This is a genomic window from Massilia oculi (assembly GCF_003143515.1).
GTDB classification, from domain to species: Bacteria; Pseudomonadota; Gammaproteobacteria; order Burkholderiales; family Burkholderiaceae_D; genus Telluria; species Telluria oculi.
Genome location: NZ_CP029343.1, coordinates 227,975 through 343,317, shown reverse-complemented (window position 1 = coordinate 343,317; position 115,343 = coordinate 227,975). Strand labels below are relative to the sequence as shown.

Genomic DNA, 115,343 nt, shown 5'->3' with positions numbered 1-115,343 from the left:
TAAACGCCTGCACGGTCGGCATCGCGTTAAGGATCTCGCCGGCCACCGCCGAGGCGTCGGCGATGCGGTCCTGGGAGTCGCGCGAGAGCTTGCGCACGCGGCGGCCGAACAGCACGATCGGCAGCACCACCAGCACCAGCAGGCCCAGGATGATGGAGGTCAGGCGCGGGCTGGTCACGAACAGCATCACCAGGCCGCCGAAGAACAGCAGCGTATTGCGCAGCGCCAGCGAGATGCTGGTGCCGACCACGGTCTGGATCAGGGTGGTGTCGGTGGTCAGGCGCGACAGCACTTCGCCGGTGCGGGTGGTCTCGAAGAACTCGGGACTCTGGCGCACCACGTGGCCGTAGACCGCGCTGCGAATGTCGGCGGTGACGCGCTCGCCCAGCCAGGACACCATGTAGAAGCGCGCCGCGGTGGCCACCGCCAGCACCGCGGCCACGCCGAACAGGGCCAGGAAGGTGGCGTTGATGTGTTCCAGGCTGCCGCCTTCGACCGCGGCGCCGGCGGCCGCGGTCGCGCTGGCGGCGCCGAAGCCCAGGTCGATCATCTGCTTGAAGGCCGCCGGAATCGCCAGCGTGGCGCCGGCCGCGAACAGCAGGGCGATGCCGGCCAGCAGGAACTGGCGGCGGTAGGGACGCAGGAAGGGACTCAAGCCCCTGAGGGTGGCCAGGCTGCTCTTGCGGGATGGTTCCTGGTCGGTCTTGCTGGTGTTACGGGTGGTCATCGTGTTGTGGTGTGTCGGTCGTTCTTATTATCGTTATCGGTATTCAAAGCTTCATCGGTTGCACGTAGCCGGTCATCTCGAGGTAGCCGCGGCCCACCCGGCGGCCGTTCTGCTGGATCGTGACCGCGCCTTCCCAGTACACGGCGCCGGTCGAGCGGCGCGAATCGAGTTCCTGGTCCTGCTGCAGCGGCATCACCTGCCAGCTGTCGGTCCCCGTGGTGATCGTGGTCGCGATCGGATACGTGGCGCCGGTGCGCGGCGATTTCCAGTGCGTCTGCGGCGCGAATGCGATCTCCCCGGGGGCGTAGTGCACCACCTTGCCGGCCTTGTCGCGCCGGGTGGCGTGCGCCCACAGTTTACCACCTTGGCGGTCGCGGATCTGGAAAGCCATCAGGGCGCCGCCGTCGTCGAGGTTGGCGCCGACCCAGTCCCAGCCCACGGCGTCCGGCTGCAGCGCCTCGCTCGACCATTCGTGGTCGAGCCATGCGCTGCCGCTCACCTGGGTGGCCGCCATGCCGGCGCGGCCGACCGTGCCGGACACGTCGAGGTGCGGTTCGCTGTAGTAGTAACTCGCGTGCTGGGCGCTGGGGCCCTTGCGCGAATAGCCGCCCTGGCCCTGCACCAGCACCGGCTGCGTCGGCTTCAGGCGCAGTTCGAGCGTCAGCTGGTTGGAGCGGATGGTGACGCGGTAGACGCCGTTCGCGTCGCGGACCATGCGCCAGTCGTCCAGTTTCAGGTCGGTGTTGCCGGGCCGCGCCCAGGCCATGCTGAATCCCTCGCGCGCGCTGCGCTCGTCGTGCACCAGGCGGCCGACCTGCGGATCGGACAGGGCCGCGTGACCGATCACCAGCTGGCGCGGCGCGAAATGGCTAGGGTTGGCGTTGTCGGCGCCGGTGCGGCTGCGGAAGAAGGTGACCTGGAAGCCGAGCGGGCGCTGGTCGGGCGTCTCGACCCAGCCGGTGACGTACCACCACTCGGTGCGAAACTCCGGATGGGCGCCGTAGTCGCGCGGGAACGACAGCCCGGCGCCGGGGGTGACGGGCGCATACACGGGCGCCGCAGCATGGGCAGACAGCGACAACAACACCAGCAGGCACACAATAAAACGCATTACCAATCCTCTCTGACCGCGCGTACCGGGCCGCCGGACAATGCCTGGCGACCCGAGACGAGCGCGGTAGCAACCGATGCAATGACCAGCACCGCGGCCACGCTGCCGAGCAGGGGCCAGGGCAGGTGCAAGCCCATGGTCCAGTGGAAGGACTGCGGGTTGATCACGTACACCAGGATCAGGCTGATTACCAGCCCGAGCGCGAAACCGGCGACGACGCCGAGGCTTGTCAGCAGCCCGCCCTCGAAGGCGAGCAGCTGCAAGACCTGGCGCCGGGTGACGCCGACGTGGCGCAGCATACCGAATTCTCGCGCCCTTGCCAAAGTCTGGGCCGAAAAACTCGCCGCGATGCCCGACAGGCCGATGGCGATCGCGATCGCCTCGAGCAGATAAGTGACGGCGAAACTGCGGTCGAAGATCCTGAGGCTCGCGGCGCGGATGTCGCCGGGCCGCATCAGGGTCAGCGACGCGCCGAACGGCAGCGCGCGCAGGCTGCCTTCCAGCATCGCGGCGTCCGCGCCGCGCGTGGTCCACAGGGCGGCGTCGGTGACCTCGCGCTCGCCCGTCAGCCGCCGGTAGTCCTCCAGCTGGATCACGACCGAGCCGCCCTGGTTGGCGTAGTCGCGCCAGGCGCCGGCGACGAAGAACTCCACCTGCGCGCCGCCCAGGGGCAGGGCCAGGCGCTGTCCGACGCGGGCGCCATACAGGTCGAGCATCGCTTCCGACACCCAGGCCGGGCGGGCGCCGGACGGGATCGTCGCGCTCTCTCCGACCAGGTACAGCAGCCGTGCCGGATCGCTGGCGTCGATGTCGCGGGCGATGACGACGATCGGCGGTCGTTCGGGCGACAGTGACACGCGCCGGGTGCGCAGGAACTGGACCTTCTCGACGCCGGGCAGGCTGGCCAGCGCGGCCTGCTGCTCGCCGCTCAGGTAGCCGGTGCCGCCGGCATCGACCGTGCGTACGTACAGGTCGGCCGGCAGGATGTGGCCCATCCAGTCGTCCACCGAGACCCGGAAACTCGACACCATGATCCCATCGCCACCATCAGGCTGAAGCTGGCCAGGATGCCGCCCAGGGCGATCGAGGCCTGGCCCGGCGCATTGGCCAGGCGCGCCAGCGACAGCGCGAGCACCGCCGGACTGCGCTCGCTGCGCGCGAGAACGGCTTCGAGCGCGCGGAAGGTCAGCGCCGCGAAGCGCGGCATCAGGCCGATCCCGCCCACCAGCAGCAGGGCGATGGCCAGATAGCCGAACAGCGGCAGCTCGAGCACCGGCGGCGCGAGGGAGAATGCGGCGGCCAGCGCCAGGCACATGAAGGAGGGCCAGACCCGCGCCAGGCGCGCGAGCGGCGCTTCGTCGGCCCCGGACTTGATGGCCACCGCCGGCCGTGCGCGCGCCGCCTCCCAGGCCGGCGCCAGGCAGCCGAGCAGCGCCACGCCCAGGCCCAGCGCGAAGAACACGATGGCGGCGCCGGGCGTGAACGCGACCTGCGGCTTGACGCCGGGGAAGTAGCCGGCGCCCAAGTCTCCGCCGAAGAAGTGCAGCGCGGCGGCCGCCAGCGCATAGCCGGCGCCGATGCCGAGCAGCGCGCCGAGCACGCCCAGGCAGCCCCCTTCGAGCAGCACCTGGCGCAGCAGCTGTCCTCGTTCGAGGCCCAGCACCCGCAGCAGCGCGAACTGGCTGCGGCGGCGCATCACCGACAGCGCCTGCGTCGAAAACACGAGGAAGGCGCCGGTAAACAGCGCCACCAGCGCCAGCACCGTCAGGTTGACGCGGTAGGCGCGGCTCATGTTCGCGGTGCGGCTTTCCTGGTCGGCATCGTTCGGCTGGCCCACCGTGAAGCGGCCCGGCCAGGTGCGATCGAGCTGGGCGGCGAGATTGCGCTGGAAGGCGGCGCGGTCGACGCCGTCGCGCAGCTTGAGGTCGACCCGCGACAGCTGGCCCAGGCGGTTGAGACGCCACTGGGCGGCGCCGATGTCCATTACCGCCAGGCGCTGGCCGGCGCGGGCGCGCAGGATCGGTCCGGCCACGCGCAGGGCGACTTCGCCGGTGCCGGCGCGCAGCACCACGGTGTCGCCGCGCCGTTTACCCAGCCAGGCCTCGGCCGCCGGCGACAGGAACAATGCGTCGTCGGCCAGGATGTCGAGCCGGCGGCCTTCGCCCGTCACGCCGAGCAGGTCGGGCGAGATGGCGCCGGCGCGAAACGGGTCGATGCCGACGATGCGCAGCGGACCGTCGGCCCCCGGCACGCCGGCCTGGACGTCGAGGATGGGCGAGGCCAGCGCCACGGCGGGATGTTCGGCCAGGAAGGGGTAGACGGATTCGTCGAACAGCGGCTCACGACCCTCTACCCGTATGTCGGCCTGGCCCGACAGGCTCTTGACGGCGGCCGAGAATTCGTTGAAGGCGGCTGCGTTGATCAGGTGGATGGCGAAGCCCATCGCCACCCCGACGGCGATCGCCGCGATGGCGACCAGCGCCCGCACCGGATGCGCGCGCCACTCGCCCGCCAGCTGCCAGCGCGACAGCTGGCTCAGGCCGGGCATTCCACCGCCAGCGTCTCGATCTGGCGCCGCACCTTGATCCGCGCCGCCTCCCTGGCGTCGCCGCGCGTGCGCGCCAGGTCTTCCTCGAGCCACTGGCGCTGCAGGCGCAGCTTGTCGCAGCGCTTGCGCAGGGCGAGCGCCGCGCGCCGGGCGCGTTCGCCGTCGCGCTCCTCGCGCAGCGTCTGCCCGGCGCGCTCCTTGTCGATCTCGAGGACCATGTCGCGCGCGCGGGCCATGCGCGCCTGCGTCTCGGGGTCGGGCGGTGGCGCGGCGCGCAGCGCCAGTTCGGCGCCGAGGGCAGGCTGGGGCAGGGACGGTCGGCGTAGGTCACGCGGCCGCCCTCGTGGCATTTGTAGACAGCGCCCGCGGCCTGCGCCTGGCACAGGATGCAGGCCGTGACGATCGCAAACAAACGGTGCATGCGTGGCTCCCGGTCATAGTATCTTCCCGGGATTCATGATGCCGAGCGGGTCGAGCGCGGCTTTGATGGCGCGCATCATGCCGAGTTCGACCGGCGACTTGTAGCGCGCCAGTTCCTCGCGCTTGAGCATGCCGATGCCGTGCTCGGCCGAGATCGAGCCGCCGCAATCGGCCACCAGGTCGTGCACGATGCGGTTCACGGCCGCCTGGTGCGTCAGGAAGGCGTCGTGCGACTCCCCGGCCGACGGCGCCACGTTGTAGTGCAGGTTGCCGTCTCCCAGGTGGCCGAAGGTCACCGGCTGGCAGCCGGGAAACGCCTGCTGCAGCGCGGCGTCGGCGCGGGCGATGAAGTCGGGGATGCGCGACACCGCCAGCGAAATATCGTGCTTGATGTTCTTGCCGGCCGCCGCCTGCGCCAGCGGGATGTGTTCGCGCAGCCGCCACAGGTCCAGGGCCTGCCTGTTCGAGGTGGCCACCACGGCGTCGCGGCCGACGCCGGCCTCCAGCGCGTCGACCATGCTCGATTCCAGCAGCGCGTGGGCGTGTTCATCCGATTCATTGCTCGAGAGCTCGGCCAGGGCGTACTGCGGGTACCCATCCGCGAACGGCCGCGGCAGGTCGGGAAACTGCTTCGCGACCAGGTCCAGGCAGAACGCGGACATCAGCTCGAAGCCGGTCAGCGCGGCCCCGCAGCGCGCCTGCAGCAGGCCGAGCAGGAGGACGGCCTGGCGCGGCGAATCGAGGGCGACCAGGGCGGTGAGCGCGGCGCGCGGCGCCGGATACAATTTCAGCACCGCCGCCGTGATCACGCCCAGCGTGCCTTCGGCGCCGATGAAGAGCTCGCGCAGCGCGTAGCCGGTATTGTCCTTGCGCAGGCCGCGCAAGCCATCCCAGACCTCGCCCTGGGCATTGACGACTTCCAGGCCCAGGCACAGCTCGCGGGTATTGCCGTAGCGCAGGACAGCGGTGCCGCCGGCATTGGTCGACAGGTTGCCGCCGATCGTGCAACTGCCTTCGGCCGCCAGCGACAGCGGATACAGCATCCCGGCCTCGCTGGCCGCGGCCTGCACGTCGGCCAGGATGCAGCCGGCCTCGACCGTCATGGTGCGGTTCAGGGGATCGACGGCGCGGATGCGGTTCAGGCGCCGCAGCGACAGCACGATGGCCGCTCCCGAGTCGTCGGGGACGCTGCCCATGACCAGGCCGGTGCGGCCCCCTTGCGGAACGATGGGGACGCGCGCCGCTGCGCAGGCGGCGACGATGGCGGCCACCTGCGCGGTATCGAGAGGCAGGACCACCGCCAGGCCGCGTCCGCTGTAGCGGCCGCGCCAGTCGGCCATGAACGGGGCCATCGTTGCCTCGTCGGTGATCACGTGGGCGTCGCCGACGATCGCGCGGCAGCGCGCCAGCAGGTCATCGACATGAGTGTCATCGACATGCGCGTCAGCCATGCGGTACTTTGACCTTGTCCAGCAATTCCTTGGCCAGGCGCTGTGCTTCCTTCTTGTAGGGGCGCAGGTAGAGCAGGGCGCAGAAGTAATACACCACGACCAGGGCGATCTCGCCGATGGCCATCTGGCGCGAGGCCGCGCTCTGGTCGGCCCAGGCGCGCACGACGCCTTCGGCAAAATAGATCAGGATCAACATCGACGACCACTGCAGGGTGTACAGGTCGCGTTTGATGACGCCGCGCAGCGGCAACAACAGGGGCAAAGCCTTCAGGGCCAGCAGCCAGCTGCCGGGCTGCAGGGGCGCCACATAGGCTTCCCAGGCGACCAGCCAGCCGATCAGCCAGATCAGGCTGGCGATCGCCCCCATGTGAAAGACTTTTTTCCCTGTTCCCATCAGCGGCTTCCCTGCAGTTTCAGGGCCGCCTCTGCCAGGCGGCGACCGAGCGCAATCGCCAGCGTACGCTCTTCTTCGGTGACGGGGCGCTTGCCATCGACGCCGGCCCAGTGGGTCGCGCCGTAGGGGCTGCCGCCGCTGGCGGTGTTCATCAGTTCGGGATGGGTATAGGGCAGGCCCATCACCATCATCCCGTGGTGCAGCAAGGGAATCATCATCGACAGCAGGGTCGCCTCCTGGCCGCCGTGCAGGCTGCCGGTGGAGGCGAACACCACGGCCGGCTTGCCGGACAGCGACCCATTGACCCATTCGGTCGCGGTACCGTCGAGGAAGTATTTCATGCTCGCGGCCATATTGCCGAAGCGCGTAGGCGAGCCCAGCGCCAGGCCGCGACACTCGCGCAAGTCGTCCAGTTCGACGTAGGGCGAGCCCTGGTCGGGAATCCCGGGCGCGGTCGCTTCAGCCACCGACGAGACCGGCGGCACGGTGCGCAGCCGGGCTTCGGCCCCCGGCACGCTGTCGATGCCCTGGGCAATCAGCTCGGCCAGCTTGCGCGTGGCGCCATGGCGCGAATAGTAGAGGACGAGGATGCTCAGAGGGGTCGTGTTCATCCTTGGTATTATAGTGCGGTTTGTTGAAATAACATGTTTGCGACAATGACGAATACGGTGAATCCAACACCATGCTGAACAAGACGGTAGAAGGGTTGTCGCGTGCCGGCGGCGAGTTCGTCAATGGCAGCGACGAGCGCGGCCTGACCTGGCCGGAAGCACGGGACCTGGTGCGCTTCGCCGTGCGCCGCCTGGGCGAAGAGCGCCTGCCGCAGGTGGCGGGCAGCCTGACCTTCACCACCACCCTGGCCATGGTGCCGCTGCTGACCATCGTGCTGGCCATCTTCACGATGTTCCCGGCCTTCGGCCAGGTGCGCGAGATGATCGACGCCTGGTTCGTGCAAAACCTGATGCCCAAGGCGATCGCCAGCACCATCAGCGGCAACCTGACCCAGTTCGCCGACAAGGCCAAGGGCCTGTCGGCCCTGGGCGCGGTGGCGCTGCTGTTCACCACCGCCGCCACGATGAGCCTGATCGAGCGCGTGTTCAACCAGATCTGGAGCGTGCGCCAGCCGCGCCCGCTCCCCCAGCGCCTGCTGGTCTACTGGGCCTTGCTGACCCTGGGTCCGCTGCTGTTCGGCCTGTCGATCAGCTTCACCTCGCAACTGGTCGACGTGACCGGCGGCCTGGAGCGCGATGCGTCCCTGCTCGGCACCCTGTTCTTCACCCTGGCCTCTGTGGCGGTCACAACCGCCGGCTACACCTTGCTGTACGTCGTGGTTCCCAACCGCATGGTGGCCTGGCGCGACGCCTTCTGGGGCGCGCTGGCGGCGGCGATCGCCTTCGAGATCGCCAAGCGCGGCTTCGGCCTGTTCATCCGCCAGTTCCCGACCTACGCCATCATCTATGGCGCGCTGGCGGCGTTGCCTTTGTTCCTGGTCTGGATCTATGTGACCTGGATGATCACGCTGGTCGGCGCGGTATTGACGGCGGCGCTGCCGGTGGTCAAGCACGAGCGCTGGTGGTACCAGCCGGCGCCGGGCGGCGCCTTCGTCGACGCGATGTCGGTGCTCAAGGTGTTGTACGGCAGCGCCAGGTTAAGCGGCAATGCGCTGGTGGCCGGCAGCACGATCCGCGATCACACCCGGATCGGCTACGACGAGATGGGGCGCCTGCTGGACCGCATGGTGGCCGAGGGCTGGGTCGGCCGGGTGCAGGACGAAGCCCCGGCGCGGGTCGGCTGGCATTTCCACCGCCGCGGCAGCCAGGAGAACTGGGTGTTGCTGGCCGATCCGGCAAGCTTGCGCCTGGCCGACGTCTACCGGCTGTTCGTGTTCGATTGCGCGGCGGCCGAGACGATGCAGCGCGAAGACGGTGTTGCGGACACGCCGCTGGCGCTGGACGTCGGCGACCTGGCGCGCCAGGTCGAGGAGGCGGTCGAGGCGGGGCTGGACCAGACGCTGGCGGCGCACTTCGGCGATCCCGAAGTAGCCGTGATGGCGGACATCGAGGCGCGCGCCGCCAACTGAGCCTGCCGGCCCTGCATGGCCACGCGACTGGCGATGGGTTGACCCAGGCGGTGTTTCGGCGTGCCGGACCAGCGTAGCCAAGGTCGACCTGGGCGAGAAGCCGTTGTTCGACCCGCCTCCCGCGTTCCAGATGATGGGCTTGGTCGGAGCCTGCAACACGACCAACCCGGCCGAAGCCCGCTCTGCCGTCGCTGGACGGGGCATCCAGGCAATGTCCATACCAGGCCAGCCGTCTTTTCCCGCCGTCGAGCGATCAGACCAAGCGGCCTCAGCCTTTCGACTGAGCCTCGTGCGCTTCTCGGGTGAAGCGAAGCAGGGCGTCGAGCACCGCGTTCGGCGCTTCGTTCATCATCGCGTGGCCGGCGTCCACGCCGATGACCCCGGCATGCGCGATCACGCCGGTCAGCAACTGCGCCGAGCGCGGCGGCGTCATCATGTCCTTCTTGCCCTGCACGAACAGCGTCGGGCAGGCAATCGAGGCGGCCGCGGCTTCGCCGTTGGCATAGGCGTTGCAGGCGGCGAAATCCGTGTGCAACAGGCCATCGGCGCCGCGCGCCGACATGCGTTGCATCAGGCGTCGCGCCGTATTGATCACCGAGGCCCCCGGGCCCGCGGTCGAGGGGCCGGGCAGCCACGAGGCATGCGACCAGGCGGCAACCATCTCGATGGCCGCGTCCTCTTCGCTGCGCGCGGCTTCCAGCAGCGTGTCCGACACCCGCATCGGGTAGGTGGCGCCCAGCAGGGCCAGTCCGCTCACCCGCTGCGGCGCGAGGTGGGCCGCCTCCAGGGCGATGAGCGAGCCCATGCTGTGCCCGACGAGCAGGGCGCGACCGGCGCCGGCCGCATCGAGCAAGGCGAGCAGCCAGGCGGCCATGGCCTCGACCGAGGTCAGGGGCGCGCCGCCGCTCCTGCCATGGCCGGGCAGGTCCGGCGCCAGCACCGCGTAGCCGCGATGGGCCAGGGCGCGGCTCTGCAGGGCCCAGACGGAATGGTCGTTCTGCGCGCCGTGGATCGGCACGATGACCGGCAGCGCGGGATCGAAGGCCTTGCCGCCGGTGTAGCAATACGCCTGATGCGAATGAACGGTCAGCAGCATCGTCACGCTCCCTTGGCGGCCTGCTTCAGGCCTCGCTTGAGGTCGTCGATCAGGTCGTCCGGGTCTTCCAGCCCGACCGACAGGCGGAGCAGGCCCTCGGTGACGCCGCTGGCCGCAAGGTGCTGGGCCGGCACCCTGAAATGGGTGGTCGACGCGGGATGGATGACGAGCGACTTCGCGTCGCCCACGTTCGCCAGATGCGAGAACACCTGCAAACCGTCGGCAAATCGGCGCCCGGCCGCGCGGTCGCCTTTCAGCTCGAAGCTGAAGACGGCGCCGCAGCCTTTCGGCAGTAGGCGCTGCGCCAGCGCATGGTCGGGGTGCGATTCCAGCTCCGGATAGGACACCGACGCCACCATCGGCTGCGCGGCGAGGAACTCGACCACGCGCCGGGTGTTGGCGACGTGGCGCTCCATGCGCAGGCCGAGCGTCTCGATGCCCTGCAGGATGGCGAAGGCGTTGTGCGGGCTCATGCTTGCTCCGAAGTCGCGCAAGCCTTCGCGCCGCGCGCGCAGGGCGAAGGCGCCGACGGTCGATTCCTCGCTGAACACCATGCCATGGAAGCCGTCATACGGCTCGCACAGGGTGGCGAAGCGCCCGCTGCGCTCGTGCGCCGCCTGCCAGTCGAAGGTGCCGCCGTCGACCAGCAGGCCGCCGATGGCGGTGCCATGGCCGCACAGGAATTTGGTGGCCGAGTGGAACAGCAGGTCGGCGCCCAGGTCGAAGGGACGTTGCAGGTACGGTGTGGTGAAGGTCGCGTCGACCATCAGCGGCAGGTCGTGCGCGTGCGCGAGTCCCGCGATGGCCGGGATGTCGAGCACGTCGAGCCCCGGATTGCCCAGCGTTTCGCCGAACAGCAGCCTAGTCGATGGCCGGATCGCGGCGCGCCAGGCATCGAGGTCGCGCGGATCGACGAAGGTGGTCTCGACGCCGAACCTGCGCAGGGTATGGGCCAGCAGGTTGTGCGAGCCGCCGTACAGGGCGCGCGAGGTCACGATATGGTCGCCGGCGCCCACCAGCGTGCTCAACCCCAGGTGCATCGCCGCCTGGCCGCTGGCGGTGGCGATGCCGGCCACGCCGCCTTCGAGCGCCGCGATGCGTTCTTCCAGCACCGCATTGGTCGGATTCGAGATGCGCGAATACACATGGCCGGCCTGCTCCATATTGAAGAGCGCCGCGCCGTGCCCGGCATCGTGGAAAGCGAACGAGGACGTGAAATGGATCGGCGTGGCGCGCGCGCCGGTGGTGGGATCGGGGGCGCCGCCCGCGTGCAGGGACAGGGTGTCGAAACCGGGAGGTCGGGGAGCGCTCATGCTGGACCGATTGTGAGTGAGGATGGCGCATCCTAGCAGTTATGGGTCTTTGCGCAATCTGCGCTGCACCATCGATGAACGTCGCGCGCACCATGATGCAGCGCAACGCTGGATTTTTTGGCGGGCATAGGCTACAGTCGGTGTTATGCCTTATACAAATCTATCCAGTATCAGCAATATTGACGAAGCGGGGGTGGCGAACATGAAAGTTTCGGAAATCCTGCAAGTGAAGGGCAATATCCTGTACACCGTGACGCCCGACCAGCCGCTGGTCGACGCGGTGACCACGATGTCCGAGAACGATATCGGTTCGCTGGTGGTGATGGAGTACGGCGACCTGGTCGGCATGCTGACCTTCCGCGAAGTGCTCAATGCGCTGCACGCGAACGGCGGCTCGGTCGGTTCCGGCACCGTGCGCCGCCACATGAACGACAGCCCGATCACCGTGACGCCGGACACCGAGGTCAATGAGGTGCGCCGTATCATGCTCGAAAAGCACGCGCGCTACCTGCCGGTGATGGATGCCCGCACCCTGCTAGGCGTGATCTCGTTCTACGACGTCGCGCGCGCCGTGCTGGAAGCGCAAAGCTTCGAGAATCGCATGCTCAAGGCGTATATCCGGGATTGGCCCGCCGAGCAGAACGCGCCGGACTAAGTACCGCAAGGTTAACGGCCTTGCCGCCAACCCGACGGGGTCATGCCAGGGTCACGCCGCGCGCGTCATCGGATTCCCCGCCAGCCACTCCAGCAGACCTTCCGGCGACAGCGGCCGCGCATACAGGAAGCCCTGCGCCAGCGGGCAGCCGAGCTGGCGCAGGATCTGCGCCTGCCGTTCGTCCTCGACCCCTTCGGCGATCACCGACAAGCCCAGGTTGCGGCCCAGCTGCACCACCATCTGCGCGATGCTGCTGCCGCGCGCCGATCCCGTGATCTCGGTGACGAAGGTGCGGTCGATCTTGAGCCGGTCCACCTGCAGCCGCTGCAGATGCGAGAGCGACGAGAAGCCGGTGCCGAAATCGTCGATCGCGATCGACACGCCGGTGCGCTTGACCTGGGCCAGCTTCTCGACCAGCAGCGCCGGTTCTTCCATCGCCATCGATTCCGTGATTTCCAGCTCGATGTAGTCGGGCGGCGCGCCAGTGTCGGCCAGCGCGCGTTGCAGCATGTCGACGAAGTGCGGATGCCGGAACTGCACCTGCGAGACGTTCACCGACATCGTGAAGTCGCGGTGGTCCGCCGCGCGCAGGCGCATCAGTTCGGCGCAGGCCTGGCGCAGCACCCATTCGCCGATCTCGACGATCAGGCCCGAGTATTCGGCGATCGGGATGAAGCGGTCGGGCGGCACCAGCCGGCCGTCGTCCAGGCGCCAGCGCAGCAGCGCCTCGGCGCCGAACGGGCGATTGGTGGCCAGGTCGACCTGCGGTTGATAGTGCAGGAACAGCTGGCCGCGCTGGAAGCCGCTGCGCAGCGCGTGCATCATGCGCACCCGCTCGCGGATCTCGACGCCCATGCTGCGCGAAAAATAGAAGTGGCCGGCGCGCTGCTGCGACTTGGCGCGCTTGAGCGCGATGTCGGCATCCTTCAGGGCGTCGGCGCCGCTGCCGTCGTGCTCGACCAGGCGCACCAGGCCGAGCGTGCTTGACACCAGCACGTCCTGGCCGTCGATGCGGAACGATTCGCGGAACAGGGCCTGGATCTGGGCCGGCTGCAACGCATCGGTCTCGCCCAGCAGGCAGAAGATGTCGCCGCCGATGCGCCCGATCTCCAGGCCAGGGGCCAGGCGCGACTTCAGGCGCTGGCCGACCGCGACCAGCAGCAGGTCGCCGAAATGGTGGCCGAGGGCGTCGTTGGTTTCCGAAAAGTGGTCGAGATCGACCAGGGCCAGCACCGATCCGGCGCGGCGCGGATTGGCCAGGGTGGCGTCGAGCAGCTCGATCATGCGGGTGCGGTTCGGCAGGCCGGTGAGCGGATCGTGGAAGGCCGACTTGTTCAGGCTGGTGACCAGCTCGCAGTTGTCGAGGCATACCGCGACCATGCCGCAGAACACCTTCAGCAGGCGCCGCTCCACCTCGTCGATCGGACGCTCGAGCGGGATGCAGGCCACGAAATCGCGTCCTGCCTTCCCCGGGAAGTACATGTTCAGCAGGCCGTCCTCGGCGCCGCACTGGCGCTGGAGCAGGGTGCGCTCGGCGGCGACCGCGAAATGGCCGCTCAACTCACGGCCGTCGAGGTTGCGGCAGGCGCCGGCGGCGGCCACCGCGCGCAGGGTCTCGGGGCGGCCATGGCCGCTGTCGCGGGTGCACAGCACGCCCTCGGGCGGCTGGCCAACCAGGCGCCCGGCCTGGGCCAGGATGCCGGCCGCCACGTCGCGCACGCCGTGCAGTGCCATCAGCTCGGCACAGGCCGCGACGATGCGCTCCATGCCGATGCGGTTGGCCTCGAGCGCGCGGATCTGCTGGTAGGAGCGGATCGCGGCCGCCACCGTCGTATACAGCTTGGTGCGGGTCAGCTCGGACTTGGTGCGGTAATCGTTGATGTCGTAGCCGCGGATGGCTTCCATCTCGGGCGCATAGCCGGGCTGGCCGGTACGCAGGATGATGCGCACGTCGTGCAGGCCCAGTTCGTCGCGGATGCGGCGCACCAGCAGCAGGCCGGCGTCGGCGCGTTCCATCACCACGTCCAGCAGGACGACGGCGATATCCGGTTGATGCGCCAGCAGCGCGAAGGCTTCGCTGGCGGAGTAAGCGTGCAGGAAGACCAGCTGGCGGCCCTGCATCTCGACGTTGCCGAGGGCGAAGGTAGTGGTCGAATGCACGTCGGCATCGTCATCGACCACCAGGATCCGCCATGCGGGACTCGGGGATGCGGCGGCGGCGGCTTCGTCGGCAAAGACGAGGTCGTCAATAACGCTGTCATCCTTCAGTGGTCCTGAGGGCGTAATCGATGCTGGCATGTGCTACGTCTCCAGGTTGGCTCGGCATGGATAACTTCAGTATATATGCAATTGTAAAAAGGCAAGGGTACGAACTGGCTGGTCAATGAAAAATATATCCTTATGGAAACATATTTGCGACAGTCGCTCGTGCGATGTTCGTTTCTGCTTGCCAGACGGCCTGTTAAAATGGTAATTCGATCAATCCGAACTCATCACTCCCATGTCCGGCAATACATTTGGCAAGCTGTTTTCCGTCACCACCTTCGGCGAATCGCATGGTCCCGCGATCGGCTGCGTCATCGACGGCTGCCCGCCCGGCATGACCCTCTCCGAGGCCGACATCCAGCCCGAGCTGGATCGCCGCAAGCCCGGCACCTCGCGCCACGTCACCCAGCGCCAGGAGGCGGACCGGGTCGAGATCCTGTCCGGGGTCTACCAGGGCGTCACTACCGGCTCCCCGATCGCGCTGCTGATCCGCAACGAAGACCAGCGCAGCAAGGACTACGGCAATATCGCCGACAGCTTCCGCCCCGGCCATGCGGACTATACCTATTGGCATAAATACGGCGTACGCGACCCGCGCGGCGGCGGCCGTTCGTCGGCGCGCCTGACCGCGCCGGTGGTCGGCGCCGGCGCCGTCGCCAGGAAGTGGCTGCGCGAGAAGTACGGCACCGAGCTCATGGGTTATATGAGCGCGCTGGGCGATATCGCCGTGCCCTTCGAGGGCTGGGAACACGTGCACGCCAATCCCTTCTTCGCCGCCACCGGCGACGCGGCCCTGCTGCAGCGCATGGAGGAGACGATGGACCAGCTGCGCCGCGACGGCGATTCGATCGGCGCGCGCATCGACGTGGTGGCGCGCGGCGTGCCGGTCGGCCTGGGCCAGCCGATCTACGACAAGCTCGACGCCGACATCGCCTACGCGATGATGGGGATTAACGCGGTCAAGGGCGTGGAAATCGGCGCCGGCTTCGCCTCGGTGGCGCAGCGCGGCTCGGAGCATGGCGACGAGCTGACCCTCGAGGGCTTCGTCGGCAACCATGCGGGCGGTGTGCTGGGCGGGATCTCGACCGGCCAGGACATCACGGTGTCGCTGGCGATCAAGCCGACCTCCTCGATCCGCGTGCCGCGCCGCTCGATCGACAAGGCCGGCAATCCGGCGACGGTCGAGACCTTCGGCCGCCACGACCCCTGCGTGGGCATCCGGGCGACGCCGATCGCGGAAGCGATGCTGGCGCTGGTGCTGATCGATCACGCGCTGATGAACCGGGCGCAGTGCGGTGACGTGCAGGTTGCGACGCCAAAGTTGAAATAAGGCGGGATGGACGTGGGGTGGACGGCCGTCCACCCCACCGTGGCCCGACTGTGCTCAAACGCGGGTAGCGATCGCTTCCGTCTGATGCCGCCGCTCCACCGTGCGCACCACCAGCGCGCGCAGGTCGTTCAGCAGCGAGAACTCGGTCTGGCTCAGGACCACCTGCGGGAAGGTGCCGTCCCAGTCGCCATAGATGAAGCCCGCCGGCTGGCCGTGGGCGGTCAAGGGGATGATCACGAAGCAGTGCGCCTCGGCCAGCGTGCCTTTCCACCAGCCAGGCAGCTTGGTCGCGAACTTGGCGTCGTGCGCGTTCTCGATGAAGATCACGCGGTCGCTGCCCAGCGCCGCATGGAACACGTCCGGCTCGTAGGCGTCGTCGAACGCCAGGTTCGGCAGCATCGCCTTGACGTCCTCGCCCAGTCCCAGGCGCGCCGCATAGCGGCCTTCGCGCCGATTCCGGAGAAAAGCGAACGAGCGGGTGAACGACAGGCCCTTGTGCATCGTCTCGAGGGCCATCGAGATCATCTGGCCGGCGGTGGCGTTGGCGCCGGCGTCGCGCATGTCGGCCACGCCGCTCATCAGGATCTTGTTGCCCGCAATGCGCTTCGTGGTGGCGGCGGCCTGTTGCGCGCGTTTTTCGGCCGGCTTGGCCAGCGGCGCGATCGACAGGTCGGACGCCGCTTCCACCTTGGCCTTGTCGATCGAGGCCAGGATGCCGCTCGCCGGCAGGCCCAGCATCGGCGCGAAGCTTTCGGCCAGTTGCGCGACCTTCCCGGCGCTTGCCGCGTCGTCGGCCCACAGGGCGGCGGCGGCCTGGGTCGACATGCTGCCGAGCGCCGCCAGCCAGTCCTCGTGGGCGAAGCCCTCGAAGCGCTCGCCCGGCTCGACCCGGCGCATGCCGGCCACCAGGTTGCGCGGCAGGCCCCAGTGGGAGGCGGTGGCGCGGCCGACTTCTTCCAGCGACAGGCCGAGCACCTCGTGGGCCGCGCTCTCTTCGCGGCCTTCGCCGGCGGCCTCGCGCATCCTGGCCCAGCGCTCCGGCATGTAGAAGGTCAGCATCATGCGGCCCAGCGAGTGCAGGATCGAGCACACCACGGCTTCTTCCGGGTCGCGCGAGCGGGCGTCGGCCGCCAGCTGCTGCGCCACCATCCCGGCCAGTACCGCCTTTTCCATCTCGACGTGGGCGGCCTCGGTGTCCGGGCTGCTGCGGCTCAGTTCCTCGATCAGCTTGAGGCCCAGCGCCAGGTGGCCGATCGACTCGGTGCCCAGCACGAGGACGGCCTTGGAGATGGTGTTGACGTGCTGGCCGAAGGCCGCATACATGCTGCTGTTGGCCAGGCGCAGCACCTTCTGGGTCAGCACCGGATCGGACAGCACCGTCTGCGTCATCGAGAAGTCGCGCTCGTCCTCGCCCCGCATCGACGCCAGGATGGCGCTGATGGCCTTGGTGAAGCCCGGCATGTCGCCCTGGCGCCGGATGCGCTCCCACAGCAGGGCGAGGGTGGCTTGCGACTTCGCCGAGTGCGGGCTGGCGGCCGGCGCAGTGGCTGTGGTGCTGGCTTGTGTGATCATGATTTTCCTGTCCGGTGGTCGACCGGCAGAAGCGCGGTATAGAGATTTTCCTTGAGCGCCGTGACGGCCACGTTGGCCGGCATCGGTTTGCCCGTCAGGTAGCCCTGGACGTAATGGCAGCCCTGGTCGTCCAGCCAGGCCAGCTGCTCCTCGGTCTCGACGCCTTCGGCCACTACCGACAGGGAGAGGTGGCCGGCCAGGTCGAGTATCGCGTTGCAGATGGCCGCGTCCTTGGTCGACGCCGGCAAGTCCTTCACGAAGGCGCGGTCGATCTTGAGCACCGAGATCGGGAAGCGCTTGAGGTAGGCCAGCGACGAGTAGCCGGTGCCGAAATCGTCGATCGCGATGCGCGCATGGCGCTCCACCATGCGCGCCAGGATGTCTTCGGCATGCGCCGGATCGATCATCAGGGTGCCCTCGGTGATCTCGAGCACCAGCTGGCGGCCGTCGAGGCCCGACAGCGCCAGCGCGTCGTCCAGCACGGTCAGGAAACGGTCGCTGCGGAACTGGCGCGGGCTGATGTTCACCGAGATGTAGAGCTCGCGCCCTGCCACTTCCTGGAACTGGCGGACCTGCATGCAGGCCGCCTTCAGGGCCCAGGCCCCGAGCAGGTTGATCAGGCCGTTGTTCTCGGCGATCGGGATGAAGCGCGCCGGCGGCACCATGCCCAGGGTCGGATGCTTCCAGCGCATCAGCGTCTCGAAGCCCTCGATGACGCGGCTGCGGGCGTTCATGATCGGCTGGTAGTAGAGCAGGAATTCGCCCTCGCGCACCGCATTGAACATGGCCGCCTCGAGCGAGATGTCGTGTTGCGGCGGGCCCTGGTCGCCGGGGCTGTAGACCACGGCGCGGCCCTTGCCGGTTTCCTTGGCGCGCGACAGGGCGGCGTCGGCCAGCGTCACCAGGCGCACCTCGTCTTCGGCATGGTCCGGATAGACCGCCACGCCGATCGAGGCGCCCAGGTAGATCGTGTGGCCGCCGGCCTCGAATGGCGACTGCAGGGTGGCCATCAGGCGGCCCGTGACGAGCTTGATCTGCGGCTCGGTGAAGGTCCCCGGCAGCACCGCGACGAATTCGTCGCCGCCGACCCGGGCCAGGGTGTCGCTGTCGCGCAGGGTGCGGCGCAGGCGCACGGCGGCCATCTGCAGCACGGTGTCGCCCAGCGGGTGGCCCAGGCCGTCGTTGACCTTTTTAAAGCCGTCCAGGCCGATGGCGGCGACCGAGAAGCCGTGGCCCGAGCGGCGTGCGTTGGCGATCACCACCCGGATCCGGTCCGACAGAAGCACCCGGTTGGGCAGTTCGGTCAGGGCGTCGTGGGTCGCCATGTGGCGCAGGCGTTCTTCGGTTGCATGCTGGACCGACATGTCGCGGCCGATCACCAGCAGCGGCGCCTCGTCGCCGGTGGCCAGGCGCGCAATGCGTAACTCGAACCAGATGTCGCGCTCGCCGGAGCGGAACCGGGTCTCCACCAGCACCGCCTCGTTGCCGGCGGCGGCGCCGGCCAGCGCGTTGCGCAGCGCCGGCTGGTCGATCTCGTGCACCAGCGACACCAGCGAGCAGCCGGCCTCGAAGCCCGACAGACGTCCTGCACGCGTGCCGGCCGCATGGATCGCGCCATCCGGCGCGACGCGGAACACGGCGTCGCCGGCCGTCTCCAGCAAGCCGTCGAGCAGCGCCGCGGGCAGCACCGCCGCCTGCACGGGAGCGGCGGCCGGCTGGGGCGGGGGCACGGCGGAGGAACTGGTGAGCATGTTGTCCAGGAGCTTTCTTGCTTTATTGTTGCGGCACGGCCACGTCATGCCAATGTCACGTGTGAATCCGTGCAAGTCTACCAAACCAGGGATGACTCTAGCACTGAAAAATTCCGCAAAGCATTAGAAAGCACAAGCCATCCGTGATTTCATCCTTTGTTGAAGCTGAGGAGCCTGCTTGCCCGGCAAGCATGTTGGCGCTACCCTTCTTGTCGGACGGTCAAGATTGTCACGCTATATTGTCGCTTATTCTTGATTGTAACGACATAATTAACTGCAATTATGATGCCGCAATGCAACATTCTATCATGGCGGAGGGGCATTCGAGGAGGCATGATGGACAGATTCGCCACCCACCAGGTCGAGAACCAGGCGCCGGCTTTCACCGGCATCAACCTGTACGCCTGCGATCCGGCGCTGCAGGAAGCGTTGGCGCGCGAGGGCGGCGGCTGGGCGGCGGCGCAGCTCGAGACGCTGGGTGCGCGGCTCGGCAGCGCCGAGGTGCAGGAGCTGGCGCGCCTGGCCAATGTCCATGGCCCGCTGCTGGCGAGCTTCGACCGCGCCGGCCGCCGCATCGACGAGCCCGAATTCCATCCCGCCTGGCATGCCCTGATGACTATCATGATCGGCGCCGGCGCCCATAGCGCGCCCTGGAGCGATCCGCGCCCCGGCGCCCAGGTGGCGCGGGCGGCGCAATACCTGCTGTTCGGCCAGGCCGAGAACGGCGCCCAGTGCCCGGTGACGATGACCTATGCCGCGGTTCCGGCGCTGCGTCGCGCGCCTGGACTGGCGCAGGTGTGGCTGCCCAGGATCCTGTCGCGCGACTACGATCCCCGGCCCTTGCCGGTGGCGCACAAGCGCGGCGCCCTGGTCGGCATGGGCATGACCGAGAAGCAGGGCGGTTCCGACGTGCGCGCCAACACCACGCGCGCCACGCCGCTGGGCCCGGACGAACTGCAGCAAGAGGGTGAGGCGGGCGAGGGCGCCTGGCGCGTCGTCGGCCACAAATGGTTTTATTCGGTGCCGCAGGCCGATGCCCACCTGGTCCTGGCACGCTGCGATGGGGCGGGTGAAGGAGCGGGTGAAGGCGCGGATGAAGGCGCGGATGAAGGCGCGGGCGGCCTCGGCTGCTTCCTGGTGCCGCGTTTCCTGGCCGACGGCCGGCGCAACGCGGTGCGGGTCCAGCGCCTGAAGGACAAGCTGGGCAACCGCTCGAACGCCTCGTCCGAGGTCGAATTCTGCGGCGCGCTCGGCTGGCTGATCGGCGCCCCGGGGCGCGGGATCCCGACCATTCTCGAGATGGGCAGCCATACCCGTCTCGATTGCGTGCTGGGCAGCGCCGGCATCATGCGCGCCGCGCTGTGCCATGCACTGCACCACGCGCGCGGACGCCTGGCCTTCGGCCGCCCGCTGGTGGAGCAGCCCCTGATGCGGAACGTGCTGGCCGACCTGGCGCTGGAATCCGAGGCGGCCACCGCCTTCGCCCTGCGCCTGGCGCGCTGCTTCGACGAGGCGCAGGACCCGGCCCAGGCGCTGCTGGGGCGTATCCTGACGGCGGCCGGCAAGTACTGGATCTGCAAGCGCGGCCCCGGCTTCGGGGCCGAGGCGATGGAAGTCATGGGCGGCAACGGCTATGTCGAGGACGGCCCCTTGGCGCGCCTGTACCGCGAGCTGCCGGTCAATTCGATCTGGGAAGGATCGGGCAATGTGATGTGCCTGGACCTGCTGCGTGCGCTCGGCAAATCGCCGGAAGACGCGCGCGCGGCGCTGGCGGCCGAGCTGGCGCCCGCGGCAGAGCTGGACGCGCGCTTCGCGGACTACGTGGCGGCGCTGCTGGACGGGCTGGCGGCGCGCCTGCGCGACGAAGCCGGCGCGCGGGTGCTGGCCGAGCAGGTCGTGGTGGCGGTGCAGGCCGCGCTCCTGCTGCGCCACGCGCCGCCTTATGTTGGCGAGGCGTTCTTGCTCACGCGCATAGTGCAGCCGGTGGGCGGGGCCTACGGGCGGCTGCCCGCCGCTGTCGACCCGGAAGCGATCCTGGCGCGCGCGCTCGTGTCATGAAGTACATTTTTTTCACGTGCGGACCGGGACAAACGGCCGCGTGGCTGGGATAATGCGCGCTTGCATGCTTCATACAGAATCTTTTGAGTCCCGCCATGAAACAAGACCCGCGCTTCCCGAACCTTTACATCCTGAACCACCCGCTAATCCAGCACAAGCTGTCGCATATGCGCGAGCACGATACGTCGACCCGCACCTTCCGCGAACTCCTGCGCGAGATCACGCTGCTGATGGGATACGAGATCACGCGCGACCTGCCGCTGACGACGCGCTCGATCAGGACCCCGCTGGTGACCATCGATGCGCCGGTAATCGCAGGCAAGAAGCTGGCCGTGGTGCCGATCCTGCGCGCCGGCATCGGGATGAGCGACGGCCTGCTGGAACTGGTGCCGTCGGCGCGCGTCGGCCACATCGGCGTGTTCCGCGACCCGGAAACCCATGAGCCGGTCGAGTACATGGTGCGCCTGCCGGATACCGCCGACCGTACCTTCATCCTGTGCGACCCGATGGTTGCCACCGGTAACTCGGCGGTGCATGCGATCGACGTGCTCAAGAAGCGCGGCGTGCAGGACGAGCAGATCCTGTTCCTGGCCCTGGTAGCGGCGCCGGAAGGCGTGCAGGTTTTCCAGGACGCGCATCCGAACGTCAAGCTGTACGTGGCCTCGCTCGACTCGCACCTGGACGATCACGCCTACATCATCCCGGGCCTGGGCGATGCGGGCGACCGCATCTTCGGCACCAAGTAAGGGGCGCCGATGGCACCCGTGCAGCCGGCCGACCAGCAGTTCTTCGCGCGCCTGGCCGAACTCAACGAGAAGTTCGCGGCGCGCCTGCCAGCGACCCTGGAGCGCCTGGCGGCGCTGTCGCAGCAACTCGAGCGCGCCGGCGAGCCGGCCTTCGACGTCGCGCCGGCGGTGAACGAGGTACAGGCCATGCTGCACACGCTGGCCGGCTCGGCCGCCACCTTCGGCTTTCGCGGCCTGGGCCACCATGCGCGCCTGCTGGAGCAGCGGCTACGGGTGCTGCGCGCGTTCGACGTGGTCGCCGCCACGGAGTGGCAAGCCTGGCGCGCGGAACTCGACGAATACATCCGCGTCGCGCATCGCGATCCAAAGTCTCTTGCTTGAGCCCTCCGCAGGGCGCCCACTCGCGCGTGGCGCTACGCAAGCCGCATGCACAAACTCGCGGCAGAGCGGAATTTGATTCATCGCAAACATTCGGTCTGGTCTTGCGCCTATATTTTCCCTCGTACGGGATAAAAACGCGCGCTGTCCTGTTTATTGAATTTTAGAATCGTTGTGGCCAGGCGGTTTTTTTATTTAACGAAGAGGGTGCGCGTCGGTTTTATTCGGTATAATACGGGATCGTTGGGTTCGAGGTAGTAGTGCAGTCTGTCTGTCATTTCTTTCTTGCTTCTTCAAACGATCTGAAACGGGCGCAAGCCCAACTAACCGAAATAGGAAATTGTAATGGCAACTGGCATCGTTAAATGGTTCAATGACTCGAAGGGCTTCGGCTTCATCACCCCTGATGAAGGCGGCGAAGATCTGTTCGCGCACTTCTCGGCTATCCAGAGCACCGGCTTCAAGTCGCTGCAGGAAAACCAGCGCGTTTCGTTCGACGTGACCACCGGCCCTAAGGGCAAGCAAGCCTCGAACATCCAGCCTCTGTAATAGCCTAAGGGCTTTACGAGACAAAAATCCCCGGAATCGCCGGGGATTTTTTTTGCCTGTCCATCCCAGGCGTGCGCCCCGCGCGGACCGCACGGCGGCGTCAGGAATGCCGCCAGTAATCCGGCGCGGCGTAGCTGCGGCGCAGGAAATCCACGAAGGCGCGGATGCGCAGCGGCAGGTGGCGGCGCTGGGCGAACACGGCGTGGACGTCGTTGCCGGGCGCCGCGAAGTCGTCCAGCACGGTCACCAGTTCGCCGCTCGCGATCTGGCCGCCCACTTCCCACATCGAGCGCCAGGCCAGGCCCTTGCCGGCCAGCGCCCAGGCATGCAGCACGGCCCCGTCGTTGCACACCATATTGCCGCCCACTTTCAGGGTCACCTGCTTGCCATCGTCCATGAAGGTCCAGCCGCGCTGGCTGCCTTCGCTGCTGATCGGCAGGCAGTTGTGGCGCGCCAGGTCGGCCAGCTGGCGCGGCCGGCCATGGCGCTTGAGATAGGCGGGCGAAGCCACCACCACGCGCCGGTTGTCGGCCAGCTTGACGCCGACCAGGTTCGAGTCGTCGAGGCTGGCGATGCGGATGGCCACGTCCACGCCTTCGGCCACCAGGTCGATGATGCGGTCGGAGAGGTTCAGGTTGATGGTCACGTCGCGGTGCTCGGCCAGGAAGGAGGGCAGCAGCGGCGCCACGTGCTGGCGCCCGAATCCGGCCGGCGCCGACACCGTCAGGTGGCCCGAGGCGCGCATGCTGTGCTCGGAAATGGCCGACTCGGCGTCGCCCACCTCGGCCAGGATGCGCTGGCAATCCTCGAGAAAGGCCGTGCCCTCGTCGGTCAGGACCAGCCGCCGGGTCGTGCGCTGCAGCAGCTTGACCCCGAGCCGAGCCTCGAGCGCGTCGAGGCGGCGGCCGATCATGGCCGGCGCGATGCCCTCGGCGCGCGCCGCAGCGGACAGGCTGCCGCGCGCGACGACCTCGACGAAGGTCGCCATCTGGGTGAATTTGCCCATATTCCCTACCCGTTCCCGCCTATCATTTGATACAAAAACACACAGATGCTGTGAGATTTTGTATGGTTTAGCGCTATTCCAGTGAATATACTTGATGCAAAGACAAACGCCAAGCAGCGCCCGGATCGGGCGCCGGCGTCCCACGCATTCTTCATTCAACTCAGGAGGCAATATGTCCCTCACCATCCCTGCCGGCATGCAGATCACGGGCGAGATCAAGCCCGGCTACGAGAACATCCTGGTCCCGGAGGCGCTCGCGCTCGTGGCGCAACTGGCGCGTGCCTTCGCCCCGCGGCGCCAGGAATTGCTGGCCGCGCGCGCAGAGCGGGCGCGGCGCCTGGACGCCGGCGAACGCCCGGACTTCCTGCCCCAGACCGCCCACATCCGCGACGGCGACTGGCGGATCGCGCCGATCCCGCCGGCGCTGGCCTGCCGGCGCGTGGAAATCACCGGTCCGGTCGAGCGCAAGATGGTCATCAACGCGCTCAATTCGGGCGCCGACAGCTATATGACCGACTTCGAGGATTCGAATACGCCGAACTGGGACAACCAGATCCAGGGCCAGGTCAATCTGTTCGATGCGGTCCGCAAAACCATTTCGCTGGAGCAGAACGGCAAGTCCTACCAGTTGGGTGACAAGGTGGCGACCCTGATCGTGCGCCCGCGCGGCTGGCACCTGGACGAAAAACACGTGCTGGTCGACGGCCAGCGCGTCTCGGGCGGCATCGTCGATTTCGCGCTGTTCATGTTCCATAACGCCAAGGAATTGCTGGTGCGCGGCGCCGGCCCCTATTTCTACCTGCCGAAGCTGGAATCGCATCTGGAAGCGCGCCTGTGGAACGACGTGTTCGTGATGACCCAGGACGCGCTGGGCCTGCCGCAGGGCACGATCAAGGCCACGGTGCTGATCGAGACCATTCTCGCCGCCTTCGAGATGGACGAGATCCTGTACGAGCTGCGCGAGCACAGCGCTGGCCTGAACGCCGGCCGCTGGGACTACATCTTCTCGTGCATCAAGAAGTTCAAGCTCGACCGCGACTTCTGCCTGGCCGACCGCGCCAAGGTGACGATGACGGCGCCGTTCATGCGCGCCTATGCATTGCTGCTGCTCAAGACCTGTCACCGGCGCGGCGCGCCGGCCATTGGCGGCATGTCGGCCCTCATTCCGATCAAGAACGATCCAGAGAAAAACGAGATCGCGATGGGCGGCGTGCGCACCGACAAGGCGCGCGATGCCACGGACGGCTATGACGGCGGCTGGGTCGCGCACCCCGGCCTGGTCGGGCTGGCGATGGAAGAGTTCACCAAGGTGCTGGGCGACAAGCCGAACCAGTTCGAGAAGCAGCGCCCCGACGTCGAGGTGACGGCCGCGCAATTGCTTGACTTCCAGCCCGAGACGCCGATCACCGAGGCCGGCCTGCGCTACAACATCAATGTCGGCATTCACTACCTCGGCGCCTGGCTGGCCGGGAATGGCTGCGTGCCGATCCATAACCTGATGGAAGACGCGGCGACAGCCGAGATCAGCCGCTCGCAGGTATGGCAGTGGATCCGCTCGCCGAAGGGTGTGCTGGAGGACGGCCGCAAGGTCACGGCGGACATGGTTCGGGAGATGATTCCCGAGGAGCTGGAAAAAGTGAAGGTGGTGGCGGCGGACGGGACGCATGCGAGCTACGAACGCGCCGCCGTCATCTTCGAGGAGATGTCGACGTCGGATGACTTCGCCGAATTCCTGACCTTGCCGTTGTACGAGGAGATCTGATGCACGTACGGTTGGCGGAATGGCCGCCAGCCATGCGATGAATCAGAAGGTATTCTTCCACTCGCGCAGCGCCGCGAAGACGTCGACCGGGGCCGCACCTGGCGCCAGGCGTCCGGCCTCGACCAGGCTCTGCACGATGCGCGCCTCGCCATGGCGCAGGAAGGGATTGGTCGCCCGCTCGAGGCCGATCGTCGACGGGATGGTCGGCTGCCCGGCGTCGCGCTGCCTGCCATCGTCCCGCACCCGCGCCGCCAGCGCGGCATTGTCCGGTTCCACCGCCTGGGCGAAACGCAGATTCGACAGCGTGTATTCGTGCGCGCAATACACCAGCGTGTCGTCCGGCAGCGCGGTGAACTTCCCGAGCGACAGCATCATCTGGCGCGGCGTGCCTTCGAACAGCCGCCCGCAGCCGGCGCCGAACAGCGTGTCGCCGCAAAACAGCCAATCGGCGCCCGGGTCCTGGCCTGGACTGCGGCGCACATACGCGATGTGACCCAGCGTGTGCCCCGGTACATCCAGCACGTCCAGCGCGAGATCCAGCCCCGGCACGTCGATGCGCTCGCCTTCGCCGAGGGGATGCGTGACCAGCGCGATGCCGTCGTTGCGTGGCCCGAACACGGGCACGTTCCAGTCCTGGAGCAAGCCCGGCACACCCCCGATATGGTCAGCATGATGATGGGTGAGTAGAATGGCGGTCAGGCGCAGCTTGTGCGCGGCGAGCGCAGCCTTGACCGGCGCGGCGTCGCCCGGGTCGACGATGGCTGCATTGCTGCCGTCGTGTATGAGCCAGAGATAATTGTCTTTAAAGGCTGGAACCGTCAATACAGCGAGGTTCGTGCGCAGCGGAGTCGTCATGGTAGAAGCAACCTTCCAGCGAAGGTCAAAGGGGTGGCATGGATAGCGTATCCGAAAAATCCATTATAGCGCTCGACAACTGGCTGCAATCGCCGGCGGGCGGCTACGTGCGCGCGTTCGAGCAGGCCTGCCTGGACGAGCTCACGGTGGACATCTTCGGCTTCAATGCGCTGCAGATCGGCGTGCCCCAGCTCGATGCGCTGGCGGCCAGCCGCATGCCCAATAAATGGCAGGCGGCCACGCGCGCCTCGCATGCGGACGAACTGGCGTTTGCCGCGGGTGGCAAGCAGATCGCGGTCGCGGTCGACTTCGAGGAACTGCCGTTCGCCACCGGCAGCATCGACCTGGTGGTGCTGCCGCACGTGCTGGAGTTCGCGGCGGAGCCGCACCAGGTCTTGCGCGAGGTCGAGCGGGTCTTGATTCCGGAAGGGCAGGTGATCATCTGCGGCTTCAATCCGGCCAGCCTGTGGGGCATGCGCCAGGGCGTCCGGCGCGTCACGCGCAGCGACTACCTGCCCGAGTCCGGCGAATTCATTTCTTTGCCGCGTCTGAAAGACTGGCTAAAATTGCTGAATCTGGGCGTGACACGCAGCCATTTCGGCTGCTACGCCCCGCCGTGCCGCACGGCTCACTGGCTCAGCCGCTTCTCGATGATGGAATCGGCAGGCGCGCGCTGGTGGCCGTATCTCGGCGCGGTCTACGTGGTGCATGCGATCAAGCGGGTCAAGGGCATGCACATCATCGGTCCCGCATGGAACAAGAAAGCGAGCAAGCGGCCGGCGGCAGTGCCGGCAGCGAACAGGGAATGAGCGAACAACAATCGAATGCAACCTCCTCGACCCAGGTCGAGATCTTCACCGACGGCGCCTGCAAGGGCAATCCGGGCACGGGCGGCTGGGGCGCGCTCCTGGTCTCGAACGGGCACGAAAAAGAAATCTTTGGTGGCGAGCCGAACACTACCAATAACCGCATGGAATTGCGCGCCGTGATCGAGGCGCTCGGCGTCCTGAGCCGTCCGTGCAAGGTCGTGCTGCACACCGACAGCCAGTACGTGCAGAAGGGCATCTCGGAATGGATTCACGGCTGGAAGGCGCGCGGCTGGAAGACCGCAGCGAAGGAACCGGTCAAGAACGATGACCTGTGGAAGGCGCTCGACCAGGCGCAGCAGCAGCACGCCGTCGAATGGCGCTGGGTACGCGGCCACAACGGCCATCCTGGCAACGAGCGGGCCGACGTGCTGGCCAATCGCGGCGCGGCCTCGGTGCGGCGCTGAGTCTTTCATCGCCGGAAGGCAAGGGCGGGCTTTGCTATACTTCGCTCCGCTTCATCTCAGTTTCAATTTATCCAGTAGAACACCATGCGCCAGATCGTCCTCGACACCGAAACCACCGGCCTGAATCCTCGCACGGGAGACCGCGTCATCGAGGTCGGCTGCGTCGAAATCTTCAACCGCAAGCTCACCGGGAATAATTTTCACCGTTATATCAACCCCGAGCGCGAGTCGGACGAGGCGGCGCTGGCGGTGCACGGCCTGACCACCGAGTTCTTGAGCGACAAGCCGAAGTTCCATGAGATCGCCGAAGAATTGCGCGAGTTCGTGCAGGGCGCCGAAGTCATCATCCACAATGCGCCGTTCGACCTGGGCTTCCTGAACCACGAATTCACCCGCATCGGCCTGCCGCCTTTCGTCGAGCACTGCAGCGGCGTGATCGACACCCTGGTTCACGCCAAGGAACTCCATCCGGGCAAGCGCAATTCACTGGACGCGCTGTGCGACCGCTACGAGATCTCGAACGCGCACCGCAAGCTGCACGGCGCACTGCTCGACTCCGAGCTGCTGGCCGACGTCTACCTGGCCATGACCCGCGGCCAGAACTCGCTGACGATGGACGTCGAAGTCGAAAGCGCGAACATCGGCGACGCGCTCGACGTGGTGCCGCTGGGCGAGATCATCGTGGTCGCGGCGAGCGGCGACGAACTCGCGGCGCACGACGAAGTGCTGGCCGGCCTCGACAAGAACGTGAAAGGCAGCTGCGTGTGGAGGAATTATGCTCCGCAGGGGTGACGGGACAGTGATTCTGTGCCATAATACGCCTCGCTTCGGGAGGTTAGCTCAGGGGTAGAGCACTGCATTCACACTGCAGGGGTCGCAAGTTCGAAACTTGCACTTCCCACCAGAATTCACAAGGGCCAGCAGCAATGCTGGCCTTCTTGTTTTCGGCAAGCGGCAGGTATCGCTGCCTGCTCGTGTTTCTTTCGAGATCACGGCATTGGTACAAATAAGTTGGTCAATTGCCATTTGGAATAATCAAGACTCTATGGCATAATACGGCCTCGCTGGGAGGTTAGCTCAGGGGTAGAGCACTGCATTCACACTGCAGGGGTCGCAAGTTCGAAACTTGCACTTCCCACCAACAGGATTCCTCGAAACGCCCGCATCTCGCGGGCGTTTTTCTTTTCAGGCCCGTCTTCACCGCCGGTGCGACCTATCGAGGCCGCGCTCCAGGCCACCGCTCGTTCTGCTGCTTGAGTTCCTACCTGAGCTCCTGCCTAAGCTCCTGCCTGAGCTCCTGCTTAAGCTCCTCCGTGATCGTCCACGCATACAGGGTCTTGTCGCGCACCCGCACGATCTGTTCCGGCGGCCATTGGGCGCCCATGTGAAAATCGTGCGAGACGACCCGCGCGCCGACCCGCAACTGCCGCCACAACTGCGGCATCAGCTGCAGGTTCACCTCGAACAACAAATACAGCATGACCACGGTGGCCGGGCTGAAATCACTGCGGAACAGGTCACCCTGGCGAAAGCGCACGCGGTCCTGCACCCCGGCCGCGCGCGCGTTGGCGGTCGCTTCCCGGATCCGTTCCGGATCGAGATCGATGCCCACGCCACGCGCGCCATACTTGCTGGCGGCCGAGATCACGATGCGGCCGTCGCCGCAGCCGAGGTCGTACACCACGTCATTGCGTCCGACCTGCGCCATCGACAGCATGCGGTCGACGATGGCCTGCGGCGTCGTCACATACGGCACCTTGGGCAAGGGCTGCTGCGCGAGCGCGGACGGGATCGCCACCGGGGCCAGCGCCAGGCTGGCCAGCGCGGCGGCGCCGTGCAGCAGGGCGCGGCGCTCATGCAGGATGGATGGGGCGGTCGTTGGTGCATCCGGCAATGGACTTCCTCCTGAAGCGGGCGTTGAACGGGCATGCAAGCGTACCCGATATCGCCGGCCGGGTCGTGTACACTGGCCGCGAGCGGCATGCCGCATGCCGACGAGAACACGATAAGAACGGGACAACACCGATGGTGAACGGGTACTACGAACCCCTGCTGGTCTTCGTGTCGATCCTGGTCGCCATCCTGGCCTCGTATACGTCGCTCAGCCTGGCGCTGCGGGTGCGCCAGGCCCAGGGCCACGCGCCGTACTTCTGGATCGCCGGCGGCGCGCTGGCGATGGGCAGCGGCATCTGGGCCATGCACTTCATCGGCATGCTGGCCTTCCGCCTGCCGATGCCGGTCGGTTACGATCCGCTGATCACCGTCGCCTCCTGGTTGCTGCCGGTGGTCGCGTCCGGTCTGGCGCTATGGCATGTGCGGCACCGTGCATTCCGGGGCCGCCAGCTGGCCTGGAGCGCCGTCCTGATGGGCCTGGGCATCAACGCCATGCACTACACCGGCATGGCCGGCATGCGCATGGACCCGGCGATCACCTACACGCCCTGGCTGTTCGCGCTGTCGGTCGCGATCGCGATTGGCGCCTCGGCGCTGGCGCTGCAGATCGGCCTGCGCCTGCACGAGGCTGGCAGGGAGGGCGGCCGCGCGCGGCGCGCCGTGCAGTTCGCAGCCAGCGTCATCATGGGCGGCGCCATCGCCGGCATGCACTATACGGGCATGGCCGCCGCCCACTTCGAGGCCGGCAGCGTGTGCCGCGCGGCGCTCGGCGGCGTCGATCAGGATCAGCTGGCGGCATTGGTGACGGTGGCCACCGTGTCCCTGCTCAGTATCGCGCTGCTGGCCACCATTTTCGATGCGCGCCTCGAGGCGCGCAACCGCACGATCGCCGAATCGCTGCGGGCGGCGGCCGAGCGCCAGCAACTGTATCTCGACGAGCAGCGCGCCCGGGTCGAGGCCGAGAACGTCAGCCAGATGAAGGACGAATTCCTCGCCACCTTGTCGCACGAGCTGCGCACACCGCTCAACGCCATGCTCGGCTGGTCGCAACTGCTGCTGCAGGGCCAGCGCGACGGCGCCATGCTGCGCCGCGGCCTGGAAACCATCGAGCGCAATGCGCGCGCCCAGTCGCAGCTGATCGAAGACATGCTCGACATGAGCCGCCTGTTGGCCGGCAAGGTGCGGATCGACGCGGCGCCGATCCAGCCGCAGGACTTCGTCCACGCGGCGCTCGAGACGGCGCGCCCGGCGGCCCTGGCGCGCAGCGTCGGCCTGGACGCCAGCATCGACCACCGCGTCGGCCCCGTGCGCGGCGACCTGGCGCGCATGCAGCAGGTGATGTCGAACCTGATCTCGAACGCCGTCAAGTTCAGCGAACCGGGCGGCGTGGTGACGGTCACGCTGCGGCTGGAAGGCGAGGGGAGCGAGCGCGCGGTGGCGATCGACGTTGCCGATACCGGCGCCGGCATCGCGTCCGCATTCCTGCCCTATGTGTTCGACCGCTTCCGCCAGGCCGATTCCTCGTCGGCGCGGCGCCACGGCGGCCTGGGGCTGGGCCTGGCGATCGCGCGCCAGCTGGTCGAGCTGCAGGGCGGCGCGATCAGTGTCGCCAGCCGCGGCGAAGGGCAGGGCGCCACCCTCACCCTGCACCTGCCGCTGGCGGCGCCCGGCGCGGTGCCGGCGGCGCGGAGTGAGTCCCTTGCCGGCCTGCCGCTGGCGCCGCCCGAGATGGCAGGCATGACGGTGCTGGTGATCGACGACGAACTCGACTCGCTGGAACTGGTGCAGCAGGTGCTGGCCGCCAGCGAGGCCACGGTCCTCACCGCCACCGGCGCGCGCGAGGCGCTGCGCCTGGTCGAGGCGCGCCGGCCCGACCTCGTCATCAGCGACATCGGCATGCCGCTGGTCGATGGTTTCGAGGTGATCCGCCGCATCCGATCGATGCCCGATCGCGAGACGGCGGCCGTGCCGGCCATCGCCCTGACCGCGTTCTCGCGGCGCGAAGACCAGCAGCGTGCGCTGGAGGCGGGATTCGACGACTACCTGACCAAGCCGGTGGCCCCGGCGACCCTGCTGCAGACGGTGGCGGCGATCGTCGCCCGCCGCAACCTGCTGCGTTCGCTGTAACGTCCCGCAACCTGCCTCTTTCGCTGTAGGCGGGGAGGCGATGCTTCCCACGCGTTCAGTTCACGTTTGCATCCTCGTCACCCCGCGACACCCGGCAGCACGAGGTCGAGTTCGAGCCCGCCTTCGGGACGGCGCAGGCCGGCGACGATATAGCCGCGGTTGCGGCCCGCTTCCTTGCCCTTGTAGAGCGCGCGATCGGCCAGCGCGATCGCCTGTTCCCAGTCGGGCTGGATCGTGGCTTCCGGCCTGGCCCCGTCGTCATTCGGCGCGAACGGCAGCGACACCGCGCCAGCGGTGGCGCTGACCCTGAGCGCGGTGCCGTCTTCCAGCATGATCGGCGTGGCGGCGATCGCGTCGAGGATCCGGCCTACCAGCAGCGGGCGCTGGTCCTGGGTCACGCCCTGGGAGTACACGAGGAATTCCTCGCCGCCCCAGCGCAGCACCATGTCCGATTCGCGCATCGCCGCGCGCAGGCGCTTGCCGACCTCGACCAGCACCGCGTCGCCCGCCGCGTGGCCATACTCGTCGTTGATGCGCTTGAAGTGGTCGATGTCGAGCAGGGTGTAGCAGTCGGCCGAGCCCAGGCGCGGCGCCGCTTCTCCGGTGCGGCTGCGCATGCGGTCGAGGAAGGAGCGCCGGTTGAACAGGCCGGTGAGCGGGTCATGGGCCGAGCGGTAGGCCAGCTCGTCGTTCAGCTCGGCCAGGCGGCGACCGGTCAGCACCGACTTGCGGTACATCCATAGCACGCCCGCGCACATGAAGAGCGCCAGCGAGGCGCCCAGCGAGGCGGCGGTCTGGAGCAGGCTGCGGTGGCGCAGCTCGGCGTCCTTGACGGCGTTCTCCTGGCGCAGGGCGTCGATCTGGGCGGCGCGCTCGCGCGCCTTGAACTGTTCTTGCAGCGCCGAGATCGCCATGTTGCGCTCATCGAGCGCCAGTTCCTGAGTCACGGTTTCGCGTTCGCGCGTGGTGGCCAGCGCTTCGCGGAAGCGTCCGGCGCCCTCCAGCGCCTGGCTCTTCTCGGCCAGCATGCGGCCGACGGTCGACATGGCGCCGGCCTTGCGCATCGCGGCGATCACCGCGTCCACCTGCTGCATGCCTTCACGCTGGCGGCCCTGGCCGAACAGGGCGAACCCGAGGTTGGCCTTCGCCATTTGGAGGCTGATCCGGTCTTCGCTGCGCTCGGCCGGCGCCAGCGCGGCGCGCGCCGCCTGCTCGGCCTCCTGGAAGCGTCCCGCCTTCAGGTGGGCGTTGGCGATATTGCCCAGCACATTGGCTTCGAGCGCGATCAGCTGATGGGCATGGGCCAGTTCGAGCGCGCGCTCGAACGCTTGCAGGGCGGTCTCCAGTTCGTCCTGCGCCACCAGGGCCCTGCCCTCGAAGAAGTGGACCGCCGCTTCGGTGCGCGGCGGCAGCCGGGTCGGGCCGGTGCGAATCTCGCGCAGCGTCTCGAGCGCCCGGCTTGGGTCGCGCGAGTTGACGTACATGCGCGCCATCGCCAGCCGGATGTCGGCTTCGCGCGGGCTCCACAGGCCGGGATGGCGCTTCACCATGTCCAGCGCGCGCAGGAAGTGGTGCAGCGCGCGGTCGTACTGGCCGACCGCGCTGTAGGCCATGCCGTGCAACCCTTCGGAGGTGGCGGTGAATTCGAGACTGCCCAGCTTGCGGTAGCGGGCGCCGAGCGCCTCGAGCTGGCCCAGGGCCTTGGCCGGATCGTTGTTCTCGATCAGGCGCAGCACCCGCGCCAGGCTGGCCAGCGCGAGATTGAGCGGATCGCGTTCGGCCTTGGCCAGGCCGATGATAAGCTCATTGGTCTCGAAGGCTTCGCGGAAGTTCCCCGCATCCGCCTGTACCCGTCGCAACAGGCGCAGGTAGTTGATGCGCACCGAATAGGGCGCACCGGCAATCAGCTTTGGACCTTCCTGCACCAGGATAGTGCGCGCCTGCGCATTGTTTTGCTCGGCCATCGCCGCGATCTCGTCGAGCCGCGCCTCCGGCTGCAGGGCCGCCGTCCCCGGACCGGCAAGCGAGGCCAGCAGTGCGCCGATCGCGAGCAGCGGCTTGAATCTGGTCAGGCGTCCATTGGGAACAGTCATGGTGGCGGGGGCGGGGGGGTAAGGGCGGAGCGGCGGGGGTAGGGCGTGATGGCCCGTTCCCATTATCGAATGTTGATTTGAGGAAATCAAGCACCGTGGCCCAGGCTGCGATGTTTACGCAACGGCGGCCTTTTAGTAGTAGAATTTGCCTGCCGGCACGTAAATTGCAGAAGATTTGTCGGATTGCTTTGATTCGCAACAGCATTCTGGTTATATTTGCACGTCTGCAAAAAGTTGACGGTTTGCAGGTGCAGCAGCGGTTTCATGTCAGGCATGCCGGCCCAACAGGCAGGATCTCGAGAGCGTGCCCGCACGACCTGCGCGCACGGCGCAATGACAAGACGCGAGACCACATACCTATTTGATTGGAGAACACGTAGTGAGTATTTTTAGAACCAAGAATCTGGATGCCATGCTGGCCGCCAGCGCCAAGCCGGGCGGACTCAAAAAGGTGCTCGGCCCGACCGACCTGATCCTGCTCGGTATTGGCGCCATCGTCGGCACCGGTATTTTCGTGCTCACCGGCACGGGCGCCGTCACTGCCGGCCCTGCGCTGACCCTCTCCTTCATCGTGGCCGCCATGGCCTGCTGCTTCGCCGCCCTGTGCTACGCCGAGTTCGCCTCGACCGTGCCGGTTGCTGGTTCGATCTATACCTATAGCTACGCCACCCTCGGCGAATTCGTCGCCTGGATGATCGGCTGGGACCTGCTGCTCGAGTACGGTCTGGCCACCTCGACCGTCGCGGTCGGCTGGTCCGGCTATTTCCAGTCGCTGATGTCGGGCTTCGGCCTGGTGCTGCCGGACGCGCTGACCGCCGCCCCCGGCGCCCGTCCCGGCGTCGACACCCTGTTCAACCTGCCGGCCTTCGTGATCATGATCGCGCTGACCGCGATGCTGTCGCTGGGTATGCGCGAATCGGCGCGCGTCAACAACGTCATGGTCATCATCAAGACCGGCGTCGTGCTGCTGTTCATCGCCGTCGGCGTGGGCCACGTCCGTCCGGAGAACTGGGAGCCGTTCATGCCATACGGCATGGGTGGCGTGATGAGCGCCGCCGCGCTGGTGTTCTTCGCCTTCATCGGCTTCGACGCCGTCACCTCGGCCGCCGAGGAAGTCAAGAACCCGAAGCGTGACCTGCCGATCGGCATCATCGGTTCGCTGGTGGTCTGCACCATCCTGTACGTCGTGGTCGCCGCGATCATGACCGGCATCGTGCCGCACCTGGACTTCAAGGGCGTCGACCACCCGGTCTCGCTGGCGCTGCAGGTGGCGGGCGAGAACTGGGTCGCCGGCTTCGTCGACCTGGCCGCGATCCTGGGCATGAGCACCGTGATCCTGGTGATGGCCTATGGCCAGACCCGCATCCTGTTCGCCATGTCGCGCGACGGCCTGCTGCCGGCCAGGCTGTCGAAGGTGCATCCGAAATACGGCACCCCGTTCTTCGCTACCTGGCTGGTGGGCATCATCTTCGGCCTCATCGCCGCCGTGGTGCCGCTGAACGTGCTGGCCGAGCTGGTCAACATCGGCACCCTGGCCGCCTTCACCCTGGTCTCGATCGCCGTCATCGTACTGCGCAAGAAGCGTCCGGACCTGCCGCGCGCCTTCCGCTGCCCTGGCGTGCCGTTCATTCCAGGCCTGGCGATCGTGTTCTGTCTGGTGCTGATGTCCTTCCTGAGCTGGCATACCTGGCTGGCGTTCGTCATCTGGCTGGCGATCGGCGCGGTCGTCTATTTCGGCTATGCGCGCCAGCGTTCGCTGCTGAACAAGCCGCAGTAGCTAGCCGCAGTAACAAGCCATTTTTCGCGGCAGGCCCGCCCGGCCTGCCGCGCGCCCTTCGGCCGGCGACGGCGCTTCATGTTAATCTGCCATCTTTGACGCAGCCTGTGCGTCCTTGAAACGGAGATGTCTCATGAGCGCCATCGTGCTCGGCCAGGGCGATGCCCTCCTGATCGTCGACCTCCAGGTCGACTTCCTTCCCGGCGGCAGCTTGGGCGTCCCCCACGGCGGCGAGGTGATCGCGCCAATCAATCGCTTGATCGCCCTGTACCGGGCGCGCGCGCTGCCGATCTACGCCTCGCGCGACTGGCATCCCGCACTGCATTGCTCGTTCGCCGAGCAGGGCGGGCCGTGGCCGCCGCATTGCGTGGCCGGGACCGAAGGCGCCCGCTTTTCCTCCGAGCTGAACCTGCCGGACGACGTCATCGTCGTGTCCAAGGCCGATACCGTCGAGGTGGATGCGTATTCCGCCTTCAATGGCACCGGACTGGGGAAGGCCATGCGCGCGCGCGGCATCCGCCGGGTGGCGGTATGCGGCCTGGCCACCGATTATTGCGTGCTCAATACGGTGCTCGACGGGCTCAAGGAAGAGATCGAGATCCTGATCGTGGCCGAGGCCGCGCGTGCGGTGGACGTCGCGCCCGGGGATGGCGACCGCGCCATGACGAGCATGCTGCGCGCCGGCGCGCAGCCGGTGCGGCTGTCGGGCGATGGGCTGGTGGCCGACGTGGAGCTCGGCGCGCGCCTCTGAGCGCGTCCTTGGGCAGGCGGTGTCGGCGCTTGCGGGCGGTGGCCGGCATCCCCAATTCCGCCGCGAAGCTGGCGATCCTGGCCCGGACGCAGGGGACGTCGCGCGGGGCGTGCGCCTGGACGGGAGAGACGCGTGATCGAAAACATGATCGAAGTGGCAAGCGATTGCTGCGCCACAAGATATCATTTTGTAATCCCTCTCTTACATACTCGCAGCGCGCCTACCGATTCTCGCAACGTGGTCCAGCTTGAATAATGTCGGTAATCGTCCATGGGACACTTCACGATGCGAGACATGACACCAATGTTGTTAGCCGACGCACCACGCGTCGCGACCGCACCCCTTGCCACCGCAGAAGGCGCGAGGGACCTGTATTTTTCGCTGTACGCCGATCCGTCAGCGATTCCCGAGCAGGCCATGGACTTCGTGGCCGCGCAGATCGCGGTCGCGCGCGAGCTGCCGTCCGATTTGCCGTCGAATCTGGGCCAGTTGCAGGCCTGGATCGAAGAACGCACCGAGATCGTCGGCCAGCAGTACCGCGACTACCTCGGCGCGCGCAAGAATGGCGCGCCGCGCCGCTATTTCTCGTGCCGCGCGCACGCGCTGTACTTCATCAAGGGCGTGGCGCCGACCAAGCTGGTCGACGGCGCCTGGCTGTACGGCTTGACGCGCCAGTGGGATGATGTCGCCTTCCACCCGCTGATCAAGACCTATCTCGAAGAACTGGGCGACGGCCTGCCGGACAAGAACCATGTGACGCTGTACCGCAAGCTGCTGGCCACCCACGGCTGCGAGAGCTGGGAACACCTGGGCGACGACCACTTCCTGCAAGGCGCGCTGCAGCTGGCGCTGGGCCACCACGCCGAGCACTTCCTCCCGGAAGTCGTCGGCTACAATCTGGGCTACGAACAGCTGCCGCTGCACCTGTTGATCACGTCCTACGAGCTCAATGAACTGGGCATCGATCCGTATTATTTCACCCTGCACGTGACGGTCGATAACGCCGCGAGCGGCCATGCGCGCAAGGCGGTGCAGGCGGTGCACGACCTGATGCCGAAGGTCGGCGACCGCGACGCCTTCTGGCAGCGCGTGGTCGACGGCTACCGCCTGAACGAACTTGGCGCCAGCACGACCTCGGTGATCGGCGAATTCGACCTGCAGTCGGAGCTGGTCGGCATCCTGGCCGCCAAGAGCGGCGTGGGCAAGTACATGCATTCGGATTACTGCCGGGTCGCCGGCCGGTCCGTGAACGACTGGCTGACGGATCCGGCGCAGATCCCGGCCTTCCTCGCTGCGCTCGAAGGGGCCGGCTGGATCAAGCGCGGCGAGGACGTCGAGCATAGCCGCTTCTGGCGCCTGGTCGAAGGCGAGCGGGCCGAGATGTTCGGCGTGTTCAACGCCTATGAGTTGCAGGTGCTGCGCGACTGGATCACCTCCACCGCCGACGGCAAGCCGTCCAGCGCCCAGCGCGTGCTCACCGCGCGCGCGCGCCAGCGCACCCTCGACCAGCTGGGGCAGGGCGCGGAACGGGGCAATGCGCATCCGGTGCGCGGCCTGATCCGCCGCCACGCCAACCTGGACGATGCCGACGCCGATAACGAGCTGCGCCTGCTGGAACAGCAGGTGGCGGCGGCCAACGGCAAGCAGGAGGCGATGCAGCTGCTGGGCCGCCTGCTGTCGCCCGAGATTCACCATACGGCGGTGGGCTTGATGGCCACCCGCATGTACACGCAACTGTTCGACGCCTGAACCGCCCGCACGGCGACAAGCGGCCGGTATGCGATAGAGAGCGCGTACCGGCCGTGGCTACAAATAAGACTATTACAAGGGAATCACACGTGCAAATCCTCGAACAACGCTTCCTGCGCGGACCAAATGTCCACGCCGACTCGCCATGCCTGCTGTCGGTGGTCGACCTGCAGGACCTGTACGGCAAGTCCACCAAGTACCTGCCCGGCTTCAACCACGCGCTGCTCGAGCTGCTTCCGTCGCTGCATGGCGAGCGCCTGCCCGCCGGCCAGCCCGGCGGCTTCGCGCAGCGCCTGCGCGAGGGCACTTACCTGGGCCGCGTGATCGAGCATGTGATGCTGGAGCTGCAAACCCTGGCCGGCGCGCCAGCGGCTTTTGGGCGCACGCGGCCGGTGAACGGCCATCCCGGGCAGTTCAGGATCGTGTGCGCCTACAGTTGCGAAAAGCTGGCCGAGCCGGCCTTCGACCTGGCGCTCGACCTGGTGACGGCGCTGGCCCACGGCGAAGGTTTCGAGCTCGCTCCGCGCCTGGAAGAACTGCGCGAGATCGCCGCGCGCTATGCGATCGGCACCAGCACCGGCGCGGTGATCACCGCGGCGCAGGAACGCGGCATCCCGGTGCAGCGCATCACCGACGACGCCAATCTGTTCCTGCTCGGCTGGGGCGTCAGGCAGAAGCGGCTGCAGGCCACCACCACCGGCGACACCAGCTTCATCGCGGTGAAGATCGCCAGCGACAAGCAGCTGACCAAGTCCCTGCTGAAGGAAGCCGGCGTGCCGGTGCCCGAGGGCGACGTGGTCACGACGGTAGAATCGGCCCAGCGCGTGGCGCGCCGCCTGAACGGGCCGGTGACCCTGAAACCGCTGGACGGCAACCAGGGCAAGGGCGTGACGGTCGACTGCACCACGCCGGACGACGTCGCGCGCGCCTTCGAGTTCGCGCGCCAGTACGGGCGCCGCATCATCGTCGAGCGCCATGTGAAGGGCCGCGATTACCGCGTGCTGGTCGCCGGCGGACGCGTGGCCGCGGCCTCGCGCCGCCGTCCCGCGCATGTCGTGGGTGACGGCGTCAAGACCATCCGCGAGCTGGTCGAGATCGAGAACGCCGATCCGGCGCGCGGCGCCGGCCATGCGACGATCCTGACCCGGATCGCCCTCGACGACCATGCGGCCGACATGCTGTCGCGCCAGGGCTTCGAGTTCGACAGCGTGCTGCCCGTCGGGGTGGTGGCCGAGTTGCGCGGTAACGCGAACCTGTCGACAGGCGGCACCGCCGAAGACGTGACCGACCTGCTGCCGGATTCGACGCGACTGCTGTGCGTGCGGGCCGCGGCCAAGATTGGCCTGGACGTGGCCGGCATCGACATCGTGTGCGAAGACATCGGCCAGCCGCTGGCCGCGCAGCGCGGCGCCGTCATCGAAGTCAATGCGGCGCCCGGCATCCGCATGCACCAGTATCCGAGCGCGGGAGAAGCGCGCGATGCCGGCGAGGCGATCGTCGACGGCCTGATGGGCGCGTCCGACGGTCGCATTCCCGTGATCGCGCTGACCGGCACCAATGGCAAGACCACCACCACCTTGCTGGTCGCGCATGCGGCGCGCATGGCGGGCCGGGTGACCGGCGTGACCACCACCGAGGGCGTCTTCATCGACGGCAAGCAGGTGGTCAAGGGCGACTGCACCGGCTACTGGTCGGCGCGCACGGTGCTGCACGCGCCGGAAGTGGAGATCGCGGTGCTGGAAACGGCGCGCGGCGGCATCCTCAAGCGCGGCCTGGCCTATGACCGCTGCGACGTGGCGGTGGTGCTGAACATCGCGGCCGACCACCTGGGCCTGGACGGCGTCGACACGGTCGAGGACCTGGCGCAGGTGAAGGCGGTGGTGGCGCAATCGGCATCGAAGGCGGTGGTGCTCAACGCCGAGGACGCGCTGTGCGTGCAGATGGCGCGCCGCGTGAAACCCGGCGCCGAAGTATTGTTCTTCTCGATGGACGCCGAGAACCCGGTGCTGCTCAAGCACCTGGAGGACGGCGGCCGCGGCGCCTACCTGCAGGATGGCGCGCTGGTGATCGCCGACGGCCATATCCAGCAGGCGGTGATCAAGGTCGAAAGCATGCCGGTGGCCTTCGGCGGCCTGGCCCGCTTCAACATCGCCAACGCGCTGGCGGCGGCAGCGGCCTTGATGGCAGCCGACTTCAGCCAACTGCAGATCGCGGCCGGCCTGTCGACCTTCGTGTCAAACGGCCGCACCAACCCGCTGCGCACGAATATGTTCGACGTGCGCGGCGTGACGGTGATCGTCGACTACGCCCACAATCCCGCCGCCTACGCCGCCATGGCCGACATGGCGCGCGGCATGCTGCCAGGTCAACTGGTCGGCATCGTGACCGCCCCTGGCGACCGCCGCGACAGCGACCTGCGCGAGGTAGGCAAAGTATGCGGCGCCCGTTTCGACGAGCTGGTGGTCTACGAATCCCAAAGCCGCGGCCGCGCCGTGGGCGACGCGGTCGACCTGATCCTGAGTGGCGCCGAAGAAGCCGTGGGCCTCACGGACACCCTTCACCGCGAGCTGGAAGTCGGCAACGCCATTCGCCTGGGCCTGAGCCTGTGCGAACCTGGCGACGTCCTGGTCTTCGCCTGCGGCTCGTCGCTGCAAGTCTTCGTCGACGCCATCCGCGCCACCGACCCCGAAAGCGCCGACCTGATCGCCGCCCAGACCACCTGACCCAAACGGCCCCCCGCCACCTCTCAACGAGGGTCAGAGTAAAATTGTTGGGCAATTTCCCAAATTTGCCCGACAATTAATAGGGGTCGGCGTCGAATTATCGGCCATTAGCTTGGCGGACAACTAGGGTCGGAGTCGAATTAACGGCTCAGCCGTAAAAGTTGTCAAACAATTCGACTCCGACCCCTCATTTCTTCTGCCCAGCATTCACCTTATGCGCCGAACTGGCAATTGGCTCAGAATTCGCTTCTGTCGCCCTTACCCTTTTCCTGCCGAACGATAAGCAACGCAAAAAATCGGCCCTGAATTCATTAGGTGTCGAGTCCCGTCTGATCGTAGACGCGTTTGACGAATAGATCAGGTTTGCGTTTCTGCCAATCCTTGAGCGCCTGAATCGGTGTCGTTGAGCCGATAGCTCGCTGCGGGATATGGTGGTTGTAAAGCTTGAGGTAATTGTGCAATGTGGTCTCCAGATCGGCCCTGCTATCGAAGCGGGTCTGCGCGATCAGCTCACTGATCCTGCCATTGAAGCGTTCCACCATGCCGTTAGTTTGCGGGTGGCGCGGAGGCGCCAGGCGATGCTCGACTTCCATGCTGCCACATGCCTTGTCGAAGGCGTGATTGCCGCTGGGCTTCTTGTCTTTGGTGGCGAAGCGGTCGGTAAATTGCGAGCCGTTGTCGGTCAGTATCTTGGTGATCTTGATCGGCGATGCGAGCTTCAAACGGCGCAGGAAATCGACGCTACTACGTTCAGTCATATCGTTGTAAATATGCAGAAAAACCCAGCGCGTCGCGCGGTCAATGGCAACAAACAGGTAGCGGCGTGAGGTTTCGTCAGGCATCTGTGGCAGGTACTTGATATCGACGTGCAGGAAGCGTGGCTCATAGTCCTTGAAGGTCTTCTTGGCCTTGATCGTTTCGCCTTCAGCTTGAGGGATCACGTCCTCCAGTCGTGCCATGCCTTCGCGTTTGAGCAGTCGCGCAATGCCTGAACGAGAGACCTCGGGATTGATGTATTGCCGGGTGATGTAGAGCAGGTCGTCGAGCGGTAAGTAAAGCGTCTGGCGCAGGGACAGCACGACCAGTTCCTGGGCTGCGCTCAGGGTCGTATGCAGGGTGTGAGCACGATGCGAGCGGTCTTGCACACCGTCCCGCTTGAGCCATTTGGCAGCGGTGGCCCGAGTGATATTGAACACCTTGGCCGCTTGACGGTCGGACAGGCCGGAATCCTTGATCTCCTGACGGATTTTTGGCGTGGTGCGGGCTTGCGGGTGAATGCGTGAACTCATGCTCGATATGGTGATGTTCTGCGAGGGGCTGACGAACGATGCGGGAAGCCAGCAATTATCTCATCGAGCACGGCCTTTGCACGGAACAAGGCCATGCTGCGACGGGGAACATGATCACACGAAACTAAACAATTAGGGACGGAGTCGAATTATTGAGCAATTGCTCGAATGCGCCGGTTAATTAAACAGGGTCGGAGTCGAATTGTTGGCCAATTGCCCAGCAGATAACTAGGGTCGGAGTCGATTTACCGGCTCATCAGCAAAAGTTGTCAAACAATTTGACTCCGACCCTAATTGGAGGTGGGAGAGAAAACGGCCCGTGAGGGCCGTTGGGTTAGATGGTGGTGGCTTCGATGCGGCGGGCGAGGTCGGGGCGGGTGGGGCGGAGGGCTTCGGTCAGCTCGGAGATCGAGGAGCCGCAGCCGAAGACCAGCACGTCGCCGGGACGGCACATCGACAGCCCGAGGCGGATGGCGCGGTGGACGTCCAGTTCCACTTGCAGCTGCTCGGCGTCGATCTTGCCCAGGCGGGCGCCGCGCGCCAGCAGCGTGGCGGTTTCGCCGGCGGGGCGGCCGCGGTTCTCGGTTTCGTAGATGACCAGCTCGTCGAAGCCGGCGGCGCAAGTGCGGCCGACGTCGACCAGGTCGGCGTCGCGGCGGTCGCCCGGGGCGGCAACCACCCCGACCAGGCGCCCCGGCGTCATCGCGCGCGCCATATCGGCCATGGCGGCGTAGGCCGCGCAGTTGTGGGCGTAGTCGACCACCACCGTCACGCCGTCCACGTCGAACAGGTTCGAACGCAGCGGATTGTGCTTGCTGTCCGAGACGAAGCCGCGCAGGCCGTCCGCGATTTCGTGGTTGGCGAAGCCGCAGGCGGTCAGGGTCGCCGCCGCCGCCATGGCGTTGGCGATGTTGTAGCGCGCCCTGCCGCCCAGCGACGAGGGCATCTCGTGCACGTCCACCAGCGCCTCGTGGCGCAGGCCGCTCGCGATCACGATCGTCGAATCCTGCAGGTAGACGCCGCGCCCGCCGTGCTCCACGTGGCGCAGCAGCACCGGATCCTCGGCGTCCAGCGCGAAATAGATGATTTCCACGCCGTCGGCCAGCTCGGCCCCCATCTTCACGCAGTACCTGTCCTCGGCGTTGAGCACCACCGCGCGCGAGGCGCGCTTGGCCACCACCGCCTTCACCCTGGCCAGGTCGTCGATGGTGTCGATGCCGTCCAGCCCCAGGTGGTCGGCCGAGACGTTCAGCACCACCGCCACGTCGCAGCGGTCATAGGCCAGGCCGCGCTTGAGGATGCCGCCGCGCGCCGTCTCCAGCACCGCGAAGTCGACGTCCGGCGCACCCAGAACGCTGCGCGCCGAATGGTAGCCGGTGCAGTCGCCTTCATAGGCCAGCTCGCCGTTCAGGTAGACGCCGCTGGTGGTGGTCACGCCGGTGCGCAGGCCGGCCATGCGTACGGTGTGCTCGATCAAGAGGCTGGTGGTGGTCTTGCCGTTGGTGCCGGTGACTGCCACCAGCGGGATGCGTCCGTTGCAGCCGCCGAACAGCGCCTCGACGATGGCGTCGCCCGCGTCGCGCGGCGTGCCGCGGCTCGGGTACTGGTGCATGCGGATGCCCGGCGCCGCGTTGACCTCGATGATGCCGCCACGCTGCGCGCGCAGCGGCAGCGCGATGTCTTCGCAGATGATGTCGATGCCGGCCACGTCCAGGCCGATGGTGCGCGCGGCGCGGACGCAGATGTCGCGCGTTTCTTCCGGCAGCAGGTCGGTCACGTCTTCGGCGGTGCCGCCGGTCGACAGGTTGGCGTTGCCGCGCAGGTCGGCGCTCACGCCGTCGGCCAACACGGTGTCGAGGTCATGACCCTGCCGGGCCAGCGTCTCGTCGGCCAGCGCGTCGAGCGGAATCCTGGTGAGGATGTTGGTGTGGCCGTCGCCGCGCGCCGGGTTGCGGTTCTCGGTTTCCACCAGTTGGCGGATGGTCGACTTGCCGTCACCCGTCACGTGCGGCGGGCGGCGCCACGAAGCGGCCGCGATCTTGCCGCCCGTGACCAGCACGCGGTAGTCGCGGCCGCGCAGGTATTCTTCGACGATCACGCGCCGGCCATGCTTGCGCGCGAACTCGAAGGCGCGCGCCACCGCATCCGCGCCCACGCAGTCGACGGTCACGCCCTTGCCCTGGTTGGCGTCCAGCGGCTTGACCGCCACTGGCCGGCCGAGACGGCGCGCGATGCGCTGCGCCGCTTCCACCGTGGTGACGACGTCGCCTTCCGGCACCGGCACGCCGGCCCCGTCCAGCAGCGCCTTGGTCAACTGCTTGTCGCTGGCGATGCCCACCGCGATCGCGTTGGTGGCGCCGGTGATCGTGGCCTGCAGCCGTTTCTGGCGGCTGCCCCAGCCCAGCTGGAACAGGTTCGCAGATTCGGTCAGGCGCAGGGCCGGGATGTCGCGCCGCAGGGCGGCGTTGACGACGGCCCCGGTGCTGGTGCCGATCGCATGGCGCTCGGCGACGTCGCGCAATTCGGCGACGGCGGCATCGAGGTCGAAGGCCTGGTCGTGCGCCATGGCGTCGAGCAGGGCGATCGCGGTGCGCAGCGATTCCTCGGCCACTTGTTCGATCGCATAGCCGCATACCACGCGGCGACGCTCGGGCTGTCCCGCGACCGGCAGGGTGGCGCCGTGCTCACCCGGTGCGCCGGCCAGGCGCTGCAATTCCATGACGACCGGCTCGAGCGCGTCGACCAGCAGCGCGTCGTCGGCCAGGCGCGCCGCTGCCTCGCGCGGCAGCGCCGGCAGCAGTTCGAGCAGGCGCGCCGAAAAGCCGCGGCCCTTGGCGCCGACATTGTCCACCAGCGCCATCAGGCAGGGATTGGCGGCGTACAGATTGGGCCCGCGCAGCAGGCGTTTTTCCTTGATTCTCATGACAGTGTGGTCCGTTTGGTGACGTTTTCCAGGAAGTCCAGCAACTGGGGCGGCACGCGCTTGCCAGTCTGCTCCTCTCCATCGGGCAGTGAATATTTGCTCCCGGCCGGCAACAGGTGCAGGCGCACGTCGATCAGCTCGGGCGTGGCGCGATCCTTGATCTCGGCCACGTTGGTGCTCATTGAGCGGCCGTCGACCACGGTCACCGCGCCTTCGCCCAGCACCTCGATGCCGACCCCGCGCTCGATGATCAGCGCCGTGTCTTCGTCGATGCCGATCCCCTGCAGATACGGGTTCTGGGCCACGACCGACAACAGACGCGACAGGCGCTGGCGTTCCGAGAAGTGCTGGTCGACCACCACGCGGTGCAGGAAGCCCAGGCCGGCCCCCAGGCTCACCGAGCCTTTCTCTGGCAGCAGGTCGGCGCGGCCCTGCGCCAGCATATGGCCCGACATGGCCGACGCCCCGGCGCTGGTGCCGCCGATCGTGGCGCCGCGCACCTTGAGGGCGGTGTGCATCTCGGCGTCCATGGCGGTGCCGCCGATCAGGGCCAGCAGGCGTTTCTGGTCGCCGCCGGTCATGAAGATGCCGGTGGCCTCGGCCACCTTGCGCACGAAGTCTTCGCTGTTGGCGTCTTCGCGGCTGGCGATCTCCAGGTGCGCGCGCTCCCCGACGCCCAGCGTGCCGAATACGCCGTCATAGATCTGCCACATCGCGTCGGCGATCTGGCTGGCCGCCGTGATCACGACGATGCGCGCATCGGCGCCGCCGGCCAGTTCGACGAAGCGCGACAGGATTTCCATATCGTGCTTGCGGTCTTCGCTGCCCCCGATGATGACCAGGTGGCCGTTCTTTTGCTGGAGTGGTTCGCTCATCGTTGCACCATCTTCGAATAAGGCATCTCGCCGTTGCTGCAGGCGCCGGCCTCGAGACGGCTGACGGCGATCAGCCCGACCTTGATCTCCGGCGCGAACAGATCGATCCCGCGTTGCAGCGCCTGGTCGAGCGGCATGCCGTCTTCGATCCAGCCATAGACCGTGCGCGCCAGCAGGTGGCGCACGATGTGTTCGCCGATGCCGCTCGCCGCGACCGCGCCGGCGGGACCCGCATAGAATCCGCTGCCGATGATCGGGGTATCGCCGACGCGCCCGAGTAGCGCCGGCGCCGAGCCGCCGCTGGAGCAGGCGACCGCGAAATGGCCGTCGGCGCCGCGCACCACGGCGCCAACGGTGTCGCAGGCCACGCCCTCGGGCAGGTTCACCGGGGTATTGTAGTTCCAGAAGCGGTCGAACAGCCGGCTGTTCAGGCCCGGCATGGCCGGCACCGAGCCGGCCAGCTGCGTCATGATCTTGCGATGTTCGGCGCGCTGGCGCTCCGACACCGGGACGCTCTCGGGCATGCCGATCGCGCGCGCGAAGCGCGCGGCGCCGTCGCCGGCCAGCATCCAGTGCGGCGTGTCGGCCACCGCGCGCGCCAGTTGCACCGGGTTCTTGACCGATTGCGCGCAGGCGATCGCGCCAAGGCGTCCGCGGGTATCCATGATCGAGGCATCCATTTCGACGGTGGCGCCGTCGAGACCCAGCACCGAGCCGCTGCCGGCGTTGAAGCGGCCATCGTCTTCCAGGGCGCTTACTGCGCCGACGGCCGCGTCCAGCGCGTCGCCGTTGACTTCCAGCTGCGCCAATGCGCGGCGCGCGGCGAGAACGCAACCATCTTCGTTCTCGCGCGACGCGCCGGCGCCGCCGTGTACCACGACGGCGCCAGCTTGTTGAGGCTTGCTCATCTCGTCCAATCCTTTTGCATTATTGTTATCGTGATCGGTCGCGCAGCACCGTGTGCGACCAGCGGACATTATGCAAAAGCAATGACCTGAACCATATCGGTAGCGCCGCCGTGTGCATGTAAGAGGCCGCTTACAGGGGCATCCAAATCTGGTAACATACCGCCCCTTCAATACAAAGGTTCCTATGGCGCACGCTTGCGGCGTTGACTTCGGCACGTCAAACTCCACTGTCGGCTGGCTCCGCTCCGGCACGACCCACTCCGCCCGACGGCGCTCCTGACGCTCGAGGATGGCAAGCCGACCCTGCCATCAGTGGTGTTCTTCAATGCCGACGACGAGCGGGTCAGCTATGGCCGCGCGGCGCTGGGCGAATACCTCGAGGGTTACGAGGGCCGCCTGATGCGCTCTCTCAAGAGCCTGCTTGGCACCAGCCTGATCGACGGCCAGACCGAGGTCGCCGGCCGCGCGCTGCCGTTCCGCAGCTTGCTGTCGCAGTTCATCGGCGAGGTCAAGCGCCGCGCCGAAAGCGAGGCCGGCGTGCCGTTCGAACGCGCGGTGTTCGGTCGTCCGGTCTTCTTCATCGACGACGACCCGCAGGCCGACCAGCTGGCCGAAGACACGCTGCGCGAAGTCGCGGGCGCGGTCGGTTTCAGCGAGATCGGCTTCCAGTACGAACCGATCGCCGCCGCCTTCGACTACGAGGCGCGGATCGACCGCGAGGAACTGGTCCTGATCGCCGACATCGGCGGCGGCACCTCGGACTTCTCGCTGCTGCGGCTCGGCCCGCAGCGCGCCGGTCGCAGCGACCGCCGCGACGACATCCTGGCCAACGGGGGCGTGCACATCGGCGGCACCGATTTCGACAAGTACCTGAGCCTGGCCAGCGTGATGCCGCTGCTCGGCTACGGCAGCAATCTGCGTTCGGGCGCGGCGATCCCGTCCAGCTATTACTTCAACCTGGCGACCTGGCACACGATCAACCAGGCCTACACGCGCAAGAGCGTCACCCAGCTGGCCGACCTGGCGCGCGATGCGGCCGAGCCAGGCAAGATCGCCCGCCTGCAGAACCTGATCGACGAGCGCGCCGGCCACTGGCTGGCGATCCAGGTGGAGGGCGCCAAGATCGCGCTGTCCGGCGCCGACATGGTCCGCCTGGAGCTCGATCGCCTGTCGCCGCCCGAGACCCTCGAGGTCGCCCGCGCGCAGTTCGAGGCTGCCATCGCCGGCCTGGTCGACCAGGTGGCGACCACGGTGAGCAAGCTGTTCGCGGATGCCGGCGTGAAGCCGCAAGACGTGGATACGGTATTCTTCACGGGTGGCTCGAGCGGCGTCGGCCTGCTGCGCGAGCGCATTGGCGCCATGGTGCCGGGCGCGCGCCGCGTGGAGGGAGACCTGTTCGGCAGTATCGGCACCGGCCTGGCGCTGGATGCGCTGCGCAGGTTCGGTTGAGATTCGCCGGCATCGTGCCGGCACAGTACAGGAAAGAGCGATGAGTGTTTACGATCGACCGCTGGTGATGCTCGACTTCGAGACCACCGGCCTGTCGCCCGAGATGGGCGACCGCATCACCGAAGTGGCGGCGCTGCGTATCGTCGGCGGCGAAGTGAAGGAGCGCTATGTCTCGCTGGTGAACTGCGGCGTGCGGATCCCGTCCTTCATCACCCAGCTGACCGGGATCACGCAGGCGATGGTCGACGGCGCCCCGCCGGCGCACCAGGTGGTGCCCGAACTGCTCGACTTCATCGGCGGCGACGTGCTGTCGGCCCACAATGCCAGCTTCGATGAGAAGTTCCTCAAGGCCGAAGGCGCGCGCTTCGGCCGCGCCACAGCGCATGCCGGCCTGGTGTGTTCGCTGAAGCTGTCGCGCCGCCTGTTCCCGGGCCTGGCCAGCTACAAGCTGGGCCTGCTCTCGCGCCAGCTCGGCATCGAGTTTCGCGGCACCGCCCACCGGGCCGAGGCCGACGCCCAGGTGGCGGCCGACGTGCTGCTGCACGCCGCGCGCCACCTCGGCCGCACCTGCGGCATCGAGCAGGTCGAGCCGGCGCTGCTGGTCTCGATCAACAAGGTCGCGGCCGCCAAGATTCCCGCCTTCCTCGACAAGTACGCGGCTACCGTACGCGAACGCCGCGCTGCGGCGGCTGTCGCTGTCGCGGCCTGAGGCTTCTGCGCCAACCGTGGCGGCGCGCTTGCGCCGCTGGTCAATCGATTGTGCGGTCGCAAATCCCCAATCCCTCGCTATCCTTAAAATTTTAACAACGGGATTAAGAGCCTATCCCAGTAGGTGGGAGTCGCTCCTGGCGCGCCTGGCAGGCTTGAGCTGCGTTGCTCGTCGTTGCATGGCTCGCCATGCGGCCTCCTCGCGCCTTGCTCACGCCCGCCATGCATCACCATGAGCTTCCCCCCACCTACTGGGATAGGCTCTCACAGCGACCGCCGAGAGGATTTCGATGAGCGAGGATGCCGCCCGACAGGGCACCGCCACCTACGAGTGGTTCCACCGCGCCGCCAGCGGCGGCAATCCCTACGCCCAGTTCAACCTGGCCCAGCTGTACCTGCGGGGCGACGGCGTCGCGCGCGACGAGGCGAAAGCGGCGGCGTGGATGGCGCGCGCCGCCCAGCAGCGGCTGGCCTATGCCCAGAACCACCTGGGCGCCATGTACTACAACGGCCGCGGCGTGTGCCGCGACCACGCGCGCGCGGCCCACTGGTTCCGCTGCGCCGCCGAGCAGGGCGACCGCTCGGCCCAGCACAATCTCGGTCTCCTGTACCGCAAGGGCCGCGGCGTGCCCCACTCGCACCAGGCGGCGATCGGCTGGTTCTACCGGGCCGCCGAACAAGGCATGGCGCGCGCCCAGACCCAGCTCGCGCAAGGCTATCTGCACGGCCTGGGGGTCAACGTCAGCCACCCGTTGGCGATGGCCTGGTTCCGCAAGGCCGCGATGCAGGGCCACGTGCCGGCGCAGGTGCAGCTGGCGCAGATGTATGCGCGCGGGCAGGGCGTGGCGCCCAGTCCCGGCCAGGCCCTGTACTGGTTCCGCCACGCGGCCGGGGCGGGCGACCCCAGCGCCCAGCGCCAGCTCGGCCTGGCCTATGCCGAAGGCCGCGGCGCCAGTGCCGACCCGGCGCTGGCCATCCAGTGGCTCGAACGCGCGGCGGCCGGCGGCGAGCGCGAAGCGCTGTACGTGCTGGGCGGCCTGCTGTCCGGCGGCGGCATGGCGCGCGACAGCGCACGCGCGCTGCGCTGCTATACGCAGGCCGCCGCCCAGGGCCATGTGCAGGCCCAGTACCGGGTGGCGCGCATGCTGGCCGGCGGTTGCGGCGTGCAGCGCGATCCGGCGCGCGCCCTGGAGTTCTACCTGCAGGCCGCCGAGGGTGGCGCCGCCAATGCCCAGTTCGCGCTGGGCCTGCTCTACGCCAGGGGCCAGGGCGTGCCGCGCGATCCGGCCCAGGCCGCCGTCTGGTACCGGCGCGCCGCCCAGCAGGGCGACCCCGGTGCCCAGAACAATCTCGGCGCCATGTATGCCTGCGGAGAAGGCGTGCCGCGCGACGACATGCTGGCCGCCCACTGGTACCGCCTCGCGGCCCGGCAAGACCACGCGCCGGCCCAGCACAACCTGGGCGGGCTGTACGCCGCCGGGCGCGGCGTCGCCAGGAACCCGGTGCGCGCCTGCATGTGGGCCTGGCTGGCGCGCCAGGGCCGCGGCCTCGACAAGGCCGCGCCGGCCGACGTCGCGCTGGCCGCCAGCACGGCGGCCAACGACTATACCGCGCTGTTGAGCCCGGCCGAACGGAGCCGGGCGCGGAGCCTCGTGGAGCGCTGGCTGGCGTCGAAGACGAGTCCACGCCGGCTGCTGGGGCGTACCGGCGCATGAGCCTGTTCTTGTGTCGGGAGGCCTTGCGCTGGCGTCCTGCCAGATTTCAACGTGGGCCCGCCGCATCCCGGCATGCGTGTCACATGATGTGTCAATACGGGTCCGGCCGCCAGCGGCGTAGCGGGCGGCCGCGCCATATTCAAGCCTGTCATTTCGCGCTATGATGCCCTGCGGCCACAAGCCCACTCCATCATCCAACAGCCGGAGAAGAATATGCACATGAGACTCGCCACGCTCGCCGCCGTCCTGGCCGCTGCTTTCGCCGCGCCAGCGATGGGGCAGAGCTGCTCGCCGGCCGGCCCTTCGCTGACCTATCCCGTGTCGAAGAAAGTCGACCAGACCGACAACTACCACGGCACCGTGGTGGCAGACCCCTATCGCTGGCTCGAGGACGCCAATAGCGCTGAGACCAAATCCTGGGTCGATGCGCAGAACAAGGTCACCCAAGCCTACCTGGCGCAGATCCCGCAGCGCGAGGCGATCCGTCAGCGGCTCACCCAGCTCTGGAATTACGAGCGCTACAGCGTGCCGGGCAAGGAAGGCGGCCGCTACTTCTACACGCGCAATGACGGCTTGCAGAACCAGGCCGTGCTGTACACGCTCAAGAACCTGAACGACCAGCCGCGCATGCTGCTCGACCCGAACACCCTGGCCGCTGACGGTACCGTCGCCCTGGCCGGCGCCGAGGTCAGCCCCGACGGCAAGCTGCTGGCCTACAGCATCGCGGCCTCGGGCTCCGACTGGAACGAGATCAAGGTGCGCGATATCGACACCGGCAAGGACCTGGCAGACCACATCAAGTGGGTCAAGTTCTCGAGCACCGCCTGGACCAAGGATGGCAAGGGCTTCTTCTACAGCCGCTACGACGAGCCGAAAGAAGCGACCAAGCTGGCCGACGTCAACTACTTCCAGAAGCTGTACTACCACCGCATCGGCACGCCGCAAAGCGCCGACACCCTGGTCTACGACCGCGCCGACCAGAAGGAATGGGGCTTCGGCGGCCAGACCACCGACGACGGCCGTTACCTGATCATCACCACCACCAAGGGCACCGCGCCGAAGTACCGCGTCTCGTACAAGGACCTGTCCAAGCCCGATGCCAAGGTGGTCGACCTGATCGACAACTTCGATGCCGGCTACGACTTCATCGACAACGTCGGCACCGTGTTCTACTTCAGCACCGACCGCAATGCGCCCAAGAAGCGCATCATCGCCATCGACGTGAGCAAGCCTTCCGAGAACAACTGGAAAGAGATCGTCGCCGAGAGCGCCGACACGCTGGCCGGCGCCGACATCATCGACAACCAGCTCGTGCTCGAATACCTGAAGGATGCGAAAAGCGTCGTGCGCGTGGTGTCGCTCGAAGGCAAGCCGGTGCGCGAGATCGCGCTGCCGGGCATCGGCACCGTCGGCGGCCTGTCGGGCAAGCGCAACGACACCGAGACCTTCTATTCGTTCGCCAGCTTTACCAACCCGACCACCATCTACCGCCTGAACCTCAAGAACGGCGAGAGCACCGTGTTCCGCCAGCCGAAGGTCGCCTTCAACCCGGCCGACTACGAAACCCGCCAGCAGTTCTACACGAGCCGCGACGGCACCAGGGTGCCGATGTTCATCGTGTCGAAGAAGGGGCTCAAGCTGGACGGCTCGAACCCGACCTATCTGTACGGCTATGGCGGTTTCAATATCTCGCTGACCCCGAGCTTCTCGCCGGCCAACCTGGCCTGGATGGAAATGGGGGGCGTCTATGTGCTGGCCAACCTGCGCGGCGGCGGAGAATATGGCGAAGCCTGGCACCAGGCCGGCACCAAGCTGCAAAAGCAGAACGTGTTCGACGACTTCATCGGGGCAGCCGAATGGCTGATCGCGAACAAGGTCACCTCGCCGAAGAAACTGGCGATCGGCGGCGGCAGCAACGGCGGCCTGCTGGTCGGCGCGGCCACCACGCAGCGCCCGGATCTGTTCGCGGCGGCGATCCCGAGCGTGGGCGTGATGGACATGCTGCGCTTCCACAAGTTCACCATCGGCTGGGCCTGGACTTCAGATTATGGCTCGTCGGAGAATCCTGACGAGTTCAAGGCCCTGGTCAAGTACTCGCCGCTGCATAACCTAAAGGCGGGCACCTGCTATCCGGCCACCATGGTCACCACGGCCGACCACGACGACCGCGTGGTGCCGGCGCACAGCTTCAAGTATGCCGCCGCGGCCCAGGCCGCCCAGGCCGGATCCGCGCCGATCCTGATCCGCATCGACACCAAGGCGGGCCATGGGGCCGGCAAGCCGACCAGCAAGCAGATCGAGGAAGTCGCCGATCGCTGGGGCTTCCTGTCGCGCGAACTGCAGATGCAGGATGCGACCAAGGCTGTCGGCGGCGCGCACTAGGCATGGACGTTCACCCGGCGCGGCGCCGGGTGAACAAGGCAACGGCCGTCAGGCCGTTGCCTTTCATGCCTGATGCCCAGGCTTAGCGGTGGACCACCACCAACACCGCCTTCGCCTCGGTCTTGCCCGTATTGCGTATCACGTGGTTCTGATCGGCCGGATACCGCGCCGTCGCCCCGTGCCGCACCTTCTTCTTCTCGTTCCCCACCTCCAGCTCGACCGTGCCGGTAATTACCGTCAGGTGTTCGCCGGTCCCCGGATCGTGCGCCTGCGAGGCCAGCTCTCCCCCAGGCGCCAGGATCAGCTCATACCATTCATACTTGCCGGCCAGGTCCATCGGCCCCAGGATGCGCAGGGAATAGCCGGCATGGGCGCCGGGCAGGGTGGGGATCTCGTGGGCGTCGACCACCCGGATCAGGTCCGCCGTGCGCACCTCGGACGACAGCAGCTCGCCGATCTGCACACCCAGCGCATTGGCCAGGCGCCAGGTGATGGCGATGGTGGGATTGGCCTTCTCGCGCTCGATCTGGGACAGCATCGATTTCGACACCCCGGCGATGCGCGACAGGTCTTCCAGCGTCAGGCCGCGCGCCAGCCGCAGGCGTTGTAGCGTAGCGCCAACTTCTGGCGGGGCATTGTTTGTTAGAGTGGTACTCATTTTCCGTTGGGCGCCTGTTTGCGTATTGCCTAATGCGAATTGCTTATAAGTATATTGGAAGCTGCTTGCCAAGTTCATTGGCTGGGCGTAATATTCAATATATTGAATTTCTGTTCGAGATAGCGAACCAGTTCTCTACATCGAACGAGCCAACGGTACAACATCCGCCGACCGCCGGTCAAGCCGCCGGTCTGCCCAGATCACAGGGAACAGGGGAACACCATGAGCGATCAAGCGTTTTATAGCAGCCTGCAGCAGAAACTCGCGACCTTGAAGGATGAGGGACTGTTCAAGCCCGAGCGCGTGCTGGCCTCGCGCCAGGGCGCCGAAGTGGTGGCGCAGGATGGCCGTGCCCTGATCAATATGTGCGCCAATAACTACCTGGGCCTGTCGGGCGACGTCGAGACCCAGAAGGCAGCCGCCGCCGCCCTCGAGAAGTACGGTTATGGTCTGTCGTCGGTGCGCTTCATCTGCGGCACCCAGACCGTGCACAAGGAGCTGGAGCAGGCGCTGTCGAAGTTCCTGGGCACCGAAGACACCATCCTGTACGCGGCCGCCTTCGACGCCAATGGCGGCGTGTTCGAACCGCTGTTCGACGAGAACGACGCCATCATCTCGGACGCCCTGAACCACGCCTCGATCATCGACGGCGTGCGCCTGTGCAAGGCAGCGCGCTACCGCTATGCCAACAACGACATGGCCGATCTCGAGAAGCAGCTGATCGCGGCCCGTGACGCCGGCAAGCGCCACAAGATCATCGTCACCGACGGCGTGTTCTCGATGGACGGCACGATCGCCCAGCTCGACAAGATCGTCGAACTGGCCGAAAAGTATGGAGCCCTGACCATGATCGACGAATCGCATGCCTCCGGCTTCATGGGCGCGACCGGTCGCGGTACCCATGAGCATTGCGGCGTGATCGGCAAGATCGACATCATCACCGGCACCCTGGGCAAGGCCCTGGGCGGCGCGATGGGCGGTTTTACCTCCGGCAAGAAAGAAGTGATCGAGACGCTGCGCCAGAAGTCGCGTCCCTACCTGTTCTCCAACACGCTGGCGCCGATGATCGCCGGCGCCTCGCTGGCGGTGCTGGAGCGCATCTCCAGGTCGACCGAGCTGCGCGACCGCCTGCACGAAAACACCGCCTACTTCCGCAAGGAGATCGAGCGCATCGGCTTCACCATCAAGCCGGGCACCCATCCGGTGGTGCCGGTGATGCTGTTCGAGGCGCCGGTCGCGCAGAAATTCGCGGCGCGCATGTTCGAACTGGGCGTGCTGCTGTCGGGCTTCTTCTACCCGGTGGTGCCGATGGGCCAGGCGCGCGTGCGCGTGCAAATCTCAAGCGCCCACACCCGCGAGCAGCTCGACACCGTGCTGAAGGCCTTCGAACAAGCCGGCAAAGAGCTGGGCATCATCAAGAACTAAACTACATCGCAGCAAGGAATCGACAGCATGGAACGCATCCTCATCATCGGCGCCAATGGCCAGATCGGCAGTGAACTGGTCAGCGCACTGGCCGACAAGCACGGCGCGCAGAACGTGATCGCCTCGGACATCGGCGACAAGAACCTGTACGGCGCCGCACGCTATACCGTGCTCAATGTGCTGGACAAGGACAGCCTCGCGCGCCTGGTGGCGGATGAAGGCATCACCCAGGTCTACCAGCTGGCCGCCATGCTGTCGGCCACCGGCGAGAAGGCCCCGCTGAAGGCCTGGAGCCTGAACATGGACGGCCTGCTCAACATCCTCGAGATCGCGCGCGAACGCAAGGAAGGCGGCAAGCCATTGAAGGTGTTCTGGCCGTCGTCGATCGCCGCCTTCGGCCCGACCACCCCGAGCGAGAACACGCCGCAGTTCACGATCATGGACCCGACCACGATCTACGGCATCAGCAAGCTGGCCGGCGAGCGCCTGTGCGAGTACTATCACAGCAAGTATGGCGTCGACGTGCGCAGCATCCGCTATCCGGGCATCATCTCGTATAAATCGCCTCCGGGTGGAGGAACCACCGACTACGCCATCGCGATCTTCCACGCGGCCCTGCGCGGCGAGACCTATGAATGCTTCCTGGGTCCGGAAACGACGCTGCCGATGATCTACATGCCGGACGCGATCCGCGCCACCATCGAGCTGATGGAAGCCCCGAGCGAACAGGTCGCGATCCGTTCGTCGTACAACGTGGCGGGCGTGTCGTTCAATCCGCGCGAACTGGCCGCCGCGATCTCGAAGGCGCTGCCTGCTTTCCGCATCGACTACAAGCCGGACAGCCGCCAGCAGATCGCCGACTCCTGGCCCAGGAGTCTCGACGACAGCCGCGCCACCGCCGACTGGGGCTGGAAATCGCGCATCAAGGTCGACGAGATGGTCGATTCGATGCTGAAGAATATCGACGTCGGCCTGGGCGTGGCGGCATAAGCCGGCCACGACACCGGAACCTTCAACGGCCTGGCGCTTGGACGCGCCAGGCCGATTTGCATAATAAGAACTGACACAGCGAGACAAGCATGGACATGAGCGTTTTTGATTTATTCAAGATCGGCATCGGCCCGTCGAGTTCCCATACCGTGGGCCCGATGGTGGCGGCGCGCCGCTTCCTGCTCGAGAGCGGGATGCTGGAACAGGCGGTTGGCGTCGAAGCCCACCTGTATGGCTCGCTGGCGCTGACCGGCGTCGGCCACGCAACCGACAAGGCCGTGATCCTCGGCCTGATGGGCGAGACCCCGCAGGACGTCGACCCGGGCGCGGTCGAGGACAAGCTGGCGGAGGCGGAATTCGACGGCGTGCTGCACCTGCTGGGCACGAAGCCGGTACCGTTCAGCGCAAAGACCAACCTGGTCTGGCACAAGGCGTCGACCCTGCCGGAGCACCCGAACGGCATGCGCTTCGTGCTCCATCTGCAGGACGGCAGCATCATCGAGCGCGTCTATTATTCGGTCGGCGGCGGCTTCATCACCGCGGCCGGCGAAAGCCAGGCGCGCGCGGCCGAGACGCCAGCGGCGCCGGTCCCGTACCCATTCGACACGATGGCCCAGTTGCTCGAGCATGGCCGCCGTCATGGCCTGAGCATTACGCACATGCTGCGCGCCAACGAGTGCGCGCGCATCGGCAACGCAGAACTGGACGCGGGCCTGGACACTATCTGGCGCGTGATGCGCGAGTGTATCTGCCACGGCCTGGTGACCGAGGGCCGTCTGCCGGGTGGCCTGGACGTGCGCCGCCGCGCCGCCGGCCTGTGGAAGCAGGCCCAGCAAGCGCAACAGCAACCGCTGAACGCCTTGCCGCATGACGCGGTGCAGCAGGTGAGCCTGTACGCGATGGCCGTCAACGAAGAAAACGCGGCCGGCGGCCGGGTCGTCACCGCGCCGACCAATGGCGCGGCCGGCATCATCCCGGCGGTGCTGCGCTACTACGCCGAGGATTGCCGGCCGATCGATCCGCAGCGCGGCGTACGCGATTTCCTGCTGGCATCGAGCGCGATCGGCATGCTGTGCAAGAAGAACGCCTCGATCTCGGGTGCCGAGGTCGGCTGCCAGGGTGAAGTCGGCGTGGCCTGCGCGATGGCGGCGGCCGGACTGGTGGCGGCGCTCGGCGGGACGAACGAACAGATCGAAAACGCGGCCGAGATCGGCATCGAGCACCATCTGGGCATGACCTGCGACCCGATCGGCGGCCTGGTGCAGATTCCCTGCATCGAACGCAACGGCATGGGCGCGATCAAGGCGCTCACCGCCGCCTCGCTGGCGCTGAAAGGGGACGGCACCCATTTCGTGAGCCTGGACAGCGCGATCGAGACCATGCGCCAGACCGGGGCGGACATGCAGGTCAAGTACAAGGAGACCTCGCTCGGCGGTCTGGCGATCCACGTGGTGACGGTGAATCACGCGGCTTGCTGATTGGGGGCGTGGCTGCTCGGCGGGCTTGGGTTCCCGCCTTCGCGGGAACGACGGTTTTTAGGTTGGTGGGTCAAAGCCAGGCTGCCCGGTGATTCATTGTTGGCAGATGCCCGTCATTCCCGCGCAGGCGGGAATCCAAGTGTACACACCACCCCGCCCAATTTTATTCACCCAAACAAGTTTTTTGCAGCACAGCATACATTTCCGCCCGCTCCCACTATAATAAAGTTTCAATGTGAGCCAACCGGATCTTCAAACTGTATGCATTATGTGTCCACCCGCGCGACGAGCGCGTCCGCAGCACGCAATCCCCAGCAATTCTCCGACATCCTGCTAGGCGGGCTAGCCCCGGACGGTGGCCTCTACCTGCCGGCCGAGTACCCGCAGGTGACCGGCGCCGAGCTCGATGCATGGCGCAAGCTGTCGTACGCCGAGCTGGCCTATGAAATCCTGCGCAAGTTTGCCACCGACATCCCGGACGCCGACCTGAAGGCCCTGACCGCGCGCACCTACACGCCGGAGGTCTACCGCAACGCCCGCGCCGACGAATCGAGCGCGGACATCACCCCGCTGCGCGTGCTGGAAGATGGCCCGAAGGGCACGCTGGTGCTGCAGGCGCTGTCGAACGGCCCGACCCTGGCCTTCAAGGACATGGCGATGCAGTTGCTGGGCAATCTGTTCGAATACGCGCTGGCGAAAAATAACGAGGAACTGAACATCTTCGGCGCCACCTCGGGCGACACCGGCAGCGCCGCCGAGTACGCGATGCGCGGCAAGCGCGGCGTGCGCGTGTTCATGCTGTCCCCGCACAGGAAGATGAGCGCCTTCCAGACCGCCCAGATGTTCAGCCTGCAGGACCCGAACATCTTCAATATCGCCGTCGAAGGCGTGTTCGACGATTGCCAGGACCTGGTCAAGGCGGTCTCGAACGATCTCGAATTCAAGGCGCGCCAGAAGATCGGCACCGTCAATTCGATCAACTGGGCGCGCGTCGTGGCCCAGGTCGTGTACTACTTCCGCGGCTACCTGGCGGCGACCACCAGCAACGATCAGAAGGTGTCGTTCACGGTCCCGTCGGGGAACTTCGGCAATATCTGCGCCGGCCACATCGCCCGCATGATGGGCCTGCCGATCGACAAGCTGGTGGCCGCCACCAACGAGAACGACGTGCTGGACGAATTCTTCCGCACCGGCGTCTACCGTGTGCGCAAGCCGTCCGAGACCTTCCACACCAGCAGCCCGTCGATGGACATCTCCAAGGCCTCGAACTTCGAGCGCTTCGTGTATGAGCTGGTGGGCCGCGACCCCGAGCGCACGCATGCGCTGTTCCGCAAGGTCGACACCCATGGCGGCTTCGATCTGTCCGGCGCGCCGGGCAGCGATGGCGACGAGTTCAGGCACGTCGCCAGGTTCGGCTTCCTGTCGGGCCGCTCGACCCATGCCGACCGCCTGGCCACGATCCGCGACGTTGCCGACGACTACGGCATCACGATCGACACCCATACCGCCGACGGCATCAAGGTCGCGCGCGAACACATGCAGCCGGGCGTGCCGATGATCGTGCTCGAGACCGCGCTGGCGGCCAAGTTCAACGAAACGATACTCGAAGCGCTGGGCCAGGATGCCGAGCGTCCCGCCGGCTTCGAGGACATCGAGTCGCTGCCGCAACGTTTCGTCGTCATGCCGGCCGACGTCGGCCGCATGAAGTCCTACATCGCCGAACACACGGGGCTGTGATGAACCCACCGGTACAGAAAGCCCCCATGCTGTCGGTGCGCGAAGCGCTCGACTTCCTGATCCAGGCCGCGCGGCCCGTCGAGGGGGTGGAAACCATCCCGACGCTCGAGGCAAACGGGCGCGTGCTGGCCGCCGACCAGCTGGCGACGATCGACGTTCCGTCGGCCGACAATACGCAGATGGATGGCTACGCCGTGCGCGCTGAGGATTGCGCGAGCGGCAGCGCCATCCTCAAGGTCAGCCAGCGCATCCCGGCCGGCAGCGTCGGCCACCAACTGGAACCCGGCACCGCGGCGCGCATTTTCACCGGCGCCCTGATTCCACCGGGCGCCGATGCGGTCGTGATGCAGGAGCAGGCCGAGGCGGTCGGCGACAGCGTCACCATCCGCCATGCGCCGCGCGCCGGCGAGTGGATCCGCCGCAAGGGCGAGGACATCAGCGCGGGCGCCGTGATCCTGCCGGCGGGCAGCCGCCTGCGCAGCCAGGCGTTGGGACTGGCGGCCTCCGTCGGCCTGGCCAGCCTGCCGGTGCGCCGGCGCCTGCGCGTGGCGGTGTTCTTCACCGGCGACGAGCTGACCATGCCGGGCGACGTGCCGCCCGAAGGCTTGAAACCCGGCGCGATCTACAATTCGAACCGGTTTACCTTGCGCGGCCTGCTGGAGAACTTCGGCTGCGAGATCAGCGATTACGGCATCGTGCCCGATTCGCTGGACGCGACCCGCGCCACCTTGCGTGAGGCCGCGCGCGAGAACGACCTGATCATCACTTCGGGCGGCGTCTCGGTCGGCGAGGAAGATCACATCAAGCCCGCCGTGGAGGCGGAAGGGCGCCTGTCGATGTGGCAGATCGCCGTCAAGCCGGGCAAGCCGCTGGCGTTCGGCGAGGTGCGCCGTAGTAACGGCGACGACGGTGGCGCGAGCGTAAGCAGCGCTACTGGCGCGAGCGTAAGCAGCGCCACTGGCGCTGCTTACTTCCTGGGCCTGCCGGGCAATCCGGTATCGAGCTTCGTGACCTTCCTGCTGTTCGTGCGGCCTTTCCTGCTGCGCCTGCAGGGGGTGAGCGGCCAGGTCGAGCCGCAGGGCTACACCGTGCGCGCCGACTTCGAGCTGCCGAAGGGCGACCGCCGCAACGAGTTCCTGCGTGCGCGCCTGAACGCGGCCGGGGGACTGGACCTGTTCCCGAACCAGAGCTCGGGCGTGCTCACCTCGACGGTGTGGGGCGACGGCCTGGTCGACAACCCGGCGGGCAACCGCATCGCCGCGGGCGACCTGGTGCGCTTCATCCCGTTCGCCGAATTACAGTATTAGAAGTACAGCATCAGGAGCGACATGAAGATCAGTTTGAAATACTTCGCTGCGTTGCGCGAAGCAGTTGGTACCGGGCAGGAACAGCTGGAACTGCCGCCGGAAGTGACGACGGTGGGCCAGGTGCGCGAACTGCTGCGCGCACGCGGCGGCGTGTGGGCCGAGGCCCTGGCGCCCGAACGCGCGGTGCGCATGGCCCATGACCAGGTCATGTGCGGCGGCGATACGCCGATCGGCGAAGGCGCCGAAGTGGCGTTTTTCCCGCCGGTGACCGGCGGTTGAAAAAGGCCGGCCCAGGTTCAGCCGGGGCCGGCTTTCCCATCACAAGGCAGCGATCGACTGCTCCGCCAAGGCCATCAACTTCGCGCAATTGCTGTTACGCGCCGCGAAATCCTTCCACGCCGTATTGCGCGCCACCGACTGCCAGCTGAGCAGGGCTTCCGGATTGAGGTCGACCACGCGCGCGCCGACGCCGCGATAGACCGACACCACCGCCTCGTCGTCGATGCGCGCCATCTTCATCGCGAACGCCTCCAGGTCGGCGCCGACCTTGAGGATGGCGTCCTGCTGCGGCTTGGACAGGCGCTCGAACACGGTGCGCGACATCAGCAGCGGCTCGAACATGAACCAGTACGAGCCGCCGCGCGCCGTGGTCAGCGAGCGCGCCGTCTCTTGCAGGCGGAACGAGATCAGGGACGTCGACGACGTCAGGGCCGCGTCGAGCGCGCCGCTGCGCATGGCGGCGTGGATCTCGTTGGACGGCAGGCTGACGACGGTCGCGCCGGCGTCCTGCAGCAGCATGTCCATCTCGCGCGAGCCGCCGCGCACTTTCAGGCCGCGCACGTCCTCGGGGTTGAGGATCGGAGCGCCGCGCGAGGCGACCCCGCCGGCCTGCCAGATCCAGCTGACGATCACCAGGCCCTGTTCGCCCAGGATGCGCGCCAGCTCGCGCCCGACCGGGGCGTTCTTCCAGCCATAGCCCTGTTCGTAGGACGTCACCAGCGCCGGCATCAGTCCGATATTCGCTTCCGGCGCTTCGCCGCCGGCGTACGACAGCGGCACCAGGGCCATGTCGAGCGAGCCGCTGCGCAACGCGCCGAACTGGGCGTTGGGCTGCATCAGGCTCGACCCCGGATGGATCGAGAACTTGAGGCCGCCGCGCGTGCGCTTCTCGACCTCGGCCGCGAACATGCGGCACAGCCGGTCGCGAAAATCGCCCTGGGCGATGCTGCCGCCGGGAAACTGGTGCGAGATCCTGAGATTGCTGGCCTGCGCCCAGGCGGACTGCATCCATAAAGGACTGGTCGCGATCGCGCCCAGCATTGCCCTGCGGGTCGTAAACGACCGGTTGATTACCGACATATACATCCTCCAAGATGTTTTAACGGACTGCCGGGTGAATCGTGGCCGGCCTCGTCGAGCGGGCGCCATCGTTCACATTGGCGTGTACAAGAATATTCCTGCTACACCGCATGTCAAGCAGAATATTGCAGCTATGACAAAGGCATGCAGTTCAGGTACACCGGTGCCAAGGCGGCAGTATCGCGCAGGCCGGTGGAACCGGCCTTGATGCACCGTGGAGTATCTTGTGGTCAGCGCGGCTTGTCGGTGATCGCCTGGCTGGCCGAGCGCCAGCGCGCGGCGACGAAGATGGCGGCCGCGGCGAGCGACCACAGCAGGGTCGGGCCCCAGGTGTCGGCCAGGCTGTCGCCGCGCATCAGGTCGATCGCGCACAGCAGCAGGAACATGGTGCCGGCGGCCAGCAGGTACTGGCCGATCCAGTGGAATAAAGGACGAGATGCAGGGCGCATGACACGGATTCCTTTCAACGGCGGTCGAGATAACGGCGCAGGATGCCGGCCAGCGCCAGCGGCTGGTCGATCATCAGGAAGTGGCGCGACGGCGCGATCGGCACCACCTCGACCGAGGGAATCCCTTCGACCAGCATCCGGTAGTGCTCGACCTTGTCGTTGACCGTCAGCGCATCCTGAGCCGCATCGTACTGGTAAAACGGCGCCACGACCAGCACCGGGGCGCTGATTTTGGAAAGGCCGGGACGCAGGTCGAGCGCCAGCAGGTCGGCCACGTAGGCGCCGACCGCCTCGCGATCGCTGCGCAGCAGCAGCGGCGTGATGTCGTCGGCCTTGCCGATGTCGAGCACGCCCTGGCCGCGCATGTACTGGCGCTGCTCGGCGGCGTAGGCATCCGGGCGGCTGGCCGCCATCCGGTTGCGCACGTTGATCGCCGCTTGCGGGCGCTGCTGCGGCGGCATGTTCTCGGTGCCGGGGAAGACCGGCAGGCCGTCCAGGGCCACCACGCCGCCGATGCCGCTGCCGAGGTCCTGGGCCACGGCATAGGCCAGCGTGCCGCCCAGGCTGTGGCCGACGATGACCGGCTTGTCCAGCCTGCGCTCGGCGATCAGGCCGCGCAGCGCGGCGCGCGCCCCCTCGAACGGCGCCCACTCGGACCTTGCGCCTGGCGCCGGACGGCCGTCGAAGCCGGGCAGGGTGACCACGTACAGCGTGAACTCGTCCTTGAACTGGCGGATCGTCTCTTGCCATACCCAGGGGCCGCTGGCCAGGCCGGGGACCAGGATCACGGGCCGGCCGCGGCTGCCGTGGCGCTCGACCAGCAGGCCGCCGGATTCGAAGCGTTCGGCCGGCTCGATGGTGGCGGCGAAACGGTTCGCGACAGGCGCCGCCGGGGACGAGACCTGCGCCTGGGCCTGGACGATGGAAGTCGCGCCGAGCGCGAGCGCAAACAACAGGGAAGCTTTCTTCATGCGGTCTCCTGATCGGGGGAAAAAATGGCTTCGACCGGCAGGCCGAACAACCGTGAAATGGCGAAGGCGAGCGGCAGGCTGGGGTCGTAGCGCCCGGTCTCGATCGCGTTGATGCTCTGGCGCGAGACCTCGAGGCGCTCGGCCAGGTCGGCCTGGCTCCAGCCGTGCTCGGCGCGCAGCTCGCGGATGCGGTTCTTCATCGCTGGCGCAGCGCCCGCACCGTGCAGACCAGGGCGGTGGTCGCCCCGAGCACCATCCAGACCGCGAACATCGACAGGCGCGGATAGCCGGCCGTCTCGAGGAAGCCGTAGCTGAAGGTGAGCCCGGCGGTGAGGGCGGCGGCCAGCGCGAACGATTCGAGCAGGCAGCGGCGCAGGTATTCGTCGACCCGGTTCAGGTGGCGCGCGATGGCCCACAGCATGAGGCAGAATCCCAGCATCGGCGACAGCAGGACCGCGGTGCGCAGTACGCCTTCCTCCATTGGCCGGCCGTAGCGGATCGTCGCCACCAGCAGGATCGCGTACACCGCGAAGGAGATGCCCAGTTCGCGCAGGTAAGCCTTGCCGACCCGCCGTTCATGCGTGTTTGCCTTCATCGTGCAACCCCATGTAGTAAAGGATGCTTTACATCGTAGGCCCGCCGGCGCGCCATGTCAAGCATCCTTTACATCCTCTCCCGCTGCCCGAACTCGACTACAATGCTGGTCCTTCTTGCCTGCCCCGCACCGTCATGACCCAGTCTTCCACTTCCTCCAAGCGTGTCGCCGTGATCGGCGGCGGCCCCGCCGGGCTGATGGCGGCCGAGGTGCTGGCGCTGGGCGGCGTGCAGGTCGACGTCTACGATGCGATGGCCAGCGTGGGCCGCAAATTCCTGCTGGCGGGGAAGGGCGGCATGAACATCACGCATTCCGAACCCTGGCCCGACTTCGTGCGCCGCTACGGCGCGCGCCAGGACGAGGTGGCGCGCTGGCTGGAAGGCTTCGACGCCGACGCCGTGCGCGCCTGGATCCACGAGCTTGGCATCGAGACCTTCGTCGGCACCTCGGGCCGGGTCTTCCCGCGCGAGATGAAGGCGGCGCCGCTGCTGCGCGCCTGGCTGCACCGTCTGCGCGAGTCCGGCGTGCGCTTTCATATGCGCCATCGCTGGCTGGGCTGGCGGGATGGCCGGCTGCGCCTGGCGACGCCGGAGGGCGAGCGCCTGGCCGAGGCCGACGCCACGATCCTGGCGCTGGGCGGCGCCAGCTGGGCGCGGCTCGGCTCGGACGGCGCCTGGCAGCCGCTGCTGGCCGAACGCGGGGTTGCGCTTTCTGCGCTCGTGCCCGCCAACTGCGGCTTCGACGTCGGCTGGAGCGAGCACTTCAGCAGCCGCTACGCCGGCGCGCCCCTGCTCACGGTGGCCGCCGGGTGCCAGGACCAGCATGGCGAAATCGCCTGGCGCAAGGGCCAGTTCGTCATCACCGCTGGTGGCGTCGAGGGCAGCCTGGTGTACGCGCTGTCGGCGCCGCTGCGCGACGCGATCGCGCGCGATGGCGGCGCCATCCTGTGGCTCGACCTGGCCCCCGACCACGACGCCGACAGGGTAGTCGACGAAGTGACGCGCCCGCGCGGTTCGCGCTCGATGTCGAGCCACCTGCAAAGCCGGCTCGGCATCAAGGGCGTCAAGGCCGGATTGCTGCACGAATGCCTGTCGCGCGAGGAATACGCCGATCCCGTGCGTCTGGCCGCCGGCATCAAGCGCCTGCCGCTCAAGCTGCTGCGACCGCGCCCGATCGACGAGGCGATCAGCAGCGCCGGCGGCGTGCGCTTCGACGCGCTGGCCGACGGCGCCGCGATGCTGGCCGCGCTGCCCGGCACCTTTGTCGCGGGTGAGATGGTCGACTGGGAAGCGCCCACGGGCGGTTATCTGCTGACCGCCTGCTTCGCCAGCGGCCGCGCGGCCGGGCGCGATGCGCTGGCCTGGCTGGACCTGGCCGGCGCCTGAGCGGGATATTGAACGCCAACGGTGCGCATGCCGTTCGCGGATTGGCGTAGGCTGGATCGTTCTTCTCGCAGCCTTGCCCAGGAGCGCACCATGTCCAGCACGCCTACCGAGCCGAGCGCACAGGAACCGTTGCGCATTCCTGTCGTCGAGGAGCAGCTTGCGGTCGGCACGCGCATGGTCGACACCGGCCGCGGCGTACGCATCCACAAGACCGTCACCGAACAGACCGTTACCGTCGACGAGCGGCTGCTGCGCGACGAGCTGCGCATCGAACATGTTCCGGTCGACCGCCTCGTCGGCGCCGACGAGGCGCCCGGTCACCGCCATGAAGGCGACACCCTGGTCATTCCCGTGCTCGAGGAAGTGCTGGTGGTCGAGCGCAAGCTGCGCATCAGGGAAGAACTGCACATCACCCGTGTCCGGCACGAGGAGCGTCACGTCGAGACTGTTCCGCTCAAGGCGGAATGGGTCGAGGTCGAGCGTTTCGACGAGACCGGCCATTCGGACGCCTGAAGTCATCACCCAAGGAGGCCATCATGCACCATACGCTAGTCGCGGTTTTCGACAACCGCACCGACGCGCAACGCGCGTACGACCAGCTGCTGTCTTCCGGTTTCAGCCGCAGTAGCGTGCGGCTTTCCGACGCCAGTCCCGCCTCTGGCGGCGCCACCACTGCCGAAGGCATCGGTACGGGGATCAAGCACTTCTTCCAGGACCTGTTCGGCGACGAGCACAAGCACCACGCGAGCCGCTACGAGGGCGCGCTCGCGCGTGGCCAGCACGTGGTGACGCTCAGCGCCGATTCGCTGCCGGAGGTCGAGCGCGCCGCCGACGTCGTCGAAGCCTTCGGGCCGGTCGACGTCGAGGAGCATTCGGAAGGCGTCGCTACGCCGGGCGCGCTGCACAAGGACGCCGCTTCCAGGCAGGGCGCGATGCGGGGCGGGGCGCCGTCGAGCCAGTCGGCGGCCGGCCACTTGCAGGGCGGTGCCAGCGGCGCTTCGCTGCAACGGGCTACCGCGACGGGTGCGACCATCCCGGTGGTCGAAGAGCAGCTGCGTGTCGGCAAGCGCGAAGTCCAGCGCGGCGGCATGCGCATCTTCTCGCGCATCGTCGAAACCCCGGTGCACGAAACCATCGGCCTGCGCGAAGAACACGTCGACGTCCAGCGGCGCAAGGTGGACCAGCCGATCAGCCCGAGCGACGTCGCGGCATTCAGGGAGCAGACCATCGAGATGCGCGAGAGCGCCGAGGAAGCCGTGGTCGAGAAATCGGCCCGCATCACCGAGGAGGTTTCGATCGGCAAAGAGGTCAGCGAGCGCCAGCAGCAGATCGACGACACGGTGCGCCACACCGAGGTGGATGTGGAGCGGCTCGGCGTCGCCATGGGCGACCAGGAGAGCTACTACCGCGAGCACTTCAGGCTGACCTATGGCGCGAGCGGCGGCGCGTACGACGATTACGCGCCGGCCTATCTGTACGGTTCGCAGGTCGCGGGCAGCGGCAAGTACGCGGGCCGCCAGTGGGACGAGATCGAACCCGAGCTGCGCACGGATTGGGAGTCGCGCCACAGGGGAGTGTCGACCTGGGAAAAGATGAAGGCGGCCGTGCGTCACGGGTGGGATCGGATGACGGGCCACCACGGCGCCTGAAGCGTACCGATATGTGACATTCGGTGAGCAATGGGGGCCGGGCAACGCGGTACCATGGCCTTTTGTCGCCTGGCCGTCCCATGAAATCCTTGCGTGTACTGACGCTTGCCGCGCTGCTGGCGTTCTTCCATTTGGCCGCAACGGCCGCGATGCAGTGCGGCGAACCATGCCACACCCTGGTGCGCGACGCCCACGTGCTCGAGGGGCAGGGCAAGTACCAGGAGGCGCTGGACAAGTACAAGGCCGCCGAAAAGGCCGACCCGCAGGCTTCACTGCCGGTGTCGCTGCAGGCCGGTTTGCTGTTCAAACTGTCGAGCGTGGCCCCGAAAGACAAGGCGGCCCAGGTACGGCAGACGGCGCGTGCGCTGGCCGAGCGTGCGACCACGCTTGCCGCCGACGATCCCATCGCGCACGAGGTCTTGCGCATGCTGGACGACGACGGTGTGTCGCCCCTGCACACGCCGAATCCTCGCGCCGCGAAGCTGCTGGCCGAAGGCTCGGCGCTGTTTGCGCAGCGCAAACCCAGGGAAGCCCTGCTCAAGTACGAAGCGGCCATGGAAGCCGACCCCAGGGCGTCGAGCGCCTGGGTGGGCGCCGCGGACTGCCACTTCATGCAGGGCGACTGGCCGCGCGCCGAGGCGCTGTTCCGGCGCGCCACCGAGATCGAACCGCATAACGCGCAGGCCTGGCGCTTCCTGTCAGACGCCTTGCTGGCGCAGGGCCGGCACGCGCCGGCCGAAGCGGCCTTGTATTCATCGATCGCGGCCGATCCGTCGCAACGTCCGAGCTGGGGCAAGCTGGCCAGGTTGCGCGCCGCCGCCGGGCTGCCGCTCAAGTCGCTGGCGTTCCGGCGCGGCGTGCGCGTGACGCAGGAGGCGGATGGCAAATTCACGGTCCATATCGACGAGTCGGCCGCCGGCCAGGCCGACACCCCGAATTACGCCATGCGGCTCCTGCTCGGCATCGGCGAGTCCAACCAGCGCCAGTCCGAGCATGCCGCCAGCAAGTCGCCGTACGAGATCGAACTGGGCGCGTGGCGGACCGCGCTGAAGGTCATGGACGAAACCAGCGCGCTTGATGGCCAAGCCGTGACCGACCCCGCCTTGCTCCAAATGCAGGCGCTGGCGAAGGATGGTCAACTGGAGCCGGCGATCCTGCTGCTGATGTTCCGCCAGTCATATCGCCCGGCGCTCCAGGCCTGGCTGGCGGCGAATCCGGGCGGCGTCAAGCTGTTCATCGACCGCTACGGTCTTCGGCCTTGATTGATTGGATGTAAGCGAACGGCTGCGCCCGTCCCCTTTGGGTATAGTGCGGCCATGCCTTCACCCGACAAACATCCCACCACGCCCGACGGGCGGTATTTCGTCGTCTCGGGCCGGCTGTGGCGAGCCAGCAATCCCAATCTGGCGCCGGACGCGCGCCAGCAGCTGGTCGACCGGCTCATGAAGGCGCGCCGGGACGTCGGCGCCGCCCTCAAGGCGGGCGACGCCGACGCCGAGCGGACCGCGCGCCAGGCGGTCGACGCGGCCAAGCACGCGCTGGGAGAGCGCGGGCCGGTGTGGTGGACCGATGGCGCGCCGGATTTCAACCGGCGGATGGTGGCCAATACGCCGTATGCCGCCTGGTTTGCCGCGCTGCAGGCATGAGCATCCGGGCTAGTCGTTGACCTTGCCCGTAGCGCCTTGGTCTGGCTGCTGCGCGCCTTGGCATCCAGCCGTCGCAGCTGCGAGCCTCGCGTCGGTCGGGTTGGACGGCGCGTCACCGGCACGACCGACGCCTTGTCGACCAGTTCCTGCAGGCGGCGCAAGGCGTCTTCCTTGTTCTGTTCCAGGCTGCGCGATTGCTGCGCCTTGAGTACCAGCACGCCTTCCTGCGTGATGCGCGCGTCGCTCGTGGCGAGCAGGCGATCCTTGACGTGCTGCGGCAGCGACGAGGCGCCGATGTCGAAGCGCGCGTGCACGGCGCATGAGACCTTGTTGACGTTCTGGCCACCCGGGCCCTGCGCGCGGATTGCTCTGAATTCGACTTCGAGAGGATTGATGACGGCCATGCCGCCATTGTAAACCTGGAGCCGCCCTGCACGGAACGTGAAGATGTTAGACAATAGTGGGTTCCGCCTCATCTTCTTCGAACCTCATGACCATTTCTGCATCCTTGTCCGGCGCGCGACGCGCCGACATCAACCTGCGGCCCTTCGGCATTGCCTTCGTGCTCATCGTGCTCGGCGCCTGGTTCCTGACGCAAGTCGTCGGTCCGCGCCAGGCCGCGCTGTACGTGGTCGGCGCGCTGCTCGGCGTGGCCCTGTACCATGCGGCCTTTGGCTTCACGTCGGCCTGGCGCGTGTTCATCGCCGACGGCCGCGGCGCCGGCCTGCGCGCGCAAATGCTGATGCTGGCGGTCGGCGTCGTGCTGTTCTTCCCGGCGCTCGCCGGCGGCACGCTGTTCGGCAACCCGGTCACCGGGCTGGTGCAGCCGGCCGGCACGTCGGTCGTCGTCGGCGCCTTCATCTTCGGCATCGGCATGCAGCTGGGCGGCGGTTGCGCCTCGGGCACGCTGTACACGGTCGGCGGCGGCAGCACGCGCATGATCGTCACGCTGATCTTCTTCATCGTCGGCTCGCTGGTCGGCACCGCCCACATGCCGTTCTGGACCGCGATGCCGCAGTTGCCGCCGCTGTCGGCGGTGAAGGAACTGGGCCTGGCCCCAGCGCTGGCGCTGAACCTGGTCGTGTTCGCGCTGATCGCGGCCGTCACCGTCGTGGTCGAGAAGCGCCGCCACGGAAGGCTGGTCACGACGCAGTCGCAAGCGACTGGCGGCGCACGCTGGCTGCGCGGTCCGTGGCCGCTGGTGGCCGGCGCGCTGGCGCTGGTCGTGCTCAACTTCGCCACCCTGGCCCTGTCGGGCCGGCCGTGGGGCGTGACCTCGGCCTTCGCGCTATGGGGCGCCAAGGTGGCCTCCGTGGCCGGCATCGACGTCGCCAGCTGGACCTACTGGTCGAGCGGCGCCAACGCCGCCGCGCTGGCCGCGCCGGTCTGGAAGGACGTGACCTCGGTGATGGACATCGGCATCGTGCTCGGCGCGATGCTGGCGGCGGCGCTGGCGGGCCGCTACGCGCCGGTATGGCGCCTGCCGCTGCGCTCGCTGATCGCGGCGGTCGTCGGCGGCCTGCTGCTCGGCTACGGCGCGCGCCTGGCCTACGGCTGCAATATCGGCGCCTATTTCAGCGGCATCATCTCGGGCAGCCTGCACGGCTGGCTGTGGCTGGTGCTTGCGTTTGCCGGCAATGTGGTCGGTACGCGCCTGCGGCCCTTGTTCGGGCTGGAAGTGGAACGGGTGAAGCTGGGCGGCTGCTGATCCCGGTCGTGCAGCGTCACGAATGCGAGCGCGATTCCGGCGCTTGCCATGAAGGTGCGTGACGCCAGCGGCGCCGGCTAATCGTGGTAACTGACGCTGCCGCTACCGGCGCGGCTCGTGCTGCGCTCCCCCGGATTCCCGTATACCTCGACGTCGCCGCTGCCGCTGAGCGACACCTTCACCTTGCCGCGCGCCTGCACCGCGCTGTCGCCCGAACCGCTCTGGCTCACCGTCACTTCCTCGGCGCGCAAGTGCTCGGCATCGAGGTGCCCCGAGCCGGTGGTGCTGGCATCGAGCTCGCGCGCCGTGCCGACCACGGTGATGCGGCCCGACCCCATCAACCGCGTCTCGACCCGGTCCATTGCGGCGCCGCCGTTCACGTCGAGGTCGCCGCTGCCGGAGAGGCCCACCCTGGCGGTGCGGAAGCGGCCGTTGAAGCGCACGCTGCCCGAGCCGTTGAGCTGGACGGCGATCTCGTCGCCCGAGAAACCGTTGATGCTGCTGTCGCCGCTGCCGTCGATCCGCACCGAGGTCAGGGCCGGTAGGGTCAGGTCGACGACCAGCGGTTCGCGGTGGCGCAGCACCATGCCGCGGATGCCGATGCGCAGCACATTGCCGTCGCCCTGGACTTCGACATTGCCCAGCATGCGCTGCTCGCCGCTGACCTGGAGCGATGGCGTGGCGCCATAGCGCAGGTTCAGGTCGATCGGGCCGTCGACCTCGACGACGTCGACGCCGGCCGGCACGGCGCGCCGGTCCTGCGCCACCTCACGCCGCTCGGCGGCGGTGCTGACGCCAGTGGCGCGCAGCATGCTGTAGCTCAGCGCCACCAGCACGGCGGCCAGCAGCAGCAGGGCGAATCCGATTCTCATCAAGGCGCGCATGGTGTCCTTATCCCTTCAGCAGCGACAGGTTCATGTTCACGTAGCGGCGGATGCCCAGCAGCGTGTACCTGGTGAGCACGATCGACAGCAGGAACAGCACGATGCCGCCCAGGATCAGCGCGCAGCCGAGGGCCACCTGCGTGGTGCGCGAGCCGGGATCGAGCTCGGTCGTGATCTGGATCTTGCGCTCCGCCACCGCCTCGGCCCCGCGCATGAAGCGCGAGTCGCGGTCGTCGCGCTCGGCGCGGATCGCGGGATTTTCTCCGTCGGCATCAGGCGCCGGTTCGTCGAACACGTGGATGCCGTTGGCGCCGATCGTGACCCGGGTCTGCGATTCGACCGTTTCGCCGTCGTCGCCGATCACCATGCGGGTCAGTGGCGCGCTCAGGATCAGCTCGTTCGAGCCGGCCAGGCCGCTGGCGGTCACGGCGATGCCCGAGACGTAGACGCCGAAGGCCGACAGATACAGCGACATCAGGAGCGACGCGAACACCGCGGCCGGGATCAGCATGAACAGATTGAAGATCAACAGGCCGACGCCCGAGACGACCGTGCGCGCGATATTGCCCGACGGCTTCTTGTCCTTGTTGCCGTCCTTCAGGTCGGCCAGGTGGGCGCTGGTGCGCAGGGTCACCGCGACCTGGCGTGGATCGCCCAGCTCGGCGGCCACCTCGTGTTCGGGCCGGCCGGCGGCGCTGCCGTCGACGAAGCGCTGCTCGTACCAGGCCAGGGTCCTGGCCTGGGTTTCCGGCGGCAGGCCCATCAGGGCCCGCTTGAGCGCGTCGAGGTATTCCAGCTTGCCCATGTCGTTGCGCCGCTCCGTCAGTGGTGGCCGAGGGCCGGGATGGAGCCGATCGCCAGGACGGTCGCGTGCGCCGAGCCGCCGATCAGTTCGGGCTGGACCAGCACCAGGGTGCTCAGCGCCACGATGGCGAGAATGGCAACGGCGTGCAGGCCGAGACGGGGTTTCATAGTCATTTCCATAAGACGGGTTTTGATGCTGCTACCTTACGGAATCGCCTGATGCGGCGCCATCGGCGTGCGACAGGCTGCGCTTTTCGCGGGGCAGGGCGCCGTAGGCGCGGATGGCCGTCGCCGCCGCCTGGCCGCTGCGCACCGCCGTCTCCAGGGTGGCCGGGTAGTCGCTGGCCGTGTAATCGCCGGCCAGCACCAGGCCGGGCAGGGCGGTGGTGTTGCCTGGGCGCACTAGCGCAGGCGAGCAGCTGAAGGTCGCGCGTTTCTCGGTGATCAGCTGGGTCCAGCCTGGGGCGGCCAGTTCCGGCCGTCCGAACTCCTCAGCCAGCTGGGATGCGATGGCGGTTGCCAGCTGTTCGCGTGGAAGGGTCGCGGCCTCGGCGGCGGCGCTCACCACCACCGCCAGCAGGCCGTCCTGGGCCGCATCCAGCTGAGCGCGGTCGAAGACGAACTGGCCCCAGCGGTTCGTCGCAGGATCGTCCAGCAGGGCGTAGAACGGCAGCGCCAGCCGGGTGCCGGGCGCGTATTGCAGATAGCAGGTGGCGATCGGCTCGTGGGTAAAGGCGTCAAGCTGGCCGGCCAGCGCCGCCGCCTCGGGCAACCTCGCCAGCAGCGCGGCGCTCACCGGCGCCGGGGTGGCCAGCACCACCGCGTCGAAGCGCCCGGCCGCGGCATCGGCGCCGGATTCCACCAGCCAGCCGTCGCCGTCGGGTTTGATGCCCGTGACCTTGACGCCCAGGCGGACGGCATGACCCTGGCGTTCGAGCCAGGCGCCGGCGGGTTCCGGGAACAGCGCTCCCATGGGCAGGCGCGGCAGCAGCATGTCGGAGGCGGCGCGCCGGCTGGCGCCCAGGCTGTCGCGCAGCACGGCCAGGAAGACATTGGCCGAGGCCCGTTCCGGCGGCGTGTTCAGGGCCGCGATGCACAGCGGACGCCACATCAGCCGGGTCAGGCGCTCGGTCTGGCCGAAGCGCTCCAGCAGCTCGAGCACCGTGAAGTCATTGTCCAGCTGCCAGCCCATCCAGCGCCCGGCGCTGTTGAAGCGGGCCAGCGCCAGCTTGTCGTCGCGGTCCAGGCCCTTCGCGCGCAGCAGGGCGAATGCCAGGTGCAGCGGCGCAGGCAGGCGTGGTGCGGCGAAGTCCATGCCGTCGCCGCCCGCGGGATAGCGCATCTGCACCGGCAGGCGCAGGAAAGCGGTCTTCTCGTCGACGCCCACCCTGTTCATGAGGCGCAGCGATTCGCGGTAGGCGCCCAGCAGGATGTGCTGGCCGTTGTCCAGGGCCAGTCCGCGCACTTCGACGCCGCGCGCGCGCCCGCCCAGGCTGCGGGCGGCCTCGTACAAGGTCACCTGGCAGCCCTGGCGCGCCAGCTCCACCGCCGCCGCACAGCCGGCCCAGCCGCCGCCGGCAACGGCGACGTGCAGCTCAGGTGCGGACATAGGTTTTCCACGCCAGCCAGAGCTTACGCAGCGGCGTGAGCGAGATGCGCTGGTTGAGCACGTGGAAGCCGTCGCGCTGGATCTCGTCCAGCAGGGTGCGGTAGATGGCGGCCATCATCAGGCCGGGACGCTGTGCGCGCCGGTCTTCCTTCGGCAGCAGGGCCAGGGCCTCGTCGTAGACGGCTTGCGCGCGCTCGGCCTGGAAGCGCATCAGCGCCTCGAACTTGTCGCTGTGCTGCAGCTTGAGCAGGTCGTTGGCGGTGACGCCGAACTGCTGCAGCTCGTTGACCGGCAGGTAGATGCGGCCCTTGCGTGCATCGTCGCCGACGTCGCGGATGATGTTCGTCAGCTGGAAGGCCAGGCCGAGCTTTTCGGCATAGGCCAGGGTCTGCGGATTGGTGTAGCCGAAGATGCTGGCCGAAAGGATGCCGACCACGCCCGCCACGTGCCAGCAATAGCGCTGCAGGCCCGGGTAGTCGAGGTAGCGGCTCTGGTCGAGGTCCATCTCCATGCCGTCGACGATGGCCAGCAGGTGGTTTTCTTCCAGTCGATAGGTGGCGATGTGCGGCTGCAGGGCCAGCATCACCGGATGGGTCGGGGTGCCCGAGTACATCTTCGAGACCTCGGTGCGCCACCAGGCCAGCTTGATGCGCGCCACCGAACCGTCGGTCGCCTCGTCGACGGTGTCGTCGACTTCGCGGCAGAAGGCGTACAGCGCCGTGATCGCACGCCGGCGCTCGGGCGGGAGAAACAGGAAGCTGTAGTAGAAACTGGAGCCGCTTTGGACGGTCTTTTGCTGGCAGTATTCGTCTGGAGACATGAAATTGTCGTGAAATGCTGGTCGGGGCGCGGCCGAATCAGGGGATGCCGCGCGGTCAATCCGCTATCTTAGCCGATGAGTGTGAAATCAGGGTTGCCGGAAGGGTCATTACATCCGTAACGCGCCCCAGCCGACCATGAACCAGTCGGGCGCCGACAGCACCGGGCGGCGCCGGAACACGTCGTAACCGGCCTGCTCGATGCGGTCGAGGATGCGCAGGCCGCCGTGGACGATCATCCTCAGCTCCCAGCCGATGCGGCCCGGCAGGCGCTTGGCCAGCGGGGCGCCCGACAGCATCAGGGCGCGGGTGCGCTCGACCTCGAAGCGCATCAGGGCCTGGAACGGCGCGTCGACCGTGCCGGCGCGCAGCGCCGCCTCGCTCACCTTGAAGCGGGCCAGGTCTTCCAGAGGAATGTAGATGCGCCCCTTTTCCAGGTCGATCGCCACGTCCTGCAGGAAGTTCGTCAGCTGCAGCGCGCTGCAGATGGCGTCGGAGTCGCGCACATTGTCGGCGTCGTCGGCGCCGTACAGCGCCAGCATCAGGCGGCCGACCGGATCGGCCGAGCGGCGGCAATAATCGAGCAGGTTCGCATAGTCGGCATAGCGCTGGGTGACGACGTCCTGCTTGAAGGCCGACAGCAGGTCGCGCATCGGGTCCAGCCGCAGGCGGTATTGGGCGACGACGCCGGCCAGGCGCGCGAACATCGGATCCGGCGACGCTGCGCCGACACCGATCTGGTCCAGTTCGCGTTCGTAGGCTTCGAGGGCGGCCAGCCGCTCGTCGGGCGTGGCATTGCCTTCGTCGGCCAGGTCGTCGGCGCTGCGGGCGAAGGCATAGATCGCCTCGACCGCCGGCACCAGGCGGCGCGGCAGCAGGATCGAGGCGACAGGAAAGTTTTCGTAGTGGTCTACGGCCATTTTGGACGGATGACTCTAAAGTCACCTGATTTATCTATTTGCATGATTATAATTGCTGGATTACAAACTGGCGCTAATGTGACCCTACTGCGCAGCCAGCTCCGGCCCGAGACGCCGCTAGATCAGCCAAAGGATTGCCACTGTGTTTTCCCGTATTTCCTCTTCCGCCCTGCGCGCAGCCGTGCTGGCGCCGCTTGCCGCCGCCCTGGTCGCCTGTTCCAAGCCCGCCCCACCTGCTGAGGACGTGCGTCCGGTCCGCGTGACCACCCTGGCCGCCGACACCGCGGGCGAGCGCCTGGAATTCTCCGGCGACGTGCGCCCGCGCTACGAATCGCAGCTCGGTTTCCGGGTCGGCGGCAAGATCGTCGAACGCAAGGTGGACGTCGGCGCCACGGTCAGGCGCGGCGACGTGCTGATGCGGCTCGATCCGCAAGACCTGCGCCTGGCCGAAAGCCAGGCCCGCGCCACGCTGCGCGCCGCCGAGACCGAGCGCGACCTGGCCCGCGCCGACTACAAGCGCCACGTCGACTTGCGCGCCCAGAATTTCGTCAGCCAGGCGGTGCTCGACGCCAAGCAGAGCGCCCTGAAGGCGGCCCAGGCCAATGTCGACGCCGCCCGCGCCGGGCTGCGTGGCCAGGCCAACCAGGCCAACTATACGAACCTGGCGGCCGACGCCGACGGCGTGGTGACCGCCATCGAGGCCGAAGTGGGGCAGGTGGTGCAACCCGGCAGCCCGGTGGTGCGGGTGGCGAGAACCGTCGAGAAGGAAGTGGTGATCGGCATCCCCGAAGACAAGGTCGGGCAGCTGCGCGCGGCCCGCGACGTCACCGTGCGCCTGTGGGCCAACGAGGCGGTAGCGATCCGCGGCAAGATCCGCGAAGTGTCGCCGGTGGCCGATCCGGCCACCCGCACCTATACGGTCAAGGTGGCCATTCCCGAGAACGCCGAAGTCCGCCTGGGCATGACGGCGACGGTCGAACTCGCCACGGGCGGCAATGGCGCGGCCGGCCTGCGCCTGCCCCTGACCGCGCTGGTGCAGCACAAGGGCGCCAGCTCGGTCTGGATCGTCGAGAACGGCGCTGTCAAGCTGGTGCCGGTGCAGGTGGTCGGCCAGGTGCGCAATGACGTGCTGGTCACGGGCCAGGTGGCCGCCGGCCAGAACGTCGTCACCGCCGGCGTCAACCTGCTGCGCGACGGCCAGAAGGTGCGCATCCTCACCGCCGACGTCTCGCGCCGCGCCGACACCGAAGCGATCGTGTCGGGCGAGGTCGGCAAATGAAGGGTTTCAATCTGTCGCGCTGGGCGCTGGAGCACATCCCCCTCACGCGTTTCCTGATCGCCGCCTGCATGCTGTTCGGGATCCTCAGTTACTTCGAGCTGGGCCAGGACGAGGATCCTCCCTTCACCTTCCGCGCGATGGTGGTGCGCGCCGTCTGGCCGGGCGCCACCGCGCTGCAGATGGCCGAGCAGGTGACCGACCCGCTGGAGCGCAAGCTCCAGGAGACGCCCTATATCCACACGATCCGCAGTTTTTCCAAGCCGGGCGAGACCACGATCATCCTCGAGCTGCGCGAATCGACGCCGCCGTCCGAGACTTCGCCGGCCTGGTACCAGGTGCGCAAGAAGATCGGCGACATCGCGGGCACCCTGCCGCAGGGCGTGATCGGGCCGTTCTTCAACGACGAATTCGGCGACACCTACGGGTCCATCTTCGCGCTGTCCGGCGACGGCTTCACCTATGCCGAGATGCGCGACTATGCCGACTTCGTGCGCCAGCAACTGCTGCGCGTGCCGCTGGTGGCCAAGGTCGAGCAGTTCGGCGTGCAGAGCGAGAAGGTGTATATCGAGTTCTCGAGCAAGAAGTTCGCCCAGCTGGGCGTGCCTTTCGAGCAGATCGTCAACCAGATCGCGACCCAGAACCAGGTCGAGGCGAGCGGGGTGCTGGTGACGGGGACCGACAATCTGCAGGTGCGGGTCACGGGCGCGCTGCGCACGCTGGGCCAGATCGAAGACCTGCAATTGCGCGCCGGCGGCACCACCTTCCGCCTGGGCGACTTCGCGACCGTCAAGCGCGGCTACCAGGATCCGCCGGCCGACAAGATGCGTTTCAACGGCAAGGAAGTCATCGGCCTGGGCGTGTCGATGCAAAAAGGCGGCAACATCATCACCATGGGCGAAGGCCTGAGCGAGACGGTGGACCGCATCCGCTCCCAGCTCCCGGTCGGCATCGAACTCGAACGGGTGGCCGACCAGCCGCAGGCGGTGACGGCCTCGGTCGGCGAATTCGTCAAGGTGCTGATCGAGGCGGTGGTGATCGTGCTGATCGTGTCCTTCCTGGCGCTGGGCCTGCACACCAAGCCGAGGTGGCGGGTGGACGTGTATCCGGGCCTGGTGGTGGCGCTGTCGATCCCGCTGGTGCTGGCGATTACCTTCCTGTTCATGCGCATGCTGGACATCTCGCTGCACAAGATTTCGCTCGGCGCCCTGATCATCGCCCTCGGCCTGCTGGTGGACGACGCCATCATCGCAGTCGAGATGATGGTGCGCAAGATGGAAGAAGGCTTGTCCCGCTTCGAGGCGGCCACCTTCGCCTACACCTCGACCGCGATGCCGATGCTGACCGGGACCCTGATCACGGCGGCGGGCTTCCTGCCGATCGGCCTGGCCGAATCGGCGGCCGGCGAATACACGTTCACGATGTTCTCGGTGAACGGACTGGCGCTGCTGATCTCGTGGGTGGTGGCGGTCACGTTTACGCCCTACATCGGTTTCCTGCTGCTGAAGGTGAAGCCGCATGCCACCGGGGAGGGCAGCCATCACGACGTCTTCGACACGCCCGGCTACCAGCGCTTCCGGCGCCTGGTGAACCGCTGCGTCGAGTGGAGAAAAACCACGATCGCGCTGAGCCTGGGCGTCTTCGCCCTGGGCGTGTTCGGCTTCAATTTCATCGAGAAGCAGTTCTTCCCCGATTCGAGCCGCCCCGAGCTGATGGTGGAGCTGTGGTCGCCCGAAGGCACGAGCTTTGCCGCCAACGAAGCCGTCGTGAAGCGCTTCGAGGCCTTCCTGGCCAAGCAGGAGGGCGTGCAGAGCGTGACGAGCTACGTCGGCACCGGCAGCCCGCGCTTCTACCTGCCGCTGGACCAGATATTCCCGCAGTCGAACGTGTCCCAACTGGTGGTGCTGCCCGTCGATACCGAGGCGCGAGAACGCCTGCGCATGAAGATCATCGAGGTGTTCAAGACCGACTTCCCCGAGGTGCGTGGCCGGGTAAAGCTGCTGCCGAACGGGCCGCCGGTGCCGTATCCGGTGCAGTTCCAGGTGCTGGGCCCGGACATCGGCGTGGTGCGCACCATCGCCGACCAGGTCAAGGAAGTGATGGCCGCCAACCCGAACACGCTGGGCGTGAACGACAACTGGAATGAGTCGGTCAAGGTGCTGCGCCTGGACCTCGACCAGGACAAGCTGCGCGCGCTGGGCGTGACCTCGCAAGCCGTGCGGCGCGTGGTGCAGACGACGTTGACCGGCACCCCGATCGGCCAGTTCCGCGAATCGAACCGCCTGATCGACATGGTGGTGCGCCAGCCGTTCGAGGAGCGTTCGACCATCACCCGCCTGCAGGAAGCGCTGGTGCCGACCGCCGGCGGGCGCGCCGTCACCATCGGCCAGGTCGCGCGGGTCCAGTTCGTGTGGGAGCCGGGCGTGGTGTGGCGCGAGGGCCGCGAGTGGGCGATCATGGTGCAATCCGACGTGGTGGAGGGCATCCAGGGGCCGACCGTGACCGACCAGGTCGACGCCAAACTGGCCGGCATCCGCGCCAGACTGCCGGCCGGCTACCGCGTGACGGTGGAGGGCGCGGCGGCCGACAGCGCCGAGGCCGAGGCCTCGATCATGGCCAACGTGCCGCTGGTGCTGTTCATCACGTTCACCTTGCTGATGCTGCAGCTGCACAGCTTCTCGCGTTCGCTGCTGGTGTTCCTCACCGGCCCCCTGGGCGTGGCGGGAGCGGCGATGGCGCTCTTGATCCTGGACCGGCCGTTCGGTTTCGTCGCCAATCTTGGCGTGATCGCGCTGTTCGGGATGATCATCCGCAATTCGGTGATCCTGGTGGACCAGATCGAGCATGACATCGCGAACGGCAGTCATCCGTGGGATGCGATCGTGGAATCGGCGGTGCGGCGTTGCCGGCCGATCCTGTTGACGGCGGCTGCTGCGGCGCTGGCCATGATCCCGCTTTCCCGGTCGACGTTCTGGGGGCCGATGGCGGTGGCGATCATGGGCGGGTTGATCGTGGCGACGGCGTTGACCTTGCTGTTCTTGCCGGCCTTGTATGCAATGTGCTTCCGCGTCAAGAAGCCGGAGTCGTGATTGGCGCGGGCGGGGTAGGGTGTCCGGGTTCCCCGTCCACGCGTCCAATATACGGATGAGCTGCAATATTCATCGCACCATACCCCGCACCGCTAAAAATGATGCCCAATAGTGTCAGAAATTCCAGTAAAATAATCGTTTGAAGTTGTAGCCCCTAAACATTGGAGTGCAGGGCGGCCGGTTTCACTGTCGGTCGTCCTTTGTTTTTGTGGCAATTATGCAATCCTGAGCGAGGATGGCGAAATTGGTAGACGCACCAGGTTTAGGTCCTGACGCCAGCAATGGTGTGGGGGTTCGAGTCCCCCTCCTCGCACCACGAATAATTATTTTTTTGGACGATTTTTACAATGGCAACTGCAGTCGAAACCCTGGGTAAACTCGAGCGTCGCTTGACGATCTCTTTTCCGGTCGCTGACGTCCGTACCGAAGTCGAAAAGCGCCTGAAGCAGCAGGCCAAGACGGCCCGCGCGCCGGGCTTCCGTCCAGGCAAAGTGCCGATGAAGATGGTCGCTGCCCAGTACGGCTACCAGATCGAAACCGACGTGCTGAACGACAAGGTCGGCCGCGCTTTCAACGAAGCCGCCGTCGAGAACGAGCTGCGCGTTGCCGGTTTCCCGAAAATCGAGCCTAAGCAAGACGCTGAAGAAGGCACGCTGTCCTTCGACGCCACCTTCGAAGTGTATCCGGAAGTCGTGATCGGCGACCTGGCTGCCGTCGAAGTCGAGACCGTCAACACCGACGTCAGCGACGTCGAGATCGACAAGACCATCGACATCCTGCGCAAGCAGCGCGTGCACTACCACACCAAGGGTGAAGCAGGCGAACACGGCACCGGCGGCGAAGCCGTGGCCGCCAACGGCGACCGCGTCACCGTCGACTTCGTCGGCACCCTGGACGGCGTCGAATTCGCTGGCGGCAAGGCGGAAGACTACGCCTTCGTGCTGGGCGAAGGCCGCATGCTGCCGGAATTCGAAGCGGCGACCGTTGGCCTGAAAGTTGGCGAGAGCAAGACCTTCCCGCTGGCTTTCCCGGAAGACTACCATGGCAAGGACGTGGCAGGTAAAACCGCCGAGTTCACCATCACCCTGAAAGCCCTGGAGTGGGCGCACCTGCCGGAAGTCGACGCCGAATTCGCCCAATCGCTGGGCATCGAAGACGGCTCGATCGACAAGATGCGCGAAGACATCAAGGTCAACCTGGAACGCGAAGTGCGCGCGCGTGTCAAAGCACGTAACAAGGAAGCCGTGATGGACGCCCTGGTCAAGTCGACCGAACTGGACGTGCCGCAAGTCATGATCGAGCAGGATTCGGAACGCCTGGCCGAAATGACCCGCCAGGACATGGCGCAGCGCGGCATGGACGTGTCCAAGCTGCCATTCCCGGCCGAGATGTTCAAGGACAAGGCTGAGCGCCGCGTGCGCCTGGGCCTGATCCTGTCGCAACTGGTCGCCGACAACAACCTGCAAGCTACCCAGGAGCAGGTGAAAGCCCAGATCGAAGACTTCTCGCAAAGCTACGAAGATCCGAAAGAAGTGCTCAAGTACTACTTCAGCGACCGTCGTCGCCTGGGTGAAGTCGAAGCTCTTGTATTGGAAGAAAACGTCGTCAACTATGTACTCGGCAAGGCGAAAGTGTCGACCAAGACCATCGCTTTCGATGAACTGATGGGCAGCGTCCCACAGGCCTGAAGAATCGAACTTGCCGGCCTCCAGGGCCGGCATTTTTTTCAATGGCCTCTTTATAAGGAACGAGACGGGTATGATTCGTAATCCGGCATTGGATACACAAGCACTCGGCATGGTGCCGATGGTGATCGAACAGAGTGGCCGCGGCGAGCGCGCCTATGACATCTATTCGCGCCTCTTGAAGGAGCGCGTGATCTTCCTGGTCGGTCCTGTCAACGACCAGATGGCGAACCTGATCGTCGCCCAGATGCTGTTCCTGGAAAGTGAAAATCCTGACAAGGATATTTCGCTCTACATTAATTCCCCGGGCGGCTCCGTCTCGGCGGGCCTGGCGATCTTCGACACGATGAACTTCATCAAGCCGGACGTCTCGACGCTGTGCACCGGCCTGGCCGCCTCGATGGGCGCCTTCCTGCTGGCCGCCGGCGCCAAGGGCAAGCGTTTCTCGCTGCCGAACTCGCGCGTCATGATTCACCAGCCATCGGGCGGATCGCAGGGCATGGCATCGGATATCGAAATCCAGGCCAAGGAGATCTTGTACCTGCGCGAGCGCCTGGCGCGCATCATGGCCGACAACACCGGTCAGAGCATCGAGCAGATCCACAAGGATACCGACCGCGACCGCTTCATGTCGGCGGAAGAATCCGTCGAATATGGCATGATCGACAAGGTCCTGACCAGCCGCGGGTAGGTTTCAGCCCCGTACCTCGAAAGAGGTGTTGGAAAAAAACGCCCGGACGCGATCACGTTCGGGCGTTTGTTTTTTATTTCGGGTAGCATGTTCGTAGGTGCACAGGTTGCGCTGCCTTCAGGGCATGTCACATTCGCACTTGTTGCATACTCGTATAAGCGTTATATTCACAGCAATTCAATAGAGTCCTGCCCCCATGTCAGACAAAAAATCCTCCAGCGGCGAAAAACTTCTGTACTGCTCGTTCTGCGGAAAGAGCCAGCACGAAGTCAAGAAGCTGATCGCGGGACCGTCGGTGTTCATCTGCGATGAATGCATCGACCTGTGCAACGACATCATCCGCGATGAAACGTCGAACGTCGAAACGGTGGCGGGCGCCAAGTCCGACCTGCCGACGCCACACGAAATCACCGAACTGCTCGACCAGTACGTGATTGGCCAGCAAACGGCCAAGCGTATCCTGTCGGTGGCCGTGTACAACCATTACAAGCGCCTCAAGCACCTGGGCAAGAAAGACGAAGTCGAACTGGCCAAGAGCAATATTCTGCTCGTGGGCCCCACCGGCTCCGGCAAGACCCTGCTGGCCCAGACCCTGGCGCGCATGCTCAACGTTCCCTTCGTGATCGCCGACGCGACCACCCTGACCGAAGCCGGCTATGTCGGCGAAGACGTCGAGAACATCATCCAGAAGTTGCTGCAGAGCTGCAACTATGAGGTGGAAAAGGCGCAGCGCGGCATCGTCTACATCGACGAGATCGACAAGATTTCGCGCAAGTCCGACAATCCATCGATCACCCGCGACGTCTCGGGCGAAGGCGTGCAGCAGGCGCTGCTGAAACTGATCGAAGGTACGATGGCGTCGGTGCCGCCACAAGGTGGCCGCAAGCATCCGAACCAGGACTTCGTGCAGATCGACACGACCAACATCATGTTCATCTGCGGCGGCGCCTTCGACGGCCTGGCCAAGGTAATCCAGAACCGCTCGGTCAAGAGCGGCATCGGTTTCGGCGCCACGGTCAAGAGCCTGGACGACGGCTACAACGCCGAGATCCTGCTCGAAGCCGAGCCGGAGGATTTGATCAAGTTCGGCCTGATCCCCGAGCTTGTCGGCCGCCTGCCGGTGGTGGCTGCCCTCTCCGAGCTGACCGAAGAAGCGCTGATCCAGATCCTGGTCGAGCCGAAGAATGCGCTGATCAAGCAGTATTCGAAGCTGCTCGAGATGGAAGGCGCCGAGTTGGAAATCCGTCCCGCCGCCCTGCATGCGATCGCCAAGAAGGCGCTGGCGCGCAAGACCGGCGCCCGCGGCCTGCGTTCGATTCTCGAGCACGCGCTGCTGGATGTGATGTATGAATTGCCAAGCCAGCAAAACGTCGTGAAAGTCGTCATCGATGAAAATACGATCACGAATGGCGCTAAACCTTTGCTGATTTATAGCGAAACCGCGAAGGCATCCGGAGAGAATTGAAAAAAGCCCGCACGCACGCCACAAAAGGCTTGCCGTGCGGACTCAACTAGGTACAATCAATCTCAATAAAAGACTTCGGCTTCAATCGAAAAGCCACTCGCGGTGCGCCGCGCGGTGGCTTTTTCTATTTAGAATCGGTCTTTTATTGGAACGGCTATATTCTTCGGCAAGTTGAAACTTTTTTACTTGTAGAAAATATTTTTGCTGGGTGGCCCTTGTGTTTTCACTGCCCAGCGCCCAAGTTCAGCAACACGCTTTCTATAAGGTATGCCATGACAACTTCGAAATTAACCGAGCAAACGACGCTGCCACTTCTGCCGTTGCGCGATGTGGTTGTGTTCCCGCATATGGTGATACCTCTGTTCGTCGGCCGTCCAAAATCCATCAAGGCGCTTGAAGCCGCGATGGAGCAGGGCAAGAGTATCATGCTGGCTGCCCAGAAGGCCGCCGCCAAGGACGAACCCTCCGCCGCAGACATCTACGAGATCGGCTGCGTGGCCAATATTCTGCAAATGCTGAAACTCCCGGACGGCACCGTAAAGGTGCTGGTGGAAGGTTCCCAGCGCGCGCGCATCGATAATATTACCGATGGCGACACCCATTTCGTGGCCGACCTCACGCCGCTGAATTCGGAAATCGGCGACGATTCCGAAGTCGAAGCGATGCGCCGTGCGATCGTCCAGCAATTCGACCAGTACGTCAAACTCAATAAAAAGATTCCGCCCGAGATCCTGGCTTCGCTGGCCGGCATCGACGACGCCGGCCGCCTGGCCGATACCGTCGCCGCCCACCTGCCGCTCAAGCTCGAGCAAAAGCAGGTGATCCTGGAGATCTTCAACGTCGCCAAGCGCCTGGAGCATCTGCTCGGCCAGCTGGAAGGCGAACTGGACATCCTGCAGGTCGAAAAGCGCATCCGCGGCCGCGTCAAGCGCCAGATGGAGAAATCGCAGCGCGAGTACTACCTGAACGAACAGGTCAAGGCGATCCAGAAGGAACTGGGCGAAGGCGAAGAGGGCGCCGACATCGAGGAGCTCGAGAAGAAAGTTATCGCAGCCAAGATGCCGAAGGAAGCCATGGAAAAAGCCCAGGCCGAGATCCGCAAGCTCAAGCTGATGTCGCCGATGTCGGCCGAAGCCACCGTGGTGCGCAATTACATCGACACCCTGGTGTCGCTGCCATGGAAGAAGAAATCGAAAGTCACCGCCGATCTCCAGAACGCCCAGAACGTGCTTGAGCAGGATCACTACGGCCTCGACAAGATCAAGGAACGCATCCTGGAATACCTCGCGGTGCAGCAGCGCGTCGACAAGCTGAAGGCCCCGATCCTGTGCTTCGTCGGTCCTCCTGGTGTCGGCAAGACGTCCTTGGGCCAGTCGATCGCCCGCGCCACGAACCGCAAGTTCGTGCGCATGGCGCTGGGCGGCGTGCGCGACGAAGCCGAGATTCGCGGCCACCGCCGCACCTATATCGGCTCGATGCCGGGCAAGGTGCTGCAGTCGCTGGCCAAGGTCGGCGTGCGTAATCCGCTGTTCCTGCTCGACGAGATCGACAAGATGGGCGCGGACTTCCGCGGCGACCCGTCGTCGGCCCTGCTCGAGGTGCTGGACCCGGAGCAGAACCACACGTTCTCGGACCACTACCTGGAAGTCGACTTCGACCTGTCGGACGTGATGTTCGTGGCGACCTCGAACTCGTTCAACATCCCGCCGGCGCTGCTGGACCGGATGGAAGTCATCCGCCTGTCGGGTTACACCGAAGACGAGAAGACCTCGATCGCGCAGCGCTACCTGCTGCCGAAGCAGATGAAGAACAACGGCCTGAGGGAAGACGAGATCAAGGTCGAAGAGTCGGCGATCCGCGACATCATCCGCTACTACACCCGTGAAGCCGGCGTGCGTTCGCTCGAGCGCGAAGTGTCGAAGATCTGCCGCAAGGTGGTCAAGATGCTGCTGCTGAAAAAAGGTTCGGCCGCGGCCGAGAAGCGTGTGATCGTCAATGCCAAGAACCTGGATAAATTCCTGGGCGTGCGTCGTTACGACTTCGGCGTGGCCGAGAAGGACAACCAGATTGGCCAGGTGGTCGGCCTGGCCTGGACCGAGGTGGGCGGCGACCTGTTGACCATCGAAGCCGTCAACGTTCCGGGCAAGGGCGCCATCATCCGCACCGGTACGCTGGGCGACGTGATGAAGGAGTCGATCGAGGCCGCCCGCACCGTGGTGCGTTCGCGCGCGCAGCGCTTCGGCATCAAGAACGAAGTGTTCGAGAAGACCGACATCCACATCCACGTGCCGGAAGGCGCGACGCCGAAGGACGGTCCGTCCGCCGGCATCGGCATGACGACCGCGCTGGTCTCGGCCTTCACCGGCATCCCGGTGCGCGCCGACGTGGCGATGACGGGCGAGATCACGCTGCGCGGCGAAGTGCTGCCGATCGGCGGCCTGAAAGAGAAGCTGCTGGCGGCGCATCGCGGCGGCATCAAGACGGTGCTGATCCCCGAGCAGAACGTGAAGGACCTGGCCGAGATCCCGGACAACGTCAAGAACAAGCTCGAGATCGTGCCGGTGCGCTGGATCGAGAAGGTGCTTGAAGTCGCGCTGGAGCGCCAGCCGGAAGCCCTGGCTGACGTGCCTGCGGTCGCCGTGGCGCCGGCCCCGAGCGAGGGGCAGAGCGAAGTGGTCAAGCACTAGGTCCGGTTGGTAGTCGTGAAAACAGGCGCCCATGCGGCGCCTGTTTTTTTGCCCGTACCGCTTGTATTGACGGGCGCTTTCGGAAAAGGCGCTGTACCCGTTCGATATGGATGAGCATTGAACTGCTGAGCTGACCCGCGCTCCAACCCCGGTCGTCATCGATCGGGAGCGCGCAATGAAAGCGCCGGAAAGGTCATCAACAGATAACGATGACAGCGCTTTCGAAAACGATCGAAGCTTCCTTCGATCATGCTCGCTTGACATCCCTATGTTGCCCTTGTTTAATATGCGCTTGCACTTTTGCAGCAATGGCGCGGTGTGCGTCACGAACGAAAACGAGGAAACGAGTGAACAAGACAGAACTGATCGAAGAAATCGCGAAGTCCGCGGACATTACGAAGGCCTCGGCGACGCGTGCACTCGACGCCATGATCGAAGCGGTCACCGAAAGCCTGAAGAAGAACGACAGCGTCACCCTGGTCGGCTTCGGCACCTTCACCGTGGGCGAGCGCGCAGCGCGTACCGGCCGCGATCCACGCACCAAGGAACCCATCAAGATCAAGGCTGCGAAGGTTCCGAAATTTAAGGCTGGTAAAGCGCTGAAAGATGCTGTAAACTAATGCCTTCTTCGCGATGACAAGCGTAGAAAGCAGCAGGATAATGTCGTATCCGTCCTGATGCTTGTTGTAGCGTTTATTTGCTGGAGCGGTAGTTCAGTTGGTTAGAATACCGGCCTGTCACGCCGGGGGTCGCGGGTTCGAGCCCCGTCCGCTCCGCCACCAAATAAACGCGATGACGAAAGTCTGGAGCGGTAGTTCAGTTGGTTAGAATACCGGCCTGTCACGCCGGGGGTCGCGGGTTCGAGCCCCGTCCGCTCCGCCAGAATTCAGTAAGACAGGGGCAGCTCAGAAAAGAGCCGCCTCGAAACGAGAAGAGGCGAACGCGAGTTCGCCTTTTTTTTTAACTTTGCGTGAGCCGATCCCAGTAGGGGGAAGCTCATGGCGATGCATGGCACGCGTGAGCAACGCAGCCCACGCTTGCCAGGCGCGCCAGGAGCGACTCCCACCTACCGGGATCGGCTCATAATGCATTCTCAACCTTGAATGGCTGACCATGTTTGAATTTATTCGGACCCACAAGCGCTGGATGTACGGGATCCTGCTGCTCTTGATCGTTCCCTCGTTCGTGTTCGTGGGGATGGAAAGTTACCAGAGCAATGACGGCGGCGCCGGTGTCGCCACCGTCGATGGCCAGAAGATCACCCAGCAGGAATGGGAAGACGCGCAGCGCCGCCAGATCGACCAGGCGCGCCAGATGATGGGCGCGCAGTTCGACCAGAAGCTGTTCGAAACCCCGGAAGCCAAGCAGGCGATCCTGAACAACCTGGTGGCCGAGCGCGCCATCAACGCCGAGATCAACCGTGCGCACATGACCGTGAGCGATGCGACCCTGCAGAAGACCATCATGGACATCCAGCAGTTCCGCCTGCCGGACGGTGGCTTCGACATGGAAGCCTACAAGGCCGCGCTGGCCGCACAGGGCATGACGCCCGAGATGTTCGACCAGCGCCTGCGCCGCGACCTGACCGTGCAGCAGCTGTCGGGTTCGATCCAGGCAACCGCCTTCGCGCCACGCACCGTGGCCAACCGCCTGTCGGACATCAACGACCAGGAACGTGAAGTGCAGGAAGTGCTGTTCCCGCTGTCGACCTATCTGCCGCAGGTGAAGGTCACCGACGAGATGGTCAAGTCCTATTACGACAAGAACGCGCAACTGTTCCAGATCCCGGAGCAGGTGAAGGCCGAATACGTCGTGTTCGATGCGTCGACCGTCGAGAACCAGGTGCAGGTCACCGACGCCGAAGTCACCGACTTCTACAACAAGAACCTCAAGAACTACACCACGCCGGAGCAGCGCAGCGCGAGCCATATCCTGATCACGGTGTCGCGCGATGCCGACGCCGCAACCCAAGCCGCCGCCAAGAAGAAAGCCGAGGCCGTACTGGCCGAGGTGCGCGCCAATCCGGACAACTTCGCCGCGATCGCCAAGGCCAACTCGCAGGATCCGGGCTCGGCCCAGTCGGGCGGCGACCTGGGCGTGGTCGAGAAGGGCCTGTTCGTGAAGTCGGTCGAGGACGCGATCTACGCGCTGAAAGAGGGCGAGACGAGCGGCCTGGTGCAGTCGGAATTTGGCTGGCACATCGTCAAGGTCACCGCGGTCAAGCCGTCGACGCAGCGTTCGCTGGACGATGCGAAGAGCGACATCGCCGCCGATCTCAAGAAGCAGAAGATGTCGGCCAAGTACACCGAGCTGGCTGGCGTGTTCAGCGAGACCGCGTATGACCAGTCCGAAAGCCTGAAGCCGGTCGCGGACAAGCTCAAGCTGCAGATCCAGACCGCCGACAACCTGACCCGCACGCCGAACCCGGCGCTGGGCGACTCGCCGATCAACAACGCCAAGTTCCTGACCGCGCTGTTCAGCAACGAAGCGATCAAGAACAAGCGCAACACCGAAGCCGTCGAAGTCGCGCCGAGCGTGCTGGTCTCGGGCCGCGTGGTCGAGTTCCGTCCGGCGACCAAGCGTCCGCTGGCCGAAGTCGATGCGCAGATCCGCCAGCGCGTGACCCTGGAAGAAGCGCCCCGCCTGGCGCGCGCCGCCGGCGAAGCGAAACTGAACGCCGCCAAGGCCTCGGGCGACGCCACCGGTTTCGGCGCGCCAGTGAGCGTGTCGCGCACCAAGGAGCCGGCCATCAACCAGACCGCCGCGATCGCGGTGCTGAAGGCCGACGTGACCAAGCTGCCGGCCTATGTCGGCGTCGAGGTGCCGGGCCAGGGCTATGGCGTGTACCGCATCGGCAAGGTGTCGCAGCCGGCCCAGCCGGATACGGCGCGCCGCAAGCAGGAATCCGACCAGATCGGCAACCTGGTGGGCCAGCAGCAGATGTATGACTACGTCGAGGCGCTGAAGGCCAAGGCCAAGGTGAAGATCAACGTCAAGCCCACTGAGCTGGGCACGAATACCGACGGTCAGTAAGCCGATCGTTGGACGACAAAAAGCCCGGCTGCTCGCGCAGCCGGGCTTTTTGCTTTCTGTCGGTCGCTACGGGTGGAGCCGACGCGCGGCAGACAGGAAGTCGTCCTGCCCGATGTCGTCCAGTTCGAGCGCCTCGGCCTGCGGATAGCGCACGAAGTTGCGGTCGATCGAGCGCAGGTAGGCCGGATCGTAGTGCCGCACCAGCAACTGGTCGACCAGTTCCGCCATTTCTCCGCCATTGGCCATCGCCTGCCAGGCGTCGATTTGCGCGCGGCCGTGCAGCTGAACGAGGTGGTCCAGCTGGGCATTGAGCGCCGACGGATCGGCGCAGAAGTGCTCGTAGTCCTCCATCAGGAGCCGCACGCGGTTCGGGCGCGACAGCCTGACCGCGATGCACGGCGAAGCGCGCATGCGCTCCATGACGGCGCCCGGCACGCGCAGGTTGCCGACCTTCTTGCTCTCGGATTCGACGAACACGGGCTGTTCGGGATCGAAGCGGCGCAGCGTGTCCCATACCAGGCTTTCGAACATCTTCTGCGTCGGTTGCGGTTCGTTCGGCAGGTGGCCCAGCACCGAACCGCGGTGGGCGGCAAGCTTCTCGAGATCGAGCACTTGGGCGCCGATGCCATCGAGCGTTTCCAGCAAGCGGCTCTTGCCGCTGCCGGTGGTGCCGCAAATGACGCGGAAATTCAGTTCCGGAGGATGCTCCAGCGCCGCGCTCACGTGCGCCCGATACGTCTTGTAGCCGCCTTCGAGCTGCGCCACCGGCCAGCCGATGCGCGCCAGGACGTGCACCATGGCGCCGCTGCGGTTGCCGCCGCGCCAGCAGTACACCAGCGCACGCCAGTCGCGCGGCTTGTCGGCGAACAGGGTTTCGATGTGGCGCGCGATATTGTGGGCGACGATCGGCGCGCCGACCTTCTTGGCTTCGAAGGCGCCGGTCTGCTTGTACAGCGTACCGACGCGGATCCGCTCCTCGTCGTTCAGGACGGGGCAGTTGATTGCGCCGGGAATGTGGTCGAGGGCGTACTCGGCCTCGCTGCGCGCGTCGATGATCGCATCGAAGGTGTCGAGCTGCGCCAGCAGGGCGTCGAACCCCAGGACTTCCGGATACTTCATGCTCATTGAAACTTACTTTTTGATGAGAGCCGCGAACTGCGGCCAGATGTTATTGAGGATGATCGGATGCGCTTGCGCCGTCGGATGCAGGCGGTCTTGCTGGAACAGGCCCGGCTTGTCGGCCACCCCTTCGAGCATGAACGGCACCAGCGGCGACTTGGTGGATTTGGACACCGTCTCGAACATATTGAAGAAACGTTCGGTGTATGCACGTCCATAATTCGGCGGCATGCGCATGCCGACCAGCAGCACGCGCGCCTTGGTATCGTGCGCCATGGCGATCATGGCGCGCAGATTGGCTTCGGCGGAAGGCACGGGCAGGCCGCGCAGGCCGTCGTTGGCGCCCAGTTCGATGACGACGACGTCGGGACGATGCTGCTTGATCAGGGCCGGGAGGCGCGCGCGGCCGCCGCTGGTGGTCTCGCCACTGATGCTGGCGTTGACCACCTTCGCCTCGATTTTCTCGGATTTGAGTTTTTGCTCCAGCAGTGCCACCCAGCCCGCGCCGCGCGCGATGCCGTACTCGGCCGACAGGCTGTCACCCACCACGAGCACGGTTTTTGGTGCAGAATAGGCGCTCGCCGTCGCGGCCAAGGTGAGAAATGCGACGACAGTCAAATTTTTAAGAAAAGCTAGCATGCGTGATTATCCCGAGGCATTCAAGAACGGCGTCAGCGACGCCGGCGTACATGCAGGCCGTCCGCCCGCGATCCAGGTAAGCGCTTTGTCGAAGAAGGTGGCCGACGCCAGCGGCGAGCTCACCATCCTGCAAAACATCGATTTTACCGTGCAACCGGCCGAGACGCTCGCGTTGGTGGGCGCATCCGGCTCGGGCAAGTCGACCCTGCTCGGCCTGCTTGCCGGCCTCGATACGCCGTCGTCCGGCACCGTTCTGCTCGATGGCGCCGACATCTTCGCCCTCGATGAGGACGGCCGCGCGGCCTTCCGCAAGGCCAAGCTGGGTTTCGTGTTCCAGTCGTTCCAGCTGCTGGCGCATCTGACCGCGCTCGAGAACGTGATGCTGCCGCTCGAACTGCGCGGCGACGCCGGGGCGCGCGAGAAGGCCACCGAGATGCTGGGCCGGGTCGGGCTGTCCAGCCGCCTGAAGCACTATCCCAAATTCCTTTCCGGTGGTGAGCAGCAGCGCGTCGCGCTGGCGCGCGCCTTCGTCACCGAACCGCCGCTGCTGTTCGCCGACGAACCGACCGGCAGCCTCGACGCGGCCACCGGCGAGTCCGTCATCCAGCTGATGTTCGAACTCAACCGTGAACGCGGCTCGACCCTGGTGCTGGTGACGCACGACCCCGGCATGGCGGCGCGCTGCGGCCGTACGATCACGATCGCGGCCGGCCGCCTGGTGGAATAACACCTTCAACGGCTGGCTGCATCCCGCACCAGCCGGTTCAACACCTTGCGCACGGCCGCCGGCAGCTCGCCCGCGGTCATGCCGATCGGGCCGACCCCTTCGTCCACCAGCGCATCGGCCGCCGCGCCATGGATCCAGGTCGCAGCCGCGGCCGCCTCCCATCCGGTCCACCCTTGCGCCAGCAGGGCGCCGCAGATTCCCGCCAGTACGTCGCCGCTGCCCGCCGTGGCCAGGCCGGCATTGCCCGTCGGGTTGACCAGCACTTCACCGTCCGGCCGCGCGATCACCGTGCCAGAGCCCTTCAGGATCACCGTTGAATTGGTCCGCAGCGCCATTTCGCGCGCGGCTTCCAGGCGGTCGGACTGCACGACCGCCGCCGTCATTCCCAGCAGGCGCGCGCCTTCGAGCGGATGCGGCGTCAATACCGCCGGCGCGGTGCGCTGCGCCAGGCGCGATTGCAAGTCGGGGCTGGCGCCGATCAGGTTCAATGCGTCGGCGTCGGTCACCAGCGGGCTGTCGCTGTCGAGCGCCTTGGCCAGCAGGCGGATCGCATTGGCCGAGTCGCCCATGCCGGGGCCGATCACCAGGGTGCGGCCGAAGAAATCGACATCGTCGGCGGCGCGGAACATGATTTCGGGCTGGCTGCTGTCGTAGCCGGGCGGCGTGTTCAGCGCGGCGATGTAGACACGGCCGGCGCCAGCGTACAGCGCGCCGCGCGCGGCCAGCACCGGCGCGCCGGCCATGCCGTGGGCGCCGCCGACGATGACGACGTCGCCGAAGCTGCCTTTATGGGTGTTGTGGCGCCGCGCGGTGAATCGGCCGGCGAACAGCGGCAGGCCGTTCAGTTGCGCCGTAGCACGCGGCAGCGTCCCGATGCCGACGCCGAGCATGTCCAACCTGACCTCGCCGGCATGGTCGCGGCCATCGGCGGTGTGCAGGCCCGGCTTATCGCCCAGGAACGTGATCGTGTGCGTGGCGCGCACCGCGATGCCGTCCGGGCCGATCACGGCGCCGGTCTCGGCGTCCAGGCCGCTCGGCACGTCGAGCGCCAGGATCGGGCAGTGGATCGAATCGAGACCGACCACCACTTCACGATAGTCGCCGTCGACCGGCCGCTCCAGCCCGATGCCGAACAGGCCGTCGATGACGAGGCCCCATTCGGCGCCGGGCGGCAGCATGTCGATCCAGCCGACCGAGCCGGCGCGGGCGCGCTCGTAGGCGGCCGCCGTCTCGGCCGAGGCGTCGCGCCGGCCCGGCAAATGCAGGACGGTCGCGTCGACGCCGGCCTCGGCCAGGTTGGCCGCGGCTTCGAGCGCATCGCCGCCATTGTTGCCGGGTCCGGCCAGCACCAGCACCGGCCGGTCGCGCCGGTCGCCCAGCAGTTCGAGCGCATAATCCGCGGCGGCCCTGCCGGCGCGCTGCATCAGGGTGCCCGGCGCCAGGTTGGCGCAGGCCGCTTGTTCGATGGCGCGCAGTTGCGCGACCGTGTAAAGATGTCGTTCCATGCTCGTGTCTGATCGTGAGGGGCAGGGCCCATTGTCGTGCATTTCCGCCAACGTTGTCGCGCCGTCCGATCTACAATAGGCGCTTCACGCGCGACAAGAGGAGCAGGGCATGGATTGGCAGTTCTGGATCGACCGAGGCGGCACCTTCACCGATATCGTGGCGCGGCGCCCGGATGGACAACTCGTCACGCACAAGCTGCTGTCGGAGAATCCGGAACAGTACCGCGATGCGGCCGTGGCCGGCATCCGCCACCTGCTGGGCGTCGCTCCTGGTGAGCCGCTGCCGGCGGCCAGTGTCGAAGCCGTGAAGATGGGCACCACGGTGGCCACCAATGCGCTGCTCGAGCGTAAGGGCGAGCCGACCGCGCTCGCGATCACGCGGGGTTTCTGCGACGCGTTGCGCATCGCCTACCAGAACCGGCCGCGCCTGTTCGACCGCCACATCGTGCTGCCCGAGCTGCTGTATGCACAGGTGATCGAGATCGACGAGCGCATGGGCGCCCATGGCGACGTCGTGCAGCCGCTGGACGAGGCTTCGGCCCGGGCCAGCCTGCAACAGGCTTTCGATGCCGGCCTGCGCTCGCTGGCGATCGTTTTCATGCACGGCTACCGCCACACGGCGCACGAGGCCGCGGTGGCGCGCATCGCGCGCGAGATCGGGTTCACGCAGGTATCGAGCTCGCACGAGGTGAGCCCGATGATGAAGCTGGTCGCGCGTGGCGACACCACCGTGGTCGACGCCTACCTGTCGCCGATCCTGCGCCGCTATGTCGACCAGGTGGCGGGCGAGCTGCCGGGCGTGAACCTGCAGTTCATGCAGTCCAACGGCGGCCTGACCGATGCGCGCGCCTTCCAGGGCAAGGACAGCATTCTCTCCGGCCCGGCGGGCGGCATCGTCGGCATGGTGCGCGCTAGCCGCCTGGCCGGCTTCGAGCGCGTGATCGGCTTTGACATGGGCGGCACTTCGACCGACGTCTCGCACTTCTCGGGGGAGTTCGAACGCGTGTTCGAGACCCAGGTCGCCGGCGTGCGCATGCGCGCGCCGATGATGAGCATCCATACGGTGGCCGCCGGCGGCGGCTCGATCCTGCATTTCGATGGCAGCCGCTATCGCGTGGGGCCGGACAGCGCCGGCGCCAACCCGGGCCCGGCCAGCTACCGCCGCGGCGGACCGCTCGCGGTCACCGACTGCAACGTGATGCTCGGTAAGGTGCAGCCGGATTACTTCCCGCGCCTGTTCGGGCCGCGCGGCGACGAAACGCTGGACGCCGCCGCAGTGCGCGCGCGCTTCGGCGAGATGGCCGACCGGATCGGCGCCGCGCTAGGGGAGCGGCCGGCCCCGGAGGCGGTGGCCGAAGGCTTCATCCAGATCGCCGTGGGCAATATGGCCAATGCGATCAAGCAGATCTCGGTGCAGCGCGGCCACGACGTGACCGACTACGCGCTCACCAGCTTTGGCGGCGCGGGTGGCCAGCACGCCTGCCTGGTGGCCGACGCGCTGGGCATGAAGACGGTCTTCATCCACTCGCTGGCCAGCGTGCTGTCGGCCTATGGCATGGGCCTGGCCGACCAGACCGCGATGCGCGAGCAGGCGGTGGAAGAAAAGCTGTCGGATGCGGCGCTCGATGCGCTGGCCACGCGCCTGTCGGCGCTGGGCGAGGCGGCGCGCGGCCAGTTGCTGCAGCAAGGTGTGGAGCATGGGCGCATCGTGCTGGTCGAGCGCGTCCACCTGCGTTACGAGGGCACCGATTCGGCGCTGGTCGTGCAGTTCGGCGATATGGCCTCGATGCAGGCGCAGTTCGAGCAGGCGTACAAGCGTCGGTACTCGTTCCTGATGCCGTCGCGCGCGCTGATCGTCGAAGCCGTGTCGGTGGAAGCGATCGGCCAGTCCGATACGCCGCCCGAGCAGCAGGCGAGCGCGCCGACGCAGGAGGCTGTTCCGGCGCCTCGGGAAACCGTGCGCATGTTCAGCGGCGCGCGGTGGCATCGGACGGGCATCTACGCGCGCCGCACCCTGCAGCCTGGACACGTGGTGTGCGGTCCGGCCATCATCGCCGAGGACAATGCGACCACGGTCGTGGAGCCGGGCTGGCAGGCGCAGGTCACAGGCACCAATCACCTGGTGCTGCAGCGCGTGGAAGCGCTGCCGGAACGGCGCGCGATCGGCACCACGGCCGATCCGGTGATGCTCGAGATCTTCAACAACCTGTTCATGTCGATTGCCGAGCAGATGGGACTGCGGCTCCAGAACACGGCCTATTCCGTCAACATCAAGGAACGCCTGGACTTCAGCTGCGCGATCTTCGACCATGACGGCAACCTGGTCGCGAACGCGCCGCACATGCCGGTGCACCTGGGCTCGATGGGCGAAAGCATCAAGACCGTCATGCGCGAAAACGCCGGCCGCATGCGTTCGGGCGACGTCTATGTGCTCAACGATCCGTACAACGGCGGCACGCATTTGCCGGACGTGACCGTCATCTCGCCGGTGTTCGACGAAGCGGGACGGGACATCCTGTTCTACGTCGGCTCGCGCGGCCACCACGCCGATATCGGCGGCACCACGCCGGGTTCGATGCCGCCGGATTCGGATCACATCGAGCAGGAAGGCGTGTTGATCGACAATTTCAAGCTGGTCGACGGCGCGGACGGCATCCTGCGCGAAGCGCAAGCACGCGCCATGCTGCAAGGCGCGCGCTACCCGGCCAGGAATCCCGACCAGAACATGGCCGACCTGCGCGCCCAGGTGGCCGCCAACCAGAAGGGCGTCGAGGAGCTGCGCAAGATGGTGGCGCATTTCGGCCTGGACGTCGTGCGCGCCTATATGGGCCACGTGCAGGACAACGCCGAGGAGGCCGTGCGGCGCGTGATCCCGGCGCTCAGGGACGGCAGCTTTCACTACGAGCTCGATAACGGCGCCCACATCGACGTCGCCATCCGCGTCGACGGGGCCACGCGCAGCGCGGAAGTCGATTTCACGGGCACGTCGGGCCAGCTGCCGAACAATTTCAATGCGCCGTCGAGCGTGTGCATGGCGGCGGTGCTGTACGTGTTCCGTACGCTGGTGGACGACGAGATTCCGCTGAACGCCGGTTGCCTGAAACCGTTGAAGGTCATTATCCCGCCCGGCTCGATGCTCAACCCGCATTACCCGGCCTCGGTGGTGTCGGGTAACGTCGAGACCTCGACCTGCATCACCAACGCCCTGTATGGCGCGCTGGGCGTGATGGCGGCGGCGCAGGGGACGATGAACAACTTCACCTTCGGCAACGCGCGCTACCAGTACTACGAGACCATCTCGGGCGGCTCGGGCGCGGGCGAAGGGTTTGACGGGACCGACGTCGTGCAGACGAATATGACCAACTCGCGGCTGACCGATCCCGAGATCCTGGAATTCCGCTTCCCGGTGCGGCTCGAGAGTTACGAGATCCGGCGAGGATCGGGCGGCGCCGGGCGCTGGCATGGCGGCAATGGCGGCGTGCGCAAGGTGCGCTTCCTGGAACCGATGACGGCGGCGATCCTGTCGAATAACCGCATCCACGCGCCGTTCGGCATGGCCGGTGGACAGGATGCGCAGCGCGGTCGCAATCGCGTGGAGCGTGCCGACGGCCGGGTCGAACAGCTGGGCCATATCGGCAAGACCGATATGGCCGTGGGCGACGTGTTCGTGATCGAGACGCCGGGCGGGGGCGGGTACGGAGAACCTTCCTGAACCGCGTGGTGCCATTTAGCGTGGTGCCATTTACTCAGCGGCGCGGATGATCACGGCCCTGGCCCCTGTGGTGATGGCCGCCATGTCCGCCATGTCCGCCATGGTGGCCACCCGAGCGATGGGCGCCGTGACCGTGGCCCGGGCCATGGTCACGGTATTCCCGCGCCAGGCTGCCGTCGCAGGCGGATTTGTAAGGAATTGCTACGGGAATAGGGACGACGTGCGCGCAGGGCGATGATCTGCAGGTTCGCCCCGGCGGGCGCGTGAATACATCGAAAAGGAGAATGCATGTCGCGTCGACTGGTTCCACGATTTGTGCTGCTCGCCCTGTGCGGCGTATTGTCTGCGTGCGGCAGCGCGGAGCGAGAAACGCGGTCCACGGCGGGCGCCGCATTCCCGGCGCCAGGCGCTGCCGCGCCGCTGGCGGTCGTCGGCGCCGCCTGGGACAACTTCAACCACCGCGGCACCGTCATCTGGGCTTGCCGCGACCTGGCCAGCGGCATGGTCTCGACGAGCATGTGTCACGGCCTGGTCAAGGACGACCGCCATTGGCCGGGAATGGCCGTGCCTCCGGACTATCGGGGCATGCCCGACGCCTGACGCCCGTCCAGCGACGGGATGCTCAGGCTGGCCCCGTGATTCGCCCGCCCGGCTCCAGGCTGCCGGCGAAGCGCCGGGCATACTCTTCGGCGCCGAACGCCTCGACCACGAAGTCGACGAAGGCGCGTGTCTTGCCCGGCAACAGCTCGCGTCTCGCATAGTAGAGCGAGATCGCCCCCGCATCCGCCCACCAGTGCGGCAATACCCTGACCAATTCACCCGACTCCAGCGACGACAGCACATCGGGCACGGCCAGCATGGCCACGCCCAGGCCCAGGCGTGCGCACTCCCTGACGGCAGCCGGATCGTTGACGACGATCGTCTCCCGCGTCAATGCGGCGACCTCGTCGCCCTGGGCGTTGCGCATATTCCAGGTACGGATGCGGCCGGACGCCAGCGAACGCATGACGATGCAATCGTGCTCCAGCAAACCCGACGGGTCGAGCGGCGGCATGCGCCCTGCCAGGTAGGCGGGAGAGGCGACGGCGATGACGTGCGCCGGCGCCAGTGGCCGGGCGACGACGGCGGGAGCGAGCTCGAAGCCGCCGCCGATCGCGGCGTCATAGCCTTCGGCGATCAGGTCGACTGGACGGTTCTCGAAATGCCACTCGGGGCGGATGCGCGGGTAACGCCGCAGGAAGGCGGGCAGCAGCGGCAGCAGCCAGTCGATTCCGAGGGAAGGGGAAACGCTGATCTTGAGGACGCCGCCCGGCGAGCCTTCGTCCGTCGCCACCGCCTCGATCGCGTTCTGCAACGACGCCAGGTTGTCGCCGATCGCCGCCAGGAAGGTTTCACCCGCCTCGGTCAGCGTCAGCTTGCGCGTCGAGCGCTGGAACAGCCGCACGCCCAGGTTGCGCTCGAGCATGGCGACGTTCCGGCTGACTGCCGCCGGGTGAGGGCAAGGCGGCGCGCGGCGGCCGAAAAGCTGCCGCCCTGCGCGCTGCGGACGAACGATTCGAGGTTGGCGAGGGTCTCCATCCGACCATATTAAACGATTGATTGAAAATAATTCAAATATTTGCCCACTAATCAATCGAGATGAAAACGGCGACAGTAGCGCTACCGAATCCCTCGGCAAAGACATTCAACGGAGCGCTACATGAACCACCCGATTACCACCCGTACTCTTCCCCTGGCCGGCAAGACCGCCTTCGTCACCGGCGGCTCGCGCTCGATCGGCGCCGCCATCGCCAAACGGCTCGCCGCCGATGGCGCCAGCGTGGCATTCACCTATGCCGGTTCGCCGGACCAGGCCAGGTCGGTCGCTGCGGCGATCGAAGACGCCGGCGGACGCGCGCTCGCCATCCAGGCCGATGCGCGCCAGCCCGAGGCGGTACGGGCCGCCATCGCCAGGGCGGTGGAGACCTTCGGCGGCCTGGACATCCTGGTCAACAATGCCGGCGTCGCGGCGGCCCACCAGATCGAGGACGTCACGCTCGAGGACTACCATGCGATGGTCGCGGTCAATGTGACCGGCGTCTTCGTCGCCACCCAGGAAGCGGTGCGCCACATGAAGGAGGGCGGCCGCATCGTCCACATCGGCAGCACGATCGTCAGCTATGCCGGGGTGCCCGGCCTGGCCTTGTACGGGCTGACCAAGGGCGCCGTCGCCGGCTTCAACCGCAGCCTGGCGCGTGACCTCGGGCCGCGCGGCATCACGGTCAATACCGTGCATCCCGGACCGGTCGACACCGACATGAACCCCGGCGACAGCGACTTCGCCAGGCTCCTGACCCAGGGCATCGCGCTTGGCCGCTATGGGCAGCCGAACGAGATCGCCAGCGTCGTGGCCTTCCTGGCCAGCTCCGAAGCGTCGTTCGTCACCGGCGCCGACATCACGGCCGACGGCGGCTTCACTTCCTGAGCCCCACGAGGAGATCCATCATGAGCCAGGCTCTTCCCACGATCGGCATCATCGGCGCCGGCCACATCGGCGCCGCCTTCGCCCGCGCGCTTGCGCGCCGCGACATCGGGGCCGTTATCGCCAACAGCCGCGGTCCGGAAAGCCTGCGGGCGCTGGCCGCATCCATCGGACCCGGCATCCGGGCCGGCACCCGCGAGGAAGCGGCCGCCCAGGACATCGTGCTGGTCGCGGTGAACTGGTCGAAGCTGCCGGCCGCGCTGGCCGGACTGCCGGACTTCGGCGGACGCATCGTCGTCGACGCCAACAATCCGATCGAAGCGCCGCTGTTCAAGCCCATCGCGCTGCACGGACGCACGTCGAGCGAGGTGATCGCCGACCTCGCGCCCGGCGCCCGCGTGGTCAAGGCGTTCAACCACCTCGACCCGCGGCTGCTCGAGGCCGATCCGGCCGAGCGTGGCGGCCGGCGGGTCCTGTTCCTGGCCGGCGACGATGCGCGCGCCAGGGCGCAGGTGGGCATGCTGATCGAGCGCCTGGGCTTCGCCGGCATCGACCTCGGCACGCTGGCCCTGGGCGGTCGCATGACGCAGTTCCCGGGCGGGCCGCTGCCCTCGCTCGAGCTGGTGCGGCACGGCTGATGCCGGCCTTTCAATCTAAGGACAAGGACGAATCGATGTCTCATGCAAGCGAACCGGGCGCGCTCGACGCGGCCGCCCCGGCGCCGCCGGCCGCCTGGCTGGCCGTCTTCTCTCTCGCCTTCGGCGCCTTCGGGCTGGTGACGGCGGAATTCCTGCCCGTCAGCCTGCTGACGCCGATGGCGGCCGAGCTCGGGGTTTCCGCCGGCACGGTGGGGCAGGCCATCACCGCCACGGCCGTGGTGGCGGCCATCGCCGGGCCGTTATCGATCCTCGGCGCCGGCCGCATGGACCGGCGCAAGATCGTCTGGGGCTTGATGGCGCTGCTCGTGCTGTCGGGCGTCCTGTCGGCCTATGCGTCGACGATCGCGGTCCTGCTGCTCGCGCGCGGCCTGCTGGGCTTCGCCCTGGGCGCCTTCTGGGCGATGATGGCGGCCCTGGCCTTGCGCCTGGTCCCCGCCGACAAGGTGCCGCGGGCGATCTCGATCATCATCATGGGTATCTCGCTGGCGACGGTGTTCGCGGCGCCGCTGGGCGCTTTCCTGGGAGAGCGGTGGGGATGGCGCGCCACCTTCCTCGGGGCGTCCGGCATCGGCGCGCTGGCACTCGGGGCCCAGATGCTGGCGCTGCCGGCCTTGCCGGCCGTCGCCGCGCCGGGCCTGGCGTCGTTCAGGGCGGCGCTGTCGCGCCGTTCGGTGGCGCTCGGCCTTGGAACGGCGCTGCTCGTGATCTCGGGGCATTTCGCCGGATTTGCCTTCATCCGGCCGTTTCTCGAACAAGTCCCGCGCCTCGACGTCCCGACCATCTCGCTGGCGCTGCTGGTGTTCGGGCTCGGTGGCTTTATCGGTAACTTCATCGGCGGCGCGATCGCCGCGCGCAGTCCGGCGCTCGCGGTGGCCAGTGCCTCGCTCGTGATCGGTGCGGTCGCGCTTGCGCTTGGCCTGTTCGGAGAAAGCGCCGGCGTCGCGCTGCTGGCGACGGCGCTGTGGGGTGGCGCGTTCGGCGCCTTCCCGGTGTCGATATCGATCTGGAACGCGCGTTCGGCGCCCGACCATGCCGAGAGCGCCGGTGCGCTGCTGTCGTCCGTCTTCCAGGTCGCCATCGCCGCCGGGGCGGTGCTCGGTGGATTGGTCATCGACCGGTTCGGGCCCGCGGCGGTGTTTGCCTACGCCGCGATCGCCGCGCTGGCTGGCGCAACGGCGATGTTCGTCCTCGGCCGCGCCCAGGAACGGCGAACCCGGACGGCTTGAGCGCTGCGGCCTCAGGCCGTTGCGATACCGTACTTGCGACGCGCGCCCTGGTACTCATCGGTCAGCGCCGCGAGTCTCGGATGCTGGGGATCCTGCGCCCGAATCCCGTCGAGCAGCGTGGCCGCGGTGTCGCCCAGCGGGTGATCCCACCCCAGCTCGTTCACCTGGCGCAGGATGCCGCCGGCCGTCGCCACCATCACCTGCAGGTTGTTCGGCGCGATGTGTAGGGCCTCGAGCAGGGTCTGCACCGCCCCGCGCACGTCGCCCATATTGCGCTTTTCGTCGGCCACGCCGAGCAGGATCTGCGCCTGCGCCCGCAGTTGCTGGCCCATGCCCTCGACCATGTCGGTGCGGCCGGCGTTGACGAACACGTGCATCGCCTGGTCGACCGAGACGCCGCTGCTGGTGTCGTTCATCACCGTCAGCATGACGTTCGAGGCTTGTTCGTCCAGCTGGTGATCCAGGCATGCCTTGGCCAGGTCCATGCGCAGGCCGGGAGAGGTCGCGCCGCCGGCGCGCACCGCCGTCACCGCCGCCTGCAGCTCGGCCACCGCGGCGCCGGCGTTGCCGCTCTTGTCGAACACGAGCGAGTTGGCATAGGCGCGGCAGGCGTCCGCCGCCGGGTTGCCGCGCATCGAGCGCTCCAGGTCGCGCACCACGCCGGTGGCGCCGAGCAGGTCGTCGCGCGTCACCAGCGCCTTGACCAGGTTGACGTGGTCTTCGGGATTGCGGAATTCGGAATAGCGCGCCCTGGTCACCACCTGGCGGAAGGATTTTTCGGCGCCATCGACGTCGCCCGCCGCGAGCGCCACTTCGCCGAGCTTGCGCAGGCGCCGCACCACGTGCGGCGAGATCGCCACCGCGTCTTCGAGCACCTTCTTGGCCAGTTCCGGTTCGTCGCTCGCCTCCAGGCAACGCGCCAGCAGGTCGTAGCCGGCCATCAGGCGCGGGTTGGCGGCCAGCAGTTCTTCGAGGATGGTGCGGGCGTCGTCGACCTGGTCGAGGGCGAACAGGGCGCGCGCCATGCCCAGCGCGGCCCAGCCGAGTGGGCGCTCCGTCAATACCTCGCGGTAGACCGCGGCGGCCTCGTGGTGTTCGTTCAGGCTGGTGTGCAGTTCGGCGCGGATGCGGGCGAAGTCGGCGGCGTAGCGCGGTTGGGCGCTAGCGCCGTCGCCGCAGGCGGCGATCGCCTCGCGCGGCTTGCCCTGGGCCGCCAGTTGCCAGGCCGGGAGCAGGGCGGCGCGGCGCTCCAGCGCGCGCGTGATGCGCCCGCTGAGCATCTCCACCGTGAAGGGCTTGAGGACGTAGTCGGTCGGCGTCAGCTCGGCCGCGCTGACCACCTTGTCGTGGACGCCCTCGGAGGTGAGCATGATGAAGATCGTCGAGGCCGAGATCAGGCGGTGGTGGCGCAGGTCTTCCAGCAGCTGCTGGCCGTCCTGCCCTTCGCCGCTGCCGCCGGCCAGGTCGTACTCGCACAGGATGACGTCGTAGGCGCGCCGCTGCAGCTGGCGGATGGCCGTGTTGGCGTTGATCGCGTACTCGACCTTGCCGATGCCCGCCAGGTTCAGCATGTTCTGCAGGCTGGTGCGCATTCCCGGGTTCGGGTCGACCACCAGCACCGCCAGGTTTCCATTCTCTTGCATCGTCGCTTTCGTCCAGGTCATCCCGCGCCTCGGCGAGGGCGAGCGTTCAAGTATTGTCTACCGTAAAGATACCGGCAAGTGTCAATCCGATCAAGGAAACCGCAGTAGCATATTGTCGCCTGGCCGCGGGCCCGACCATAGTGCAACACTGTATAATAGCGGGCTATCTTCCACCCTAGCAGCCACGCTGCATCAACGACTGTCCAAGCCATGTTGATTCTGCCGGGTTCCAATGCCCTGTCCGCCTTCCGTAGCCAACGCCTCCTGAGCCAACTGCAAGCCGTCGCCCCGTCGATTGCCGCCGTCCAGGGACGCTTCTACCACTTCATCGACACCAGCGCGCCGCTCAGCGCCGACGATACGCAACGGCTATCGGCCATGCTCACCTACGGCGAGCCTGCGGCCGAAACGCTGTACGAGGGCGTGACCGAGGAGTTCTTCGTCATTCCGCGCCTGGGCACGATCTCGCCCTGGGCCTCGAAGGCGACCGACATCGCCCACAACTGCGGCATGGGCCACGTGCACCGCATCGAGCGCGGCGTCGGCTACACGGTCGTGCTCAAGAGCGGCATCCTGGGCAGCAGCATCGGCGCCGCCAAAAAGCTCACGAGCGAGGAACTGGAAGCCGTCAGCGCGCTGCTGCACGACCGCATGACCGAATCGGTGCTGCGCAGCGCCGACGACGCCCAGCACCTGTTCAACGAACTCGCAGGCAAGCAGCTGGAGAGCATCGACGTACTGGGCGCGGGCCGCGACGCGCTGGTGCGCGCCAACACGGAGCTTGGCCTGGCGATGTCGGAAGACGAAGTCGACTACCTGCACGACGCCTTCACCCGCGCCCAGCGCAACCCGACCGACGTCGAACTGATGATGTTCGCCCAGGCGAACAGCGAGCACTGCCGCCACAAGATCTTCAACGCCGACTGGATCATCGACGGCGTCAAGCAGGACAAATCGCTGTTCGGCATGATCAAGAACACGCACCAGTTGAACCCGCGCGGCACCGTGGTCGCCTACAGCGACAACTCGTCGATCATCGAAGGCGCGACCGTGACCCGCTTCTTCCCGCGCGACGGCCAGGAATACGCCGCGTCGACCGAGCTGGTGCACACCCTGATGAAGGTCGAGACTCACAACCACCCGACCGCGATCTCGCCATTCCCGGGCGCCTCGACCGGCGCCGGCGGAGAGATCCGCGACGAGGGCGCGACCGGCCGCGGCGCCAAGCCGAAGGCGGGTCTGACCGGCTTCACGGTGTCGAACCTGCTGCTGCCGGATGCGCAGCGCCCGTGGGAAAACGCGTCGGACGTCACCAAGGGCGAGCGCAGCGATACTGTCTACGGCAAGCCGGAGCGCATCGCCTCGCCGCTGCAGATCATGATCGACGGTCCGATCGGCGGCGCCGCTTTCAGCAATGAATTCGGCCGCCCGGTCCTGGGCGGTTATTTCCGCGCCTACGAACAGAACGTCGGCGCCGCGAACGCGGTCTACGGCTACCACAAGCCGATCATGATCGCCGGCGGCATCGGCAACATCTCGGCCAGGCACACCCACAAGGATGACATCCCGGTCGGCAGCCTGCTGATCCAGCTGGGCGGCCCGGGCATGCGCATCGGCATGGGCGGCAGCGCCGCCTCGTCGATGGCGACCGGCACCAATACCGCCGACCTGGACTTCGACTCGGTCCAGCGCGGCAACCCGGAAATGGAACGCCGCGCGCAGGAAGTCATCAACGGCTGCTGGCAGCTGGGCGAGGACAATCCGATCATCTCGATCCACGATGTCGGCGCCGGCGGCCTGTCGAACGCCTTCCCGGAAATCGTCAACGACGCCAAGCGCGGCGCGATCTTCGAGCTGCGCAAGGTGCCGCTGGAGGAGAGCGGTCTCGCACCAAAGGAAATTTGGTCTAACGAGTCGCAGGAGCGATATGTGTTGGCTATTTCTCCAGATAACCTTGCAAAATTTGCATCGCTGTGCGAGCGCGAGCGCTGCCCGTTCGCCGTGGTCGGCACCGCCACCGAAGAGCGCCAGCTGAAACTGATCGACGATCAGGAAGGCAACGCGCCGGTCGACATGCCGATGGAAGTCCTGCTCGGCAAGCCGCCGAAGATGCTGCGCGACGTCGAACACGTCCAGCACGCATTCCCGCCGGTGGACCTGACCGGCATCGAACTGCCGGAAGCGGCGCGCCGCGTGCTGCTCAATCCGGCCGTGGCCGATAAATCGTTCCTGATCACCATCGGCGACCGCAGCGTCGGCGCCACCAGCGTGCGCGACCAGATGGTCGGCCCATGGCAGGTGCCGGTCGCCGACTGCGCCGTCACCGCGATGGCCTTCGAAGGCTTCGTGGGCGAGGCGATGGCGATGGGCGAGCGCACCCCGCTGGCCGTGATCGACGCCGCCGCCTCGGGCCGCATGGCCGTGGGCGAGGCCATCACCAATATCGCGGCCGCCGCGATCGACGACATCTCGGACATCAAGCTGTCGGCCAACTGGATGGCGGCCTGCGGCCAGCCTGGCCAGGACGCGGCGCTGTTCGACACCGTGAAGGCGGTCGGCATGGAACTGTGCCCGGCGCTGGGCGTGTCGATCCCGGTCGGCAAGGATTCTCTGTCGATGCGCACCACCTGGAACGACGATGGCCAGAACAAGGCCGTGATCTCTCCGGTGTCGCTGATCGTGTCCTCGTTCGCGCCGGTGGCCGACGTGCGCCGCTCGCTGACCCCGCAACTGCGCACGGACAGCGGCGACACCGCCCTGATCCTGGTCGACCTGGGCCGCGGCAAGAACCGCCTGGGCGCCTCGATCCTGGCGCAAGTGACGCAGCAGCTGGGCGACTCGGTGCCGGACGTCGATTCGCCGCAAGACCTGAAAGCCTTCTTCGTCGCGATCCAGCAGCTGAACAAGGACGGCAAGCTGCTGGCCTATCACGACCGCTCGGATGGCGGCCTGTTCGCTACGCTGACGGAGATGGCCTTCGCCGGCCGCACCGGCGTGTCGGTCAACCTCGACATCCTGACCATGGAAGGCGAGCACGCCTCCGACTGGGGCGACGCCAAGAACTGGGCCGGCCAGGTGGCCGAGCGCCGCAACGAGATGACCCTGCGCGCGCTGTTTTCCGAAGAGCTGGGCGCCGTGATCCAGGTGCGCGCGGATGACAAGAGCGCGGTGATGAACGTGCTGCGCGACCAGGGCCTGGGCGCCTGCAGCCACATCATCGGTAAACTCAACGACCGCGGCGCGATCGAGTTTACGCGTGACGCGAAAGTGATCTACAACGAGTCGCGCAGCAGCCTGCACCGCCTGTGGAGCGAGACCAGCTGGCGCATCGCGCGCCTGCGCGACAATCCGGCCTGCGCCGATTCGGAATACGACCGCCTGCTGGACGAGACCGACCCGGGCATGCAGCCGAAGATCACCTTCGACCTGGCGGACAACGTCGCCGCGCCGTTCATCGCGACCGGCGTGCGTCCGCGCGTGGCCATCCTGCGCGAGCAGGGCGTCAACTCGCACGTCGAAACCGCGTGGGTGATGCACCAGGCCGGCTTCGCCGCGATCGACGTCCACATGAGCGACCTGATCGCCGGCCGCGCCAGGCTGGACGACTTCCACGGCGTCATCGCCGTCGGCGGCTTCTCGTACGGCGACGTGCTGGGCGCGGGCGAAGGCTGGGCCAAGACCATCCTGTTCAACCCGCAGCTCTCCGAGCAGTTCGCCAGGTTCTTCCAGCGCCAGGATACCTTCGGCCTGGGCGTCTGCAACGGCTGCCAGATGATGAGCAACCTGAAGTCGATCATCCCGGGCGCGCAGGCGTGGCCGAAGTTCACCCGCAACAAGTCGGAACAGTTCGAAGCGCGCTTCGGCATGGTCGAGGTGCTGGATTCGCCGTCGATCTTCTTCGCGGGCATGGCCGGCACCCAGGCCCCGATCGCGATCGCCCATGGCGAAGGTTTCGCCGACTTCTCGCTGACCGGCGACATGAAAGCGGTCAACCAGGCGATGCGTTTCGTCGACAATCGCGGCCAGGCCACCGAAGTGTATCCGTTCAATCCGAACGGTTCGCCGGGCGGGCTGACCTCGGTCACCACCGACGACGGCCGTTTCACCGTGCTGATGCCGCACGCGGAGCGCGTGTTCCGTGCGGCCACGCATTCGTGGGCGCCGGAAGCGTGGGGCGATGAGTCGCCGTGGATGCGCATGTTCCGCAATGCGCGCAAGTGGGTTGGCTGATCGTTTGATGCATCGATCATGAACGCCTCTTCGGAGGCGTTTTCTTTTGGCGCTGTACCCGTTAGATATGGATGAGCATTGAACTGCTGAGCTGACCCGCGGTCCAACCCCGGTCCTCATCGATCGGGAGCACGCAATGAAAGCGCCGGAGTTTGCGAAGCTGTTCAACGGGTTGCCGCTGCTGAACCAGCCGCAGCGCCAGCAGGTGCTCGCCGTCCTGCATCCGGCAGCCAGGCTCGACCGAGTGATCGCCCTCATCGGCGAGATCCGGTCAAAGGAGCGCTGCTGCCCGGACTGCGGCTGCGAGCGTTGTCACCGCCATGGCCAGGCCAACGACTTGCAGCGCTTTCGCTGCCGCGCATGCGGCCGCACCTTCAACGACCTGACCGGCACGCCGCTGGCGCGGCTCAGGCACAAGGACAAGTGGCTCGATTACCTGGACACGGTGCTCGATTCCCGCACGGTCCGTTCTGCGGCCAAGCGGGTCGGCGTCCACCGGAACACGACCTTTCGCTGGCGCCACCGCTTCCTCGACCGGGTCAAGGACGACCGGCCCGAGCGCCTGGCCCGCATCGTCGAGGCCGACGAGATGTTCCTGCTCGAATGCAGAAGGGGTCGCGCAAGCTCGATCGCCCTGCGCGCAAACGCGGTGGCAGGGCCGCCCTGCGCGGCATTTCACGTCACCTCGACTGCATCCTGGTGGCGCGCGACCGCAGCGGACAGACGATCGATGCCGTCACCGGCCGCGGCGCCTTGAAGGTGACCCAACTGATCAAGCACCTGCTGCCGAAACTCGATTCGCAAGCGCTGCTGGTCACCGACGCCAACGCCGCCTATCGCGCCTTCGCCCAAGCGCATGGCATTGCGCACCAGGCCGTCAATCTCAGTGCCGGCGAGCGGGTCCGCAGCGGCGTCGAGGGCGCGATCCATGTTCAACATGTGAACGCATATCACCGGCGCTTCAAGGAATGGCTGGCGCGCTTCCATGGCGTGGCATCGCGCTGGCTACCCAACTACCTTGGCTGGCATTGGGCGATCGATGGTGGGAGGGTCCCTTCCGTCGAGCAATTGCTGCGTATCGCATTCAAGGTCATCAACAGATAACGATGACAGCGCCTTTCTTTTGCCGGTATGTATGCACATGATCGGGAGTCAGGTGCGGATGGTCCGGATACTCAGCACCGTCGTTCAGCAGCACGGCATGTGGCTTCGACCGCGGCGGGCGTTGGGAAGCGCTCGGCCAGTAATGCCTCGTATCAGGCGGCGCGCTTCAACACATACTCGACTTCCGCGCCGTCTCCTTCGATACGTTCCCAGCCCAGGCGGGCATAGAAGCCATCGGCCCTGGTGCCGGAGCCGGTGCTCAGCTTGAGCTCGTCGAACCCGAGCGAGAACAACCAGTCGGTCGCCAGTGCGAGCAAGGTCTTCGCCATTCCCCGGCCCTCGTGGCCTGGCTCGACGAACAAGGCCCAGATCGAGCCATCGGTGCGGTTCGCATAGCTGAAAGCGACCGTCGCATCGTCGATCTGCGCCACCCAGCCGCGGCCGTCCCGTTCCAGGAAATCCTCGTACATCTGCCGCGTGATGCGACTCGGATCGCGCAGGCGGTTCTCATTGACGGCCAGTCGTATGCGCGACATGGCCGGTATGTCGTCGGCATTGGCCTGCCTGAAGATCGCGCCTGTCATGGCCGAACCCTGTGCGGATTGCCTTGCGCAGCGTTTTCGACAATCCAGAACACGGGCCGGAACAGCATGCCGAAGTAGTCAACATCCATCGGGGTAAGCGCCAGGGAAAACCGCAACGATAACAGATACGTCCAGGCATGAGATGCACGGATATTCACATCGGGCAGGGGATTGGCGCCATGACGCGACCGCAAGGCGCACGACCATAAAAAAAGCGCCCCCTCAGGAGCGCTCTTCGATGCCGTCAAGCGGCGATTACTGCACCTTGGCCTTCTTGACCAGGCTTTCGCGGTAGGCGGCCAGCTGACGCTGCTGCAGGCCTTCCGCGACTTGCTGCTTGACTTCGTCCAGCGGCGGGACTTTGGCCGCGCGCACGTCTTCCAGCTTGATGACGTGGAAGCCGAACTGCGATTTGACCGGGGTCTCGGTGATGGCGCCTTTTTGCAGGGCGACCATGGCTTTCGAGAACTCAGGCACGTAGGTGGCCGGGCTTGCCCAGCCCAGGTCGCCGCCGTTCTGGGCGCTGCCGTCTTTCGACTGCTTGGCCAGCTCTTCGAACTTGGCGCCGCCCTTCAGCTTGGCGATGATGTCCTTGGCGGTGGCTTCGGAATCGACCAGAATGTGGCGGGCGTGGTATTCCTTGTCGCCGATCATGGCTTTCTGCTTGTCGTACTCGGCCTTGATCTCGGCATCCTTGACCGGGTTCTTCTTGACGTAGTCGGCCAGCATCGCATTGATGATGATGCTCTGGCGGGCATTGTCGATGGCCGATTTGACGTCGGCGCGGTTGCCGATGTTCTGCTTGTCGGCTTCCTGGATCAACACTTCACGGCTGATCAGGTCTTTCTTGATCGCTTCGCGCAGCTCAGGGGAATCGGTGGCGCGGCCCTGGGCGACGACTTGCTTGACCAGCTGGTCGACCCTCGCTTGCGGGATCGCCTTGCCATTGACGGTTGCAGCGTTTTGCGCGAGTGCAGGCAGGGCAACCAATGCGGTCATGGCTAACAACAGGCGGGCTGGCTTCAAAATCATTGTTGAGATCCTATATAAACACGGTAAGTATCGCCGCAGGCGACGAAAGCCGGCGCAAACTCAGCGCCGGCGACAGCACATATTACTGCACCTTTGCCTTTTTGACCATTTGCTCCTGGTAGTCACGCAGCTTCTCTTGCGACAGGGAGTCGGCGATCTGCGGCTTGACTTCTTCGAGCGACGGCAGCTTGACAGCACGGGTGTCGTCCAGCTTGATCACGTGGAAGCCGGCATTGGTCTTGACCGGCACGTCGGTGATCGCGCCTTTCTGCAGCTTGGTGAAACCGGCCGAGAACTCCGGCGGCAGGGCGTTCGGGGTGACCCAGTCCAGGTCGCCGCCGTTGTTGGCGGTGCCGGTGTCCTTCGAGGTCTTGGCCATGTCTTCGAACTTGGCGCCGCCTTTCAGCTTGCCGATGGCGGCCTTGGCTTCGTCCTCGGTCGCGAACAGGATGTGACGCACATGGTATTCCTTGTCGCCGGTCTGGGCCTTGAACTTGTCGTACTCGGCCTTGATCTGGGCGTCGCTCACCGGATTCTTGGTGATGTACTCACGGGCCAGGGCGTTGACGACGATCGACTGGCGGGCGTTGTCCAGCGCTTCGCGCACTTCGGGCTTCTTGTCGTAGCCTTGCTTGACGGCTTCTTGCATCAGCACTTCGCGGGCGATCAGGTCGTTCTTGACGGCTTCGCGCAGTTGTGGCGAATCCTGGCCCTGGCCCTGGGCCACGACCTGCTTGACGACGGCTTCCGCGCGCGACGAAGGGATCGCCTTGCCGTTCACCACCGCGAGGTTCTGGGCGAAAGCGGGAGCCGATGCGACGGCGACAAGGGCTAACAGCAGGCGAGCTGGCTTAAAGGTCATGTGTGTTCCTGTAGCGGGGATAGTTGCTGGACGAGATTGGATTAATTGTTTTGACTAGCAATGCAAATTGTCGGGCACATTACTTAAAACTGCCTGAAGCCGACGCTCAGGACAGCTCGGAAGGCGCGACCGCGTTGATGGCGAGCGCGTGGATTTCCGCCTTGTTGATCATATCGTGAACGGCATCATACACAAGACGATGGCGCATGACCAGCTTGAGGCCTTCGAAGCGCGATGACACGATTTTGACCGTGTAATGGCTGCCCCCGGTGTTGCCCGCGTGGCCGGCGTGCAGGTGCGAGTCGTCGATGATCTCGAGCGACGCCGGGGCCAGCTCGGCCTCGAGGATGGCGCGCAGGCGTGCTTCGCGGTCGATGGTGGTCATGCTTCTTCCTCCTTGATGTATTTTGAAAGCATCATCATCTGGATCACGATGAACCCGAACATGATGCCGGTAAAGCCGAACAGCTTGAAGCTGACCCACGCGCTGGTGTCGTTACGGAAGACCACGAAGGCCATCAACAGGTTCAACAGCCCCATGCCGGCGAAGAACAGGATCCAGCTGTAGCCGAGTCGACTCCATACCACGTCGGGCAGCTTGATATTGGCTTCCATCACGGAGCGCATCAGGTTCTTCTTGTAGAACACCTGCGCCACCAGCAGGGCGACGGCGAAGGCCCAATACAGGATGGTCGGCTTCCATTTGATAAACAGGTCGTCATGGAAATAGATTGTGGCGCCGCCGGCCACCAGGATCACGGCCATCGACAGCCACAGCATATTGTCGACCTTGCGACCCCGCACCAGCAGGTAGCCCACCTGCAGCGCAGTGGCGACGATCGCCACCGCGGTGGCCAGCAGAATCGCCGACTGTGAGGGCGGCACCGCGCCGCCCGCGATCAGGCCACCCAGGTATTCGATGGCCATCCGGTGCGCCCATTCCTGGTTGCTGTCGCCGTATTTGTAGACGCCAAAGAACAGGAGGACCGGGAACAGGTCGAACAGAAATTTCTTCACTGCGTCACCTTCAGATCGGTTCGAACCGCATCGAGGCGGAATTGATGCAATAGCGCAGGCCGGTCGGCGGCGGGCCGTCCGGGAACACGTGGCCCAGGTGGGCGTCGCATACGCCGCAAATGACTTCGGTGCGCACCATGCCGTGGCTGCGGTCGACCTTCTCGATCACATTCGCCGGGTCGAGGGCCTTGAAGTAGCTGGGCCAGCCGCAGCCCGAGTCGAACTTGGTGTCCGATTCGAACAGCGGGGTGTCGCAGCACACGCAGTGATAAATGCCGTGTTCGTGGTGGTCCCAGTACTTGCCGGTGAAGGCGCGCTCGGTGGCGGCGTGGCGGGTCACCTGGTATTCCATCGGGTCGAGCTGGTCGCGCCACTCGGCGTCGGTCTTGGTCACTTTGTCGGTCATGATTCTCTTTCGTTGTATGAGAGGCTGGGCCCGGATGCGGCCCAGGCGAGGCTCAGGACGAGCAGCTCACCTCGAGGTGGGCCGCCCAGTCGGGCGGCAGGGCCGCATAGGATTCGTTGTCGGGCTGTTCGTCGAACGGGCGTTCCAGCACGGCCAGCAGCTTGTGCACGCCACCGACATCGCCGTTCTGCGCCTGTTCGATGGCGATCTGCGCCAGATAGTTGCGCAGGATGTATTTCGGATTGACCCCGTGCATGGCCTCGCGCCTGGCCGCGTCGCTGCTCGCTTCCTGGCGCAGGCGGGCGCGGTATTCGCCGGTCCAGGCATCGCAGGCGGCGCGGTCGATGAAGAGGTCGCGCAATGGTTCGTCCAGGGCGGGCTCGTCGACGCGCAGCTCGCCCAGGCGTCGGAAGAAGAGCGTGAAATCGGCGTGGTTGTCCTGCAGCAGCGTGAACATATTGTCGAACAGGGCCGCATCGCCGTCGCGCGTTTCCATCAGGCCGAGCTTGGCATGCAGCAGGGTGTCGAGCTGGCGGCCGAACTCGGGACGGTAGACGTCGAGCGCTTCCTCGGCCGCCTCGGGCTCGCCGATCAGCGGCAGCAGGGCATTGGCCAGCGCATAGCAGTTCCAGTGGCCGACCGGCACCTGGTTGGCGTAGGAATAGCGGCCGCCCTGGTCCGTGTGGTTGCAGATGTGCTTGGCATCAAAGGCTTCCATGAAGCCGAACGGGCCGTAGTCCAGGGTCAGGCCCAGGATCGACATATTGTCGGTGTTCATCACGCCATGCATGAAGCCGACCGCCTGCCAGTGCGCGATCATGCGCGCGGTGCGGCGGGTGACTTCGGCCAGCAATTCCTGATAGGGGTTGGCTGCGCCCTGGAACTCCGGGTAGAACTGGCGGATGACGTAGTCGGCCAGCGTCTTGAGCTCGGCCTCCTTCCCGCGCGACGCCCAGTGCTCGAAGGAGCCAAAGCGCACGAAAGTGGGGGCCATGCGCGTCACGACGGCGGTACTCTCCATCGTCTCGCGCGCAACCTGCTGTGGCGAGCCGGTCACCATCAGTGCGCGCGTGGTCGGGATGCCGAGGGCGGCCATGGCTTCGGAGCACAGGAATTCGCGGATCGACGAGCGCAGCACGGCGCGGCCGTCGCCCATGCGCGAATACGGCGTGCGGCCGGCGCCTTTCAGCTGCAGCTCCATCGGGCCGCCCGGCGTCGCGAGGTCGCCCAGCGTGATCGCGCGGCCGTCACCCAGCTGGCCGGCCCAGACGCCGAACTGGTGGCCGGAATACACGGCGGACAGGGGCTGAGAACGCGCCGCGACCTGATTGCCGGTAAACACGTCGACAAAATCGGGGCGAGCGAGATCCGCTGCATCCAGCCCGATCAGGGCGGCAGCGGGGCTGCTTGCCGCCACGAAATGGGGCGATGGCAGCGGCGTCGGCATGAGGCGCGTGTAGAACGCCGGTGGCAATTCGGCAAACGAATTGTTCAGTGGAAGTTCGTCGGCAGTGATGGCAGTGTCCGTGGCAAAGTGGGCAAGATTGGCGGGATTTTACCGCACCAGGCCGATTCTATTCGCGCACTTGTGCAGTGTGGGCCGGCGTTACATCCGGTAACGGCTCGTTGCCGATCCGGCTCAAGGCGTTGATGCAGTGCATCATCGAATCCGGTTGACGGTCGACCGAATCGGGAACGACACTTTTCTTGTTGCCATTCCATTCACGGAGGTCCGATGCACACGTATCCGATGAGTCCCTTGCAAGGCCAGATGATGGATCAACCGCTGCTGATCTCGGGCATTCTCGAGTTCGCGGCGCGCCATTACGGCGCTACCGAGATCGTTTCGCGCCGCGTCGAGGGCGACCTGCACCGTTATACGTATCGCGATTGCGCGCGTCGTGCGCGTCAGCTGGCCAACGCCCTTGGCGCGCTCGGCATCGGGATGGGCGAACGCATCGCGACCCTCGTCTGGAATGGCTACCGCCACCTGGAACTGTACTACGGCGTGTCGGGCTCGGGCGCGGTACTGCATACGATCAATCCGCGTCTGCATCCGGAGCAGATCGCCTACATCGTCAACCATGCCGACGACCGCGTGCTGTTCTTCGACCTGAGCTTCCTGCCGGCCATCGAGGCGATGGCGCGCCAGTGCAAGACCGTCAAGGCCTATGTCGCCCTGTGCGGGCGCGAGCACATGCCGCCGGCGGGGGCGATTCCCGGCCTGCTGTGCTATGAAGACCTGATGGACCAAGCATCCAGCGACTACGACTGGCCGCAGTTCGACGAGCGTTCGGCGGCGGCCCTGTGCTATACCTCGGGCACGACCGGCAACCCGAAGGGCGCCCTGTACTCGCACCGCTCGACCGTGCTCCACGCGTACGCCTCGGCGTTGCCGAACGCGCTGAACGTCTCGAGCGCCGATGTGGTGCTGCCGGTGGTGCCGATGTTCCATGTGAATGCCTGGGGGCTGCCGTATTCCGCGCTGCTGGCCGGCGCCAAGCTGGTATTCCCGGGGCCGGCGCTGGACGGCAAGTCGCTGTACGCGCTGTTCGAGGCCGAGGGCGTGACGTTGTCGGCCGGCGTGCCGACGGTCTGGCTGGGCCTGATCAACCACGTGCTGGCCAGCGACCTGCGTTTCTCGACCTTCCGCCGCACCGTGATCGGTGGCTCGGCCTGTCCGCCTGCCATGATGGACGCCCTGATCGACCGCCTGGGTGTGCAGGTGGTGCACGCCTGGGGCATGACGGAAATGTCGCCGCTCGGCACCGCCTGCACCCTGCAGGCCAGACACACGGCGATGCCGCGGGAGGCCCAGCGCGCCGTGCTGCGCAAGCAGGGGCACGCGATCTGCGGCGTCGACATGAAGATCGTCGACGACGACGGCGCGGAATTGCCATGGGATGGCGCCACCCATGGCCACTTGCTGGTCAAGGGACCGTGGGTGGTGTCCGGTTATTTCCGGGGCGAGGGTGGCGACGTGCTGCAGGACGGCTGGTTCCCGACCGGCGACGTGGCCACGATCGATGCCGACGGCTACCTGGCGATCACCGACCGCAGCAAGGACGTGATCAAGTCGGGTGGCGAGTGGATCGGCACGATCGACCTGGAGAACGTCGCGATGTCGCACCCGGCGGTGCTGCAGGCGGCCTGTATCGGCGTGCAGCATCCGAAGTGGGCCGAGCGGCCCTTGCTGGTGGTGGTGCGGCGGCCCGGCATGGAGGTCTCGCGCGAGGATCTGCTGGACTGGTTCGCCGGCAAGGTGGCCAAGTGGTGGACGCCGGACGACGTGGTGTTCGCCGAGAGCCTGCCGGTGGGCGGCACCGGCAAGATCCAGAAGAACAAGCTGCGCGAGGCGTATGCGGGGCATCGGTTGCCGACCGCCTGACGCCATGGA

General features: G+C 66.6%; 89 protein-coding genes, 5 tRNA genes and 6 pseudogenes (1 of these 100 cut by a window edge). 54 read left to right on the top strand and 46 right to left on the bottom strand.

The window, feature by feature from the left end; translation table 11 throughout:
- The 8 genes and pseudogenes from DIR46_RS01495 to wrbA form a co-directional block, all read right to left on the bottom strand.
- Positions 1-727 carry the beginning of an ABC transporter transmembrane domain-containing protein gene (locus DIR46_RS01495; RefSeq protein WP_109343660.1) on the bottom strand. Its footprint begins 1,121 nt before the window's first position, so only the first 727 of its 1,848 coding nucleotides appear in the window; it begins with the start codon at positions 725-727; the stop codon falls past the left edge of the window.
- Positions 728-770: 43 nt separating this feature from the next.
- The gene (locus tag DIR46_RS01490) at positions 771-1,838 is read right to left on the bottom strand and encodes a lipocalin-like domain-containing protein (protein WP_109343659.1); all 1,068 of its coding nucleotides are present in this window, start codon (positions 1,836-1,838) and stop codon (positions 771-773) included.
- A pseudogene (locus DIR46_RS01485) lies at positions 1,838-4,386 on the bottom strand (FtsX-like permease family protein). The gene DIR46_RS01490 and the pseudogene DIR46_RS01485 overlap by 1 nt, the downstream one beginning before the upstream one ends.
- Positions 4,374-4,736 (bottom strand): DUF4124 domain-containing protein, encoded by a 363-nt coding sequence (locus DIR46_RS01480; RefSeq protein ID WP_229446455.1) that lies wholly within the window; start codon positions 4,734-4,736, stop codon positions 4,374-4,376. Before DIR46_RS01480 ends, DIR46_RS01485 begins: the two are co-directional and overlap by 13 nt.
- Positions 4,733-4,807, bottom strand: a pseudogene (locus DIR46_RS27835) (DUF4124 domain-containing protein); the annotation flags it as partial. The pseudogene DIR46_RS27835 and the gene DIR46_RS01480, both read right to left, overlap by 4 nt.
- Positions 4,808-4,820: 13 nt before the next feature.
- Positions 4,821-6,257 (bottom strand): FAD-binding oxidoreductase, encoded by a 1,437-nt coding sequence (locus tag DIR46_RS01475; RefSeq protein ID WP_109343658.1) that lies wholly within the window; start codon positions 6,255-6,257, stop codon positions 4,821-4,823.
- The gene (locus tag DIR46_RS01470; RefSeq protein WP_109343657.1) at positions 6,250-6,651 is read right to left on the bottom strand and encodes a DUF2069 domain-containing protein; all 402 of its coding nucleotides are present in this window, start codon (positions 6,649-6,651) and stop codon (positions 6,250-6,252) included. Before DIR46_RS01470 ends, DIR46_RS01475 begins: the two co-directional genes overlap by 8 nt.
- Positions 6,651-7,262: an NAD(P)H:quinone oxidoreductase gene (gene wrbA / locus DIR46_RS01465; RefSeq protein WP_109343656.1), complete on the bottom strand. Its 612-nt coding sequence runs from the start codon at positions 7,260-7,262 to the stop codon at positions 6,651-6,653. The genes DIR46_RS01470 and wrbA overlap by 1 nt, the downstream gene beginning before the upstream one ends.
- Positions 7,263-7,333: 71 nt before the next feature.
- Between wrbA and DIR46_RS01460 the strand changes: the two genes are divergently transcribed.
- Positions 7,334-8,731: a YihY family inner membrane protein gene (locus tag DIR46_RS01460; protein WP_109343655.1), complete on the top strand. Its 1,398-nt coding sequence runs from the start codon at positions 7,334-7,336 to the stop codon at positions 8,729-8,731.
- A 268-nt stretch (positions 8,732-8,999) separates the two neighbouring features.
- Here the strand turns inward: DIR46_RS01460 and DIR46_RS01455 are convergent, their stop codons facing one another.
- Together DIR46_RS01455 and DIR46_RS01450 are read right to left on the bottom strand one after the other, a co-directional pair.
- Positions 9,000-9,827: an alpha/beta fold hydrolase gene (locus tag DIR46_RS01455; RefSeq protein ID WP_109343654.1), complete on the bottom strand. Its 828-nt coding sequence runs from the start codon at positions 9,825-9,827 to the stop codon at positions 9,000-9,002.
- Positions 9,828-9,829: 2 nt separating this feature from the next.
- Positions 9,830-11,140, bottom strand: a complete 1,311-nt coding sequence (locus DIR46_RS01450; protein WP_109343653.1) for an O-acetylhomoserine aminocarboxypropyltransferase — start codon at positions 11,138-11,140, stop codon at positions 9,830-9,832.
- Between the two features lie 202 nt (positions 11,141-11,342).
- Between DIR46_RS01450 and DIR46_RS01445 the strand changes: the two genes are divergently transcribed.
- Entirely contained in the window at positions 11,343-11,795 is a 453-nt protein-coding gene (locus DIR46_RS01445) for a CBS domain-containing protein (RefSeq protein ID WP_109343652.1), read from the top strand.
- Between the two features lie 51 nt (positions 11,796-11,846).
- Here DIR46_RS01445 and DIR46_RS01440 read toward each other — a convergent pair whose 3' ends face one another.
- Positions 11,847-14,093 (bottom strand): GGDEF/EAL domain-containing response regulator, encoded by a 2,247-nt coding sequence (locus DIR46_RS01440; RefSeq protein WP_109343651.1) that lies wholly within the window; start codon positions 14,091-14,093, stop codon positions 11,847-11,849.
- A gap of 202 nt (positions 14,094-14,295) precedes the next feature.
- On the opposite strand from DIR46_RS01440, the gene aroC reads away from it, so the two are divergent.
- Positions 14,296-15,390 (top strand): chorismate synthase, encoded by a 1,095-nt coding sequence (gene aroC, locus DIR46_RS01435; protein ID WP_109343650.1) that lies wholly within the window; start codon positions 14,296-14,298, stop codon positions 15,388-15,390.
- Between the two features lie 54 nt (positions 15,391-15,444).
- Here the strand turns inward: aroC and DIR46_RS01430 are convergent, their stop codons facing one another.
- A complete protein-coding gene (locus DIR46_RS01430; protein WP_109343649.1) occupies positions 15,445-16,962 on the bottom strand; it encodes an HDOD domain-containing protein in 1,518 nt (505 codons plus the stop codon).
- Positions 16,959-18,713 carry a putative bifunctional diguanylate cyclase/phosphodiesterase gene (locus tag DIR46_RS01425; protein ID WP_229446454.1) on the bottom strand — a complete coding sequence of 585 codons (1,755 nt, stop codon included), beginning with the start codon at positions 18,711-18,713 and terminating at the stop codon, positions 16,959-16,961. Before DIR46_RS01425 ends, DIR46_RS01430 begins: the two co-directional genes overlap by 4 nt.
- Before the next feature lie 336 nt (positions 18,714-19,049).
- Here DIR46_RS01425 and DIR46_RS01420 point away from each other — a divergent pair, with 336 nt between their 5' ends.
- The 4 genes from DIR46_RS01420 to DIR46_RS01405 all read left to right on the top strand — a co-directional run bounded on the left by DIR46_RS01420 (position 19,050) and on the right by DIR46_RS01405 (position 22,444).
- Positions 19,050-20,771: an isovaleryl-CoA dehydrogenase gene (locus DIR46_RS01420; protein WP_109343647.1), complete on the top strand. Its 1,722-nt coding sequence runs from the start codon at positions 19,050-19,052 to the stop codon at positions 20,769-20,771.
- Between the two features lie 95 nt (positions 20,772-20,866).
- Positions 20,867-21,517 carry a uracil phosphoribosyltransferase gene (upp, locus tag DIR46_RS01415; protein WP_109343646.1) on the top strand — a complete coding sequence of 217 codons (651 nt, stop codon included), beginning with the start codon at positions 20,867-20,869 and terminating at the stop codon, positions 21,515-21,517.
- A 9-nt stretch (positions 21,518-21,526) separates the two neighbouring features.
- Positions 21,527-21,898 (top strand): Hpt domain-containing protein, encoded by a 372-nt coding sequence (locus DIR46_RS01410; RefSeq protein WP_109343645.1) that lies wholly within the window; start codon positions 21,527-21,529, stop codon positions 21,896-21,898.
- Between the two features lie 342 nt (positions 21,899-22,240).
- Positions 22,241-22,444: a cold-shock protein gene (locus DIR46_RS01405; RefSeq protein WP_005670341.1), complete on the top strand. Its 204-nt coding sequence runs from the start codon at positions 22,241-22,243 to the stop codon at positions 22,442-22,444.
- A gap of 100 nt (positions 22,445-22,544) precedes the next feature.
- On the opposite strand, the gene DIR46_RS01400 is transcribed toward DIR46_RS01405, so the two are convergent.
- Positions 22,545-23,450 carry a LysR family transcriptional regulator gene (locus DIR46_RS01400; protein ID WP_109343644.1) on the bottom strand — a complete coding sequence of 302 codons (906 nt, stop codon included), beginning with the start codon at positions 23,448-23,450 and terminating at the stop codon, positions 22,545-22,547.
- Positions 23,451-23,622: 172 nt separating this feature from the next.
- Between DIR46_RS01400 and aceB the strand changes: the two genes are divergently transcribed.
- Positions 23,623-25,212: a malate synthase A gene (gene aceB, locus DIR46_RS01395; RefSeq protein ID WP_109343643.1), complete on the top strand. Its 1,590-nt coding sequence runs from the start codon at positions 23,623-23,625 to the stop codon at positions 25,210-25,212.
- Between the two features lie 42 nt (positions 25,213-25,254).
- On the opposite strand, the gene gloB is transcribed toward aceB, so the two are convergent.
- Positions 25,255-26,067 (bottom strand): hydroxyacylglutathione hydrolase, encoded by an 813-nt coding sequence (gene gloB, locus DIR46_RS01390; protein ID WP_109343642.1) that lies wholly within the window; start codon positions 26,065-26,067, stop codon positions 25,255-25,257.
- 38 nt (positions 26,068-26,105) lie between these two features.
- Here gloB and DIR46_RS01385 point away from each other — a divergent pair, with 38 nt between their 5' ends.
- The 5 genes from DIR46_RS01385 to DIR46_RS01365 all read left to right on the top strand — a co-directional run bounded on the left by DIR46_RS01385 (position 26,106) and on the right by DIR46_RS01365 (position 28,481).
- Complete coding sequence (locus tag DIR46_RS01385) at positions 26,106-26,876, top strand: class I SAM-dependent methyltransferase (protein ID WP_109343641.1); 771 nt, start codon at positions 26,106-26,108, stop codon at positions 26,874-26,876.
- Positions 26,873-27,340 (top strand): ribonuclease HI, encoded by a 468-nt coding sequence (gene rnhA / locus DIR46_RS01380; RefSeq protein WP_109343640.1) that lies wholly within the window; start codon positions 26,873-26,875, stop codon positions 27,338-27,340. Before DIR46_RS01385 ends, rnhA begins: the two co-directional genes overlap by 4 nt.
- A gap of 84 nt (positions 27,341-27,424) precedes the next feature.
- Positions 27,425-28,132: a DNA polymerase III subunit epsilon gene (gene dnaQ, locus DIR46_RS01375; RefSeq protein WP_109343639.1), complete on the top strand. Its 708-nt coding sequence runs from the start codon at positions 27,425-27,427 to the stop codon at positions 28,130-28,132.
- Between the two features lie 37 nt (positions 28,133-28,169).
- Positions 28,170-28,244: transfer RNA gene (locus DIR46_RS01370), tRNA-Val, on the top strand.
- A gap of 162 nt (positions 28,245-28,406) precedes the next feature.
- Positions 28,407-28,481 (top strand) — tRNA-Val (locus tag DIR46_RS01365).
- A 120-nt stretch (positions 28,482-28,601) separates the two neighbouring features.
- Here the strand turns inward: DIR46_RS01365 and DIR46_RS01360 are convergent.
- Positions 28,602-29,234 (bottom strand): SAM-dependent methyltransferase, encoded by a 633-nt coding sequence (locus tag DIR46_RS01360; RefSeq protein WP_109347864.1) that lies wholly within the window; start codon positions 29,232-29,234, stop codon positions 28,602-28,604.
- Positions 29,235-29,365: 131 nt separating this feature from the next.
- On the opposite strand from DIR46_RS01360, the gene DIR46_RS01355 reads away from it, so the two are divergent.
- Positions 29,366-31,360, top strand: a complete 1,995-nt coding sequence (locus DIR46_RS01355; protein WP_162819359.1) for an MHYT domain-containing protein — start codon at positions 29,366-29,368, stop codon at positions 31,358-31,360.
- Between the two features lie 77 nt (positions 31,361-31,437).
- On the opposite strand, the gene DIR46_RS01350 is transcribed toward DIR46_RS01355, so the two are convergent.
- On the bottom strand, positions 31,438-33,453 hold the full coding sequence (locus tag DIR46_RS01350) for a GGDEF domain-containing protein (protein ID WP_229446453.1): 2,016 nt from the start codon (positions 33,451-33,453) through the stop codon (positions 31,438-31,440).
- Positions 33,454-33,832: 379 nt separating this feature from the next.
- Between DIR46_RS01350 and bcaP the strand changes: the two genes are divergently transcribed.
- The 4 genes from bcaP to cphA (DIR46_RS01330) all read left to right on the top strand — a co-directional run bounded on the left by bcaP (position 33,833) and on the right by cphA (DIR46_RS01330) (position 40,453).
- Positions 33,833-35,230 (top strand): branched-chain amino acid transporter BcaP, encoded by a 1,398-nt coding sequence (gene bcaP, locus DIR46_RS01345; RefSeq protein WP_109343637.1) that lies wholly within the window; start codon positions 33,833-33,835, stop codon positions 35,228-35,230.
- A gap of 133 nt (positions 35,231-35,363) precedes the next feature.
- Positions 35,364-35,981 carry an isochorismatase family protein gene (locus tag DIR46_RS01340; protein WP_109343636.1) on the top strand — a complete coding sequence of 206 codons (618 nt, stop codon included), beginning with the start codon at positions 35,364-35,366 and terminating at the stop codon, positions 35,979-35,981.
- Between the two features lie 303 nt (positions 35,982-36,284).
- On the top strand, positions 36,285-37,730 hold the full coding sequence (locus DIR46_RS01335; protein WP_229446452.1) for an iron-containing redox enzyme family protein: 1,446 nt from the start codon (positions 36,285-36,287) through the stop codon (positions 37,728-37,730).
- Positions 37,731-37,819: 89 nt separating this feature from the next.
- Complete coding sequence (cphA, locus tag DIR46_RS01330; RefSeq protein ID WP_109343635.1) at positions 37,820-40,453, top strand: cyanophycin synthetase; 2,634 nt, start codon at positions 37,820-37,822, stop codon at positions 40,451-40,453.
- Positions 40,454-40,764: 311 nt separating this feature from the next.
- Here the strand turns inward: cphA (DIR46_RS01330) and DIR46_RS01325 are convergent, their stop codons facing one another.
- From DIR46_RS01325 to DIR46_RS01310, 4 genes are all read right to left on the bottom strand, one after another.
- On the bottom strand, positions 40,765-41,742 hold the full coding sequence (locus DIR46_RS01325; protein ID WP_109343634.1) for an IS481 family transposase: 978 nt from the start codon (positions 41,740-41,742) through the stop codon (positions 40,765-40,767).
- Between the two features lie 334 nt (positions 41,743-42,076).
- Positions 42,077-44,665: a cyanophycin synthetase gene (gene cphA / locus DIR46_RS01320; RefSeq protein WP_109343633.1), complete on the bottom strand. Its 2,589-nt coding sequence runs from the start codon at positions 44,663-44,665 to the stop codon at positions 42,077-42,079.
- Complete coding sequence (locus DIR46_RS01315) at positions 44,662-45,540, bottom strand: cyanophycinase (RefSeq protein ID WP_109343632.1); 879 nt, start codon at positions 45,538-45,540, stop codon at positions 44,662-44,664. The genes cphA (DIR46_RS01320) and DIR46_RS01315 overlap by 4 nt, the downstream gene beginning before the upstream one ends.
- Positions 45,537-46,448: an isoaspartyl peptidase/L-asparaginase gene (locus DIR46_RS01310; protein ID WP_109343631.1), complete on the bottom strand. Its 912-nt coding sequence runs from the start codon at positions 46,446-46,448 to the stop codon at positions 45,537-45,539. Before DIR46_RS01310 ends, DIR46_RS01315 begins: the two co-directional genes overlap by 4 nt.
- A 184-nt stretch (positions 46,449-46,632) precedes the next feature.
- Here DIR46_RS01310 and DIR46_RS01305 point away from each other — a divergent pair.
- The 4 genes and pseudogenes from DIR46_RS01305 to DIR46_RS01290 all read left to right on the top strand — a co-directional run bounded on the left by DIR46_RS01305 (position 46,633) and on the right by DIR46_RS01290 (position 52,702).
- A pseudogene (locus DIR46_RS01305) lies at positions 46,633-47,897 on the top strand (Hsp70 family protein).
- 40 nt (positions 47,898-47,937) lie between these two features.
- Positions 47,938-48,606: a 3'-5' exonuclease gene (locus tag DIR46_RS01300; protein ID WP_109343630.1), complete on the top strand. Its 669-nt coding sequence runs from the start codon at positions 47,938-47,940 to the stop codon at positions 48,604-48,606.
- 289 nt (positions 48,607-48,895) lie between these two features.
- The gene (locus tag DIR46_RS01295; RefSeq protein WP_109343629.1) at positions 48,896-50,320 is read left to right on the top strand and encodes a tetratricopeptide repeat protein; all 1,425 of its coding nucleotides are present in this window, start codon (positions 48,896-48,898) and stop codon (positions 50,318-50,320) included.
- Between the two features lie 213 nt (positions 50,321-50,533).
- Positions 50,534-52,702: a prolyl oligopeptidase family serine peptidase gene (locus DIR46_RS01290; RefSeq protein ID WP_109343628.1), complete on the top strand. Its 2,169-nt coding sequence runs from the start codon at positions 50,534-50,536 to the stop codon at positions 52,700-52,702.
- An 82-nt stretch (positions 52,703-52,784) separates the two neighbouring features.
- Here DIR46_RS01290 and DIR46_RS01285 read toward each other — a convergent pair whose 3' ends face one another.
- Entirely contained in the window at positions 52,785-53,360 is a 576-nt protein-coding gene (locus DIR46_RS01285; RefSeq protein ID WP_109343627.1) for a helix-turn-helix domain-containing protein, read from the bottom strand.
- Positions 53,361-53,582: 222 nt separating this feature from the next.
- Here DIR46_RS01285 and DIR46_RS01280 point away from each other — a divergent pair, with 222 nt between their 5' ends.
- The 6 genes from DIR46_RS01280 to moaD all read left to right on the top strand — a co-directional run bounded on the left by DIR46_RS01280 (position 53,583) and on the right by moaD (position 60,576).
- On the top strand, positions 53,583-54,785 hold the full coding sequence (locus tag DIR46_RS01280) for a glycine C-acetyltransferase (protein ID WP_109343626.1): 1,203 nt from the start codon (positions 53,583-53,585) through the stop codon (positions 54,783-54,785).
- 27 nt (positions 54,786-54,812) lie between these two features.
- Entirely contained in the window at positions 54,813-55,775 is a 963-nt protein-coding gene (locus DIR46_RS01275; RefSeq protein ID WP_205289057.1) for an NAD-dependent epimerase/dehydratase family protein, read from the top strand.
- A gap of 89 nt (positions 55,776-55,864) precedes the next feature.
- Complete coding sequence (locus DIR46_RS01270; protein WP_109343624.1) at positions 55,865-57,253, top strand: L-serine ammonia-lyase; 1,389 nt, start codon at positions 55,865-55,867, stop codon at positions 57,251-57,253.
- Positions 57,254-57,514: 261 nt separating this feature from the next.
- Entirely contained in the window at positions 57,515-58,990 is a 1,476-nt protein-coding gene (thrC, locus tag DIR46_RS01265; protein WP_109343623.1) for a threonine synthase, read from the top strand.
- Positions 58,990-60,297 (top strand): molybdopterin molybdotransferase MoeA, encoded by a 1,308-nt coding sequence (locus DIR46_RS01260; RefSeq protein ID WP_109343622.1) that lies wholly within the window; start codon positions 58,990-58,992, stop codon positions 60,295-60,297. Before thrC ends, DIR46_RS01260 begins: the two co-directional genes overlap by 1 nt.
- A 21-nt stretch (positions 60,298-60,318) precedes the next feature.
- Positions 60,319-60,576: a molybdopterin converting factor subunit 1 gene (moaD, locus tag DIR46_RS01255; RefSeq protein WP_109343621.1), complete on the top strand. Its 258-nt coding sequence runs from the start codon at positions 60,319-60,321 to the stop codon at positions 60,574-60,576.
- A 39-nt stretch (positions 60,577-60,615) separates the two neighbouring features.
- Here the strand turns inward: moaD and dctP are convergent, their stop codons facing one another.
- The 5 genes from dctP to DIR46_RS01230 form a co-directional block, all read right to left on the bottom strand.
- Positions 60,616-61,656 (bottom strand): TRAP transporter substrate-binding protein DctP, encoded by a 1,041-nt coding sequence (dctP, locus tag DIR46_RS01250; protein WP_109347861.1) that lies wholly within the window; start codon positions 61,654-61,656, stop codon positions 60,616-60,618.
- A gap of 230 nt (positions 61,657-61,886) precedes the next feature.
- Complete coding sequence (locus DIR46_RS01245) at positions 61,887-62,105, bottom strand: hypothetical protein (RefSeq protein WP_109343620.1); 219 nt, start codon at positions 62,103-62,105, stop codon at positions 61,887-61,889.
- Positions 62,106-62,119: 14 nt separating this feature from the next.
- On the bottom strand, positions 62,120-63,076 hold the full coding sequence (locus DIR46_RS01240; RefSeq protein WP_109343619.1) for an alpha/beta fold hydrolase: 957 nt from the start codon (positions 63,074-63,076) through the stop codon (positions 62,120-62,122).
- Entirely contained in the window at positions 63,073-63,276 is a 204-nt protein-coding gene (locus DIR46_RS01235; protein ID WP_109343618.1) for a helix-turn-helix transcriptional regulator, read from the bottom strand. Before DIR46_RS01235 ends, DIR46_RS01240 begins: the two co-directional genes overlap by 4 nt.
- A complete protein-coding gene (locus DIR46_RS01230) occupies positions 63,273-63,671 on the bottom strand; it encodes a hypothetical protein (RefSeq protein WP_109343617.1) in 399 nt (132 codons plus the stop codon). The genes DIR46_RS01235 and DIR46_RS01230 overlap by 4 nt, the downstream gene beginning before the upstream one ends.
- A 134-nt stretch (positions 63,672-63,805) precedes the next feature.
- Here DIR46_RS01230 and DIR46_RS01225 point away from each other — a divergent pair, with 134 nt between their 5' ends.
- The 5 genes from DIR46_RS01225 to DIR46_RS01205 all read left to right on the top strand — a co-directional run bounded on the left by DIR46_RS01225 (position 63,806) and on the right by DIR46_RS01205 (position 68,351).
- Positions 63,806-65,056, top strand: coding sequence for a TIGR03862 family flavoprotein (locus tag DIR46_RS01225; RefSeq protein WP_109343616.1), 1,251 nt, complete (start codon positions 63,806-63,808; stop codon positions 65,054-65,056).
- Between the two features lie 90 nt (positions 65,057-65,146).
- On the top strand, positions 65,147-65,569 hold the full coding sequence (locus DIR46_RS01220; RefSeq protein WP_109343615.1) for a YsnF/AvaK domain-containing protein: 423 nt from the start codon (positions 65,147-65,149) through the stop codon (positions 65,567-65,569).
- A 23-nt stretch (positions 65,570-65,592) separates the two neighbouring features.
- Complete coding sequence (locus tag DIR46_RS01215; protein WP_109343614.1) at positions 65,593-66,705, top strand: YsnF/AvaK domain-containing protein; 1,113 nt, start codon at positions 65,593-65,595, stop codon at positions 66,703-66,705.
- Positions 66,706-66,785: 80 nt separating this feature from the next.
- Positions 66,786-67,967, top strand: coding sequence for a tetratricopeptide repeat protein (locus tag DIR46_RS01210; RefSeq protein ID WP_109343613.1), 1,182 nt, complete (start codon positions 66,786-66,788; stop codon positions 67,965-67,967).
- 54 nt (positions 67,968-68,021) lie between these two features.
- Positions 68,022-68,351, top strand: a complete 330-nt coding sequence (locus tag DIR46_RS01205) for a hypothetical protein (RefSeq protein ID WP_109343612.1) — start codon at positions 68,022-68,024, stop codon at positions 68,349-68,351.
- Between the two features lie 20 nt (positions 68,352-68,371).
- Here DIR46_RS01205 and arfB read toward each other — a convergent pair.
- Positions 68,372-68,755, bottom strand: a pseudogene (gene arfB, locus DIR46_RS01200) (alternative ribosome rescue aminoacyl-tRNA hydrolase ArfB); the annotation flags it as partial.
- An 86-nt stretch (positions 68,756-68,841) separates the two neighbouring features.
- Between arfB and DIR46_RS01195 the strand changes: the two are divergent.
- Positions 68,842-70,059 (top strand): YeeE/YedE family protein, encoded by a 1,218-nt coding sequence (locus DIR46_RS01195; RefSeq protein ID WP_109343611.1) that lies wholly within the window; start codon positions 68,842-68,844, stop codon positions 70,057-70,059.
- Between the two features lie 77 nt (positions 70,060-70,136).
- Here DIR46_RS01195 and DIR46_RS01190 read toward each other — a convergent pair whose 3' ends face one another.
- From DIR46_RS01190 to hpnC, 6 genes are all read right to left on the bottom strand, one after another.
- Positions 70,137-70,931, bottom strand: coding sequence for a head GIN domain-containing protein (locus DIR46_RS01190; RefSeq protein ID WP_229446451.1), 795 nt, complete (start codon positions 70,929-70,931; stop codon positions 70,137-70,139).
- A 19-nt stretch (positions 70,932-70,950) separates the two neighbouring features.
- Positions 70,951-71,748, bottom strand: coding sequence for a DUF1700 domain-containing protein (locus DIR46_RS01185; RefSeq protein ID WP_109343609.1), 798 nt, complete (start codon positions 71,746-71,748; stop codon positions 70,951-70,953).
- 17 nt (positions 71,749-71,765) lie between these two features.
- Complete coding sequence (locus tag DIR46_RS26910; protein ID WP_205289056.1) at positions 71,766-71,915, bottom strand: hypothetical protein; 150 nt, start codon at positions 71,913-71,915, stop codon at positions 71,766-71,768.
- A gap of 31 nt (positions 71,916-71,946) precedes the next feature.
- Positions 71,947-73,356, bottom strand: a complete 1,410-nt coding sequence (gene hpnE, locus DIR46_RS01180; RefSeq protein ID WP_109343608.1) for a hydroxysqualene dehydroxylase HpnE — start codon at positions 73,354-73,356, stop codon at positions 71,947-71,949.
- The gene (gene hpnD, locus DIR46_RS01175) at positions 73,343-74,176 is read right to left on the bottom strand and encodes a presqualene diphosphate synthase HpnD (RefSeq protein WP_109343607.1); all 834 of its coding nucleotides are present in this window, start codon (positions 74,174-74,176) and stop codon (positions 73,343-73,345) included. Before hpnD ends, hpnE begins: the two co-directional genes overlap by 14 nt.
- A 108-nt stretch (positions 74,177-74,284) precedes the next feature.
- Positions 74,285-75,094 (bottom strand): squalene synthase HpnC, encoded by an 810-nt coding sequence (gene hpnC / locus DIR46_RS01170; RefSeq protein ID WP_109343606.1) that lies wholly within the window; start codon positions 75,092-75,094, stop codon positions 74,285-74,287.
- A gap of 142 nt (positions 75,095-75,236) precedes the next feature.
- Between hpnC and DIR46_RS01165 the strand changes: the two genes are divergently transcribed.
- The 11 genes from DIR46_RS01165 (at position 75,237) to DIR46_RS01115 (ending at position 89,020) form a co-directional block, all read left to right on the top strand.
- Positions 75,237-76,373, top strand: coding sequence for an efflux RND transporter periplasmic adaptor subunit (locus DIR46_RS01165; RefSeq protein ID WP_109343605.1), 1,137 nt, complete (start codon positions 75,237-75,239; stop codon positions 76,371-76,373).
- Complete coding sequence (locus tag DIR46_RS01160) at positions 76,370-79,459, top strand: efflux RND transporter permease subunit (RefSeq protein ID WP_109343604.1); 3,090 nt, start codon at positions 76,370-76,372, stop codon at positions 79,457-79,459. Before DIR46_RS01165 ends, DIR46_RS01160 begins: the two co-directional genes overlap by 4 nt.
- Positions 79,460-79,688: 229 nt before the next feature.
- Positions 79,689-79,775, top strand: a tRNA-Leu gene (locus DIR46_RS01155).
- Positions 79,776-79,806: 31 nt separating this feature from the next.
- Positions 79,807-81,147 carry a trigger factor gene (tig, locus tag DIR46_RS01150; RefSeq protein ID WP_109343603.1) on the top strand — a complete coding sequence of 447 codons (1,341 nt, stop codon included), beginning with the start codon at positions 79,807-79,809 and terminating at the stop codon, positions 81,145-81,147.
- Between the two features lie 70 nt (positions 81,148-81,217).
- Positions 81,218-81,835 (top strand): ATP-dependent Clp endopeptidase proteolytic subunit ClpP, encoded by a 618-nt coding sequence (gene clpP, locus DIR46_RS01145; protein WP_109343602.1) that lies wholly within the window; start codon positions 81,218-81,220, stop codon positions 81,833-81,835.
- 196 nt (positions 81,836-82,031) lie between these two features.
- Complete coding sequence (gene clpX, locus DIR46_RS01140) at positions 82,032-83,300, top strand: ATP-dependent Clp protease ATP-binding subunit ClpX (protein ID WP_109343601.1); 1,269 nt, start codon at positions 82,032-82,034, stop codon at positions 83,298-83,300.
- A 272-nt stretch (positions 83,301-83,572) separates the two neighbouring features.
- Positions 83,573-85,987, top strand: a complete 2,415-nt coding sequence (gene lon, locus DIR46_RS01135) for an endopeptidase La (RefSeq protein ID WP_109343600.1) — start codon at positions 83,573-83,575, stop codon at positions 85,985-85,987.
- A gap of 308 nt (positions 85,988-86,295) precedes the next feature.
- Positions 86,296-86,607, top strand: coding sequence for an HU family DNA-binding protein (locus DIR46_RS01130; protein ID WP_162819654.1), 312 nt, complete (start codon positions 86,296-86,298; stop codon positions 86,605-86,607).
- A gap of 82 nt (positions 86,608-86,689) precedes the next feature.
- Positions 86,690-86,766 (top strand) — tRNA-Asp (locus tag DIR46_RS01125).
- A gap of 26 nt (positions 86,767-86,792) precedes the next feature.
- Positions 86,793-86,869 (top strand) — tRNA-Asp (locus tag DIR46_RS01120).
- Positions 86,870-87,100: 231 nt separating this feature from the next.
- The gene (locus tag DIR46_RS01115; protein WP_109343599.1) at positions 87,101-89,020 is read left to right on the top strand and encodes a SurA N-terminal domain-containing protein; all 1,920 of its coding nucleotides are present in this window, start codon (positions 87,101-87,103) and stop codon (positions 89,018-89,020) included.
- Positions 89,021-89,086: 66 nt separating this feature from the next.
- Here the strand turns inward: DIR46_RS01115 and mnmH are convergent, their stop codons facing one another.
- Complete coding sequence (gene mnmH / locus DIR46_RS01110; RefSeq protein WP_109343598.1) at positions 89,087-90,139, bottom strand: tRNA 2-selenouridine(34) synthase MnmH; 1,053 nt, start codon at positions 90,137-90,139, stop codon at positions 89,087-89,089.
- Between the two features lie 12 nt (positions 90,140-90,151).
- The gene (locus DIR46_RS01105) at positions 90,152-90,778 is read right to left on the bottom strand and encodes an arylesterase (protein ID WP_109343597.1); all 627 of its coding nucleotides are present in this window, start codon (positions 90,776-90,778) and stop codon (positions 90,152-90,154) included.
- Between DIR46_RS01105 and DIR46_RS01100 the strand changes: the two genes are divergently transcribed.
- The gene (locus DIR46_RS01100; protein ID WP_109343596.1) at positions 90,777-91,505 is read left to right on the top strand and encodes an ABC transporter ATP-binding protein; all 729 of its coding nucleotides are present in this window, start codon (positions 90,777-90,779) and stop codon (positions 91,503-91,505) included. The two genes, DIR46_RS01105 and DIR46_RS01100, sit on opposite strands and share 2 nt — an antisense overlap.
- Before the next feature lie 5 nt (positions 91,506-91,510).
- Here the strand turns inward: DIR46_RS01100 and DIR46_RS01095 are convergent, their stop codons facing one another.
- Positions 91,511-93,010: an NAD(P)H-hydrate dehydratase gene (locus DIR46_RS01095; RefSeq protein WP_109343595.1), complete on the bottom strand. Its 1,500-nt coding sequence runs from the start codon at positions 93,008-93,010 to the stop codon at positions 91,511-91,513.
- Positions 93,011-93,119: 109 nt separating this feature from the next.
- Here DIR46_RS01095 and DIR46_RS01090 point away from each other — a divergent pair, with 109 nt between their 5' ends.
- Positions 93,120-96,722, top strand: coding sequence for a hydantoinase B/oxoprolinase family protein (locus DIR46_RS01090; RefSeq protein WP_109343594.1), 3,603 nt, complete (start codon positions 93,120-93,122; stop codon positions 96,720-96,722).
- Between the two features lie 288 nt (positions 96,723-97,010).
- Positions 97,011-97,322 (top strand): hypothetical protein, encoded by a 312-nt coding sequence (locus DIR46_RS01080; RefSeq protein ID WP_162819358.1) that lies wholly within the window; start codon positions 97,011-97,013, stop codon positions 97,320-97,322.
- 22 nt (positions 97,323-97,344) lie between these two features.
- Here the strand turns inward: DIR46_RS01080 and DIR46_RS01075 are convergent.
- A pseudogene (locus DIR46_RS01075) lies at positions 97,345-98,300 on the bottom strand (LysR family transcriptional regulator).
- A gap of 121 nt (positions 98,301-98,421) precedes the next feature.
- On the opposite strand from DIR46_RS01075, the gene DIR46_RS01070 reads away from it, so the two are divergent.
- The 3 genes from DIR46_RS01070 to DIR46_RS01060 are packed head-to-tail and all read left to right on the top strand — an operon-like array spanning position 98,422 to position 101,068.
- Entirely contained in the window at positions 98,422-99,186 is a 765-nt protein-coding gene (locus tag DIR46_RS01070; RefSeq protein ID WP_109343591.1) for a 3-oxoacyl-ACP reductase family protein, read from the top strand.
- On the top strand, positions 99,183-99,821 hold the full coding sequence (locus DIR46_RS01065) for an NADPH-dependent F420 reductase (RefSeq protein ID WP_379763999.1): 639 nt from the start codon (positions 99,183-99,185) through the stop codon (positions 99,819-99,821). Before DIR46_RS01070 ends, DIR46_RS01065 begins: the two co-directional genes overlap by 4 nt.
- Positions 99,822-99,856: 35 nt before the next feature.
- A complete protein-coding gene (locus DIR46_RS01060; RefSeq protein WP_109347860.1) occupies positions 99,857-101,068 on the top strand; it encodes an MFS transporter in 1,212 nt (403 codons plus the stop codon).
- A gap of 11 nt (positions 101,069-101,079) precedes the next feature.
- Here DIR46_RS01060 and DIR46_RS01055 read toward each other — a convergent pair whose 3' ends face one another.
- On the bottom strand, positions 101,080-102,711 hold the full coding sequence (locus DIR46_RS01055; protein ID WP_109347859.1) for a tetratricopeptide repeat protein: 1,632 nt from the start codon (positions 102,709-102,711) through the stop codon (positions 101,080-101,082).
- A 210-nt stretch (positions 102,712-102,921) separates the two neighbouring features.
- Between DIR46_RS01055 and purL the strand changes: the two genes are divergently transcribed.
- On the top strand, positions 102,922-106,941 hold the full coding sequence (gene purL, locus DIR46_RS01050; RefSeq protein ID WP_109343589.1) for a phosphoribosylformylglycinamidine synthase: 4,020 nt from the start codon (positions 102,922-102,924) through the stop codon (positions 106,939-106,941).
- A 136-nt stretch (positions 106,942-107,077) separates the two neighbouring features.
- Positions 107,078-108,045: pseudogene (locus tag DIR46_RS01045) on the top strand (IS1595 family transposase).
- Positions 108,046-108,197: 152 nt separating this feature from the next.
- On the opposite strand, the gene DIR46_RS01040 reads toward DIR46_RS01045, so the two are convergent.
- The 7 genes from DIR46_RS01040 to DIR46_RS01010 all read right to left on the bottom strand — a co-directional run bounded on the left by DIR46_RS01040 (position 108,198) and on the right by DIR46_RS01010 (position 113,462).
- Complete coding sequence (locus tag DIR46_RS01040) at positions 108,198-108,629, bottom strand: GNAT family N-acetyltransferase (protein WP_229446450.1); 432 nt, start codon at positions 108,627-108,629, stop codon at positions 108,198-108,200.
- Between the two features lie 255 nt (positions 108,630-108,884).
- On the bottom strand, positions 108,885-109,661 hold the full coding sequence (locus DIR46_RS01035; protein WP_109343588.1) for a peptidylprolyl isomerase: 777 nt from the start codon (positions 109,659-109,661) through the stop codon (positions 108,885-108,887).
- A gap of 82 nt (positions 109,662-109,743) precedes the next feature.
- The gene (locus DIR46_RS01030) at positions 109,744-110,523 is read right to left on the bottom strand and encodes a peptidylprolyl isomerase (protein ID WP_109343587.1); all 780 of its coding nucleotides are present in this window, start codon (positions 110,521-110,523) and stop codon (positions 109,744-109,746) included.
- Between the two features lie 106 nt (positions 110,524-110,629).
- Positions 110,630-110,908: a BolA family protein gene (locus DIR46_RS01025; RefSeq protein ID WP_109343586.1), complete on the bottom strand. Its 279-nt coding sequence runs from the start codon at positions 110,906-110,908 to the stop codon at positions 110,630-110,632.
- Positions 110,905-111,540: a septation protein A gene (locus DIR46_RS01020; RefSeq protein ID WP_109343585.1), complete on the bottom strand. Its 636-nt coding sequence runs from the start codon at positions 111,538-111,540 to the stop codon at positions 110,905-110,907. The genes DIR46_RS01025 and DIR46_RS01020 overlap by 4 nt, the downstream gene beginning before the upstream one ends.
- A gap of 10 nt (positions 111,541-111,550) precedes the next feature.
- Positions 111,551-111,946 carry a peptide-methionine (R)-S-oxide reductase MsrB gene (gene msrB, locus DIR46_RS01015; protein ID WP_109343584.1) on the bottom strand — a complete coding sequence of 132 codons (396 nt, stop codon included), beginning with the start codon at positions 111,944-111,946 and terminating at the stop codon, positions 111,551-111,553.
- Between the two features lie 52 nt (positions 111,947-111,998).
- Positions 111,999-113,462, bottom strand: coding sequence for a protein adenylyltransferase SelO (locus DIR46_RS01010; RefSeq protein WP_441295133.1), 1,464 nt, complete (start codon positions 113,460-113,462; stop codon positions 111,999-112,001).
- A 219-nt stretch (positions 113,463-113,681) separates the two neighbouring features.
- Between DIR46_RS01010 and DIR46_RS01005 the strand changes: the two genes are divergently transcribed.
- Positions 113,682-115,334, top strand: a complete 1,653-nt coding sequence (locus DIR46_RS01005) for a 3-(methylthio)propionyl-CoA ligase (RefSeq protein WP_109343582.1) — start codon at positions 113,682-113,684, stop codon at positions 115,332-115,334.
- Positions 115,335-115,343 lie beyond the last annotated feature (9 nt).

What these genes read in the sequence shown, in the direction of transcription:
- DIR46_RS01405 (WP_005670341.1), top strand. Translation starts at nt 22,241, where the DNA reads ATGGCAACTGGCATCGTTAAATGGTTCAATGACTCGAAGGGCTTCGGC.
- DIR46_RS01450 (WP_109343653.1), bottom strand. Translation starts at nt 11,140, where the DNA reads ATGAGCGCTCCCCGACCTCCCGGTTTCGACACCCTGTCCCTGCACGCG.
- DIR46_RS01315 (WP_109343632.1), bottom strand. Translation starts at nt 45,540, where the DNA reads ATGAGCGAACCACTCCAGCAAAAGAACGGCCACCTGGTCATCATCGGG.
- upp (WP_109343646.1), top strand. Translation starts at nt 20,867, where the DNA reads ATGAAACAAGACCCGCGCTTCCCGAACCTTTACATCCTGAACCACCCG.
- DIR46_RS01355 (WP_162819359.1), top strand. Translation starts at nt 29,366, where the DNA reads ATGGTGAACGGGTACTACGAACCCCTGCTGGTCTTCGTGTCGATCCTG.
- DIR46_RS01335 (WP_229446452.1), top strand. Translation starts at nt 36,285, where the DNA reads ATGTTGTTAGCCGACGCACCACGCGTCGCGACCGCACCCCTTGCCACC.
- DIR46_RS01310 (WP_109343631.1), bottom strand. Translation starts at nt 46,448, where the DNA reads ATGAGCAAGCCTCAACAAGCTGGCGCCGTCGTGGTACACGGCGGCGCC.
- DIR46_RS01105 (WP_109343597.1), bottom strand. Translation starts at nt 90,778, where the DNA reads ATGCTAGCTTTTCTTAAAAATTTGACTGTCGTCGCATTTCTCACCTTG.
- DIR46_RS01185 (WP_109343609.1), bottom strand. Translation starts at nt 71,748, where the DNA reads ATGGGCAAGCTGGAATACCTCGACGCGCTCAAGCGGGCCCTGATGGGC.
- thrC (WP_109343623.1), top strand. Translation starts at nt 57,515, where the DNA reads ATGCATTATGTGTCCACCCGCGCGACGAGCGCGTCCGCAGCACGCAAT.
- DIR46_RS01215 (WP_109343614.1), top strand. Translation starts at nt 65,593, where the DNA reads ATGCACCATACGCTAGTCGCGGTTTTCGACAACCGCACCGACGCGCAA.
- clpX (WP_109343601.1), top strand. Translation starts at nt 82,032, where the DNA reads ATGTCAGACAAAAAATCCTCCAGCGGCGAAAAACTTCTGTACTGCTCG.
- DIR46_RS01095 (WP_109343595.1), bottom strand. Translation starts at nt 93,010, where the DNA reads ATGGAACGACATCTTTACACGGTCGCGCAACTGCGCGCCATCGAACAA.
- msrB (WP_109343584.1), bottom strand. Translation starts at nt 111,946, where the DNA reads ATGACCGACAAAGTGACCAAGACCGACGCCGAGTGGCGCGACCAGCTC.
- DIR46_RS01235 (WP_109343618.1), bottom strand. Translation starts at nt 63,276, where the DNA reads ATGAAGAACCGCATCCGCGAGCTGCGCGCCGAGCACGGCTGGAGCCAG.
- DIR46_RS01325 (WP_109343634.1), bottom strand. Translation starts at nt 41,742, where the DNA reads ATGAGTTCACGCATTCACCCGCAAGCCCGCACCACGCCAAAAATCCGT.
- DIR46_RS01115 (WP_109343599.1), top strand. Translation starts at nt 87,101, where the DNA reads ATGTTTGAATTTATTCGGACCCACAAGCGCTGGATGTACGGGATCCTG.
- DIR46_RS01445 (WP_109343652.1), top strand. Translation starts at nt 11,343, where the DNA reads ATGAAAGTTTCGGAAATCCTGCAAGTGAAGGGCAATATCCTGTACACC.
- rnhA (WP_109343640.1), top strand. Translation starts at nt 26,873, where the DNA reads ATGAGCGAACAACAATCGAATGCAACCTCCTCGACCCAGGTCGAGATC.
- DIR46_RS01455 (WP_109343654.1), bottom strand. Translation starts at nt 9,827, where the DNA reads ATGCTGCTGACCGTTCATTCGCATCAGGCGTATTGCTACACCGGCGGC.
- DIR46_RS01300 (WP_109343630.1), top strand. Translation starts at nt 47,938, where the DNA reads ATGAGTGTTTACGATCGACCGCTGGTGATGCTCGACTTCGAGACCACC.
- DIR46_RS26910 (WP_205289056.1), bottom strand. Translation starts at nt 71,915, where the DNA reads ATGAAACCCCGTCTCGGCCTGCACGCCGTTGCCATTCTCGCCATCGTG.
- DIR46_RS01480 (WP_229446455.1), bottom strand. Translation starts at nt 4,736, where the DNA reads ATGCCACGAGGGCGGCCGCGTGACCTACGCCGACCGTCCCTGCCCCAG.
- DIR46_RS01005 (WP_109343582.1), top strand. Translation starts at nt 113,682, where the DNA reads ATGCACACGTATCCGATGAGTCCCTTGCAAGGCCAGATGATGGATCAA.
- DIR46_RS01225 (WP_109343616.1), top strand. Translation starts at nt 63,806, where the DNA reads ATGACCCAGTCTTCCACTTCCTCCAAGCGTGTCGCCGTGATCGGCGGC.
- dctP (WP_109347861.1), bottom strand. Translation starts at nt 61,656, where the DNA reads ATGTCGGTAATCAACCGGTCGTTTACGACCCGCAGGGCAATGCTGGGC.
- mnmH (WP_109343598.1), bottom strand. Translation starts at nt 90,139, where the DNA reads ATGAAGTATCCGGAAGTCCTGGGGTTCGACGCCCTGCTGGCGCAGCTC.
- DIR46_RS01060 (WP_109347860.1), top strand. Translation starts at nt 99,857, where the DNA reads ATGTCTCATGCAAGCGAACCGGGCGCGCTCGACGCGGCCGCCCCGGCG.
- DIR46_RS01190 (WP_229446451.1), bottom strand. Translation starts at nt 70,931, where the DNA reads ATGAGAATCGGATTCGCCCTGCTGCTGCTGGCCGCCGTGCTGGTGGCG.
- DIR46_RS01425 (WP_229446454.1), bottom strand. Translation starts at nt 18,713, where the DNA reads ATGCTCACCAGTTCCTCCGCCGTGCCCCCGCCCCAGCCGGCCGCCGCT.
- clpP (WP_109343602.1), top strand. Translation starts at nt 81,218, where the DNA reads ATGATTCGTAATCCGGCATTGGATACACAAGCACTCGGCATGGTGCCG.
- DIR46_RS01470 (WP_109343657.1), bottom strand. Translation starts at nt 6,651, where the DNA reads ATGGGAACAGGGAAAAAAGTCTTTCACATGGGGGCGATCGCCAGCCTG.
- DIR46_RS01410 (WP_109343645.1), top strand. Translation starts at nt 21,527, where the DNA reads ATGGCACCCGTGCAGCCGGCCGACCAGCAGTTCTTCGCGCGCCTGGCC.
- DIR46_RS01070 (WP_109343591.1), top strand. Translation starts at nt 98,422, where the DNA reads ATGAACCACCCGATTACCACCCGTACTCTTCCCCTGGCCGGCAAGACC.
- hpnC (WP_109343606.1), bottom strand. Translation starts at nt 75,094, where the DNA reads ATGGCCGTAGACCACTACGAAAACTTTCCTGTCGCCTCGATCCTGCTG.
- DIR46_RS01130 (WP_162819654.1), top strand. Translation starts at nt 86,296, where the DNA reads ATGGCGCGGTGTGCGTCACGAACGAAAACGAGGAAACGAGTGAACAAG.
- tig (WP_109343603.1), top strand. Translation starts at nt 79,807, where the DNA reads ATGGCAACTGCAGTCGAAACCCTGGGTAAACTCGAGCGTCGCTTGACG.
- wrbA (WP_109343656.1), bottom strand. Translation starts at nt 7,262, where the DNA reads ATGAACACGACCCCTCTGAGCATCCTCGTCCTCTACTATTCGCGCCAT.
- DIR46_RS01025 (WP_109343586.1), bottom strand. Translation starts at nt 110,908, where the DNA reads ATGACCACCATCGACCGCGAAGCACGCCTGCGCGCCATCCTCGAGGCC.
- hpnE (WP_109343608.1), bottom strand. Translation starts at nt 73,356, where the DNA reads ATGTCCGCACCTGAGCTGCACGTCGCCGTTGCCGGCGGCGGCTGGGCC.
- moaD (WP_109343621.1), top strand. Translation starts at nt 60,319, where the DNA reads ATGAAGATCAGTTTGAAATACTTCGCTGCGTTGCGCGAAGCAGTTGGT.
- purL (WP_109343589.1), top strand. Translation starts at nt 102,922, where the DNA reads ATGTTGATTCTGCCGGGTTCCAATGCCCTGTCCGCCTTCCGTAGCCAA.
- DIR46_RS01400 (WP_109343644.1), bottom strand. Translation starts at nt 23,450, where the DNA reads ATGGGCAAATTCACCCAGATGGCGACCTTCGTCGAGGTCGTCGCGCGC.
- aroC (WP_109343650.1), top strand. Translation starts at nt 14,296, where the DNA reads ATGTCCGGCAATACATTTGGCAAGCTGTTTTCCGTCACCACCTTCGGC.
- aceB (WP_109343643.1), top strand. Translation starts at nt 23,623, where the DNA reads ATGTCCCTCACCATCCCTGCCGGCATGCAGATCACGGGCGAGATCAAG.
- DIR46_RS01475 (WP_109343658.1), bottom strand. Translation starts at nt 6,257, where the DNA reads ATGGCTGACGCGCATGTCGATGACACTCATGTCGATGACCTGCTGGCG.
- DIR46_RS01035 (WP_109343588.1), bottom strand. Translation starts at nt 109,661, where the DNA reads ATGATTTTGAAGCCAGCCCGCCTGTTGTTAGCCATGACCGCATTGGTT.
- DIR46_RS01430 (WP_109343649.1), bottom strand. Translation starts at nt 16,962, where the DNA reads ATGATCACACAAGCCAGCACCACAGCCACTGCGCCGGCCGCCAGCCCG.
- cphA (WP_109343633.1), bottom strand. Translation starts at nt 44,665, where the DNA reads ATGAGAATCAAGGAAAAACGCCTGCTGCGCGGGCCCAATCTGTACGCC.
- DIR46_RS01385 (WP_109343641.1), top strand. Translation starts at nt 26,106, where the DNA reads ATGGATAGCGTATCCGAAAAATCCATTATAGCGCTCGACAACTGGCTG.
- DIR46_RS01230 (WP_109343617.1), bottom strand. Translation starts at nt 63,671, where the DNA reads ATGAAGGCAAACACGCATGAACGGCGGGTCGGCAAGGCTTACCTGCGC.
- DIR46_RS01210 (WP_109343613.1), top strand. Translation starts at nt 66,786, where the DNA reads ATGAAATCCTTGCGTGTACTGACGCTTGCCGCGCTGCTGGCGTTCTTC.
- DIR46_RS01280 (WP_109343626.1), top strand. Translation starts at nt 53,583, where the DNA reads ATGAGCGATCAAGCGTTTTATAGCAGCCTGCAGCAGAAACTCGCGACC.
- DIR46_RS01460 (WP_109343655.1), top strand. Translation starts at nt 7,334, where the DNA reads ATGCTGAACAAGACGGTAGAAGGGTTGTCGCGTGCCGGCGGCGAGTTC.
- gloB (WP_109343642.1), bottom strand. Translation starts at nt 26,067, where the DNA reads ATGACGACTCCGCTGCGCACGAACCTCGCTGTATTGACGGTTCCAGCC.
- DIR46_RS01285 (WP_109343627.1), bottom strand. Translation starts at nt 53,360, where the DNA reads ATGAGTACCACTCTAACAAACAATGCCCCGCCAGAAGTTGGCGCTACG.
- DIR46_RS01240 (WP_109343619.1), bottom strand. Translation starts at nt 63,076, where the DNA reads ATGAAGAAAGCTTCCCTGTTGTTTGCGCTCGCGCTCGGCGCGACTTCC.
- DIR46_RS01275 (WP_205289057.1), top strand. Translation starts at nt 54,813, where the DNA reads ATGGAACGCATCCTCATCATCGGCGCCAATGGCCAGATCGGCAGTGAA.
- lon (WP_109343600.1), top strand. Translation starts at nt 83,573, where the DNA reads ATGACAACTTCGAAATTAACCGAGCAAACGACGCTGCCACTTCTGCCG.
- DIR46_RS01100 (WP_109343596.1), top strand. Translation starts at nt 90,777, where the DNA reads ATGCGTGATTATCCCGAGGCATTCAAGAACGGCGTCAGCGACGCCGGC.
- DIR46_RS01205 (WP_109343612.1), top strand. Translation starts at nt 68,022, where the DNA reads ATGCCTTCACCCGACAAACATCCCACCACGCCCGACGGGCGGTATTTC.
- DIR46_RS01350 (WP_229446453.1), bottom strand. Translation starts at nt 33,453, where the DNA reads ATGACTGTTCCCAATGGACGCCTGACCAGATTCAAGCCGCTGCTCGCG.
- DIR46_RS01295 (WP_109343629.1), top strand. Translation starts at nt 48,896, where the DNA reads ATGAGCGAGGATGCCGCCCGACAGGGCACCGCCACCTACGAGTGGTTC.
- DIR46_RS01260 (WP_109343622.1), top strand. Translation starts at nt 58,990, where the DNA reads ATGAACCCACCGGTACAGAAAGCCCCCATGCTGTCGGTGCGCGAAGCG.
- DIR46_RS01245 (WP_109343620.1), bottom strand. Translation starts at nt 62,105, where the DNA reads ATGCGCCCTGCATCTCGTCCTTTATTCCACTGGATCGGCCAGTACCTG.
- DIR46_RS01090 (WP_109343594.1), top strand. Translation starts at nt 93,120, where the DNA reads ATGGATTGGCAGTTCTGGATCGACCGAGGCGGCACCTTCACCGATATC.
- dnaQ (WP_109343639.1), top strand. Translation starts at nt 27,425, where the DNA reads ATGCGCCAGATCGTCCTCGACACCGAAACCACCGGCCTGAATCCTCGC.
- DIR46_RS01270 (WP_109343624.1), top strand. Translation starts at nt 55,865, where the DNA reads ATGGACATGAGCGTTTTTGATTTATTCAAGATCGGCATCGGCCCGTCG.
- DIR46_RS01080 (WP_162819358.1), top strand. Translation starts at nt 97,011, where the DNA reads ATGTCGCGTCGACTGGTTCCACGATTTGTGCTGCTCGCCCTGTGCGGC.
- DIR46_RS01420 (WP_109343647.1), top strand. Translation starts at nt 19,050, where the DNA reads ATGGACAGATTCGCCACCCACCAGGTCGAGAACCAGGCGCCGGCTTTC.
- DIR46_RS01440 (WP_109343651.1), bottom strand. Translation starts at nt 14,093, where the DNA reads ATGCCAGCATCGATTACGCCCTCAGGACCACTGAAGGATGACAGCGTT.
- DIR46_RS01195 (WP_109343611.1), top strand. Translation starts at nt 68,842, where the DNA reads ATGACCATTTCTGCATCCTTGTCCGGCGCGCGACGCGCCGACATCAAC.
- DIR46_RS01220 (WP_109343615.1), top strand. Translation starts at nt 65,147, where the DNA reads ATGTCCAGCACGCCTACCGAGCCGAGCGCACAGGAACCGTTGCGCATT.
- DIR46_RS01490 (WP_109343659.1), bottom strand. Translation starts at nt 1,838, where the DNA reads ATGCGTTTTATTGTGTGCCTGCTGGTGTTGTTGTCGCTGTCTGCCCAT.
- DIR46_RS01160 (WP_109343604.1), top strand. Translation starts at nt 76,370, where the DNA reads ATGAAGGGTTTCAATCTGTCGCGCTGGGCGCTGGAGCACATCCCCCTC.
- DIR46_RS01040 (WP_229446450.1), bottom strand. Translation starts at nt 108,629, where the DNA reads ATGACAGGCGCGATCTTCAGGCAGGCCAATGCCGACGACATACCGGCC.
- DIR46_RS01030 (WP_109343587.1), bottom strand. Translation starts at nt 110,523, where the DNA reads ATGACCTTTAAGCCAGCTCGCCTGCTGTTAGCCCTTGTCGCCGTCGCA.
- DIR46_RS01055 (WP_109347859.1), bottom strand. Translation starts at nt 102,711, where the DNA reads ATGCAAGAGAATGGAAACCTGGCGGTGCTGGTGGTCGACCCGAACCCG.
- hpnD (WP_109343607.1), bottom strand. Translation starts at nt 74,176, where the DNA reads ATGTCTCCAGACGAATACTGCCAGCAAAAGACCGTCCAAAGCGGCTCC.
- DIR46_RS01290 (WP_109343628.1), top strand. Translation starts at nt 50,534, where the DNA reads ATGCACATGAGACTCGCCACGCTCGCCGCCGTCCTGGCCGCTGCTTTC.
- DIR46_RS01340 (WP_109343636.1), top strand. Translation starts at nt 35,364, where the DNA reads ATGAGCGCCATCGTGCTCGGCCAGGGCGATGCCCTCCTGATCGTCGAC.